The following is a 105,073-nucleotide window of genomic DNA, read 5'->3' as shown; positions in this document are numbered from 1 at the left end:
TCAGACCTATGATCAACTGTTCCAAACGAAATTTATTCAATAAGGGGTGCAGGTAAATGGAACTTTCGAAGCAAGCATTGGTAGAGGAAATTAATACATTAAGCAAAGAGCTCAAATTACCTAAAATCCGTCAGGATTTTGAAGAAGTGATTAAAGAATCAGTTGAAACAGATGCCAGTTATGAAGAATTCTTACGACAGTTACTTCAAAAAGAACTGGATTCTAGACAGGAATCTGCCAAATATAATCGAATCCGTCGTGCAGACTTTCCCTATAAGAAATATCTAGAAGATCTATCAACTGAGGATTTATCAAAAGATGCCCAGCAAAAATTTAAGCTTTTAAAGAGCTTAGATTTTATCAGAGAAGGCCGAAATGTCATTTTAGCTGGCAATGCGGGTACAGGAAAGACTCACATGGCAATTGGCTTAGGGATAAAAGCTTGTATGGAAGGTTATAAGGTATGGTTTACAACGGTTCCTTTATTAGTCAACCAAATAAAGGAATGCAGGTCAGAGAGAACTCTACGAGTTTTTCAGAATCGATTTGAAAAATATGATTTAGTCATCGCAGATGAAATGGGCTATATTTCATTTGATAAAGAAGGTGCAGAGTTATTGTTTACTCATTTATCATTACGAGCGAATCAGAAATCAACCATTATTACAACGAACTTATCCTTTGAAAGATGGGGAGAAATCTTTCAAGACCCTGTCATGACAGCAGCTATGATTGATCGTTTAACCCATCAAGCCTATATTGTGAATATGATTGGTGACTCCTACCGTATGAAAGAAACGGAGAAATGGTTGAAGAAACAAGAGTTAATCGAACAGAGCTAGAAGGAAAAGAAGAATAAAAAAAGCATTAAAAAACCGGCCAATTATATAAATGAAGTCAGAAAATTGGCTGGGTTTTCAATGACGAAATGGCTGGATTTTGAGTTGACAAATACACTCATAAAAGTATTCCTATATTGAATATAGTTTAATGCGTAACAAAAGAGATTTTTCTTGTTATTAAAACGAAGACAAGGCCTAAGAATGACATATTAAATATATAATACATTCTATTGGAAACATCAAGGCAATCAGTTAGGAATTTATTGTAGGAGCTTGATAAATCTATCTGCACATTTAGTGGATTTATCTTCCTCTTGCTTTAGTAATATTATTAATAGTAATATTATAACTATGAAAAATAAAATTAAAAAATCACCTCTTGCTTTAGCAATACTTTGTCTCCTCATCGAAGAGCCTATGCATCCTTATCGTATGCAACAGCTTATTAAAGAGAGAGGGAAGGATGAAGTTATTAATGTTCGTTATCGAACTAGCATCTATCAGACCATTGATCGTTTGCATCGCGATAGAGCGATCGTAATTCAAGAGAAAAAACAGAATGAAGGGAGACCAGATTTAGTTGTTTATGAAGTAACAGAAGAAGGGAGAGAAGCTGCGTACGAGTGGATAAGAGAAATGCTTTCTACACCCAAACAGGAATTCTTAGAATTTCCAGCTGCTATTTCTTTTCTCGCTCTTTTAACACCTGAAGACGTGAAAGAACAACTTGAAAAAAGAGTGCTTGCTTTAGAGAAGGCATTAGCTCATGTAGAAAAACAGTTGAAAGTAGCGACAAGTAAAGGTATTCCACGTTTGTTTTTACTTGAGGTGGAATATCAGAGAACGATGTCATTAGCAGAGTTAGAATGGATTCAATCTACCATCGACGATATACAAGATGAAAAATTAAAATGGGATTGGGAATGGTTACGGGAGATATCGTTATATCTTACTTCTAAAGAAGAACCAATGGACTAACTCTTCCTAATGGTTATTCAATTATTTATAATTTACACACTTTCAGAATTTATTGTGTTACAAAAGGAGAAAAATGATTAAATATGAATGCAAAACAAGGTAATTTAAAGCTAGTGCTGGCAGGTCTTCTGCTAGCGATTTTAATGGCGTCTATGGACAACACGATTGTCGCTACTGCTATGGGAACTATAGTCGGAGAGCTTGGCGGGCTTGATAAGTTTGTATGGGTTACATCAGCTTATATGGTCGCTGAAATGGCCGGCATGCCAATATTCGGTAAACTCTCCGATATGTTTGGACGTAAAATGTTTTTTGTCTTTGGACTCATTGTCTTTTTAATAGGGTCAATTTTGTGTGGTACGGCAGAGAGTATTATCCAGCTCAGCATCTATCGAGCAATTCAAGGGATTGGCGGCGGAGCACTTATCCCAATTGCTTTTACAATTATGTTTGATACGGTTCCTGTTGAGAAACGTGGTAAACTAGGTGGTTTATTCGGAGCAGTTTTTGGCTTATCGAGTATTTTCGGACCCCTGTTAGGTGCTTATATTACTGATTACATCAACTGGCACTGGGTATTTTATGTGAATATTCCTTTGGGTCTTCTAGCGCTAGCATTTATCGTATTTTTCTACAAGGAATCACCCGTGCATGCCAAACAAAAAATTGATTGGTGGGGCGCTGTAACTCTGGTGGGCTCAGTTGTCAGCTTAATGTTTGCCTTAGAGCTTGGTGGTAATAAATATGAGTGGAATTCTGGCGAGATCTTAGGTTTATTCATTGCTTTTGTCGCATTATTTGTTGCTTTTATTTTAATTGAAAGAAAAGTAAAAGATCCTATTATATCTTTTCAAATGTTCAAAGTTCGTTTATTTACTACAAGTAACCTCTTGAGTCTTTTTAGTGGGATGGCATTCATCACGGCTTCGGTTTATATACCTATCTATATCCAAGGTGTGCTTGGAGGGACAGCTACTAACTCAGGTCTTGTACTGCTTCCGATGATGTTAGGCTCTGTCGTTTCAGCCACAACCGGCGGTTTTCTAATGAATAAATTAAGCTATCGTAGCATTATGATTGTCGTTACAATTATTCTAGGAGCAGGTGTATTCTTATTAACAACGTTGAGTCCTGATACAAGTCGTTTCTTAGTTACAATCTATATGATTCTTACAGGACTAGGAATTGGAGCAACATTCTCTGTTCTCAGTAACGCAGCAATTCATCATTTTGATCCGGCACAAAGAGGATCTGTGAACTCAACTGTTTCTTTTATTCGCTCGTTAGGCATGACACTTGGTATTACCATTTTTGGAATCATTCAACGAGACGAGTTTTCTTCTAAACTTAAGGAGATTTTTGCAGGACAAGATCAAATGGTCAACAATCCAACATTTAACGATCCTCGCGTCATTCTTGCGCCGGAGGCTCGTGCTCATATCCCTGCACCTGTCTTAGATAAAATTGTAGGAGTTCTTTCTTCTTCAATCGCTCATACGTTTATGTGGGCGCTTATTCCTACGGTGCTTGCATTTTTGGCGGCGCTGATAATGAGCAAAGAACAACTAAAAACATCTCTGGAAAATGAAATGTCCAATAAAAAAATGAAAATAAACAATTAAAGTAATTCGGTTATAATAAAAGTTAATAACTTTACAGATATTCATAATAAAAAAGAAGTTATCCCTTGGTAACTTCTTTTTTATTTTAATATGCATGTGTAATCAATATTACAAGGAATAGTAGGGACCAAGCAGTTCCAAGAATCATGAATGAGACCCGCATAAGTTTTTCTGCTGAAACCTTAAATAGTTGTTCAATAATCACAAAGAGGAGTTCAAGTATCCATATATCAGGGGGCGAACTAATTTCATCATATGGACGCTTCCACCCTGCGTAAATAATAAAAAGTCCTACTAAGATCATGCAACAAATAATAACAACTGCCATTCAAGTCCTGCTTTCTTTTATAGTCTAAATACTCTTCTTCATTCCACAATCGCGACACTCACGTAAGAAAACGCCACTTTTTACCGAACTTTTGAAGTAAGCTGAGTTGCAGTTATCACATCGGCCACTAATTTTATCAGGAAATGCAGCATAGTCATACACCTTATCAAAATCGATTTCTTGCTCTTTTATTTCTTCCAGATTAATCACTCTTTTCTATTTGGCTTTTAATAGACTAACACAATTAGGTCTATATAAAAGGTATATGTTAAAATTACTCTGGTTTTTCCACTAGTTGCATCTGAAAAATTTGTGTTTCTTGGATACCTGCTCTTTGGAGTTCTCCTTTAAATGATTCTCCTTCTTTTAGTTTAATGATTCTCTTTGAACCGTCACGTAACGTGTAGACTCTAAAATTGTACATGAATGTACCTCCACCCAAATAAATGATTCCTGCACAAGATTTCTTCAGAAATTAAGCCAAGCGAACATCAATTAATTCACTTAACCTCATTTTATTCTTTAACTCAAATACGTCATCAATGAAAATAAATAAATCCCCAAGAGAATCAACAAATTGAATGAACCCTGTATCGGTTATACTTTGCCCATTCTTATAATATGTAAGGTATACTTGTTTATTTGTATGTAATGCTTCAATCAAGGTGAAATTGATTTGTTCCATTTGCTCTTCTGTTAAAAGAGGTTGAGGTACTTCTGCTTGCATGTTTATAACTTCCTGCAATCCTGTGTATTGTTCGGTCATACTCGCAAACGGTCGCCATTTTTTCATTTTATCAAGATCTCCTTTTAGAAAAGCTATTGTCTTAATGGTTTTTATCAATGTAGCCATGTTTACATGGATAATTTTTTTATTAATAAGCAACAATTAGTTTGATAAGCACAAGTGTATTTTACTACCCATTGGCAAATAGCGTTATTCTTCATTTCCAAAGTCGATCATCACTCCAACAACTTCTTTTGAAATGTTATATTTTACTTTCACTTCGTACATTCCATCTCCATAACCAGACATTGAAACCGCACCACCTGGGAGAACTCCTCCCTGGGCATCCGAAGCCACCAAGTCAACACATGCAACATAATATTTTAATCCATCTGCATCTATCTCTATGTCATGGACGTTTTTCACTTCATATTGGATTGCATCGTCGCTACCAAATATTTTATAATCAAAAATCCCTGCTTGTGCAGAGTCAACTCCAATCAGTTTTTCGCAAACATGCCATTTTCCACTTGGCTTCTTTTCCCCATAAAATATGAATAAACTTTCCACCACTTCTTCAGGCGTATATGATATGAATGCTGTCCATTTTCCGTTTTTTACATTCGGGAGTATGATTTGTAGGTCTTCTTCATCCGGCTGATATGCTGGATCAGTAACAATTAACTTTCCATTTTCTACTGTGAAATTACCAACTGCTTTTGGCTTATCAGTATTTACTTTTGGCACATACCAATCAATAAATGTGCTTAATGATAGTGCTTTACAATCACTTAGCCCGATTTTATCATTCCAAAGATAAATTTGTTCCTGCATAAATCTTTTTCTAATACGATAGCATAGCTTATCACCGTTCATTTTTTCTCCAATAAAAATTATATCTGTTGGTACATTTTTTAATCCGTTATCTAAATTTTGTTTTACAATATCAAATGTTAATGACGATTGTTCATTCGTTTGAATAGGAAACAAAGTCCAATCTCCAAATTTTGCTCCATTCGTTTCTAAAAAGAGCTCCTTGTATTCATTGGGAAATATAGCACCAAGTACTTTTTCTGCTCTTTTCAAATCAAGTAACGAGACTCCAGGTACTTTTGAAATTGGATTAATCATGTTTATTACTTTCTTCATCTCTTCCTCCCATTATCTATTCTATGAATACTGTAGATACTCCATATTTTTTAGTCTTGTTTTTTATCCTATAAAGAAACAAAACTAGGTGAATGCTAATCTTTGTATACTTTATATTCACCCTTATAATACACTATTGTTTCTTTCATTTTATCAATACATCCTTTTAAAAAAGCTTTTGTTTTAATGGTTTTTATCAATGTAGCTATGTCTATATGGATAATTGTTTTTTGTGATCCTTACTCCATTAAAGCACCAGATTGTTGAAAATCTTACGATTACTATTTCTTACCGAACTAAAGCACCTTTTACTTTAGGTACAACCTTTCACAACCTACAATCCTTCTTCATTTAAACGTAGTTTTCTCTCATTCGGTTTATATCTACTCTGGGTGGAAAGCCAAACATTCGGGAATATTCTCGACTGAATTGTGATTGACTTTCGTATCCCACCTTGAATGCGACATGAGCTATATCTGTTGACTCTGCTAATAACAAGCGCCTTGCTTCCTGCAATCTCAGTTGTTTTTGAAACTGAATGGGACTCATTGCTGTTACATCTTTAAAATGTCGATGTAGTGATGAAACACTCATATTCGCTATTTCAGCAAGCTCTTCAATACGAAAAGACTCTTCATAATGATTGATGATATGATCTATAACTTCTCTTATTCTAGAGGCATTGCTACTTTCTAATGCCATTTGTTCAAGCGCTTCGCCATGTGGACCTTGCAAAATCCAATAGAGAATTTCTTTTTTCAATAATGGAGCAAGAAATGGGGTGTGTTTGGGAGTGTCTAGCAAAGATGCTAACCTTACTACTGCGTCCAACAAAGATGGTTCTACTTTGCTAACATACATAGCTCGTTTTGCATTCTTTCCCTGCCTCGTTTTAATATCTGTGCCATTTAAAACCTCTAAAACCTGGCTAGAGGTGAATTCAAGTTTGAAGGCTAAATATGGGGACTCGGCTGAGGCTTTGATGACTTGACCTGTAACTGGCAAATCAACAGATGCCACAATATAATGACCAGGGCCGTATAAAAAGCGTTCCTCTCCCAATAATACCTCTTTCTCTCCTTGGAGGATAATGCAAAAAGATGGCTCGTTAACCCGAGAAACGGGTTCAGTAATAATGGATTCGCGGATGAGAAATAAAGATGGAATGGTGGTAGGATGAACACCGTCCTGCTTGCAAATACGTTCGATGAGTCTAGAAAGTTCATATTGCTGTTTATAGGGTGTGTTAGCCATAACTTATTCTCCTTTTCTTTATCTTCGGTTCATTATACCTGATAGTCATAGATTTCGTAAGAAGATTTGAGAGGATTAGGCAAAAACTTGATAATAATAGGCTAAGGCTTTTTTGATATTTATGACATAATTAAAAACGTTAAGAAAAAAGGATTTCAAAGAAGCTCACAATCAATCAACTGTAATAAAAGTAGCTGATATAAATGCGAGCTTGTCTATTTTTTTATCAGGAGGCTTGTTTATGAACCGTATCGAAAAGAGCAAAGAAAAATTCAAACAGCTATTTGGTGAAGGAGTGCCTAGTACACATGCCACTGATCCTGATTTCCAGGACATTCTGAGCCATTTTATTTTTGGGGAAGTTTTTTATCAAGGTAATCTGGATGACAAACAGCGTGAGTTAATCACCCTGGTGGTTCTTGCTACTAACCAGACGTTACCTCAATTAAAAGCACATGTTAGCGCAGCATTGAACGTTGGGCTAACACCTGTAGAAATCAAAGAGGCGGTTTACCAATGTGCTCCGTATATTGGATTTCCGAAAACGTTAAATGCTATCAATGAAGTTAATGAGGTATTCAAAGCAAAGAATATCGCTTTACCGGTTGAAAGCCAAAAGACGGTAGATGAAGATAATCGCTTTCAAAAGGGTCTTGCAACTCAAGTAGAGATTTTTGGAGATGTCATAAAAAAAATGCAGGAGAGTGCTCCATCAAATCAAAAGCATATGCAGGAATATCTTTCTGCTTTTTGCTTTGGGGATTTCTATACTCGTGACGGACTCGATTTGAAAAAACGAGAGCTATTAACGCTCTGTATTATAAGCGCGTTAGGCGGTGCTGAAGGTCAAGTGAAAGCACATGTGCAGGGTAACATAAATGTGGGCAATGATAAGGAAACATTAATCACTGCTATCACTCACTGCCTACCATATATGGGCTTTCCGAGAACACTTAACACATTAGCATATATCAATGAAATTATTCCTGAAAATTAAGAAATCTTTCTTGAAAAAGCTGTTACCGTTAAGGCCTTTTTTTAAAAAAAGTGTATGACTCATTAGAAAAGTAGGGGGAAATTAAATGGAGTATGTAAAACTTGGTAATACAGGCTTAGATATATCTCGACTTTGTCTTGGATGTATGGGTTTTGGGGACGCCAACAAATGGCTTCACCAATGGGTACTTAATGAAGAGGACTCCCGTCTTGTTATAAAAAAAGCCCTGGACTTAGGGATTAATTTTTTTGATACAGCAAATGTATACTCACTGGGTACAAGTGAGGAATATCTTGGACGAGCTCTTAAGGATTATGCTAATCGTGATGAAGTTGTCATAGCAACTAAAGTACACGGACAAATGCATAAAGGTCCAAATGGATCTGGTCTTTCCCGAAAAGCAATTATGAGTGAAATCGATAAAAGTCTTAAGAGACTGGAAACCGATTATGTAGATCTGTATATCATCCATCGCTGGGATTACGATACTCCTATTGAAGAAACAATGGAAGCATTGCATGACGTAGTGAAGGCTGGAAAAGCAAGATACATTGGTGCTTCTGCCATGTACGCTTGGCAGTTCCAAAAGGCATTACATGTGGCTGAAAGAAATGGTTGGACTAAGTTTGTGTCTATGCAGAACCATTTAAATCTAATATACCGTGAAGAGGAACGAGAAATGTTACCTCTTTGTAAGGAAGAGAAAATTGGTGTCACTCCATATAGCCCTCTTGCATCAGGGAGATTAACCCGTGACTGGTCAGTAACAACACATCGTTCCGAGACAGATCAAATTCAAAAATCTAAATACGATGCGACTGCGGACGCAGATCGATTGGTTGTGGAACGAGTAGCATCCATCGCAGAAAAACATGGTATTCCTCGTACACACATTGCACTTGCCTGGTTATTACAGAAGGAAACAGTAGCAGCTCCTATAATTGGTGCTACGAAAACATCACATCTTGAAAATGCAGTAGGTGCTTTATCGGTTAAGCTAACACCTGAAGAAATTGCGTTTCTTGAAGAGCCATATGTACCACATCCAATAGTTGGTCACAACTAAGTGTTTTGCTGATAAATAGGAGGAAATCCAATCTTCTGTAATGGTAAGGTTGGGTTTTTCCTTACTTTAACCTTTAATTCCGTCTCCTGATATTTATTTCTATGAATACTATAGATACTGCATATTTTTATTATTGTTTCTTTCATTCCTCTATGTTCTATCTTTTTTCCTGCTTAAGCTTTATGGCCACCCATAAGGCCATTTCGGTAACGAGCTGTTGAATGAGGAAGGTGACTAGATGCACGTAGTACGCTATTCTTCCCATAACGCAGCCGAATGTCATCAATCGTTTTGGCAAGAGCATAGTCTCTTTCACGCTGATCGATGTCCTCAAATAAGCTCATTTGCTCTTCTTCTTGAATGCTAGTGTTCGATAATGAAATCCCAATAGAACGAATCGGCATTCCACTATCAAAGGTATGTAAAATGCTTAAACAGTACGGAAAGATATCTTGGCTTAAGTTCGAAGCTCTCCCCATTTTCTTTTGTCTTGAGAAGCCTCCACCTGTTTGTTTGCTGTAGCCAATGGATAAATGGATCGTTTGAGCCACCACTTGATGCATGCGTAAACGAAAACAAACATCGTCCAATAGCTCCAATAGTAATAATTCCACTTCTTTTCGGCTTGTATAATCTCGAAAGAGAATCTGACTTTTTCCAAAAGAACGAGAGCTAGGAATGTACACATCGGAAATGCGACTAAAATCAATCCCATTCGCATGTTGGTGAAGTTCCTGTCCCATGATGCCAAATTCTTTTTGTAACATCTCTTTAGAAGAAAGAGCGAGTTCTTTTATGGTATAGATGCCTAAACGGTTTAAGCGTCTTTCTGTAGCTGACGAGATCCCCCAGAAATCCTTCATTGGATGAATCGACCATAACTTAAAGGGAATATCCTCATACCGCCAATAAGCAACTCCTGTTGGGCTGTGCTTCGCTTCATAATCTAAGCTGACTTTAGCCAGTAAGAGATTCGGACCGATTCCTGCGGTAGCTGTCAGCCGTGTTTTGCGATAAATCTCATTGATGATTTTATGGGCTAATTCTTCTGGTGTTCGAGCAAATAAATGCAAAGAAGCCGTCGCATCAATAAACAACTCATCAATGCTATACGCATGGAAATCTTCAGGAGCAACATACTGTAACACCAAACTAGAAATATAGTTCGAAGCCTTGATGTATCTCTCCATGGATGGATTCACGACATGGATATCTTTCCTTTTAGGAATTTCAAAGAGGCGACTTCCTGTTTTGATCCCTTCTTTCTTTAATAAGGGTGTGGCAGCTAACACAACCGATCCTGACCGTTTGATATCTCCTACCACCGCAAGCCTTGTTTTCAAAGGATTTAAACCTCTTATGACAGAAGAAACGGAGGCATAAAATGCTTTCATGTCGATACAAATAATGACTCTGTTTGGTAGCTGCCCATAATCCATTGGAATAACTCCTTAATAAAGAACGTTTGTTCTTTATTATATACGAACAAATGTTCTTTATTCAATGGAATCTTTTCCCGATTATTGCTATCATTTATTACAGTAATCGGACAGCTAACTTACTGTTTAATTGTTTGTTTCATATATATGCTATGGTGAAAATAAAGATTTTTATGGGAAGAAGTTGCTTTTATAATTATATGAATATTTATAAGTCTTAAAGCCCATGATTTTTCCTTAATTGTGCTATTATTCAGATACAGAGTTTTATATTACCATTACTAGAATGATATAAATATAGGGGGTAGAAATATGGTCCTTTGCACAACACAGTTCAATCAGTTTCATGAAGCCATTAAGTTAAAAGAAGAAAACGAAACGTTGAAAGAAAAAAGAGATATTATTATCAATAAAATAAAAGAAAAGTTACCCGACGAAGCAAGTTATGATTTCACCATTTTTAACCAAGGTTCTTATGCAATGAATACAGGTATAAAACCTTTAGGCAGCGATTATGATATTGATGTCGGTCTATATTTTGATATGTCTAAAGAAGATGTAAAACCAGTGGTTGCTAAACAATGGATTTATGATGCATTAGAGGGCCACACATCTGATATAAAAATAAAAGTCCCTTGTGTTACTGTTTCTTATAAAGATGGTTATCACGTTGATATAACAGTATACGCAACAACTAATAATGACGGAAAGGTTTATTTAGCTAAGGGGAAGCCTGGAAGTCTAGAAGAAAATAAATTTTGGGATGAATCAAACCCAAAAGATTTAATAACAGAAATTCGAAATCACCTTTCAGATAAGGATGATAGAAGACAATTCCGTAGAATAGTTCGATATTTAAAAAGGTGGAAAGATATAAAGTTTAATTCAGGTAGCGGTAAACCTACAGGTATAGCTTTAACTTCGTGTGTTTATCACTGGCTAACTATCCAAAAAGATGAGGATATCTTCGCAGGAACTAAAACTTATAGGGATCTTGACGCACTTATTGATATTGTGACAAAAATGCTCTCAAAATTTTATGACGAATATGTGCTGGTTGATGGAGAATATAAATTTATGCCAAGATTAAAAGTTAACTTGCCTGTTGAGCCAAAACCAGAACTGTTTGAAAAAGTGACCTCTAAGCAAATGGTGACATTCAAGGAGAGACTAGCTGTACTTCTTGATAAATTGCAAGAAGCAAGAGACCACTCAGACCCTACAGATGCAGCAAAAATTCTAAGAACACAATTTGGTGACGACTTCCCTGTTCCTCCTAAATCGACTACTGGAAAAAGAGCTTATGCAGCACCGGTAATTCCTAGCTCAGAATCCGCAGCGAAGTAATAAATGATGTCAGAAGTATTAAATAAGATAAAAAAAGAATTGGATATATTAAACCAGAGCCTGATCCGTTCATTTAAAATTTTAAAAGAAGTGAACCCCAAGGAATACAGCAATTGTATTAATGTTGCAGAAATAGAAATCGAGGTAAATGGAAAACCAGCTGTTTTAGCAGTTGGTTTTCCTAATATGTTTCCCAATGTTTTACCAAAATTCTTTGATAAAAATAATGAATTTGGACATATGCCTCATAAGCTTCCCTCAGGTTTTTTGTGTTTCACAAGAACGGAATCTCTAATTATTGATGAACGCTATCCTGCGCTGGTTTTATTGCACTGTTTAGAAAAAGTTATAAGTTTGATAGAAGATGGCACAAGTGGCCAAAACAAACAAGAGTTTATGGAAGAATTTGAAGTTTATTGGCCTGCTGGTAGTAAATCAAACATATACGCGCACATAGACACAGAAAATTTAAGACTTAGAGAGTTAACTTTGTGGCAAAAAACTGTGAATGATAAACAGTTAGTCTATATAGCCGCCGAAAAGAATCAACCTGTAGAAAATGCTATTAAACAATTATTTCATATCGATACAAAAAAAGTTAAAAAGTACAGATGCATATATTTCCCCTTAGAAAAAGGCGCATTTATAGAACCTCCTGCAAACTTTGAGATGTGGGATTTTACCACTTTAAAAAACAATATATTTAAAAACTTGTCATCTGATAATAAACAAGAATTTCAAAGGCTTATAAGACAAAAGTCTAAGGATATTACTGCAGGAAGAGAATCTGTCATTATAGGATTACCTATACAAAATGGAAATACCATATTATTTGGATGCACCTTAAGCGGTCACTATTCTAACCTGAAAAATATTAAGAAGAACAGGGTTATAAATCAAATTCATCCGTTTGTTTTAAAGCCTAAAAATATGAGCATTTATCCGAAAAATATAAAAAGGTGGCACCCTAACTACTTACAAAATAGAACTGGAGGGAATCCAGGTTTAAGAGATAAACATGTATTAATCGCTGGTGTTGGTTCAGTCGGCAGTGAGGTTGCTGTGAGGTTTGCAAAAGCGGGAGTTAAAAAGGTATCTATAGTGGACTTTGACAATATGGAACTAGAAAACATTCACCGTCATGCTGCGGGGAGTGATCAAGTGTTTAGTATGGTAAGAGACTTAGGGTTTGTTCAAAATCAAAAAGTATTTTCTGTTGAACAAGAGATTAATCGAAAATATCCTTTTACTGAAGTTAAATCCTATGATAGTGGTATTATAAAGGTGCTCGAGGATGGCGTTTTAAGTAAGGAAAAAGTTGATCTAATAATTGTAGCAATTGGTTCTGTTAATGTGGAAATGTTAATAAATCGAATGTTACATAAAGAATTAAACCCTCCTCCAGTAATTTATACATGGGTTGAACCCCTAGGTATAGGTGGACATACTTTAGTAACGTTAAACGGCGAAAAGAAAGGCTGCTACCAATGCTTATTTAAACAGCAGGAAGAGATGCCTTTGTATAATCGTTCTGCATTTGCAAAACCTTTCCAAGAGTTTTCTAAAGCTTTAACTGGTTGTGGCTCTGTCTTTACTCCATATAATTTTTTAGATAGCGAACGTTCAGCTCTAATGACTATAGAGTTAGGTATAAAAGTATTAATGGGACAAGTACAAGGAAACCCACTGCTTTCTTGGAAGGGTGAAGACACTTTATTTCTTGAGAATGGATATAAAACTACACCTAGATATACATTTAGCTCAGAAAAAATCTTTGAAACTAGATACCTTTATAAAAATGAGAAATGTAGAGTTTGTTCAATAGAAGGAAGTGATACTCATTAAGAATGAATTTGTATTTATTCTTCCAGATGAAAGAACATTATTTATTCGTCCTGAAGTTCTAGAAAAGATGCTTAAATATAGACAAGATAAATTATCTGCTTCAGAAGCAGGCGGAATACTTATAGGAAGAATATTAATAGAGAATGAACATTATATCCTCGATGATGTATCTGAACCAATGCCTAATGATAAAAGAAGCAGATTTCGCTTCAGTAGAAAACCTGAGGAGCATCAAGAATACTTTAATTCTATTTGGGAACGTGAGAACGGATGTTGCTTTTATTTAGGTGAATGGCATACACACCCCCAACACGTTCCGATTCCCTCTTCTGTCGATAAAAAGGAGTGGAATCGTCTCCTAAAGCTTGGCTTTGAAAACGATGAGTTATTCTTTATTATTGTTGGTATAAAAGAGATAAAGGTTTGGTACGGAAATTCAATTAATGAAAAAATAATTGAATTAAGAAGGAGGGATTTCGTTGAAAAAAAAGAACGAGGTTGAGAAGAGCAAAGAAGCTAAGGGAAAACAGGAACTAAAAAGAAGGCCCTTGACTGCTGCTGAAAATTATCAACTGTGGGTCGACTGTGGAGGAATATGTTCTTTTGAAGGGTGTAACAAGAGATTAATTGCATCTACAGATGGTAATTTAACCAATGTTGGGATTAAAGCACATATAATTGGTCACGCCAAAAACGCCCCACGTCGTGAATATATGGAAGAGTACGGTTATACGGAAGAAAATTTAGAAGATATTTCAAACTTAATGCTTATGTGTCATTATCACTCTAAATATATTGATGATGCACATACCAAAGATCTTTTTCCTCCAGATAAATTATTCAAAATGAAAAAAAATCATGAGGATTGGGTAAGATCTTGGTCGGAAAATAAGAAGAAAAAGAGCATTGCTCTAATACACAAGAGATTAGGTGGACCTCTAACAAATATAGACCATCAGGGGGAAGCACCTTATATCCTTTTGGATGCTATAGAAAATCAGGATGAATTTAATGATTTTTCTAAAGAGGGTTGGGAAGAAGGAAAAAGAATTAATCAAGAATTATATGAAAAATTCACGAAAAAAATAAGAGAGCGAGAGGCAAATGTCTCTGAAGTTTTCCCTTTATCTCCAATTCCTCTGTTAATTCATATGGGCTTTTTATTAACAGATACAGTCCCCCTCACTGTTTATCAATTTGAGAGAGAAGAAGGGGTATGGGTTTCAGATCACCCAAACAGACACAAGGAAGTTGAGTTAAGTTCATCTGCTGATATTAATGAAGAAGATGAACTAGCAGTTTTAATATCAGTTAGCGGAAAAGTAAAGATGAAATCTGTCAAGCAAACACTAACAGATCAATTTGATTGTATTTCTTTTGAAGTTAACGACCCTGGTCTAAAGCGGGTTTTGTACAAACAGGATGTCTTGTATATACAGTCGCAAATTAAAGGTGAAATTGAGAAATTACTACAGGAACAAGATTATCAAAAAATTCATCTTTTCTATGCCGGTCCTGCTGGGCTTGCAATTGAATTGGGAAGAGGTATAAATCCAAGAATTTGGGGGGAAGTGTGTTTGTACCAATATAATACTAGAACCACACCGCGTTATCAATATGCTTTATCTATTTGATGAAAATACAAGCAAAAACCGTTACTTCAAAGTAGCGGTTTTTTGTTATAGCGTGAATTTTGTCAATCTTCTGGAATAGATTAATAACTTATTTATTTATCAGAATTTGATATTTTATCATTTTAGAGGATGTTTTTTGTACTATAACTTAATTAAATAATATAAACAGTCAGCAATATATGTAATCAGCGACTGTAAAATGGTTCTCCCGTAATTTTGGTGAAAGCCATCGAGTAGAAGTATTGATGTTGTCTAACGTTTTTTTCAGAAAACATTATTGGAATTGATACAGAACTTTTTTACTCAATAAATCTAATTTTGCACGTCCATACATTTGACGTTTAATAACTTTCAGACGATTAACGTTTCCTTCCACAATACCATTGCTCCAAGAATAGGATAATGCATGTTTAACAGCCTCTATATCTGTTTGAATATATGCGACAAATTGTTTTATTTCATTTATATTGCTTTTTTGGGCATTCGAAAGCCAGTTCATGAGTGATTGTTCGTTTTTTTGATGATAGATGAGATGTTGGAATCCTTGAATAATGCATTTGAGTTGATGAAAGCTTTTATGTAACTTAAATAAACGATTAAATATAAATTGATCTTTCTTTGTAGGAGTAAGACGAGACCATAAGTAAGCCTGCAATTTTAACCTAGACACAAAAACCTTGGTGACAGAAACGTTTTGTTTCCTTCTTCGTTTCAATTTTGTAATATAATCACTTAATGTAGAGAACGACCGATCATACCCTTGTTGTTTGATGACAGAAAAGATATAAGGAATGGTTGCACGCTTTTGAAGAAGGCTCACTATAGTCGAACGATAAGGATCCGCACTATGAAAGCTTTCTCTTGTGACCTTAGGCGGGCATGTTAACTGTAGGTATTTATTCAATGTTTTTCGATCAATTGAAAATTCTCTTATGACATCAGCCTTTTTACATCCCTCCTTGTATCGTTCTTGAACACGTTGAATAAACGCCCATTTCCTTTTCTCACCTTCGGTGAGACTAGGTAGACTGGACAATAAGGAATTAACCTTTTCTTCTCTTCTTTTCACCCGGCAAGATAGACTAATTCGATGAGGGAATATTCTCTTCACATACTGCTCTACTTTTTGGCTTAAGTTATGGAAAAGATGCCAACGGTCCGTAATTTGAATAGCACCTGGACATCCGTCTTTAATTCCTTTCGCAAATTCTATCGACCCATCTCGTGTGACGATTTCAATGGAAGGATGGGCCTTTAGCCATTTTGATACTTCCTCCACAGTCCGACTTGGAAGTAATGCGATAGGTTTTCGAGTTTGTAAATTACATATGACGCTGCCATAACGATGTCTTTTTCGAAAAGCCCAGTCATCAATTCCTACAATCTTAGGAGAACCAATGGAAGGCAGTTCTTCCTTTCGGATAAGGTAAAGAAAGCTATCAGGGCTTATAGATGTTCCATAGGAAACAGAAACTTTGTGAGCTGCTTCCGCGCTTAATGTAAAACCAAGTTGTTTAAGAAAAGAGCTAAGCCTATTGGTGCGTCTAGCATATGGAAGCCACCATTTTTCTTGCCTTTCTGTAAAAATTCGCTGATCACAGCTAGTGTTATCACAAAAAAACTTTCTAGAACGGACGTGTAAATGAACAGACAAAGATAAAATAGACAGATCTTTAACGGTTCGCCAGTAACGACTGTGAATACGAGAAGAAATTGTTTGACACGATGGACAATGGTTAGAAGATTGATTAGCTTGAAGATAAAGTTGAATATCAGAATCGTTTATCTTAGAGAATAATAGAATCCAATCCTTATACAGTGACTGTAAATTCATCTAAATCCCTCCCACATGACTGTTTACTACTATAATATCATGCAGGAGCTTTCACCAAAATTACGGGAGAACCAAATTTAAAACGTTGTTGACAATATATTTGAAATATGAATATAAGTTTGTTTAATCTTCTTATAGTGAAGTCTTTATTCCAATACATAGCTTTATTGAATAGTTAAAGCATACTGAAATCCACCATTTTTACGATTTTCATCATAGATTTTCATAGGTAAATCTACTTTCGGCATCCAAACCCTTCCTATTTCTACATTAATAGCTACAGGTGCAGAAGGGAAAATATGAATCTCGTTATCTTGACCATGAAGATATTTGATGCGATTTAAAAGATTACGGAATGTTTCTCTAAATTGACTCAGTTGTTTTTTTGATTTTAAAAAGTCATTATTGGGATTATCAATTGTAAGTGTCCATATTGAAATGTCTTCTCCCAACGCGCTAAATATACGATGATTAGTAATAGTCCCACTTAATGAAATAATAAGGGCAACTTTATCTTTAATTTCCTGAGGCTCCTTAACCGTATATATAGATTCTTCGCCCTCTGTCCACTTCCAAGTTGGCTCTGGTTCTCTTTGTCGTTGGAACGTTTCTACTACTGGGATATCCGAGAACAACCTTCCTAATTCCATCAGCAATGGTTGTGGCGCAATCCCAAATACAGAAAAATGATTTAGTTCCCTAGATAAAAGAGGTTCAATTTTTTCTTTAAATTGTTGTTGCAGATTCTTTGTTTCAACTTGCCAAAAGAATTCATCACTATCTTTGAACAAACTATTATCAAGATTTAAAGCAACTGGCTCTGAATGTGCTGGATATCGCTTCTCCTCCTTTAAAGCTGGGTAAACACTACTTTTATTTAAAGGGGAGCTGTGATCACCAATATTGGTACCAAATAAAACAACATTGGTTTTCCTATCTGTATCCATCTCTGTTATAAGTCCAATACGCTCCTCATGTTCTCTTTTCATATCCTGTAATAACTTTACTGGGTGCCCCTTCACGTCTTTTTTATCAATTAATCTATGATGCACGTCGCATAATAACATGATATTGTTAATATCTTTATTTAATAACGGCGATAATTTGGCATCTCCTCTTGGTCCATCAGGTTTATCGGCAATAATGTGAGCAAGATAGGCACTATTAAATTCGGCCTTTGTAAGTTCATCAATCCATAAAGGTGTATTACACCCTCGATATTGGCATCTACCAGCTGCTTTTCCCCATAATCTATATCTAACATCCAATGGTATACTACTTACTGACATTACTATTATCTCCCTTTATTTCTGGATTTTCTTACTATCTTAAAATTGTTGTAACTGCTCATTCCACTCAACACGAGTAAATAACCTTCGCATTTGTAAAATATGTTGAAAATACTTGCATCGTGTAACCCTTTGTTTGCACCCACAGGGACAAATCATTCTATTAGCTAATTTTCTCTTACTACTCAATATTTTTAACATTTGATAGACCTGCAATGAATCCTTAAGGCAAAAAAACTCTTTAAAATCTAAAATCAATCCAGCTGTTCCATGTTCCAATTCTCCAAAAGGAAAACCACCGCCTTTTTGGATATTTATTGTAACTGCATATAAATAAGGTAAAACACAGTTCTCAAAAAAAAACTTAAAATCTGGATTTTTTTTCAAAAGTATTTTCAACCGTAAAGGTGATCCTAAGCAAAATGACCCGTCCGGATTAATATGATTAGATGGCGTAGGTTGAATTGCAGCTTTACTTTCATAAATAATAGGTAGCTTTTCCGGATAATCAAATGGAATATGAATCAGCAAAGAATAAAATATATTGATTGTTCCGAAATTTTCATGATGAAGTTGCCGATTAAGATTACCCTGTAAAATTATTTCGTTACCAACAATAGGTGTCATCCTAAACTCACTATATTCAGCTAAAAATTTCCCAAGAAGATTAAACTGCATTTAATGACACCATGGCTTAGTAGATGGTGTAGTAATTACTTGAATAATTGGGGATGAAACAACTCCATAACCAAATTCCTTTTCTAAGCGTTCAATATTAACATTTAAAGAGAAATTCTCATTTAGAATAGAATGGATTTCTTCTGATTTTTCTGTCTCAAAAAGTTTCTTGAAATCTAAATATGCTTGTTGTAACCAAATCTTAAAGTTCGCCTCTAAATTTAAATGGATAAATTCTGGATTATCCCAACGGTCTGTAAAATCCTCTTCAGGTTTTACTGGATTTGGAACTCTTGGCTTTTGAGCACGAATATGCTGAGGCATTTTATTTAAAATATTAATAATTGCTTCTTCTAAATTTTGTTCCCCCTCATAAGCTCTAGCTGCCAAAGTTGTAATAATAATTGAAATAGGCTTACTATCTTTATTTTTTTCAAACATATTGTCTCTATGGCGCTTTAACAATTGAATGCATCGTTGTAAGGTTGTTTTTTCCACATATTTAGGAACCGGTTCAATAAAAGCTTTTGACTCAAAGATTCCTATTTTACTCTTTTGCATACGCTTTTGGAACCATCTTACATACCCTTGTGGGTTGCTAATATTCCATTCGTTAGTGATATTATGATAATTCTCATTTTCAATATCTGTAATATTAACTGCAAAATGGGCAACTTCTTGATTGAAATTTTGTTCATAACCGTATGTTTCAAGTAAACGCGACTCATATATTACTTTCGTTTCATTTTCTAATGGGATACATGGAACAATGTCTAAATGGAAACTAGCTTCATCCTTATATTCTAATCGCCAACATCGACGTTTTTCATCTAAAGGCCTTTCTATTCCTACACGGTTTCGATATAACTCTAACTCACGTCCTATCAGTTGTTTTAGCTCTTCTTGAGTATGAGAATCTTTATATCCTTCAATATTTAATTTGCATCCCATATCTAAGTCATATTCTTCATCCTCTTTTAATGGCCTAATTGTTGTTCCTAATGCGAATGATCCTTGCGAAAAGATATCAATGCTAATATCTTTTAGACTACTATTCTCACGACCAAACCAATTACTTAAGGATATATATTTATCTCGAACCTTTCTATCTACGCTCGCTGGTAAGTCTAATTGCTCTATCATTTCTGATAAAATATTTTTTTGGATTGATGTCTGCTTCATTAAAACATCCCTTTATATTATATATTTTTTGAAAAAGCTATTTGCAATAAAAAAAGAAGTTAAGGGCTGCCTCAACGGTCCGATTCCAGACTTGAAGGCAACCCTTTAGATTTATCAAAACGTTGATACAATGGCATTATAAGCAGTATCAATCGTTCTTAGTTGTATTAGTAGTATGATTACAGTTGAAATAAAGCTTGACAGAAATTCACCGATTTGCCTAATAACTATTTTTACGAGGTATAAACTATGATGATTTTACCATTTTATTTCTTAATAGTCAAAATTGTATGACTAGTTTACTGGATATTTACTCCTATTCATCTTCCTTAATTTGAATTTCGTTTGATATGTACGTGTAGTTAATTATTTAATAATACAAAAAAGGAGCTATTATAAGCCCCGTTTTTTATAGCTCAAACGCCAACTGCGCAGACATCAACTCTGCTTGCTCAATAACAATTTCAATAGCATCCTTCTGAAGATCTGGTGGATAACCGTACTTTTTAAGCAGTCTTTTCACAATAACACGCATTTTTGCACGTGCTGAATCTCTCAAATTCCAGTCTATACTCATGTTCTCTTTAATTGACTGTGTAAGTTCATGTGCAATGATCTTTAGCGTATCATCACCTAATACTTGTTCGGCTGTCTCATGCGAAGATAACGCATCGTAGAAGGCAACTTCCTCTTTAATCATGCCCGTTTGCTCGCCACGTTTATACGCTGCATCCATTTCTCTTGCTAGGGCAATTAGCTCCTCGATAACTTTTGATGTTTCAAGAGTACGTTTATTATACTTGTTTAGTGCGTTATCTAGCATTTCAGAAAATTTACGTGCTTGTATTAAGTTACTACGTTGTACGCTTTTCACCTTACCGTTAATTAAACGATTTAATAACTCAACTGCTAAGTTTCTTTGTGGTAATGCACGAACGTCTTCTAAGAACTGATCAGATAAAATTGATATGTCTGGGTTTTCTAATCCAAGCTCTTTGTACACATCCACAACTTCTTCTGAAATAACTGATTTAGAAATAAGTTGATTAATTTGAGCATCCATCTGTGTTGCTGTTTTCTTTTTACTACCATCACCGATTGTTTTGACGATACTTGCTTTTACTGCTTTGAAGAAACCAATTTCATCGTTTAACTCTTCTGCTTCTGGTGTTGTTGCGCATAGAGCGTAAGCTTTTGATAATTCCGTCACGGTATTTAAGAAGCGTTTTTTCTCATCTTCTCCTAAACCAATAATGTAATCCATTGTATTTACAATTGCTTTAATACGTTGAGAAGATTTTTCCGATTTGTATCCTGAGTAATCATGCTGATAAAGCTGTTCTATAAGGATCTCATGTTTTTCAAGCATGATATTGACTGCTGCAGCTGTATCGACACCAGCTGTGTTACGATCACTATCTGTATACTGTTTAAGTGCTTGCTTTAAATTATCTGCAATACCAATGTAGTCTACAACAAGGCCACCTGGTTTATCTTTAAAGACTCGGTTTACACGTGCAATAGCTTGCATTAAGTTATGACCTTTCATAGGCTTATCAATATACATCGTATTCATAGACGGTACGTCAAAACCTGTTAACCACATATCACGTACAATAACGATTTTTAATGGATCATCATTATCTTTCATACGACGTGCTAAAAACTCACGACGCTTTTTATTACCGATAAATGGTTGCCACTCCACGGGGTCACTAGATGAACCTGTCATCACAATTTTAATAGCACCCTTATCATCATCATCTGAATGCCATTCTGGACGTAACTTCATGATTTCCTTATACAAATCAATGGCAATACGACGCGACATCACCACAACCATTGACTTACCAAACATGGCTTTTTCACGTTCCTCATAGTGATGAACAATATCTTTTGCCATCTTTTGTACACGTGATTCTGCACCTGCAATCGCCTCTAAACGAGACCATTTTGATTTCAGTTTTTCTTTAACAGATGTTTCTTGATCCTCGGTAATCTCATCATAGTCTTCGTCAATCGATAAACCTTCTGGAAGCTCTAGTGGGATAACTCGTGATTCATAGAAAATTTTTACTGTTGCTCCGTCTTCTACTGCCTGTGACATATCATATACATCAATATAATCGCCAAATACAGCAGGGGTATTTTTATCTGTTGCTTCAACAGGTGTTCCTGTAAACCCAATAAATGAGGCATTAGGTAACGCATCACGAACATACTTTGCAAAACCGTATTTCACTTCACCTTGACGATCTTTCTGATTAGAAATCGATGCGCCGAATCCATATTGAGAACGGTGCGCTTCATCTGCCATAACAATGACATTTTTACGGTCGGTTAAGCAAGGCATTTCTCCTGTATCTTCGTCTGGTGCAAATTTTTGAAGAGTAGTAAAGACGATACCACCCGACTCCACACTTAAGAGCTCTCGTAAATCATCACGTGAATCTGATTGGCTTGGTGTTTGACGCAGAATATCTTTAGACATGGAGAATGTTTTATATAGTTGATCGTCTAAATCATTACGGTCTGTTAGGACAACAAGTGTGGGATTGTTTATCGCTTTAATCAGTTTTCCAGCGTAGAATACCATCGATAGACTTTTCCCTGAACCTTGCGTATGCCAAATAACTCCGATTTTATGGTCTCCGTCTTGTGAGGTTGCTTGTAACGCTTTTTCGACAGCTTTATTTACAGCATGAAATTGGTGATACGCTGCCAAAATTTTAAACGTATCTACACCGTCTGTTTGAAACAATATGAAATTTTGGACGATGTCGAGTAAACGACTTGGTTCGAGCATACCTTTTAGCATAACGTCAAGCTGTGGCTCAGCAGAACTAGCTAATGTTTCACCATCCACGGTACGCCATTTCATAAAACGTTCTTCATTAGCAGTCAAAGAACCTGCACGCGCATTAATTCCGTCACTTGCAAGTAAAAAAGCATTGTAGCGAAATAATGTCGGAATGGTTTGCTTATATGTTTGGAGTTGATTATAGGCATCGGTAATATCAACATCTTCATTTGTTGCATTTTTAAGTTCAATGACAACAAGTGGTAGACCATTTACAAATACGATGATATCTGGACGTTTATTCGCTTGGCCTTCAATAACTGTAAACTGGTTCACTGCCATGAAGTCGTTATTCTTTGGATTTTCAAAATCAAATACATAAACAGATACGGTTGGATTATAGCCGTCTTTACCCTGTGTTTGAATTTCAATTCCATCTGTCACAAGCTTATGAAATTGCTTGTTATTTAAAACGACATTGGGAGAAGCATTTGCAACTATCTTTTGAATCGCTTCTTCAACGACTTTTCGCTCTATTGTTGGATTAATCTTTTGTAATGATTTACGTAACCGATCAATTAATACCACATCATGAAAGCTTTCGCGTTGTGCATAATCACCATCTGGTGCAATTTCAGGACCTTCTACTACTTCATAACCTATTTCTTCTATCCATTCTAGCGCAGCTATTTCCAATTCAGATTCATTATATTTAAACACTTACCTTACCCCCAATTCGTCAGGAATTTCAATCTTTCCTGATAAAAGTTGGGGAGTAAGAATATCACGGAGGTCAGAGAGCCTTTGGTTTTCAAGTTGTATTTCCTTAATTTGTTTGAATAAAGGTTTTATTGTAAGTTCAAAATCATTTAATACTTTGCCATTTGGAATCAAGAAGGGCATATTTTTAATTATTTTTGAATTTACTGCTTTTGCTATAGAAGATGTATTTCCTAGAGATTCATAGTTGAACGATTTTAAATATAAGTAAGTATATTCAGGACTAATGCCATTTTCAACTTGATTAAAATGAGCAATTGCTTCATTAGTTGTCATTTCACTACTAGCTAATGCCACACGTCCAACAGTTAATTTAAAACTTAGCAATACAGTATTTTTTTTGGCCATTTTAATATTATATTTATCAATAGCTTCAGGTACCAAGTATTCTTTGGAGTTCAAGACAAAAGGTTTTTGTTCTTTTAAATCGGCAATAGAAACCCAAGTCATTCCATTCTTTAAGGAGAACATCCCAGTATCTTTTCTTGATGGAGTTTTACCAATATTAATATCAAATACCTCATTCGCCTTTTTAACAATAAACTCTTTGGGGATCTCTCCTACGTCGCTTTCCAGCATTTCTCCTCCACTTGACTTATAGGGTTCTCCCTGTTCATTTGGAAACTCAAAATCTATAAACCAATGTTTAAATAAAGTTTGAGAAAGCTGTTCTAAGTTTTCAATTATCTCTTTGTTATTCCACACTTTCGAGTCTATAGAATAAAGCATTTCTACAATTCGATTTTGATCTTCCATTTTAGGGATTGATATTTCAATATCCGATAATATTTTTGTATTAATAGAGGGCATAGTAGCCCCCACAGCAATTGATTTGATGTATTCTTTAAATTCATATGTTCCAAATAAATATGATAAGTACTTAGGATTTACATCATCTTTATCAATTACTCGTACTCGCAAACAACGACCTGAAAATAACCATCCATCCTCTTCATCACTAACTAAGGCTCTTCTATCCACAGAACCTACACGACTAAAAACTATATCATCCTTCTCTAGCTTATATTTTTGTAAACGTATATAATCTTTTTCGCTAACACCTGGTAAATTTTCATGAATAATGTAGTTATTTCCCAAATGCTCTACGGTAATAATAGGGATACCATCTTCTATATAATCTTTCTTGTGTAGTTGACTTCCAAATGGACCAGTTTGAATACTTGCTACTTCTGCAAGTTTTACTTTTCTAAATTCCATATCCGATCCTCCCTAACGCTTGACGAACTTGGCCTTCTAGCTCTTTTGATTTCGCATATTGTTCGGATAATTGATTAGTTAAACGTGTCATTTTTTCTTCAAACGGTTCACCATCATCCTCTTGTGCTGCTAAACCAACATAGCGTCCAGGTGTTAAAATATGGTCGTTTTTGCGTATTTCATCAATCATCGCTTCTTTACAAAAACCAAGTTCATCGGCATATTCTTGATTATTAGTACCACGCCATGCATGAAATTTATCTGCTATTTTTTTAATATCTACTTCACTAAATTCCTTATGTGTACGATCTGCCATAAAGCCAAGATTACGAGCGTCGATAAATAAAACTTTATTATTGCGTTCGCGCTTACCAGCTTTCATTTTATTTTTCGAAACAAACCATAGGCAAACAGGAATTTGAGTTGAATAGAATAACTGTCCTGGTAGTGTCACAATACATTCTACTAAGTCATTTTCGATTAAATTTTTACGGATTTCTCCCTCACCGCCAGCATTTGAAGACATAGAACCATTTGCTAATACAAATCCTGCTGTACCTGCTGGTGCTAACTTAGAAATCATATGCTGTACCCATGCATAATTGGCGTTCCCTTTTGGTGGAATACCATACTGCCAACGAACATCATCTGTTAATTTTTCACCACCCCAATCACTAATATTAAATGGTGGATTGGCTAAAATATAGTCAGCTTTTAATCCTTTATGTAAATCATTGTGAAATGTATCTGCATTATGTTCACCCAAGTTGCCATCTATTCCTCGAATGGCTAAGTTCATTTTACAAAGTTTCCATGTTGTTGGATTCGATTCTTGACCATAAATAGATAAATTATCAATGCGTCCCTGATGTTCCTTTACAAATTTTGATGATTGAACAAACATACCACCTGAACCACATGCGGGATCATATACCCGACCTTTATAAGGTTCTAACATTTCAACAAGTAATTGTACAATAGAGGAAGGCGTATAGAACTCTCCACCATTTTTCCCTTCTGCACTTGCAAATTTACTTAGGAAGTACTCATATACCCGACCTAAAATATCTTTTGAACGACTTTCCTCATCACCGACTTTAAACGAGAATAAATCGATTGTTTCACCAAGGCGTGTTTTATCCAATTCTGGACGTGCAAATGCTTTAGGTAATACACCAATAAGTGAAGGGTTTTCTTTCTCGATGACAACCATTGCAGCATCAATTAATTGTCCAATCTCAGGCTTTCTTGCATTGTTCTTGATAAATGTCCAACGTGCTTCTTGGGGAACAAAGAAAATATTCTCAGCAATATATTCGTCTCTATCTTCCTCATCTGCCCATTCATCTTCTTTTAACTCTTTATATTTTTCTTCAAACGCATCTGATACATATTTTAAAAACAATAAACCTAACACAACGTTCTTATATTCACCCGAATCCATTGATCCACGTAGTTTGTCTGCCATTTGCCATAGTTTTTCTTCAAATCCTAAATTTGCTGTAGCCACTATGTTGCCTCCTCTATAATCCATAAGTCATACTAGTAAAATTTAAATGAACAATTATTCTACCATGACTATTATAACAGTTATAATTAAAAATAAGATGACTACATCTAATAAAAAGCTTATAACATACTATGTATTTTTTATTAGTGCTTTTATAAAGTTTATTATGAGATATGACAAGAATATTTTATTAGATATACTTTTATCTATAGAAAAAGGAAGTTTTTGTCTTGATAAATAAAAGCCTCTTGTTGACGAGTTTTTTCTATTTTTACACTCCTTTTGTGTTTCTCTTCCTCTTGTCAATCAAAAACCGTTCGTAAATGTATATGACTTTAAAAGGTCGTTCGTAATTTATTTTTTAACTTAAACGAACGACGAAAATAATAAATTTCTTATATAAAAGAACTGTCCGTAAAAGTATACTTTATTGAACGCTTTTCGCTCATAGAATTAATTGGACAAGGTTGATTTGTAAAATACGGGACCATTTTCAAGGGTTTTCCAGATACCCTATAGAATCCTTTTCTAGAACTTTAAAGGAAGAGGACGTGAAAATTAAAATGAGTAAGACAATCTTAGATAAAGGATTAGATTATGTTTTAGAAAATGGGAATGAGTTAGAAAGATGGAATGCAAAAAGAATTTCGAATGTAAATGAAGAGCTTCCACTTAATTGGGCAGCAAAACAGAATCAAGATGGTGGATGGAATAGTAAAGAATTTAAAAGCGCTGTTTCTAACATGGGAACTACTAGTGTAACTCTTATGAGGTTAATATTCTTTAAGCTACAAGACCTGTATGAAGTTAAAAAGACAGTAGATTTTCTATGGAGTTCGCAACAAGAAGATGGACGTTGGGGTGAGAATCCAGATCAATATAAAGATGATCCACCAGAATGGAACAAACCAGGTGATTTAAAGGTAGAAATATGGGAAACAGCGAATAATTTAGCCTCTCTAAGTAATCTTGGTTATACAAAAGATTCTAGAGTTATTAGAGGTATTCAATGGGTTGAGTCACATAAAACAGCATCAGGTCAATTTCCAGGATATATTCACGCGACTCACGCAATGGCAGCAGTGAAATTTTCACAAAAAGATTACAAATCTAGTGAGAAGTATATGGAGCAATCCTATCAATTTTTACATCAAAACAAACATAAAGATTGGTTCGATGTAATGGATTTAACATGGCCTCTAATACTATGGTCAAATGCTCAAATATCTCCAAAGCACCCTGTTGTAAATTCTTATTTCTCTGAACTTATTTCTAAAAGAAGTGAAGATGGCATTTGGAAAAGTATTTATCCAAATTGCGATGCTCAATACACGATAGAAGCCATATCCTTATTACAAAACTATAGAATATAAAGTATCAAACAAATTTATATTTCAAAACAAAGAACCTGTTTAAAGTTTGCGACAGGTAACTTTTTTGTTTTTAAGTTATATATCGTTAACAAAAAAAGAAAGCTACCCCATCGTTGCAGGACGGATAGCTTTTAGGGAATTTGTATGCTTCAATTCATAAAAAAGTCTGAATAATTGTACAACAAATTTATTAAAAAAGCAATATAGGACAACCTTGAGCATATGAATAAAACGTGCACTTTTTATTCATCTATTTGTCACTCAGCCCGAGGCCAAACGTTGATAAATCAAGGATGTATAAAAAGCTGCATAAAACAGAAACACACTCTATTGAGGACCCTTACGGCCACAAGGGTTCTTTTTTGTGGTGTGTTCCGGAAAGAGTGATTATGTAAACTAGATCTGTATATTATATACAGGTTGAAAACAGAAAAACTCCCCCAATGCGTTAAGGAAGTTTTCTGTGTAAAATTCGAATAAGAAAGTCCGTAGATGCCTCACGGCGTCTTGGGTAGTTTGTTCAAAGTTAGGATTGATTATTCTTATTTGCAAGCTCTTTTCTATCAGAAGCTAATGGAGGCTGTTCTAGCCATTTGTTTTTAATCATGATATTGGCTCCATCTTCTGAATACATCTGTACTTGCACGGACATTTTGTTATACATGACTCCTAAATCTATTCTAGGACTTTGAGCTATACCAGTACCATAGAAACCTATACCTAACACATTTAAGGTAGAAACATAATACATCATTAATTTTTCTGAGAAGACGTGACTTGTCACATTTGTTACCTCTGCAGCCCATGATACAGCGATAGGAATATCACTTTCTGCTAATTTTTCACTAAACAATTGAACATGTTTTTTAGCAATTTCAATGCCCTTAATAAAGAATTGTGTAACATCCTTTGACTTGGCTACTTGACTAAAACCCATTAGAGTAGCAATACCTAACGCATTTCTTTTCGTATTTGCATAAAGATTACTTGCTTCTATTGCTGTAAGAGGTCTTTTTTCTCCAAAAAGGTCCCATATAAAGCTTTGCTTCTCAACAAGATCAACATGATCTAAATTGGGGAAATAAGGAGATCTGACATATAGCCCTTTTGTTAATAATGTATCCTTGGACATTTCAAATAAGGTCATGGTATCTACTAGGCATGACTTGTAATAATCTGTAATATCTTTTCTTACTGTTGAAGATAAACTAGCCGCATAGCTTGTTAGGCCAATCTTGGACATTTGATGAATGAATTGTAATACATATGTATCTGAATAAAGTCTGGGCGCCGTTAAATTAACATCATCTTCGACCTTAAATCCTTGGGGAAGCGTATGTTTCTCTTCAGTCAGTATGTTAGCTATTTCTTGTATATGTCTACTAGATAATTGTGCAGCATATTCAATGATAGGTTGGATTTCCTCATCTTCTACTTTTTCTAAAAAATAAAGTAATATACACTGACTAGCACTGTCACTTAAGTATTGAGCCCACAATTGAGCGATTTCTGCTGAGGTAAGCCTAATCTGATTTTTCTCTTTCACTTAACTTCCTCCATACTCTAATAATTTGTATTATTTTCTCCAATAAATTTTTTCCTATGAATAAACATGAGGATAAGTAGAGTATTTTAATGGATGGAATATTATTGGAACTTTTATTAGTTATTTAATGGCGTATTTTATTATTTATAGCTATTATCGAAGTTTTGTAAAGCATAGTATCTTAAAGAATTAAGCTTTTCTTTATATAAATATAAAGGCCTCATATCTATTTGAAGCCCTTTCTGTTTTATTTCCTAGAAGGTACATTATGTTAACTAACCTTATATATTCTATAAAACAAAAAAACGGAAAAAACTATTGCTCCTGCACAGTAGTTTTCCTAGTCGTTGAAATATAGATGTTATGTTGATAATGCTCTATTGCATCTTGAGTAGTTTGCTCAATATAGAGAAAATCATGTACAGTAAAACAAAAAATTAGTGTTTTTTTATACTTATTATTTGAGCAACTTTATTTAATTGTTTTTCTGTTTTCTCTAAACGTTTTTGAGTATTTACTAAAGATTTTAGAACAGATAAAGATGGAACAGTTTGAACTTTAATACTTTTGACTTCAGTACATACCAGATGACCTATACTATCTTTCCATTGGATCTTGCATCTGAAATTTCCAAATAACTTGTTCCTTGTTTGTAATCTTAGACGTTCGGTTATAGGAGTAGAACTAGCATTCCGTGACAGCATTAATATGACTTTAGTTAGGTCTTCTTTATGAATGATATTCCATATATTGGACGTGTGATGGAAATATAAGTGAGTGATGTTTGAAGAATTTAGAATGGTACCCTCTTGATTAATTTGAAAGTAAGGAACAGGAGCCCATTTACATACATTCCTATCCATTTTATACCTCCTCTAACTTGAGCGATAAATTTATCTCATTACCTATAGTATATCGATACATTTCACATATTCCTATATAAAAAGCCAAGGAAACCCCTTGGCTTTTTGACTGTTTTTTACTCAACGGTTATTTTGACATCTGATTCTAATGCTTGCTCAAGATTTGATTTAATTCTTATGTTTTCAAATGAAAGACCAAGTTGAATGGCCGTTTGAGCAACTTCTGGTCGTATGCCCGATAATGTACACTTAATACCCAATAAATTAAGCGTATCAATTAATTGAAAGATTTGATGAGCCACCATTGTATCCACCATCACGACTCCTGATAAGTCAATATAGAGATAAGCAATGTGTTTCTCAGCACACTGTTGTAACGTACTTTCTAAAATCATCTTTGCTCTTGCTGTATCAATATCTCCGACTAATGGTAAAAGGGCTACATCTTTTTTAATTACAATTACAGGAGAACTTAATTCGTGAATCATTTCTTGATGTGCTTTTAATTGCATACGAGATGTTTGTTCAGCTGCTGTGACAAATTTTAAAATGGTAATATCAAAAATTCGAATGATATGCTGTTCCCATGCATCTATTAATGTAGGTTCAATATGACCTTCATACGTGGTTACAAATTCATCTATAGAATCGCAATATTGCTTTCGAACACGCATAAACTCTTTGATAATAGACGCAAGGGGTGTTCTTGTATGCTCATTATCTTTTGCGATTTTATTAATCCATACTTCAAATTCTTCAAAAAAAGTTTTTTCATCTTCTATGAATACATTACAAACATATACATGAAACTCATAATTTTGTTCTTTTAATGTTTGAATAACTTTAGAGTCAGTAGAAGCATAAACCCCTATAGCGCTGTTTTTATCTAATGAATCGTACCATTCTTCTGTTAGTCGTTTGGCATTGTTTAGTAAAAAGGTACGTAACTGTTCATTTTTATTCACCTGTATTTTTCACTCCTAGCTAAAAACTCATTTTACTCCAGTTATTTATTGTACTACTAATCGTTTTAAATTGACGATTAAGGTACGAGCAAGTTCATAAACTTAATTTCCTAGCTTTTTTGAGTTTCTATCGCCTGTTTAACCGTTGCATAGGTTTTAATAGATGAGAAATTGATTCCATTTCTAACAACAGTTTGGGCAAGTTCAGGTCGTATACCAGTCATCACTACCTCAATACCTTGTAGACGAAGAACACTGTAGATATCAAAGAGATAACGTTCAGCTATAGTGTCTATATTCAAAATACCTGAGAAATCAACAATTAGATACTCTACCTTCATTTTAATAATTTTCAAGATAACATTCTCCAAGATATATTCAGCTCTTTCTGAATCAATAGAGCCAATTAGTGGGAGAACGGCAATTCCATCTTGGATGGGTACGACAGGAACAGATAGTTTCAATACCTCTTGTTGTGCCTTTTTTACCATTTCATCTTTTACTTGTTCAAACACTGTAACCGTTTCGCTGATGCTTATATCCAGCAAATAGTTAAATCGTTTATTAATAAATACAACTTCTTCTGAAGAAAGTCCGTGCTTTATACTTATTTCAGTAAGGCGATCGATAAAGACTAGGCGAGTAGGAGGATAGCGTGTAATAATAATAGAAATTCTATCCCCTTGAGATGCTGTACGCTTACCATTGGTCTTACTCCATTCAACAAGTCCTTCAGGTACGTTGTTTTCACTGCTAAGGAGACTTTTGCCTAAAAACCTAATAAATTCAGTATAGACGATAATTGCTTGTTCAAGTTCCTCCTTTAGAGCTTCAAAATTAGGGCTCTGAGAAATTTCTTGAACAATTTCATTTGCTAACATTTCTGCGTTATTATCTAAGTACTTAGCAACGCCTATAATCCCTTTCAATAGTTGCCACTTCCTCATCTTCTTATTCATGAATACGTTTAGTTAGTCATTTTATCTCTTGCTTTCTCTATTTATTGTTTTTGACACGAATAAGTAGATCTTCTATCGCCTTTTGTAAACTGGACTTTATAGTCAAACTACTAAAATCAATACCAATACTTACAATGGTCTGTGCAACTTCCGGACGAATTCCTGTTAGAATTGTTTCTACACCAAGCAGCTTTAACGAGTCTACCACTTTGAAAATTTGATCTGCTACCATGGTATCTATAATATAAACACCCGATAAATCCACTATTAAACGTTGAAGCTGCAGTCTGTTCGCTGATTTCAACGCTTCCTCCATTAGATAATTGGCTCTTTCCGTATCTATATTTCCAATGAGAGGCAAAATAGCCATCCCTTTGGCTAAAGGTACAACTGGGACCGATAATTCAAGAAATGCACTTTGTGCACGTTCAAGGGTTAATTGATAGAAATGCATATAACTTAAACTAAAGGAATAAGCAGCATGATCGAGAAGAGGATCAATTATTCTACCGACTTCAAATACTGTATCTATTGATAGATTATTTTCCTTTATTACTTCCTTCAATTTCTTCCATAAGAAAGTCCGATAATACTTTGTATCTTTTAACGCTTCATCCAATGGTACCTTCAAATTGCAAAACATTCCCCCTGTTTCTTTTCCCCATTGTGTAAATTTTTGGAGTGCTGTTTCTTCATCCAGATGATCCCTAAGAACTTCACCAAATAGACTTATAAAGTGAGCTCGGATATTAATAAGTTCCCCTTCAAAAGGAGCCAATTGTTTTTTTTCTTCTTCTGTAATATCAATTATTCTATTTTCATGTACTTCATTCGCGATTTCAAATCTATATTCTAAGATTTTATCTCCTAAAAATCCTATTTCATCTTTCATGATTTCCTCCGAAAAGCCTGTTGAGGCTATTAGTTAGTTTTTATATTAATTATACCACCACGTGTCAAAATACTTATTTTTTTGTTAATTTCTTAGTATAAAGTTCTCTACTCTCACCTTTATGACTTATTAAACAATTTGTTACAAATGGTAAAGAATAAAAATCGAATTCGCCTTTTATTAGATGGTTAATCCAATAAACGGAAAGTGTGCATACCCTATATATCCTAAAACAAAAAAACTACTGATTCTGTTTCAGCAGTTTTTCTAGAAGTTATAATATAGACATTAATCTGATGCCCTATTGCAACTTAAATAGATTTCTTCTGTCCTTCAAATTAAACTAATAGAGAGAAAAATAACTTTGAATTAAATTCCTTATCCTTTTACCCTTTTACTACCTAGAATTCCTCTTATGTAAACTTTAAAAGTAGCTTATTACTCAGTGACTTTTTTTTCCACAGTACTTATTATTCTATCCAAAGCTATAGACGTAGTCTCCATATCCGGAAAATGTTCAATATAACCTGTTTCAACATTTTTCACTTGAAAATTCTTTAGTTCTTTAGAATAACTGAGAGAAAAGGTATTATTTTTAATACAAATGGTATGAGTGATTTCACTATCTTCATACTGTACTAAAGTTTCTAACATTTCTTTGATTTTAATTATGGTCATTTATCACCAAACCCTTCCTCACTATTTAACGAAATTTTACAAATTGAAGTTTAATCTATTTTAACATAGGGTATACAAATAAGTTGTTATCTCCAATAATTGAAATAAAGATTTCAATTATGAAATAAATTTGTAAATAAATCAATAAAATGTAATTTCTTATTGAGGTTAGGCGCTATATGGCGAATGCAATATAGTTAGGAACTACAGAAATATATAGTATAAAAGATGTAAATGAAATTTATATTTTAGGGGTAAAGATACAACAAATCCTATTTAAAAATGATATTTTGGGGAGGTAGGAGGTATCTGAAATTGAATAGTGCATCTAGATTTAAAATGCAAATTTATAGTCCTATATGGGGACAAAATGACCTTTATCAGTTTATAAAAACAAAAGATGGTTGGAAGTTTGAAAACTATAGATGTAAGGGTGAAGTGGATAGAGGTGGTAATCCTTTATTCTATAAAGCACTGACTTCTGAATCTATTTCCTATCCTGATTATGTAGAAGGTTACATTTCTATTGCTTGGGAGAATGTTGACACGTTAAATAAAGAACAAGTTCAGAACATTTTTGATGAACTATCTGAATGGATTTCAGCCAGTGAAAATAACCTCTATTGAGCCTTTATCATGTTGAAAACAATGGGCATTACCATGGGTATATCCAGGTTTAAAGATTCATTATAAAAGCTCTATTGGTTTTTATCTAAAAACATATCTAATGTCGTTAGTACATAGAAAGAAGACGTTCGTTTATATACAAAGACTGAAAATAAAAATTGATAATAATTTATTTAGGGATACTAACTAAGGATAACGATAATCAATAAACAAATAAGGGGCGTATTCAAAATGGAAACTATTTATAACCAGAGAGAGAAAATGACCGATTTTATTAGAGACAACAAACAGAATTTCCAGGATAAACTCTTATCTGAGGCGGTTAACGTTGCCTCTAAGATTAATGACATTTTAGAAACTGGAAATATTGATCTTTTAAAAAATGCTCAAAAGCTAGCTCTATATGTAGTGGAGCAAAAGGAAGAACAACTCGTTGCTTTCGCTCAGCAAGAAGGGATAGCCTGGGCCGAGCACTCCTTAACTCTTGCTTTCAAACTAGAATGGGTACAGGCCATTAGGCGAACGTTATGGCATTTTCTCTATCAATATGATCGAATAAATAACCATTTTATTGATCGTGAAGAATTTTATGCCTTAGAGAAGCGTATTAATGATCGGATTGATCAATTTCTTAACACTTTTATCATTAGTTATTCCAAGTATAAAGATGAATTAATTGCCTCCCAGAGGGACTTAGTTGAAAATCTATCGGTGCCCATTATACCACTTAGCCAATCTGTAGCTGTACTACCGTTAATCGGAATGATTGACATCCATCGTATCCAAACGATTGAGGAGAAAGTGTTGATGGGCATCTCAGATTTAAAGATTGAAACATTAATTATAGACCTGTCTGGAATTGCTAACATGGAAATGCATGTTATTGATCATTTTCAGAAAGTGTTAACTGGAATTTCAATGATGGGATGTGAAGCTATTCTTACAGGCCTACGTGCTGATCTAGTTAGGACAATGATTCACTCAGGAATCTCCTTTGAGGATAAGGCAGAAGCCAAAGGGACGTTACAGCAAACATTAAAGGAATATCTAGTACAGAACCGACTGTAGGAGGAATGGAGAAGTTTCCTCTACACGAGGAAATACAGATGAGTTTGTGAAAATACATTCGTATGCAAAAAGCTCTCTAATAGATGAGGATTAGAGAGCTTTTTTATGCTGATGATAAGTTGCTATTTACTTATTCAATTTTAAAGGATCTTTCAATCTTAATACTTTATCCATGTCATTGAAAATAAAACATGAAATATGATTATTTTTTATAAAATTTATTTTATTTTCCTAATAATTGAGAATTATTTCACATTTTTTATTTTATAACTCCCCTTTTTTAAAAATCTTACTTATATTTATATTTGCTGATATGCTTTCTTTTCATATGAGAATGTCTATAAATCACATTATGGGTAGCTAAAGATATATACGATATACAGCTTAAAAAACAGAAAAAACTCCTGTCGTTGGCCAGGAGTTTTTTCTGTAACGTATCAACGTATTAAAAGCGATACCTCACGTATCTTGAGTAGTTTTCTCAAAGTTCAAAAGTTATTCATTTTATGATTATGAAATAAAAGGAAAGCAACATGACTTTAATACAAAAGACATGTTGCTTTTAAGATTCCAATCCTATTGACTTTTTCACCCTTTTAATCAAAGAATAAACATAAATATACGGATAAAAAGACAATCAGGTTTTTTATACCACTTATGATTCTTTTTTTCTAGCTAGTTTCTCACGGTCCTTTGTTCCCGGTGGTTGTTCAAGCCAATTATGCTTAATCATAATGTCAGCACCAGTTTTTGCATATCGGGCAATTTCTAGTGATAATCGTTCATAATCGATGGCTAAATCGTTTCTTTGACTGGCAGCCGCCGCAGTTGCATAGTTTCCTGTACCAGCAGCACTTAATAGGGACATATGAAACATCATTAACTTATCTGAAAATGTTTTGGTAGTTGAATTGCTCACACTAACGTCAGGTAATCGAGGGGTGGCAAGATCGTTTTCAAGCAAGATATTAGCAAAGATTTGGATGTGTTTGTTCGATATGTCTTTTCCTCGTAACATAAAGTCTTGGACTTCTTTAGATGAAGAAGTTTGTGCAAAGCCAATAGAAAGTTTAATCCCCATCGAATTTGTTAGCACGTTCATATATAAATGCGAAATTTCTACGGCGTTTAATGGGCGTTTGTTTTTAAATGGATTTAATCCACTTAAATATTTTTTGCTATCAACATAATCTGCTTCTTTTGGAACTTCAATATAAGGATGTCTGGAATGTATCCCTTTTGAAACGGCAATTTCAGTAGTCTGATTATAAAGGGTAGATGCTTCTACTAATCCTTTTGTATAGAAATTTCTAATATCTTCTCTTGCACTCATGGAAACAAATCCACTATAAGCTAGCATTCCAACCTTCGCCATATGATTTACATACGTTAAACAAAATACATCGGAAAAAAGCCAAGGAGCTTCCATATTTACGTCTTGTTCGGTAAAACCGTGAGGAACTGCATACTGTTCTTGCTCAAAAATGGTAAGTAAGTGATCCAAATGACCAACCGCAATATCATAAGCAAATTGAATAGCAGGTCGGATATCCGAATCATTCAAATGTTTAAGCATATAACCTAAAATATATTTAGACATACTATCATTCATATAAGAAGTCCAAAGACAACCAATTTCAGCCGATGTTAAATAGATTTTCTTTTCATTCACCCTATTGGCCTCCTAGAGATATATCAGATCACACGTGTTGATTAACCAAAATCATCCAGAAACTCCTTCGTATAGTTTTTGATAGAATTCAAGTGTTTCATAGATGGCTATTCGCCATTCTAAAGGCAGGGTAGCGCAAAGAAACAGACGTGTGAACCCTGCAAATGATAAGGGTTTTCGTGTGTTTTTCTTGCTACCTTGTATATGTAAAAACTTTAGTAAAACGTAGGCGATGAGTGCGGTGAACAACTGATTGAACACGGCGTTTGGTGTTGTACCGAATAAAATCGGTACATTTAAGTTTTGTTTGATCCAGCGAAAGAACGATTCAATGGCCCAGCGTGCTTTATACATGTCGGCAATTTCTTCTGCCGTGACGTTCATCAAGCTTGTCACAACGCGTATCTCCTTACCGTCATGATCGGTAAATTGCACGACACGCTGGCGTGTCTTTGTCTGTTTTTGTGGGGTACCAAGGATACACGTAAAATCGCCGGTCACATTCGAATCCTTTTTACGTGTACCTTTCAGCGCTTTTTTGCGATTTAACTGGATATTCTCTTTTAAGCGAATGACAAAATGTTGTTTTTCTTTCTCTGTCACGTAGCGATCGACTTTTTCAATGGAAAAATAGGCACGGTCGCCTATGAAGATAAAGCGTTTATCCTCAAGGCATGTACCAACGGGTCCGTCATGTTTTAATCCGGTTGTTTCGACAACTTGAAGAGGCATCGCAGTTTCGTTGGTGAAGCTAACATGCAGTTTAATGCCCGCGCGTTCGCCGTGATAAACTGCCCATGGTAGGCGTGTCTTCCCGACTGTTACCGTTGTCGAATCCACTGCCATCGGTATTTTTTTCATCTTGAGGGTGCGACGAGTAGCTCGGTTGAGCTTCCCGACAATGACTTCAAAAATACGTTTCATAATGGCGTAATTAAGAGCCTTCATGTGCTTGGAAAGCGAAGAATGGTCAATGGAAACGAGTCCAACACTTGGCCCAACATCGGCTGCGTGACGTAAGCTTTTCCATTCGTTTGTCGCTGCACCAATTAAATAAGAAATAAGCGTTGACACGGTACATTTTCGGGCTGTGTCAACAAAACCAAACTCGGCTAGAATCGCTTGAAGTTCAGCTTCAGAAAGAAAGTTTTGAATGAGATGTGGAGACGTGGTATTCTTATTCATGAGAGATTCCTCTTTTCGTAAATGTTGGTGTGGTAACTTACATTTTACATGAGAATCTCTCTTTTTTATTTGGTTTTATTGGAATAAATTAGATAATCAACAGGCGTGATATCAGATAAATATATTTTTTACAAAAAGTAAAGAAATATGAATAATGCAAAGAATTAATAGTCGATTTCATATTTGAAGGAATCCTATGTTATTATGTTCCACTTACTTAACATTACCTATAATTCCTATTTCATTAACTAAGTTTGTATATTATATACAGCTTAAAAAGAGAAAAAACTACTGGCATAGCCAATCAGTAGTTTTCTCTAGTCGTTAAAATATAGATGTCAAATTGATGCTCTATTGCATCTTAAGTATTTTGCTTAAGACATAAAATTTTATTTATCTATCCTTTGGAAAAAGTTTATTTTCTACATATTTTATTACAATTGGATTGATCTACTCCTCGACGCTCAAAATAAGGAATGTATTGTTGGAGTTAATATGATGATCCATACTTTCAGTACCTATTGGTATATTATTTGGACTAGCTGTAAGGACGATAATTCTCTGTAAGATAAAGAACACAAGCGACAATAATTGAACACTGAATAATTTTTATTCTCACACTAATAATAATTATAGTGTTAGCTTCTAACACTATAATTCAATGTGGAGGGGAAAATCTTGAATAATTTTATTAGCTTATTCTCAGGCGTAATAACTTTAGTCATTAGAGCTACATTCTTAATTAGAAAAACGAATCATAGGTTAACATCCTTATTAAGAATGTCATCTTTAGCATAAGCATTAATTATTCTATAGGTTATCGTCTATTTTCACATTGTTAGGAAAAAGGTGAGCATAATAGTTATGCTCACCTTTTTAGGCTAATCAGTACTTCCCGAAACAATTTGTATATAAACTTTGCGAATTGCTAATGTTATTGCACCAGTGAAGTAATTGATTTCCGATAAAATCCATTATGGTAACTACGATTGTATATGATGCTAACGCTGAAAAAGCTTGATTTGTGGTAATATTTTCTATAAAGGGGGTTGGGAAAATGAAAACAATAGGTTTATTAGGCGGGATGAGTTGGGAATCATCAGCTGAGTACTACAGAATTATCAATCAAACAGTAAATAGAAAGTTAGGAGAACATCACTCTGCTAAAAGTGTGATGTATTCTGTGGACTTTGAAGAAATAAAAAAATTACAACACGATAATAGATGGGATGAAGCAACAGAATTAATGATTAAAGGAGCTCAATATATTGAAAAAGGTGGAGCTGACTTTTTAGTGATCTGTACAAATACTATGCATAAGATGGCAAATGATATTCAGAATGAGATTAGTATTCCTATTTTACATATTGCAGATGCTACAGCCAAGAGAATAAAAGATCAGGGTATTAGTAGAGTTGGGTTGCTTGGAACAAAGTTTACGATGGAAGAGGACTTTTATAAAGGTCGACTTATAGCTAACCATAATCTTAAAGTTAATATTCCAGGTGAAAAAGAGCGTCAAATTGTACATGATATTATTTATAAAGAATTATGCTTAGGGAAGATTAACTTAAATTCCAAAAGTGCATATCAAAAGATTATAAATGGTTTAATTAACGATGGAATAGAAGGAGCTATATTAGGTTGCACTGAAATTTCTCTATTAATTAATCAGAACGATACCTCGCTCCCTATCTTTGATACAACAGAAATACACGCACAAACCGCAGTTGATTGGGCGTTAGAGATATCCTAAAAAAATCAACAGATAAAAATAGACTCACTGCCGTATGCTTCAGAAAAAAGCCTTCCTAGAAGCCGTTTTATGTAAACAAGAAACGTAGGGAATATAAATAAAAAAGACTTTAAGCCTTAAGAGATATATTTAAGGCTTAAAGCAAAGTAAATAGTAAATGAAATGACTAAGTAGCAACTGATAATCCCTATTCTTACAGGTATAGAATACCCTTTTAGCCAGCCCCATCTTTTATCGTCGTAATCGAAAATAAAATAGTCTGCAACGACCGACAAAATAATAATGATACCTACTATTAGCAAACTCATTTTTTATCCCCCATTTACGTGTCTGTTAAATAATATACCAAATTTAACAATAAATAACAAAATATTACCTAAAATATCTGCTATATTAATTTCAAATACACGTATACAAAAAGAACCCTTTGCCTAAGTAGGCAAAGGATTTTCAAATTTATTGGAATAGGGGGAATACATTATTAGTCTGGCCAGATTTGTAGATTCATATACATATACCTTTAAAAATAAATGTTGTCATTAACTATATTTATAGAAAATAACCTCGAATTCGTTTTATTGTTCGTTAAGTAAATACTTAATTACTTCATTTATTATTAAGGTTTCACCATTTACTCTAGATGACGACAAATACCACGTTTTTCTACAAGATAGGTAAATGATATAACTTTTTTTAATAAAGTATGTTTAGATTTACTTAATAACATAACAGAGAGTGAAACTAAACATAATCAATCTTATATAAACTAAGTTTGTATAGCATATGCAGAATAAAAACAGAAGAAACTACCCCATCAGTAAGGTAGTTTCTTCTGCTACGTATCAAAGGTTCAAGAGTGATACTATACGTATCGTGAATAGTGTGCCAAAGAGAGCAAAAAATATGTGAATTAATTATTATTTTATTTATTAAAAAGCCGTTGCTTAAGGTTTTCAATAACTGTTCTTAGCTCTATTGTATTTAGTTGAAGGATATTCAATACAGGAATAGAAAATTATGTATAATGAAACTATCTTTTAATAGGAGGGGCAGTTACATGATATCAGAAATGATGATAAGGGTGATGATAGGATATTCTCTTTAGAGAAATATAGATAACATAGATAAAAGGAGCGAGATTAGTGCATATTGAACATCAGAAAAAGAAGCCTATTATCCACCTATCAGCTTGGGTAGCTTCAAATGCTGTAATAAGTGGAGAAGTCATTGTTGAAGAAGAGGTATATATATCTTATGGGGCAGTGATTATTGCGGAAGGAGCGCCTATCCATATAAAAAAGGGGACCATTGTTATGGAGAATGTTGTATTGAAATCCTCAGGAGGCAAGACCATCTCTTCCCCCTTACTAATAGAAGAACACACGTTAATTGGACCTTACGCTTATCTAATAGGTTGTACAATAGAAAAGAAATGCTTTCTAGCCGCAGGAGCAAAGGTTTACAATAGGGCGTATATAGGCGAACAAAGTATTATTGAAATTAACGGGGTTGTACATATTGATACTAATTTAAAAGCGAAAACAAGAGTACCTATTCACCATATAGCTTTTGGAGATCCGGCAAAAATATATCCCCCTGATGATACAAGAAAGATTGCTAAAGAAATTGAGAGCCTAAATTTCTTAGATACACTATTTCAAGTAAAAGATAAATCTAAGGATTTAAAATATATAGCTGCACTGGAACAGTATCGCTATATGTTATTCAACCATAAAAGTGATGATATTATTAAGAATTTTAGTTCTAACTCAACAGATAAATTGTAAGGAAAAAAGAGTTTTAAAGGAGGTAAAACATTGAGAAACGAAAAAGAGTACTGGCAGAATCGCTTAAAGGAATTAAATAAAGAGATTATAGAGTTAAATATAGAGAGAAGAAATGTACGAAGACAATTAACTCGCTTAGAAAAGAATGAGCAACAGTCTGTTCCTAAAGAAGATATGAAACATAGGACAACTGTAGAGACAGTTGTCCTATTAACAAGTCATCCTAGTAAGGTTTTTACTTCCAAAGAAATTCTCGAACACTTACACCGTGAAGTGGGATATACAATTAATAATTTTGCTCCTGTTTATCGTTATGTTAAGGAAGTGGAGCCCAATATAGTCCAAGTAAGACGTGGTTATTATATGTATAAACCTTAAATAACAAGTCGGAAAAGCTCTAAGAAAATGAAAGAGCTTTTTTTATTTTCATAAAGTAAAACCTTTGTTACTAATTTAATCTTATAAATAAAATTATTATATTTTTAATTCTAATATAAAAACAAATTGACCTTCCTAAATTTAACTATTAAAATTAATTTGTTAATAATTTGAATATTTAGATAGGGAGGGCATTGTTTTGACGAATTGGAAAAAGATATTAGGAACTTCTTTATTGGCAACAACTGTTACTATTGGGGGAGTAACGTCTTTATTTGGAAAAGGTCATGTAGTATCAGCAAAAACCACACAGGTAGAAGGGCTTCCAAGTTCACCAATTGACATGCATACTGTACCTGAAGAACGATTAACAAAAGCCTTAAAGGATCAAGGAGTGATCTCTCAAAAAGCTACTCCACAAGAGGCAAAGAAAGCATTAAATACCTACATAAACAAAAAAGATACACATAAAGAAAGCCTAAAAGGCTACAAGAATAGTGAAATGGATTTAAAAGCTAAAAAGTTTCAAACGGAGCAAAAAGAGAAAGTTCAACGTAAGGAATTCTCAAGCCTTAAATCAGAAGGTAAGGGAGATGGCGTAAGCGTAAAACCCGCAAAACAAGCAAAGTACACTGGTAAAGTTAGAGAAGACAAGGTTCTTGTATTACTTGTAGAATACGCTGATTTTAAGCATAACAACGTTATTCAAGAGCCAGGATATATGTATTCTAAAGATTTTAGTCAGCAACATTATCAAAAACTTATGTTTGGAGACAAGGACTTTAAGTTATTTGATGGCAGTAAAATTAAAACATTTAAACAGTACTACGAGGAGCAGTCTGGGGGCAGTTACACGATTGATGGAACGGTTTCTAACTGGTTAACAGTTTCGGGGAAAGCAAAGGAGTATGGAGCTGATAACCCTAAGGGAGGTAACGATAACCTTGGACCAAAAGGACCTCGTGACCTTGTAAAAGAATCCTTAGCAGCTGCTGCTAAAAGTGGCATAAAGCTTTCTGATTACGATAAATTTGACCAATATGATATAGATGGAGATGGAAATCGCAATGAGCCTGATGGCATAGTAGATCATCTAATGGTTATCCATGCTGGAACAGGACAAGAAGCAGGTGGAGGTAAACTCGGAGACGATGCTATCTGGTCGCACCGTTCAACTTTGGGGCAACCTTATAAAGTACCGGGCACCAATATTTCAGCGTATGATTACACAATAGAACCTGAAGATGGAGCTGTTGGGGTTTTTGCTCATGAATTTGGCCACGATTTAGGTCTTCCAGATGAGTATGATACTCAATATTCGGGTCAAGGAGAACCGGTAGGTGTATGGTCTATTATGAGTGATGGAAGCTGGGCAGGTAAAATTGCAGATACTGCACCAACAAGCTTTTCACCACAAAACAAAGAGTTCTTCCAAAAGACAATGGGAGGAAATTGGGCAAATATTAAGGAAATGGATATAAAAGATATTAATAAATCAGGATCAGTTAGTGTTATTGATCAAAGCGTTACTAAATCCAAAAATCCAGGTATTGTGAAAATTAATTTGCCTAAAAAGACAGTCCAAGGCATTAAACCGGCATTCGGTAGCAACTATTACTTTAGTCAACGTGGAGATGATCTTCATACGACTATGACAACACCTCAATTAGACCTTACTAAAGCTAAAACGGCTACTTTTAAGTATAAGGCTAATTATGAGGTGGAGGCAGAATACGACTACTTATACGTTAATGCTATTTTGCCAGATGGATCAAAAGTTCTTCTAGATACAATTGGAGACAAAGCAAACAATGCTGATAATTCAGCTGAAACATCTAATGGAAAATGGGAAGATAAAAGTTACGATTTATCTAAATTTAAAGGTAAAAAAATTAAGCTGCAATTCGAGTACGTTACTGATGGGGGACTTGCAATGGCAGGTTTTGCATTAGATAATGCTAGCTTAATAGTAGATGGAAAGACTATCTTTACTGATGATGCTGAAAGTGCACCTAAGGTGACACTAGATGGTTTTGAAAAGACAAATGGTATCAGTTACAAAGACAACTATTATTACCTTGAATGGAGAAACTATGCTGGAAGCGATCAGTCCCTTCAGTATGCAAGAGGAGCCAAATATAATACAGGTATGGTAATGTGGTATGCTGATGAAAGCTACCTTGATAACTGGGTAGGATCTCATCCAGGTGAAGGGTTTTTAGGCGTTGTTGATTCTCATGCTCATAAAGTTCTGTACTTTAATGTAAATGGGATTAGTACTACAGCCAATTCAACTAGATATCAAATTGCTGATGCAGCCTTTTCTTTTGATAAGTCACCAGCTTGGTCATATACGCATAAATCATGGGGGTCTATCCTATCAAAAGGATCAAATGGAATAAAAGGCTTTAACGACCGTAAGTCTTACCTTGATGAAAGAATAAAAGATGCTGGACGTCTTCTTCCTCAAACTGGACTTAAAGTCGATGTTATTGGCGAAGCAAAAGACAATTCAGCTGGAGCTGTCTGGATTCATAAATAAAGGAAAAAACACCTTGAGGACCCTAGTTCTCAAGGTGTTTTTTATGGCTTATATTTTTAATGAAGTTTATTCAATGGACTAAATGTACCTAAAGTAATTTGTATGTATAAGAGATTACTAGATAGGTAATAATAGAATAAGAAACATAAATAAAGGAGGAATAGATGTTGGAAGAATATAAACAGGTGTTTTCTGATTTTATTGACGAGGACCGATTCGAACTACATTCATACCTTACTTATTTATTCAATCAATCTCAGGATAAAGATTTAATTCAGTTAGAAGATGAACATCTAACATAATAAACATACACATACTGTAAAGTGAAAGGGTAAATATATGAATGAAAATATAGAATAAGCGACTTACGGTTCTAATTAGGATAAGTAGGTCGCTTATTATTATTCTCATGTAAAGGCTTCTTGTTATTGGACTAATTCTACTACATACACTATTCTACGTGATACTTCGGAGCAGTATAGTTAATTGTAAGAGAGCTTGTTCATCCCTCCTCGAAATTTCTTTTTTTGAACGTTATGTAGATTTTTCATTTGATTAATCCTTTTTCTTTAAATACTTTTCTTAACGCTTCATTAATTAGTTCAGATTTATAATTTTTAGGAACACTATTTATAATGCTTAATACGTCTTTATCAAAATAAAATCCCTGATACACTCTTTTGGGTTGTGGTTTCGTACCTGCTAATAAAACATCTACTACGTCACTAGTGCTATTGCGGCCGATTCCTTTCTTTCTATTTTTACCTTTAAGCTGGTTTAAATCAGTGCTAATGGTGGGTGTTTTTCTAAATAGAGTACTGAAATCAACGTCCAACGGCTGTGGTGGTTTCCCTGTATATTTGTAAACAGACTTTTTTTTATCCCATTCATATCCCAGTTTCTTAATTTTCCTTTGAATAGTCTGAGTAGTGACACTGTACATCGTGGCTACTTCTTTAATTGTCATTTCTTCTTTCATTATTTTAGTAAGCATTTCACCTATTAACATAAATAAAAGTCACCTGCTTTCATTATGCTTTTAGGTTCATATATTCATGACTCTTAAGCCAATATCCTGCATACATAATTTTTGATAAATTCCTTTTATCTTACAACTGTAGCAGAAAGGGACGGAGACATTTATTATTATGGGCCTGAAGGATTTGGCGAGATAGGCAATTGGTTTCAATATGGTATCCCAAAAAGAAGACAAGTTTCATCAAAAATAGAGTCTATAGCAGTGCTACAGACTCTATTTTTGATGAAATGTAAATGTTTCTTGATATTCTCTTCCTTCGCCTTTTTCTTTCCACGTTATCACAATATTTAAATCGGTTGCCTTTTCGGATAAACCAAAGTTGGAAACATGTAAGGGGTGTCCACCTTTTTGATTAAGTTGAGGCGGCTCTATAGTTGGTAAAAGTCCAAATTTTGTATTCGAATTGAGTTCATTACGAAATAATTGGACTTTTACATCATGTACTTCCTTCCCAACATTTTTCACATTTAAACTATAGGTGTGATACACTCCCTTCTTAGATTGCGCTAGATTAGGATCATCATTGTCAGGGTTAGTAACCTCAACGGCCCATTGTTTGGACGTTTCTGTTGTTGGTAATTCAGGAAGAGCAAGTGCCTTAGCTTCTATGCTATTACTTACTAGCAAAAGAATAGACGTAATGAATGTAATAAAAGTTAATTTTTTCATAAGAATAAAAACCTCCTAGCCCATAGTGTGCTCTTATAAAAAGAAAGTATTTAAGCTGTTTTAAACCGAACCTCTTCTCAACCTATCAAGAAATGAACGTAATAGAGTTTCAATAAACAGGACGTTTTTAAGATTCCCTTGCACATTCATCCCAAGTCATTTCATGATGCTGTTGGTCATAGCATGTTAATTTGGTGGGGTAGGCATCCTTCATCTTAAAAGATGATGACAATGCCTGAAAATGAACAAAGTATGGAGATTCAACAGCCTTAATGGAATATTTAATGGGTTTGTTGATTAATTCAGCGTTTATAGATCCTATCTGTTTTTCAGTATTCTCCCCATAGATAACGTTGTACAATTGATTGTCGACTGTGATTGTTGTGTGCCCGACCTTATCTATGCCATATCCGTGTCCATCTACATGTTTATATTCGCCATTCTCTTTGATAAAAGAAGCATCTCCGAGATAGTCCAAGGAGTTCGATTTGAATGTAAACAACGCGGTATAATAATTCTTCTTGGGTACTTTCTCCAATTTAACCACCTGGATTTTAATAGAAGAATCTATACCGTCGCCATACTGTACGATTTCTTCTTTTATGCGTTTTTCTAATACTTCCGTATAACTAGTTTGAGCTACAGCAGTATTACCAGCACTAAATATAAGTAATAACGCCCCTGCTAAAAAACTAACAACATGCTTCGACATCCCTGCACCTCCGATATTTTCGTTCTAAACATAAAGGTACTATGCCCTTTTTCAATTATGCTTATGTCCGTTCAAGCATCCAAAAATCCCTGAAATATAAAAATTCGAATGAGTTTGTTCTCAACAGGAAAATCTAATAAAAAACTAGGAGTTGAGTGTCATAAAACCTTTTATTTTAGTGTTGTTTATGCTGTTATCTACGATTGTTTATCCACTTCAAACACACGCTGATAAAATGCCCTGTACGATTGCATTAGAACCTGTAAATAAGAATCTTAAAAACGCCAAAGGCTCAGCGTTAATTTACAACGTTCAATTAGGTAGTCCACCTAGTTTTCCACGGACAAATATGAGTATTCTAGGAGTTCATCTTCCGAAGCCATCGTCTTATGGTCAATATGATAGTTATGAGGGGTATGCAACCATACCAAATGAAATTAGTTGGCGATTCCGCATATATCCAACGCCTGAAGAAGATGGTCCTACTTGGGCTGGTCGGATTGATTTGATTACAGCAGATATGAAAAATGTGAAAGTACAGATTCGTCTTTCGAATTCAAAAACAGAAAAGCTTGGTCCTCCTATACTGCAAGCAAGAATGGCTCTATGTAAGTGACTCTTTTACGAACATAAAAAACAACGCAGGTGTAAATTTTAAAAAAGGAATGTACAGAAAATGAAACAGTTTATATGCTTAATTCTTGCTATTGTTTTCCTATTTTCAGGAACTCAAATAGCTTGGGGCTATTCTGACACTAGACCTGCTTTGTACAACTTCGTTTATTCTTTGACGAGAATGGGAAGTGAACAAGCAGAAAAATACGTATCTCCAAACGTAGATATTCCAGAAATACGTGAAGACACGCCTTTACTTACCATACAAGGGTCGCCTTCATCCAAAGAAAATGAACTAATCCTTACTGGGTATTTTAACGATAAAAAAGTAGCAAATGAGAGAATCGCATTCATTTGGAAAGTCTCATTTACTAAAACTCAAATTACAGAAATAAACGAAGTATACAATGGATCTAACCCTTTTATGAATGAAATCAAAGCCATTGAAAAATACGAGAAAAGACATCATGTTGATATACTGAAACCCACAACTTTTCCTTTTGAAGTCACACATGTGGACACCCAACAAGATAAAGATACGCTAATTATTCGTTACCGAAACGATAAATTAAGTGGCTTGTTTCAGTTAAAGGTAACAGAGACTAATCACTCTCTGGAGGATTATAAAGGTATTAAAGATGTTCCATACACTTTAAAAAACGGAATAAAAGCTTTATATCAGCCAAATTACTTTCCGGCAAAACAATTGCTGTTTCAACGAGGTAATCTAATGTATACAATTGGCATTAGCAAAGCTACAAAAAAAGATGTTACAGCAAATGATTTGCTCAAAATTGCAAACTCCATGATTTCAAATTAAATGTATACGGAAAGGTAAATGTAAAAAATGAGAAAGATTATAGTATCTATATTTACTCTGTTGCTACTATCAAACGCTTCTGTAACTTATGCAAATAGAGACTTGCCTACCAATACCAAAGCAACGCGTGAAAATATTTTAGAAGATACCTTAATAGATTTGTTATATCCTCAAATGATACAAGCAGCAGAAAAGTACTATGGGGTGAAAAATAGCAAAGGAATTCGTTTTGATTGTCAGAAAGTGTTGTCCATAAGGAAATTAGACCATCCAGGATCAATGATGTTTGAAGCAAGACTTGAAGGAAGAACTTACTTTGGCCCTCATAATCCGCCAAACGATGTCTTTACAGTAACGATAAAGAGTGACTATCATACGAATGGATGGGAAATGCAATCGTTTAAAGTAAGAAAGCTAAAACCTCATGAAGTATATGAATGTAGAGATCCTGCTTAAGGATCTTCATTATGTGAACTAACTCCTTGTGCTTATTTTTTGTAAAATATGTTATAGTTGTAATTAAATTCAACAAAGATCTAGGAATATATATAAGCTAAGGAGGAAGTTAGTTGAAAAGGTATACGGTATTTATTGTTAGCTTTATAGGATTACTACTCGCGTTTGATATTGTTTCAGGAATATTCCTTACAATTACATATGCACCTGAAACTTCACAAGCTATGAGTTCCACGGTCAATATCTTTGGAAGTGAATCCCTTAACTATACATTTTTAAGTTCTATCGTAGCAGCAACTTTTTCATTCCTTATTTCAAAAAGAATATTTAAAGCTAAAGAGAATTTATAAATAAAAATCCTTTTTCAAGACAATATTGTTTTGAAAAAGGATTTTTATTTATTTTATATTTAATACTGATAAAGGTGTTTTTGATCACTAACTTTGCTATCGTATGCATGTTATTTTTCTATCGAGCAAGACCTTTATTAAAACTGTAGGTTTTTAATAAGGTGGAGCAAATTCCAAATGGTACAGAGCAACTTAGGGCAAGGATAAGAAAGGGCTTAAATTCTAGAAAGATACTTATGCCATCAGTTAATGCGAATATTAATAAAATAATTGCTGTACCTAAAATTCCAGAGAGGATGTATAGTAGGATTTCAATTAAAGATTTATACTTTTTTGTATCTTTTATAATAGAATCAATCATCATTGAAGAAGGAATGCCAAATACTAAAATAAAGGGAATAACGATTAATCCAGCTACGAATTGATCAATAAAATCGTTAAAACTTATGTATCCACCTTCCATGAACAAGACCGAAAAAACTAAACTGCCGCAGATGGATGAAATAATTACTGGTATAGATTTTTTTATCATAAATGTAGTCTCCTAATAGAGCTTTTAAATTCATATTAGTATTTCATATCAACTCTAAATCTAATAAATTTACTACGACTTTTTATCCTTTTCAAGCAATTCTATGATTTTGTCAAGTTTCTTATCGATTTCAATCGAATGCCTACTTTTGATAGATGAATTAATAAGCAATTTCCGAATAAATAGCGTAAAAGAAATAACGAAGAGAGCAATAAGACCAACGATTATAACCAAGTATACTATTGAAATTACGTTTATATTATCTATGATACATCACCCTTTTCCATTTTTTGATAATATAACATACTTTTATGCCTTCTGATTCAAAAAATGAACTTAATTATATAGATATATCTGATAATGCTCTGTATGTTAACTAAAAATGAATAACATATACATAATGCTCTTAATTAATGCTATTGTTAAAATGGAACATAATGGATACATTTAGAGGGGAAGGATTAAGGTTTATGGAACTAATTGGTCAGAGAGCAAAGTTGAGATTAATGGATATGAAAGATATAGAGGTCCTTTATAACCTCATTCAAAAAAATACCAACTTATGGACGTACATGGTTAGGAAAATGGATAGTTTAGGAGATATGGAGAAGCTAGTAATAGAGGCATTAAAAAATTTTGATAAGGGGATAGAGCTTCCCTTTACAGTAATAGACCAGGTTAGTAACAAGATTATTGGAAGTACTCGTTTATATGATATGTCTTTTGATCGTAAAACAGTTGAATTAGGGTCTACCTTTTATGATAAATCTGCTCAAAAGACGAGTATTAATACGGAGTGTAAATATTTATTGCTAAGGCACGCTTTTGAACAATTAGATATGATACGCGTTCAAATTAAAACAGATATCCAAAATGTAGGTGCCCAGAGGGCCATTGAGCGTATTGGAGGAGTAAAGGAAGGGATTTTGCGCAACGAAAGAATGTTACATAATGGGCGTATTCGTGATGCAGTTCTGTATAGTATTACAAATAATGAATGGAGTTTAGTGAAAGTTAAACTGGAGGGGCTTTTAACAAAACATCATGATAAAGTGAAATAATATTCCTCTTGAAGCTACAATTTTCCCCCACGTGTTATAAGCTATAAAAAGCCCTCGATAAAAGGGCTTTTTGGTTCCGCCTGATGGCTATTTATGTGATTTTCTTTATGTAAATTACCTTGCGATATAATATAAAATAATTAATAAAAGATAAATATGAGATTTTTATAAGGTCAAGATATTATTAACGATGTGGTGAGAAGATGGACGGAAAAGTTATAGGGAAGATAACCCGAAATTTTGCAGTTGCTGGTTGGATATTTATATTTCTTTTTGTTGTGGGTATTAAATTTCCTATTTTCTTTGCTTTAGGTTTTTTAGGTTGGGGAGTAGGCGCTATCTTATTCTTTTTTAATGTTCTAAGCACAATACTTTTAGTTATTTGTAGATGTAAAAATATACAGGGTCGATTTTACATTAAATATCTAATACTTTCGTTCAGTTTTATAATTATTTATCCTATCTTTTTTTGTATAGTCCTTAGAAATTCAGATTCTATATGGGGGACAATTTAAAAAGCTGTTCTAATAATTTGTTTATTATAGTTTTGAAGACTATAAAGACTTTATAATGTAAAATATTCCTTATGATAAAAATTTTAGATATAGAGGAATGAAATACAATGAGTAAAGTTATAAAGACAGCTTTTACTGCTGTATTAACCACGGGTTTAATCACAGCTTGTAGCGCAGCCGATACCGGAGAGACTTCTTCAAGTAAAGTGGAAAAAGTAAAAATGGCAGATATGCAAAAAGTGACTAAAGAAGAAAATGAAAAAATTATTGAGCAGCAAGAGAATGAAGATTGGCAAAATCTTAGAGAAGGCGTTCTCACTTATAGACAACATTCAAAAGGTGGATACTATAATGCTACTGTTGAAAGTGCAATCTATAAAGAAAATAAACAAGGTTCGCCTAGTATTACAGCTAAAGTTCAGATTGAAAATGTGCGAGAAGATGGTAAAAACGATGACCTTTCAGAAATAAAATATTATATAAAAAATAAAAAAACAGGTGAGAAGTTCACTGGAGTAGCAATGCCTTTAAATCACGAAGCTTTCAAGGAACTTGCTCCTAATTCTACAGTAACATATGATGTTTTATTTGAGATTAGTGATAAAAAAGAATTGAATAGTTACTATCTTTATATGGTCAGTAAACTAGACCCTTTTTCAGATATACACTGGAAACTTGAAAATCTAACGGAATCCAATCATGCGCAATAGTACTCATATACTTAGTAATTAAATTATTAAAAAATCCTTTGAAATGAATAGTATCAAAGGATTTTTTGGTTCCGCGAATAATGGTTATGTAAACTAAGTTTGTATATTGTATACAGGCGTTAATTGAAGGTGAAATACTTTAGATGAGAAAAAAATCCATAAAGAGGGATTTGGTGTTCCTTATGTAGAATAGATTAGATGGAGGTGCATACATGAAAAAGTATGTTGGATTTTTGTTCATTGCTTTATTGCTATTTATCGTTTCAGCTTGTTCTAATCCAGAAGATATAAAGCTAACAAAGACAGATGTCGTGATAACAGAGAACAAGGATCTTATAGGATCAACAACTACAACTATAGGGAAACATAAAAATCAAACAATTGTACCGACTGCTTTATATTATACATTTACAGTAAAAAACAATACTAATAAGCCTATATTTAGTTCTCAATTAAACAAGGTTAAAATGAGAATAGAACCTGACCGAGACTTATTATCCGTTGTAGAAGATACTGTAGGTTCTAATATTTATAGTGTAAATAAAAGTAAAATAGGATGGGGACAAGGAGTAGAAGAAATTGCTGCAAAAGGTACTGGGGAATTTAATCTTTATTACAAGTTAGGTGCAAAGCAAAAGAGCGATGAACTTCCACTTGCACCAACAGAAGAAGAATTGCAAAATATAAAAGCTCTTGCTTTAAAGGCAACTCTCATTGTTTCAAAAGATGGAAAAGAAATTGCTCGTTTTAAGCTAGATAGGATAAATAAATAGTTTTTTTATAAGACGAGCCATATTTTTATATGGCTTATTTTTAATTGATAATATTGAGTGCCGATAATACGTTTTATGGTGCGACAAGAAGTCGCTTTTATATAGTGTGGCTCACGCCACTGGTTTAGACGCAAAAACTATCCCCGTCCAAAACTGCGGGCCTGGTAACGGGCTCGTGGGTTGCATGCGGAAATGCGGAAACAGAGAGTCAGTGCACGACTCGGAACACTGCTAGGGGAAGATGAGTATGGTGAACATTAGTGAAGGTTTCTAAGCTTCGTAAGTGTTAGCTCAGGATCGTGCACAGATTTGCCTGGGTATTGGCAAGAGGAAAAGCAGATTCATAAAGCTGCTGTGACGCGTCCCATATCTTGCCCGGAGTAAAGAGCCCACCTAACCTCGTCGTATCTATAAGATGCGGAACTTGGTAAGCCCTTTGTCATCTGTATACACAGTAGGATGATTGTAAAGTCAAACGATGTGACAGAGGGTAAAGGATACGAGAGAAAGCGAATGCCGTTATCTCGAAAGAGAACAGGAAAGCAGAAAACTGTATAACTGAACGGATACTATCGTCCTCACGGACAAACCCATGATAGACCTGAAAGGGAGCTGACTTCTCGTTGGTCTCTCGTAGGAACATAAGGCTGTGGCTATCTTCTGACGAAAGAAACGTACTGTTATGTATACCTCCACTTGGAGCGTCGGCGTACGTTTTACTTACCGATATGGTGTGTGATGAGGATACGACAACAAATGGACCTGCAATGGGAGGCTTGAGCCGTATGAGTTGAAAGGCTCACGTACGGTTCTTAGGGGAGTCAGGGGCAGTGATGCCCCTCGCTTACCCGACGTAACTAATTACTGTTATTGCATAAGGTTTTTCCAAGAATAATTATGGTAAAATGGTATAATTGTCCATGTAATGTATTTTAGGAGGATTAATTTGCAGAAACGTTTTAGTAAGTACTCGTTATGGCTGTCAATAGCAGGGATTATTATTGCCGTTGGTCAATACTTCACTCCTATATATAGTTTAAATATTTTATATATAGGTATCATAATCTATCTTACAGGTTTCATATGTGGAGTTATAGCAGTAGGGAAGCATGAAAAAGGACTTATGAAGTATTTCAGTTTATACTCTTTTGTATTAATTCCAGTTTTTATCTTCTTTGGTTTCTTATTTTTAGCTTTTCAGATAGGCGAAAAATAACAAAATAATATTCATATTTAAATCAGAAAAACCACTGGAAAGGTTCCAGTGGTTTTTTCTGATTTGAATATCACTACTTCTTCAAAATCGTAGGATTTTTGAGATTATATATAATATTATACTAATTTTAGCAGAATGAGTTATTCCTTGCAAACAAAAACCCGCCCATATACGGACGATTTTTTTGCTATGAATATCATTGCTTTTCAGGTGATGCTAGGAGCATCTTTAGTAATTTGCTCAACATATAAAATGTTATTCATTATTGCAAATGCGCAACAATCTAAAATTGAATATGACATATCGTCTATAAAGGTAAATTACTTTTTGTAAGTTCATAAAGGTTTATTTTATTAACTAAATAGACGTTCTGTCGTTTGATTCTACATAGTCTAAAAAGGTGTACTTTTTTAGACTGTCTTTTTGTCGATAAGTGTGATCTTGGAGTGAACAGGATAAAGATAAATTCGAAATAAAGTAACTAGCAGTTTTCTTTAATTAACAGTATATGGTATATTTGGTTAAAAAGGAAAATTGACCTTATAATAGGACTTATTATTGCTATTATTCTGTTTAACTTTATTGCGTTTAAAACAAATAAAAGATTGACGGCAAATCAAATCGTACATATTTGGGCATTTACAATTGCTTTGCAACAACTCGGCGATTTATATATTGATACAAAATATCATGGCTATTGGTACTTTTCTAAAGATATTGATGGGTGGCGTGAAATTCTTACATTAACAGTATTGATTCCACCAGTGAATATGATGTTTCTAAATTGGTATCCTTCTGGAGAAGCCTTTCATAAACGTATTATGTATATTTTCTATTGGATGATAGCTATTTTACTTTATGAAGCCATCACATTATTACCTGAACCGTGGGGATACTTTAAATACGGTTGGTGGAATCTATGGCATTCAGCCATTATGGATCCTTTACTTTTACTTATTGTATTAGGATATTATAAATGGATATATAAGCTGGAAAATAAGCTCTTAGCAGGAAAGAAATAAAAACAAAACGCCACCCCTCAGGAGACAAGGGATGGCGTAACATCAAAATTTATCGTTTATACATAATTTTACATATTATAGATTTATCAAGGCTTCAAGCCTTTGAAAAATCACCTCAACTCTATAAAATCATGAATAAATTAAGCTTTTATATTGAACTTAAACTCTATTTCATTCTTTAAAATTTCTGCCCCTCTTGGACTTAGCACTAAACCTTTTGCATATTCCCTATTTTGAGGAGTGATGTCACCTGTTACTATACATTCGTTATAAGACATGTATTTCTTTAAAATAATTTGATTCCCATCAACAAAGATCTCGATAGGGTCTTTTTCTTTAATAGCAAGAACCTTTCTTAGCTCAACTGGAATAACAACTCTTCCTAATTCATCTACTTTTCGTACAATACCTGTTGATTTCATTTTATATTCTCCCCTTCCTGCTGCAATATTCTACTTCATTTGATTTTCTATGAATAGATTTATCAATCCAACAAAGGAACCTTAAGTGCTCCTTCCTACATCATATAATGGTACTAAAACAGGCTTAGCCTGTTTATGTAGTCTCAACGCTGTCGAATGTTTAAAATAGTCCCATTCTATAACTACTCTAGCCATCTTATGATTCACCTTTTATTTCTTCTTTCATCATTTTCTTATTCTTACGAATAAACGAAGGGATTTTGCTAAAATAGTGTCTCTTCACTTCACCATAAGGTATCCAAATTTCTTTTCCCTCAATAAGATCATAAACTTCATCTAAAATTTGATCTCGTTTCCTAGGGTGTAATTTGACGTGAGGGTAGTTAATCGCACGAATATAGCTTTGTCTTAATTCGTTTGTTATCCATTCCTTCTGCTTTTGCTTCAATGCGGAAAACTTTTTATTCGTTTGAATTAAGCGTCCATTTTGATAAACATGATTTTTCATATCGTTTCCCCCTTTTCTCCGTAGTGTCCTATAATCATTGGATCTTCATTTGTCTAGTAGGCTTTTTTCTTAAATTGTTCTTTCAGATAGATACAATTTCGTGTATGTTCACGAGAAAGGAAATGATCGTGTTTATAATGGACTCTGACTTCACAAGAAGGACAGACAAAAAAGCCCATTTTCAATTTATCTTGATTTACCTCATGTGCATAAAACTCCCCTGTAGCTTTAAACATTAACACGTGTTTAGCCCTTTCAATTTTTGCTCGCATAATTATATCCCCCTCCACCATATTTTTCATCTATTTCTATGATAAGGGCTATATGGAAAGAAGACAAAGAAAAAACAGCATCCCGTAATAACGGAATGCTGCCTAATCATTAGTTATTTTTTAACTTGTAACCTTTAAACGTATATCCATAAATCTTAGTGAGATCAATAAAGCTCTTATAGGAATACGTAATCACAACCGGTGTGTCAACTTCAACTTTCTCATAAAGCTTCTCCACATCTGTATTATGCATTCTGACACATCCGTGACTCACGTATTTTCCAATGCTACTTTCATTATTATTTCCGTGAATGCCGTATGTATCACCATTCGTACCGCCTGCATTTAATCCTAACCAACGCTTTCCTAATGGATTACGAGGATCTCCCCCGGGAATATGTCCTGTATAATAAGGACGATTTTTAATCTTGTTCATCACTTTAAAAAATCCAACAGGTGTTTTCTCCCATGTTTTACCCGTTGCTACTGGATCAATGATTTCAATATAACCGTTATGAAAATACGCAAGCTTGTTATATTTTTTATTAATAATAATGAAGTCTTGATTAAATGCTTTATTGGCAGCTTCCGTTTTCCCTACCGGTATTCCATATAGTGTAGCCATCAATAATATAAAAACAGTGACTAATTTAATGAATAAATTCTTCATCTCAAACACTCCTCTTTTTATCATGTGTATATAAAACAGAAAAAACACCTTCTTTATTTAAAGGTGTTTTTCGTAACAATCATTTATGAACAAAAACCTATTTCATTGATGATTTTGACATGTAAAGAAACATTCTCTATCGCAATTAACGTTTGTTTTGCCTAAGTACATTTGATGTAAATATCAGTGTCTTAAAATACACATAAAAAAGACCCCACTCAATCAGTTAGAAGGAAGATTGAAATAGGGTAAGTGTGATTGAATCTCTTTGGGGAGAGAACAATACCATTACACTGATATTATGTGATGAATCTAATGAGTTAAACATAAAAAATATCCCTTCACCGATCAATTAAGACCAGTATATGAACTTATAACATCGGCTCCTTTTTAGAGAAAGAAAAAACAGACCATACTATAATGAAGGTCTGCTCTTACTTACTTATTGATTTTTTCCGTATGGCGACACTCAGGAAAAGAGGAACAGCCAAAGAAGCGAGTGCCATTTCCATCTCTAACAACTAAATCTTGCCCACATTTTGGGCATTTACGAGGTTCCGGTGTGATATTTTCAAAGATTTCTCGTGCCTTAAAAACTGGATTTACCTCATTAATAAACTTTTGAAGATCCGCCCGATCTACTAAGGTCACATCACATGCAGCTGCTAATTCTTTTGCTTGTTTGGTGAAATAACTATTGGTCACGACCCACGCTTGATTCGCTTTATAATACGCTTTTGCTCCATAAACTTCTTGTACAGCCGAAAGACTCACCCGATTTTTAACTCCATATCGTTTGGCCTGAATCACAATCTTATCCTTGCCTTTCATCACCAAGTCAGCCCCAAAATCACCAGACTTTTGCGTCACTTGAGTTTTGTAACCTAATTGCTGAAAAAGTGCTTTTAGATAGATTTCGAACTGATAACCATCCATTTTATCAATATAGGGCATGCCTGATTGAGCTAGCTCTTTCATATACTTCCGTTCACGAAGGACACGGTAAGCAAATTGAGAGAGTTTAAATAAAATGATGATAAGAAAAAGATAAAATACACTTTGAAACACTTTATCCATTCATTGAAAGCTCCTGTTCTGTTTGTTTATTTCGGAGAAGTGATGCCACAGGTTGAATGCTTTTTCCATTCCTCTTTAACGCTTCGTTCCAATCTTTCGCTCCCTTTGGAATATCTGCTCTTATTAAATCAGCATTAACGATTTGGTTCATTTTGTCAATAAATTCTTTTCCCCCTTGGTCATTATCAACAGCTAACACCATTTCTTTAATGCCTAAGCCTTCTCTTCGAGCTTCGATATAAGATTGAGCAACGGTTTTAGGTTTTAAGCCATTCATACTGATAAGGCGTGTATTCTGCAACTGAGTCTCCTGTATACTCCAATAAGAAAGAAGGTCAATTGGGCTTTCAAAGAAATGAATCTTGTTTGGGCGACCAACATCAACTGAAAAGCCTGTATGTGGGTTATCGTTCGGTAAGACTTGTTTAAAAGAACCTCGTTTATTTTTTATTGAAGCTGTTCCTTGTCGATCTGCCCCAATCACTTTTCCTTTACCTCCATGCTCACGCCATTTAAACACGACATTGTTTCGTTTGTCCTGGGCGATTAAATCTTTTTGAAGGAGCCAGTTAACTAATCGAGGATCTATTTTACGTTCTTTTATGAGATAATCTTTTACTTTGCTTTGATCCTTTACTTCTAACTCTTTTGGATAGCGAAAAGGCTCTTTTGATGGTGAAACCGACGGTTGCTCATGTGACTGAGAAAGCTCTTTATAATCACCTTTATTGATATCTAATACGGCTTGTGGAAAAGACATCCCATAATACATTTGAGCGAAACTGATTGCTCCATATCCTTTTTCATTTCGGCTATTCCAAGCGTACATGTTTCCTTTGATGAGTAAGCTATCATGTTCCGTATGACGGTAATACTTCCCCTCTTTTACAAAGGTTTCGCCTTTGGCTTCCAGATACGACAACAAATCAACATCTCGTGCTTTCATGATTTCCCCCTCATTGACGTGTTTTCGTTCTCCCACCTAATCCCTCCTTCTATTTCACCCTATGAAAAAAGAGGACTAAATATAATATTTAGCCCTCTTACCTTTTTCAAACTTTTGCCATTTTTAACGTTCTATTTCTTGTTGGTCTTTCTGTTTTTTTGAAGAAAATGCTCCATTATTCCGTGCAAAAAACTTGGTGAATCCATTTTGTGATTTCTCTTCTTTTTTCTGCTTGTCGTGATCCTTTTTCTCTGTGTCCAAAGCCTTTTCAAGCTTCGTTAATTTCTCACGTTGGGAATCAGTCAAATTCAGCTCTTTTAATTCCTCCAGCACTTCTTTTTTTAATTTGTACACCTTATCAAAGGAATGCTTTTGTTCAAACTCCTTCATTTTGGCCACACGCTGTTCTTTCTCTTGAGGTGTTTCTTGCTTGAGATGCTTTTCGACAGGAGCTTTTTCTGCTTCACCTTCCTTTTTCGCTTCTTTAGAAGAATCTTTTTCGTCTGATATGCCTAATTGGGCTAACAAGCTTTGTTTAAATAGCTGCTTATACTGTGTTTCTTCACTAGGCTGCTGCATAGCTTCTAGTACTTCTTGTTTATAATCTTCTTGATATCGGTCCTTCTCTTGTGTCTGTTTACGTGCTTGAAACTGATGAGAAAGCTCATTCTCCATACCTTTCAATTGGTCAGAGGTGAATTGTTTTTCCTTTAAGGCACTTGATTTCAACATGACATAATCGTTTTCTGCATTCACACGGGCTAACATGCTATCAATATCTTGAGGCTTTTCTTTTTCATGGGCTTGTAAAAATGTAAGATAGCTTGTTTTAAGCTGCGTTTCTCGATCTTTCTCTAAAACAGGATTCACATCATGACTTCTCAAAAAATTCACTGTTGCTTCACTTTTATAGGCTTGTTTTTGTCCTTTTTCATCCGTAGAAACAAGTAGAACCTGCGGTTTTTCCTCTCCTAGAGCTGATTGTGTTAAGTAAACAGCACCAGAAGGAATGTCTTGCAGCTGTTTCTCACTGACGTTCGCCCAATCTGCCTCAATTTTTTCATTTTGTGGGTGCTTCATATACTTCTTTAATTCTCGTTTATCGGAAACGAGCGTTTTAAATTGGTCATTTGAAAGAGATGTAATTTTCTTCATCATTTATTCCTCCATTTAATTAGTATTTAGGCAATAAAAAAAGAGCTCTTTACGCTCCCTTACCTTTCGAGTTCCTGTTCTTCATTTTTCTTTTTGACGGTGCCTGTACGTTTTTGGAATTGCATTTGACTGCCCACTTCCATACGGTCTTGAAAAGTAAGAGATTGTTCCTGAACTTGACCATTCATGACCCCCTTCTCGTTTTTAGTCATGGTTGAATCAATCTGATGTTCAAGTTTCACGACTTCCTCCTTTGTCATCCATCCATTTTTGATCGCTTGGGTTTTAGTTGAATAATATTTCTCTTCAGCCGTGACACGATCTAAAATACTATCTAGATTTTGTGCCGATTCCTGTTGCTGCTTTTGTTTATAATCTTCATATCCTTCTTTCATTTTCTCTTGTACATTTTCAGAAGAAAGAGGATCTGATTGCTGCTGTTTTTCATCGCTTTTTTCTGGTGACTGATTTTTTTCTCGTTCTTTTACCAACGTTTCTTCGATTGTTTCAATAAAGCCAACAGACGTTTCATGTACTTCTTTTAAAAGCTTGGTTTTATCTTCAAAGTTCTTTCCTTTCGTCCAATGTGACAAGTAATCCAACGAATAAGAACTGGTGTCAATTCCAAAATAAGAGGAAACCGTATAGGCTGTCATTTCTGCCTGAAACTCTTTTTCCGCAGCCGTATAATTTAGATGTGTGTCTTTGGTATGAAGTTTCGCATGGTAGGGTAGATACCCAGTGCCTTGCCATATTACTATGGTAGGTTCCCAAGCATCCCCCCCAGAACCGTACGTACACGTCTCCATGTATACGGCTCGCCATTAACTTACTTCAATCTAACAGTCCAGCATGGAGTTTGCGATGACAGTCATTCCCTTTTCCTAAAGCACAAAGTGCTATTGTCTTGCGGTTTCTGGCTATCATTGCTTTTTCCCATAGCTTTTTACCTTTCAAGTCCTTCAATTTTTTTACATGATGAATTTCTAATTCAACGTTTTCTTTATGACACCATTCACATCGCTCTGCCTTTAACCTTGAAATAAGGCTAGTTCTACCAAAATCAAATTTACTGATAGGCAGGTCTGTGTTAATATGGTCTATCTTTATGGAATTATTCCGTTTAAATCCATCATTATACAAGTATTGAGTTCTATGATCTCTCTTCGTTTTGTACCTAACCGCAAAGACTCCGTTAATGCAGTATTTATTTTTTATTTTACGTATGGTTGTTTTATATTTATTGGCAAAGGTTTTGTATAAACTGTATTCCATAAAATATTTAAACTTATTAAGTCCACTTACATTTAGAGCTAGCCTATAATAGTTGTACATGCCCCTAATTTCAGCGTTATAACGAGTAAGAATCTCCAAATCATCGTTATTGACCAGTACCCTACGATGCATTGGTTTCCAGTTAGGTCCCTTCATTTTTATAACCCTGTATTCTATAAGTTTACTAACCCAAGCCTCTTTTGGCATGTAAATGGAGACTGTTCCAGAGTGAGAACGTGAAAGAACCTTCTTTTGTTCCCCTGCAGGTCTTGAAGTCGGTTTTGGTTGTTGATTTCTGCTGATGGAAATGTCATAGCCTAGAAATCTAGCAAACTTCCTACTGTTTGTGATAAGTGTCTTTTCTTGTGAAAGTTCGAGTTTCAATTTGTTCCTGATAAACTCAGTTAGCTCTTCTTTGATTCTGACCGCATCTTCCTTGCTGCCAATAATGCCAATTAGCCAATCGTCCGCATACCTGACGTATTTCAGTCTTCTATAGTTTTGATCCATCGGATCTTTCGAAGGTAATTTCATTTTTCTACTATTAGCTTCTTTGATGGAACCAATAATTTCATCACGTTCGCCTTCTTTGAGAGTTCCTTTAGCGACTTTGTCCTTTAATTTCTTTTTAAGACGCATGCTTTTTTGATGCAGTTTTGTATAGTCAAGGTTTTGCGCTTTATTTTTACCTTTATTGAATTTATGTTGGAAATCTTCGATGAATTTATCTAGTTCGTTAAGGTAAATATTAGATAAGATAGGACTGATAATACCCCCTTGAGGTACACCACTATAGGAATTGTGATATTTCCAATCATCTACATATCCTGCCTTAAGAAATTTCCGAATAAGCCTTAGGAACTTCTCATCTTTGATTCTTTTACGAAGTAAGTCAATTAAAATAGAGTGATCTATGTTATCAAAGAAGCCCTTTATATCTCCTTCTATAAACCATTTTACTCCATTAAATGTGTCGGCGATTTGCTTAATAGCCGTGTGACAGCTTTTGTTTGGTCGATATCCATGAGATTTGTTACTGAACGAACTTTCATAAATACTTTCCAGAATATATTTGACGACAGTTTGTAACAGTTTGTCATCAAATGATGGAATACCAAGTGGTCTTTTGCCATTACCACGTTTTTTTTCAATATAGGTTCTTCTTACTGGAGTCGGTTGATACTTTTCATCCCTGAGAGAATCAATAATATTAGTGATTCTCTTCATACTCATGCCATCGATTGTTTTATTATCTGACCCTTTAGTCATGTTACCAGGGTTAGGATAAATATCATCATATGCCATAAGATAAAATTCAGGATTGTATAAGTTTCTATGAACTCTTTGATACTTGTAGGTCTTATCATTGGACTTGCTTGTTAGATTGTCCAATACCACTTGAGGATTTCTCATAGAGCCTCTTGCTCCTTCTTCTTATAATATTGGATTCAGTTAACTGTCTTCCTTCGCCATCCTAGCTTCACAACTATGACCTAACATACGTTATCTGATGTTAGTGTGATAGGCTTTCCCTATCTCAGACTAGTACGAAGACTCCGTTGTCATATCAATTTTTCAGTTCCCAATGGACATAGCCCGTAAGGGCTTATTGACTTAGACAATCTCCATTTAGATTATGCAGGGAAGCTTGTAATAGTATCGGATGCGACTTTCGCCATTTATCATCTTATCGATGTTGGTCAGTGGGAGGTCATATTTCAACGTCTAACCCATCCGTTGAAATCCCCACTTGCATAGCATTTCACGTGTTGTTTACTATGGTCCACGATATAACCCCTCTGGCTATCATTCAAGCAGTGTAGCTTTCATCCTTGTCTATTACTTTGGTCTTGCCATCCAGTCGTACTGTAACACGCCAGTAACTTGTGGCTTTATAGACATGCTATTGTCCCCCTGTTGGTTTCCCAACACGAGTGTCTTGATATTTTGGAAATATCAATAAGTCTTTAACCTTATGATGTTATGACCACATCAGCTGTTTGCTACGACAGCAATCCCTAACACATCCTTATGGACGCACGGCTAATTCGTGTATCAACGTTTTTACATTTTGACGTTCAGAGTTACGCGGATTTAACGCAACTTCTTTTGTTAAGGTATAAGAAACTCCTTTTGCAGCGCCAAGCTCCTCTTTTGGTTGAATAATAGAAATACCATTCTTTTCGGCAATGGCTTTCATCCCTTTATAAAGTGCTGTGTAGTCTTCCACGTTTCCTTCTAACCAACGATTGGGGAAAATCTTAGGTAAATCACTCGCTTTTGCATTCGTTTGGGAAATTTCAAAAACATGGCCGACTGAAAAGTACAGTCGGCCTTGAGTGACTTCTTTTTTCCCCTCTTGAATGAGCTTTTTTTCTTGAGGAGTAGCTTTATTAATAGACTTTAACTTCCCATTTTCATCTTTAAATTTAGGAACCGTTTTATTTGGAACTAGAATTTTGATACCCTTTTCACCTTTATTGACCGAGAACCCTTTATCCTTCCAAAACTTAAATGATCCAACTGCTTGAGCACCAAAGAACTGTTCTTGAATAAGGGCGGTGTTAGACATCGAGTATTGATAAAACTTACCCATAAAAGATAAATAGTCTTTTAGTTCTTCGGCAGAATGAAAATGCTGCTCCACCTTCTTTTCCATGCCTTTCGTTAACTCTTCAACCTCTTTACGCTTATCTTCGGCTGATTTCTTTGTATAGGCTTTACTCATCTTCTCCCTCCTCTTCTTGATAGGAGATACCCTTAAGCTCCTCTAATTCTTGTTCATACCATGGCTCCTCTAAATCCACAAAAAGCTTCTGTGTTTTAATATTCATGGGCACCAACATATTTTCTTGATGCACCACGTATTGATGAAACTCCTTCGCTTCTTCTGGACTTAAATTCACCTCTACTTCTTTGTCTTGATACTGTACAATGGCATGATCCTCTCCCACAGCTTTAATTGAAGCTAACACTAAATCTTTGTTAAAAAACATGAATGATTCCCCCTTTAATTTTTAAAATCTATATTTATATAAAACCATCATTAAGATGGTTGTTTCCCTTTGGACTCTTCCCAATCAATCCGTTTTTGACGTTGATTCGCAATACGCTTCTCAACAGCTTCCTTCGCAACCTTTGTGCTATCTAACTCTTGTAAATCGGTTGTCATTAATCCATCAAAACCGTGATGGAAGAAAAGACCGTTCATATATTCAATTAAAATTTGTGTGTTTTTATCGGCACTGTTTGCTCCAAGACGGATCTTCGTTAATTCATCTTTTAAAACCTGATGTAAGTTGTTGCTAACCACTTCTGAAATGTATTTCAATGACCATTCATTACTTTTAGCTTCTTTATGTTCCTTACAAATTTGAGCAATAGCCTCACCCGTAAATCCAATATTCTTTTCTTCCATATATGTTTGAATGTATTGCTTTGTTTCTTCATTTAATGATAATTTCATACGTTGTTTGTTCATTTAATAACTCCTCTCTTCCTCATGACGATGTTCAATATCTTTTTGTAACCGTTCATAATGTTGTTGGTTTTTCCAACTATCATATTCTGATTTAAACGCTCGCTCCATCTTTTTTAATGCAAAATGCATAGAGACCTTTTGATTAAAACTTGCAGGACGTTTTGATTGTTTTTTACTTTCTACCATTCTTTTAATCTGTTGCTGCTGCTTATCGTAATCTTTCATTTCTTTTAAGAAGGCATTTCCCATTCGCTTATACAGATCATCAATTTTCGTTTGCTTATAATTTTTATATCGTTTCTCATCAACCTTTCCTTCTCCATACGCTTTCTTTAATTCCTCTACTTCTTTATCTAACTTTTTAAGTAATTGTTGATATTCATTGCGATGATACTTTTCAATATATTTTTGACTTAGTACATCAATAAATGGCTTCATTGGCTTTAATGTTCGATAGCTATATTGCCACTGCCTTTTATCTTCTGGAAGATGGTTATAGATTTGGAGAAACAATGGTTGAATGTCACGATTCTTCCACCTTAAAGAAGAATCCTGCCTCTTCTTCCCAACCATATCCTTTCGAATTAAATCATTTATCTTTTGGTGCTGCTCACCTCGATTTAAAATTTGATTCACGACTGTTGACTTCATCGCATCCAAAGTTTTAGGCTTTCTTTTACCTCGTTCACGAGTAGGTTGTGGTTCTACTGTTGCAATATGAATATGAATGTTCCCAGTATTATAGTGTATAGCAGCTGACCAAACAGCCGACTTATTTAACCTTTCCCTTTTAAGCATTTCCTTCATGGACTGGCGAGTAATCTCCATTAATTTTTTCTCATCGACTGTATGAGTATCAGCATCATATAAACCATTTTCTTGGAGCCAAGGATTATGAAATGTGATGACATCTTGCCACATAATACTGTTATTTTTTTGCGCTTTTTCAAACAATTTTTTTAATTGCTTTTTCTCCTGCCCATTCAATTGATTCGATTGATCCGTAAATAAAGAAGAGGTTTTATCAGGATTGGCTAAGTAATCCTGATAAAGAGTAAACAGTTTTTCGTGTGCACCATATTCTTTTTTGGCATCTTCACGATCCACATAATCGACGTACTCTTTATATACTTTTAGATTAGATGTCACAAATTTTGTTTTTAGTACGACTCCTGGTGTAACAGTAGACGCACTCATTCCTCATCTTCTCCTGTCATATCTCGAATAAATCCATTGATGGTTTCAATTGCCACTGCACATTTTTCCATCATCTTTATATTTTTATAGATGATATTTTCGAGTTCTGCTTCACGATCTTTTTGTTCCTGAAAAACAGCCAGCGTTTCAACCTGACCTTTTAAGAATTCTTGACGAGAAATCTTTTTTTCTTTTGCAATCTCATCTATTTTTTTTACGGCAGTTGGATCAATATCTCGTAAAAGAATATCCATAACATTCGTTCCTTTCCTGTAAATTGTGGTTTCCCACTATAAAAGAGAGAAGAGCATAAGGGGTTTTTGCTATCACAGGGTGTGATAGGCTAGGCAGAGCCTAGCAAAACCGTGATATCAAAGAAAGTCGCTTAATGTCCCCTTCGCGTCCCCTTTTTTGGGTGTACGTCCCTTTTACGTCCCCTTTTAAAATCCCGATGTCCCCTTTATGTCCCCCTGTTTTGGAGCCATGTCCCCTTTGCGTCCCCCTGTGTTTTTTCACTTCATGGCTAAATCCTGTTGCTTTTCATTCAACTTTTGGAGCTTTTCTTGTAAACTTTTTTGTTCATCTTCATAGAGCTGAATGCTTTCATCACTCGACTGAATGGCATCCTTTTTCATCGCAATTTTTGATTCCGTATCGGCTTTTTCCTCATTCACTTGGTACTTCATATCACGTTGTAATTCGTTCATTTCTTGTTGCGTTTGACGCTTATGTTTGGCTTCTACTGTGATTGCTTTTTCATAGTTTTTCATTTTCTTTTTGACAAACTGCTTCTCTAAATCATTGACCAAAAGCGCATATTCTTGCTTATTTTTTGTTCCTTTTCCTTCTTCACTTTTTGTTTTTCGTTGGTCAGAATAGAGTGTCGTAATTAACGCATGAGCATCTATTTCCTCTGTTGAATCTGTTTCTGAATCACTCGTTACATCATCCACATTTACCGTCTCTTTTTCTTCATTTTCTTGATACAGATCAAAGGCAAGTGCTTCCCAATTTGGAGATAACTCGCTGATTCTTACCACATAATAGCCATCATCTTCATACAACAAATGAACAGGTAATTTGATGTTTGGATTCGCTTTTTCTTGTGCAAGGAAGCTTACTTCCTCTTCATCTGTTTGATCCATTTTGATGACCATATCGAGTGAATTAGTAGCAGGATGATACACACGATTTTCAATGGTTACGGTTCCTGTTATGTTAGAAGAAACTGCCTCATAGGTTTTGGTATGATACAAAGGATCTTCCGTTTTTAAATAGAATTTTGATGTCAGTAAGGATAAAAAACCGATAAAGAAAAAAATCAACATTGCTGTATACTTCCATGACCGATTGCGATTTAAATTAAATCGATAATCTTCAAATTGCTTTTTAAATGCCACCTGTTCCACCTCATTTCATGATTTCTGTTTTCAATTCTTCGATACTATAAACCACCCATTTGTTCTCTTCTTTTCGTAGAGAAACTTTGATAATGTCATGCGTTTGATCGTCCACATTCTCATCTTTTATGACAAGATGATTTGTAAATTCAGCAATCACTTCGACCTCTTCTTGCCCTCCATCATATTGTTGAACGTAGAGTTGTACATCGTTTGGAACGGAAGTGTAACTATCTCCATATACGAACTTTTCAGAAGGATAAAATTGCTCATAAAGTTCTTTGTCCATGATCGATTTTGCGATCTTTTTTCGTTCCTCAAATCCATCTTTTTCACGATGATAAGACACATCGATGAATTGATGAACCGTATTCAAGTAATCTCGTTTTTGTTGTTCTTGGGCAGAAGGACGAACTTCACTTAGTTGTTTTTTTAACTCTTTATTTTCTTCTTGTAAGCTTTCATTCGTGACTTGAATTTGTTTCGAAGCTGTTGTGTTGGAGATATTGTGGTTCAGGTAAATGTTGAAAATGGTTACGCCTGCCACCACAACGGCAAGCGCTCCAAATAGTAGTGCTGCTTTATTTTTCATCGCCTTTTCTCCTCGTATATTATATTTAAGCCCTATTTAGGAGCTAAGATCTGTTTCCATATTAATTAATAAACTAAATAACATATTACTTGGACGTCTCAAGATATTTCTAGATAATGATCATAGGATCATTTGGGACAATTCTTCTTTCTCCTGTGGATTAACCACAATGTAAGACTGTTTCTCAGTGAACGCGCGGGACTCCCTACTCGCAGGCTGAGCAGCCTGTCATTCGAACCTAGAGGGTAGTAGCTCTATGGCGGCTTTCGAATGCAGGGGAAGCTCTGATACACGAGGTTGTTGGTCGGCGTACACACTAGAGATATCTCGAGACGTCCAAGGAAATGCCAAGTGATTCTAAATCGAAAGGAGGTCTCTCCCGTGAGATTATTTGTTGGTTTAGATGTAAGTTCGTTTGATATGAAAGTATGCATTTTAAATGGTGAAGGAGAAAAGCTGAATGCCTTTACCGTCACCAATGACTTACCAGGCGCGACGTTGCTTAAAGAGCGTTTATTGGACTGCATAGGCGATCAAGAAGTTGACGTCTTAAAGATTGGCTTAGAATCTACATCGGTCTATAGTTTTCACCCGTCGATGTTTCTCCATCATGATGAAGACTTAAAAGTCTTCGGTGCCAAGGTGTTTGTCATGAACCCTAAACAAATAGCTAATTTTAAGAAAAGCTATTCGGACATGAACAAAACAGATGAAATCGATGCCTTTATCATTGCGGATTACTTACGTTTTGGACGTAACCAGATGTCAGTGGTCAAAGAAAGCCAATACGTGGCCTTACAACAACTGACTCGGTCCCGTTACCAACTCATTCGTATGATGACAAAAGAAAAGCAGCATTTTCTTCAACACCTAAGCTATAAGTGTAATACTTTCTCTCAAGAAGTAGACTCCTCGGTCTTCGGTAACGCAATGATGGAGCTTTTCTTAGAGAAATACAGCTTGGAAGAACTAGCCCACCTACCACTGGAGGAACTAGCAGCATTCCTTCAAGAGAAAGGGAAAAACCGATTTGGTGACCCGAAATGTGTGGCAACCTCCATTCAGAAAGCCGTGCGATCTTCGTATCGCTTGGACAAGGTAGTGGAAGATTCCATGGATGTGATACTTGGGACCTCGATCGAGGTCATTCGCACCTTCCAAAAGCAGATAAAAGAAATTGACAAAGCGATCAAAAAACTGATGGCTGGATTGACACACACGCTTGAATCCATCCCTGGAATTGGTCCCGTATTCGCTGCGGGTATCATAGCTGAAATTGGCCAAATAGACCGGTTTGATGATGAAGCTAAAGTAGCAAAATACGCAGGTCTATACTGGCGAAAGCATCAGTCTGGGCGCTTTACTGCCGAAGACACGTCCCTATCACGTAACGGTAACCACTACTTGCGATATTACTTAGTTGAAGCCGCCAACTCCGTACGAAAGCAAGTTCCAGATTACCGGGATTACTACGTGAAAAAGTACAGTGAAGTACCAAAACATCAACACAAACGTGCACTCGTTCTAACCGCAAGAAAACTCGTGCGATTGGTGGATGCGCTACTACGCAGTCACCAACTCTTTACGCCAGAAAGGGGCGTGAAAATATGACATAAAACTTGTCATCGCTACCTTTCAAATATTTTCCAGTAAATAACATTCGTTACTGGTCTAGTTTCGTGATGCTTTTTTTAAGTAAATTGCCCTTTGATAACTTTACGTTCTTTCATTTTTCAGTTGACATACTACCGCAGGTCTTTTAGAATCGTTTTACTCTTCCATTAAATCGCTCACCAAAATACGTTCCTTTTGCCATACTTGCGATGGCTACACCTGTTTTTCCTTGGCAGCCTAAAAACTGATTATTGCCGACATATATCCCAACGTGTCCGTCTATTTTATAGGTATCAAAAAACACTACATCCCCAGGCTTCATATCTTTTGGATTGATTGCTTGCCCTTGGGTTTTGAGCGTATCGGTTGTTACGCCCGACATTGGACCAACATTCATTCCTACTTGCTCGAATGCCCATCTGACAAAACTTGAACAATCAAAACGTCCTGCGTTTATATCAGATTGAGAGCGTCCACCACCAAATACATAGCGTGTTTTACCAATCAACGTTTTGCCTGCGTCAATCACTTTCACACCCGATTTCCCACCACTTCCTCCACTCGCAGGAGCTGCCGGTTTCCCATCAGCTGTGATTGTTCCTGTGTAATACTTTAAAACCGCGTTAACGTACAAGGCGTCGCCATAACAGGCGGAATAAGGAACCATTTCAGGACGTACACAGTGATAATTTCCTGTATGTTTTACCTTTTGATATTGCAATTGTGAAAAAGAGATTGCTAGCTCTGGTGTATATTTGCCTCCATTTTTCATGACATAATTGATAAATCCACCGCCAAAATTGTACGACTGAAGGCAAAGTTTCAAATCATAATGAGCCTTTTCTAGTACACTTTTAAAATGCAAAACTCCTTTATCGACCGATAATTCAGGGCTAGAAATACATCCAACTGATCCACAAAACGACTCACTACTTTGCATTGGATCGTTGCCTCTTCCTCCACTTTCTTGCATCATCAATGCCATCATAATGGGCACATACGAAGCGTCTAGCCCATGTTTTTGTGCGTACTTTTCAAGCAAGGGTTGATACTTCATGACCTGCGGTGACACATTAGCTGTTCCTATGCCAATGCCTCCGCCTTCAATCTCTGTTACGTCACTTTGTTGACTATCTTTTTCAAATTCACCTGTAATCGCTACAATCGTACTCATGATTAAGAGGCCCGATAATCCTAACAGGATCAACGTGCCTCCAATCAAATATTTTTTGGGAATGAGCTGTAAAACGATATGCAAGGCTTATGCACCTCCACCGTACAGCACTTTTTCTTCCTCATCGATTTCAATATGAAAGAGAATGTTTTTTACGGACTTAATACAAAGCAGCACATCCCCAATTGGCAGCTTAGGAATTTCAGCCAATTCGCTGTCGGTAATCCCTGTTTTAAACACTCGTTGAATCGTATCTAAGTTGTTGTCATCCTGCTGCATGATGAATTTATATTGCGTTAAATCGAAGAGCTTTTTGATTTTTTCAATCGCTGTTTGTTCAGAACCATCTGGCACAAAGTCACTGATTAAATGACTTGCGTAGATTAAGCCTGCAAAGTATTTTCGAGCTTCTCGACTAAACTCTGTTAAGAAATCTAAGGCATGTTCATTGCCCTTTTTCGTGTTCACAATGTGGTGCGCCTCGTCGATGACAATTAAGTAACGAATGGCATCTTCAAAGGATAATGTCCCTTTCGTATAGGCTGCTAGTTGAGGTTCACCATTCTGCAGCATGCCATCCCACAATAAACTCATGACGTTGAAAAGCTGTGCCTGTGCAATTTCATCTTTTAATTTTGATAAATGACGGATGGAGAAAAATACGACTTGTTCATCGTTGAAATCTTCAATGGTAGAAATCCCATCAAACAAATGAGCGTATGTTTCAACCAAGTTTTCAATGTTCAGCTCGATTAGCTCAAGTCTACGTTTTCGATACTCTCCTAAGTTCGGATGGTGCTCTCTTGTTTCCTCATCGGTATATAACTCTTTTCGAATGAGGTGTAGAAACTCACTAAACGTTGGATAGGCTTCTGGTGAACGCCCTGTAATGTGATTGCTTGCGCCTTTTTCATCGTTCCATAACTGCTTTTGAATATAGAGTTTACGAAGTAACTTTTCATACTCTTTTAACTCATCATCTTTTGCTTCTGGTGCAATAAAACGATAAAAAACAGTTAGTTTGGATAAATGCTGCGTAAAGCTATTAATTTCATGTTCATGTGTTTTAAATACCTGTAAGGGATTAATTTGCCCTTCTGATCCATCTAGGGCAATCTGTTTACCTCCTAATTCTCTGACGAGACTTTCAAACTCTCCCACGATATCAAAGCCTCGAATCTTATAGCCTTTAATCGCATTATCTGTCGTGACTTTCTTTAAAAAAGTAGATTTACCTGCGCCCATTAAACCCATCAACACCGCATTATAACTTTTTCGTTGTTGGTCTTTGTGAAATAAATCAAAGATGACGCTGCCACCTGTACGAGTGGTTCCTTGATACGTGCCGTATGGATCATCTAAGTGTGTAAAATGAAAAGGAAACCCTCCGGCTAGTGCTAATGCGGGGATTTCCTTTCCTTTTCGCTTATTGGGATACTTCTTTTGTATGTCAAAGTGTGTCACTAACGATTCCCACTCATACTCTTGTTCATTTAAGAAAATGGATCCTCTGAAGTTATGCGTTTCAAGATGGTGAATGACTTCTTTTAATCGCTTTTCTAAGTCAGGGATCGTTTTTTCCGCAATATAAATGCGAAGGTGTATTCGTTTGATCACTTCACCGTTTGTGACTTGACGGTATAGCTCTTTCATATCTAAATACTGTTCTTGGGCATCCATACGATCAATGTTTTCTTTAGCATTTACATGTCGTGCATTTTGTTCTGACATATTTTTATTGATCGCTTCTACGACTTGTTTTCGCTCATCGCTTACTACATCTAGGGTTGTAATGGCATTGGGCATATTCATGATCGGTTCCAGCCAAAAATCATTCACGTTCGTTGGGTACTCATAAATATGAATACACGTCGAATATCCATCCCCGTTTCGAACAAGGTTTTCTTTAAAGCTCACGCCTCCTTGTGGTTGAATCTGTGCAACAAAATAGGGATTGTATCCTTTTTTCTGCTTGATCTCTTGAGGTGTTTTCTCTTTTTTACGAAAAGGTAAAGTTATCATGGTTTTATCATCCTTTCTTATTGTTTATTACCAAGCTTGGCGTTTTGATTGTAGAGTTTGTAAAGAAGGTTAATTTGTTTTTCATCCGAAACAGGTAATAGAGGGACAGCCAGTTGAACATCTCGCATAAATTGATCTTTTCGCTCTTTTACAGCGAGTTCAGTCGGTCCATATAGAAAAAGAAAGTATTCTCGATTGGTTCGTCCCCATTCTAAATATTGAAGTTCTTTTAATTTCTTTCGTAAGAACCGAAGGGATAACGCATTGTTTGCTTCTCGAATTTTCTTCTCAAGATACTGTTGTTGCTTTTGTGTTGAAACAGGCAAGTTTAACGAGATAATTTTAAACGGATCTTTATCGCCCTGGTACGTTTTGGCCAGCGTATAAATATTGCGTCCTGCCTCTTGGTCATGCATGGCATTGATATCTGTACTTTGAAGCTGCCAGATCCCAAAAAAGCCACCATCATCTTTTAGTTGAAATAACCCACTATTTGTTTGATCGATGATGGGAATAATGTCAGCTACACTTTTCTTTACCTCCGGTAGTTTCTCTTTCTTTTTTTCCTTTTCAGCCTTTGGAGTTTGTAACAGAGAAAAAGGATTCTTTTTCTTTGTTTGGGCGATCCGTTTATCCAGTTCCTTTTCATCAAAGAGAAGGGAGTTACTTGTCTTTTTTTCTTTTAAAATAGGTTTCTCTTTTTCTAGGATTCTTTCATCAAATAATGCCATCTATCATACCCTCCTTTATTCTTGATCTCGATCTATGGCACAATACGTGCTCTTCTTTCGTACCAATGTAAGCAATAGCGCCTCATACATTCGTTTTTTAGGGTTCGTACTCGGTCTAACGATCATCAATACCCCAAATATGCCCATGAAGATATAAAAGGGAATTTGAAGTGTAGGATGAATAAAAAAACGTAACATCATCGTGACCATAAGTAAGCCAATAATGAACAACAAATCAAAGAGATACAGAGATTTATTAATCTTTAATTCCGTTGAGATTTCTTTTGGAATGTTATAGTTTGCCATGACTCTTCTCCTTCCCATAAAAAAGAGAAGTAACGCTTGTTACTTCTCTTCTGGTTTATTTCGTTTCTTTGATCCAAGGTTTCGTAAATCTCGCCCTGTATTTCGTCCAATTTGATAAGATCGTTTTGTTTTATGGATTGTTTGCGAATTATCAATACGTTCTTTTACCTTTCCTACCCCTCCCTTAAAGTTATCTTTTACCACTTGTGCAATATTGCGTGTTTCTATCCGGTTCTGATCTGGCATTGGAATATCGTCTGTTGAAGTAGGAACTGTGTCTTTTTCAATCCGTTGTTTTCCTTGGCGAGGTTCCTGTGTAGCTGCCACTTGTGCTTGTGCTTGATCCATCCCTGTCGGCATAGAAACAGAAGGTTCTCTTGTTGGTGTAGGGTAGCTTACACTTTCTACAGAAGATCCGCCTTCGCTTGTACTTCCGCCGTAACCAGAAGTTTGAATTTCTTCATGAACAGGCGTACTCACACTTCCTACAGAAGAGCTGCCTCCATTTGTGCTTCCACTATGACCAGAAGCCTCCATTTCACCATGAAGAGGAGTACTTGCCTTTCCTACAGAAGAGCTGCCTCCATTTGTACTTCCACTATGACCAGAAGCCTCCATTTCACCATGAAGAGGAGCACTTGCTTTTCCTACAGAAGAGCTGCCTCCATTTGTGCTTCCACTATGACCAGAAGCCTCCATTTCACCATGAAGAGGAGCACTTGCTTTTCCTACAGAAGAGCTGCCTTCATTTGTGCTTCCACTATGACCAGAAGCCTCCATTTCATCATGTAAAGAAGCACTTCCACTTTCTACAGAAGATCCAGTACCTTCATTTGCACTTTCACTGTAACCAGAAGCCTCCATTTCATCATGTAAAGAAGCACTTCCACCTTCTACAGAAGATCCAATGCCTTCATTTGCACTTTCACTATAGCCAGAAGCCTCCATTTCATCATGGAGAGATGCATTTCCACCTTCTACAGAGGAAGTTGATCCCTGACTATCAGTAGCAACACCTGCTGCCTCCATTTCATCTTGTAAAGATGTGCCTTGACCTGATCCTTTTCCTTCTAAAGAATTTCCTTCAGTATTTTTACCCCCTTCTTGTTTTTCAGTAGAGGATAATCCCTGTTGTTGAGCCTTTTGCTCATTTCCTGCGTTTTGACCTTTAGAGGCAGCGTTTCCTTTCTCACCTGCCATTCCTGCCTTTTTCATTTCTTCATGCAGAGCTGGTTGTTTTTCTTTATTTCCTTGTGTAGCTAACCCTTTACCAAAACCTCCAACTCCTGCTGCTGTCTGAAGAGCACCACTACCAAGTCCTTTTCCTACACCACCAATCCCTTTGGCAAGGTTGGCTCCTCCTTTTGCTGTTCTGCCTATCATGTTTATGCCACTTTCAAGTCCTTTTGCCATCGCAAACCCTCCTGCGAGAGCGCCCCAACCACTTTTTAGTCCGGCATCGATGCCGAAGAGACGTTCACACATAATCGGGCCATCTACGACCGCAATACTAAAGGCAATCAATGCGATAAGATATGGAATACCTTCTAGCTTATCGCTAATAAAAACGGTTCCCATTAAATACACCTTCATGGATATAAAAATCATAATTGTCACTAGAAATGTATTCAGAATGTTTTTCAGAACAGCTTTTAACTTCTGTCCATCTGCTACATCGGCAGGCGCAACTAATTGGGCCAGAATCGCATTGAATCCTAGCTCGTAGCATAGTTTTGCTAACTTAATAGACGTAAATAACAACGTCATCCCTATTACAAAAAGGGAAATGGCAATCGTCCAGAAGTTCCATGACCATCGGTAATAGAGTTCCGGAAAGAAATCAAACCATCCATTATCTAATTCAACTAACCCCTCTTTTCCATCTGGTGTAAGAGCTGCTTTAGTTGTAAGTATTTTTTGGCCCTCATCTGATAAAGTATCCTTTTTATTCACCTTAAACTTATCATCAATTTTTTCGGTAATATCAATCATCATAATATTTTTTTGTGGTACTTTATTTGGTTGTTTCAATTCTGGATTCTTCCACTTGGTAAGGTCAAATTGTGCGACATCCGTTAGATTACTTTTAATAATCTTTTCACTTACCGTACCTTTTTCATTTAAATCCACGGCTTCAATGGCTTGATCGGTGAACTTATCAGCTTTTAACATACTTGTATTTAATAAAAGTAAGACTGCCATTGAGATAAAAATGTTAATCATGATCTGTTCACGATTGACTTTCTTCTGAATAATCAACATGTAACCGATATACAGAAAGGAAAAAGCCAGTAACACATATAAAAAGGGTTGAATCTTCGTAATAAAGTCTTGAATATCAGGAGAATTAAAAAACGATTTAACTCCTAATACACTGTCTGTAATCCCTTCTAGTCCATCCACTAGAAATGAAAGAACTTGAATACATCCCCAACCCAATTTCCGTAATAAATAAGTGAGGATATTTCCAACATCTAAGTACTCCGAAAACTCATGGAGCTTTTCAAGAATTTCTTCATCCTTCATCTGCTCATCTCCTTACGAAGGTATTACATGCCTTGAAATAACGTATCAACCGTTATTTCTAATCGTTCATTCAGAGGAGAAACACGAATTTGTACAGGTGCTTCTCCTTCCTGTCCTTTTTCCAAGTGTATAGTGCCATCTAGTAAGCCAATTAACACTTGATGTCCTTCTTTCACAATCGGTGCATAGTCCTCTAAAATACGCTCTAATTCCTTTGAAATAATTGTCATTCTTTCTCCCCCTTTTGGTATTAAGCTTCTTGTTCTTCCATCTCATGTTTCAAATTTCTAATAATGGTATTTATTTTTGTTTGAAGAAGTTGGTGGACATTTTTACTTAGTTGGTCACTAACTCCTAGCATATTTAATTCCTCTTCAAACTCACTCATGGACTGTTTTTCAATCTCTTCCACCGTTTTATTCATTGCTTTTGGTAAGTGTACTTTTAGAGCAGTAGAAACGTTCTTATCTCCACCGAAGAACTCTTTGACTGTCTTAGTTTTGTAGTTCTCATATGTTAGAGAAGTAAATGGATCGTCGGTTAGTTCCTCTTCAATTTCCACTGATGGAGCTTGTGATTGAAACGGAAAGAAATTATGAATGACTAAGGATCTTGGATTGACTTGTTCATGTAAAGACGAAATATCAATATCTAGAATCGAACGATCCGTATTAAAGTCCTCTCCGAGGTATTCCCAACGGTATTTCAACGCTGTTTTTCCAGTGTTATAAATTGGATGTGCTTTAATTCTCTGACGTGCTTTATCTTGACGTTTTACCACACGCACAACTACACTTTCTCCTTCTTTAAGTTCCATTAATTCATTGGGTGTTAATAAAGGCTTTCCATCTACCCCCTCTGTTTTACTTTTATCCGTTGATAACCCTTTCCCACTTCGAGAGGTAGAATTGATGGTACCGTCTCCTAATTTTTGCGAGATGGTTTTCGCTGTTTCATAGTTATTGCTTAAAATATAAATCGTATTCCCACAGTTTCCTTCAATCGTTTCAGCATCGTCTCCATATTTATTTTTTAGTTGCGCATAAGCTTGAATTACTAAGTTGAAACGTATATTTCGCCCTAAACAAACCGTGATAATATTGGACATTCCTTCAATTGCCGGCATGTTGCCGAATTCGTCTAACAACACCACTACTTCTCGATGACACTTGTTTCCTCGTGCCAATGAAGCATTCTTAGAAAGCACATAATATAACTGTCGGACAAAAACCGACGCTATCACATGGTTACTTGAATCATAATCTGGTGTGACCATGAAAATAGCAATTGGTTTTGTAAAATACGTCACTTCCTTTACATGAATGGTTGGATGCTGCTTCTCGACTGTAAACGTCGTAGCTCCTGTTTCTTTTGTGATTTTATTAATCGATATCACGGTTTCAAGCCTCGACGAAGTAACGATTTTATCACTCAACTTTTCACCAAGAATAATTTCATCATTACTTTTTAACTTACTTGTAAAGTTGACTTCAAATAGTCCTTTGGCGTCCGTTTTAATGGTTTCTGTTTGACCATCTGGAAAGGTCATTTCTAAGCGAGTAAGAGGTGCTGCTGTACCTTTGATGGTTTTTCCAAAGCCTACACGCTTTAAATCAACGCTGTTTTTAGAGGTCATCTTGGCGATTTCATCAAACGTAAAAATAGATAGCCCATTCATCGTTTGAGTAAATATTCCGCCTCTTGTCGTGCCTTTTGAAAAGTTCGATGTGGCATACTGCATTTTGGCGACACTTTCTGTTGGAAGACCATCAAAGTACATGTCTAACGCATTTTGAGTATCTCCTTTTTTATTAATCACAACCTCTTTCGAGCCTAACTCCGACAACATATTCGCCACCGTGTACATCGTGATTTTATTTTCTTCCTTTTCTTTAATACACTTATCTGTGACAGCTAGAATCATGGCGTTACATAAACTCATGGCACATTGTTGCCAGAATGGATCTTTGGCATTTGGATTGTAGTAAAGCGTATACGATAACGTGTTACATAACGCTTGAGCTGTTGAATAATCACCATCTTTATAGGTTTCTTTTATCATTTCTAACAGGTTATAACTCATCGATTCTAATGGATTGAGTAAGTTTAACACTTCAACATGATAGCCTCTTTCCTCTAACGTGTTTTTAGAAGCAGCAAGCAACTCCCCCTTTGGATCGTTGCAGACTAGGGAAGGCTGTTTTTCAGCTCGTGAGTAGATATCAATCGTTGGAAAAACAAAGGTTTCCCCCTTTCCTGACCGTGTAATACCAATGATTAAATTATTAACGGGTGTGTCATCAATTAGCATGTAGCTTTTCTTCGTAAAGAATCGATGTGCATGGAGAAGCTTCTGTATTCCCTTTAACGCTTTGTACTCTTTCCATGTTTGAATGAGGTCATAGGTTTGAATACGTGAAACAGGTACGCCACCTCCACCTTGATACGTTGCTGTTTTTTCAGGTACTTTTCGGTATTGCTTTTTCAGTTCACGCCTTGTGGTAAACCGTCCAGACCCTTTTTGATTGTGGTTTAAATCTTTGAAGTTGGATCGAATATTATAAGCAAATTTGGCCGTTAATAAGGTAGCGACTAGACACATGCCCCCATATAAAGGCGAGTACTGTTGAAGATGAATCTCTGTCAAAAAAGATGTTTCTAGATGAAATGGCTGCGGTTCGAATACATCGCTAAACGTTGTTTGAACAAGATTCCGCATCATGTTAAACAGAAAATTTAAGATGAGTAGAATAGACACAAAAAAACAAGCACTTAAAGGAATAAGTACTTGTTTTTCAGCGACCACATATTTGATGGATTTAGTAGGTTGCATTTCTTATTCCCTCCTGGTCAATCTCTTCAGAAGTAGGAATGACATAGTAGGCACTCGATGAAAGAGAAAAGAACGTTTGATCTCTTGCCTCATACTTATGTTGAAGGTAACGAAAAGCCGTGTTAATGTCCCATTGTACCTCTTTCATATCCTCTTCGGTTATTACATAGGCTTCATTACAAACTAAGTCGTCTTTTTCTTGTTGAGTAAGCTTGGAGATATCTAGAGGTGGCATCGTTGGTTTTGTGCATATTCGAAACTTGAACCCATATTTCAGAAAATCGTCTGTAAGAGTGATCGAATCAGCATTTTTAAAGATAATGACAATCTGATTTTCTAAAAGAATGACATTATGAACACTGTTCGCAATACGTTGAGCATGAAGTTGAGTCGTATGAAAGCTGCCTAATTCAATTTCGAGGAATAAATCTTCTTCATAGTACTCGACCCCTACGACAAAGGCTTGCTTCTGTTTTTTCACTTTTGTTTGTGTATACATCCTATTCATCCTTTCTTATAGATTTTTTAGGAGTTCTTCTTGTTTCTTCTGCTGATCCGTTAACGACTTGACTTTATTTTCATCCTTTTTGTCTTTTTTGTTCTCTTCCTCCACTTGTTTTTTCGTTTCTTCTATCTCCTTTTTCGTTTTTTCATAGGTTTCTATTTTTTCGTTCAACTCTTCATTCTGAATATGTGCTGCCTCTTCTTTGGCCTCCTTTACTTTATCTAGCTTCAGATATCCATAAGCCTTCATTTCATACCGTTTATCGGTCATTTCTACTCCTGATTGACGCATCATATCTTCCCAACGTTGTTCATGATAGGCAAGATCAAAGGCTCCATTTGACGAAGGAAACGTTTGTTGAAATTCTTTTAACGCACTAACATCTCCCTTCTTTGAAATCATGCTTTCTACTACTTCTGGATGGTCTCCCTGAAGCTGAATAGCTTCTTTATACTTTTTTTGATCGACGAGAAGGCTCATATAAACGTTTTTCTGTTCTTTCGTGAGGCTTTGTTCATCAATAGAAGAAAGCCTTTTTAAAGCCCCTTCTGAATCTCCTAAGAGCGCTCTTTCATATGTTCCTGTTATTTTCTGTTCCAGTTTGACTTGTTTTTGTAAATCTTGAATCGTTTCAGCTCGATCTTGGGAAGTAGCCACTGTTGAAAAACATGTTGCTGAAAGGATAAGAAGGGATAAAGTCCCTCCTCCATAGATCAACCTTCTGTTACGAGTAGAAAGGACAGGTATTTGAGTCGTTTGTACATTATCCTCTTTTTCTTCCTCTAAAGGAAAAGAACCATCTGTTGTTTTCAGATGGTCCGGTACTTCCTTTTCTAATTGTTCAAGAAAACTTCTCTTTCGAGCTTCCTGTATATCGTCCATTTTTAAGGAGCCTAACTTTTTCTTAATATGATCAACTATATGGCGACTATGACCTAATCCAATGGACAATGTTCCTGCATATACCTCTTGATCTTCCTCATCCAGGATAAAAAAATCGGCATGAGCTTTTTTCTTCATACGCTGATAGTGGGTTTCTAATGTCTCTGTCATCTCACAAGCATCCGAAATTGATAACTTTTGAAATGGCTTCAACTCTTTTGTTTCACTTTTTATAAACATGACAGACAGCATGTTTCTCCATTCCTTTCATCTAAAAATGAGCATAGAAAAAAGCTATACAAACAACTGTATAGCTTCTCTTAACCACCAAAACGAACATTTGAATTTACGCCGTCAGCTAGCGCATATGCCCCCATCACTACAATCAATCCAAGTGAACCACCAACAAACCAAGCAATACATTTATGTCGACCTTTATCTCCGCCTAAAATTAAAAAGTATCCTCCAACAATAAAAGCGAGGGCAGTAGCTACAATAGCGCCACGTTGAGCCCATTTAATAATTGATTTCCCACTCTCTATTAGGCTATTCATGCCATCTGCTGCCCCCAGGGTTAAATGCGAAGTTAACTGCGTCACATCCACGCTATTCAATAAATCTAACATGTATTTCACTCCTCTTTTTCGTTAGTTTTGTGTTACTGGAATGCTTTGTGATCTTACAGGAACTTGTTCAGCTTCTTTCGGTTCGTTTTTTTCCTCCTCCTCTTCTTCTTCACCTGTAAAAGCACTTAATGCTTGAAGAATCAAATCTTGATTTTCTTCAATAAACTGTTGGTGTTGTTGATGTAGCCAGTCATTGTATTTGTTTCCATTCACTTTCAGCAATTTTTCCACAAGATCTTTGGATTTCTTTAATTCCTTTTGGGAGATCGTCAAGATACCACCACCTTTCAAAACAAATCTCTTATTCTTCGAAATACAGTTCTTTTGAGGTTTCAATAAAATGAGAAAGTTCAGTTCCTAGTTGAGATGAGTCATATTCATCTAAATCAATCTGTTCTTTTAACTTCCCTTTCTTATAAACAGCAAGTGTTTCCCCATCCTGACTTAAACCATAGTCCATTTGGTTTTTCGTGTGATCGTATTGAGGATGATTACTATTTAACTCTTTTCCGTCAACTTCATTTTCCTTTAAAGCTTTTTTCACCTCATTCATATTTACTTCTCGTTTGTTTGCATTAAAAGAATATAGAACAAATCCTGTACCATCTTCTTTCATAAATTTCTTCATTTGAAGAGGACTTAATTCTCCTAGTTCACCATTTCCTTTCACTTCACTTGAATTGTAGGAAGAGACAAACGCTGTGCCTATTCCTAGAGCCACAACGATTCCTGCCACCGCAGAAAGTAACCATTTTTTGTTTTTCATAACCATTCTCCTTTATTCTTAATATTCAGACATAACAAGCGATTCTGAAACCTACCGAGAGTAATATTTTACCATAGGTTTAGCGATCATCTCTGTCTTTTCAAGGCTATGAAAGGAAATATATACCCGTTTCTGGCTGGAAGGGCAAACCCTATATTGGCATGCATAGTTTTCACTAAGCCCAATAATGCACAACGTTTTCGGCATGTACGAAGAACCTCGTGTATCTACTGTTTGAAGTGTTGTCGCTTCTTCGGATTTACCCTCACGCCATCACTCTTCACAGATCATGGATACACCGTCACTGTTTTGTTGCTAGATCACCGATGAGTTTTAGGACGCACTCATCGAACCTTTTTGTTATCGTATACCTTAACCCCCTTGTGATCCGTTTAGGGGAGGCACGCAATATGTAATTGTCAAGGTACCACTTCTCGTGCTCTCGGCACGTTTCAAAATCGCTTGTATGCTGCATCTAAGAACTAGCAGGTCTTTTGTAAAACTTCCTTCAATTCCTCATCTTTCTTTCTGCGCTTGGCGACGATGGTATGAGCCTGATCCATTACTGAGCGTACTTCATAATAAATATCAGCTACACGTTTGACATCGCCCGTTCCTTTTTCTACAGCTACCCCTCCTTTTAACGTATACAACTTTCCATCAAAGGTTTTGGCACTTTTCGCTCGTGCATCTGATATATCATAGAATGCTAGTCGCTTTTGTGCTTCCATGTTCATCGCCCCTTGTTAAGTATTCTAAAACTTAGTTCATATCCTTGTGACTTGGTAAGAAAATATCTTCTAACTTAAGATCCAGTGCCTCTGCGATCTTCTTCATATTTTCAAACGTTGGATATTGACGAGTCCCATTTTCGATTTGAGAAATAGTAGGTTGCGGGACTCCCGACAGTTGAGCTAGATAGGTTTGACTCCACTTTTTCTCCAACCTCTTTTCTTTTATGGTCTTTATTTCCAGCACCTCCTTGATTACATTATATTCTTTATCGACTAAGTTGTAAACATTTTTTACCTAAAAAACTTTAAACCTTTACGGTTAATTTCACAATAACTATTTATTTTGATAAAATTAATAAATAAATCTAAGGAAAGTAGATAGATAATTATGGATGAGCTAAAAAAATATATTGGTACAAAAATTAAAGAGTATCGTAAAAGCCTAGGTATGACCACCATTGAATTAGGCAAGTTATCTAACACTTCTCAGACTACTATTAGTGCTATTGAACGCGGAACGAGATTTGGCACATTTGAATCAATGCTAAAGATCTGTGAAGTATTAGGCATTACCCTTTACGACATATTACCTTCTGAGCAGAGTGAAAATTTAAATGTTCCTCAGGTTCATAATGAACGCATCGCACTTATATTAGATAGGTTATCTTCTGAAGATATTGAAGTAACAGAAACTCTTGTTATAAACGATATGTCGCTCTTAAGAACACTGAATAAATTAACCCCTAATCAAAAAAGACATTTATCCAATCACCTAAATTCGATAATAAATAATGATTGATTATCGAATTTAAATGTTACAGGACTTAATACTTTTAAGGGAGGGTCAAAAAAATACCCCTCCTCAAATAATCATAGGTGTGGTATAATACACAACCTTCTTTTTATAGATTTTGGTTCTCAAAAACATAAAAAAAGCAAAATGCAATGAAAAATTAGCTACAAACTAACTTCTCACTGCATTTTGCTTTTTATAATTCTTAATTGTCTTTTTATTGTCTCGACAGATTTATATAATTTGTCAGCAATTTGTGATTTATTTAATCCTTGTTCCCTTAAGGTATAAACTTCACGTTCTGTTGGTGTTAATATCTTTACTTTTCTTTCTTTCCTTAACTCTCCAACTAATACATTTGTGACATCGGCATGGAGGCTAACTTTTCCTCTAAACGCCTCTCTAATAGCGTCAGGGATGTCTCTATAAGATGTTTTTGTTAAGTAATTAACAACCCCTGTATCAAAGCATTCAAGTATAATATCCTTTTCATCCCAAGATGTTAGCATAATAGTTTTCCTTAAACCTTTTTTGTATAAATGCCTGGCGACTTCAAGACCACTTAGGTTTTCTTCGTCCCCCTCATCTTTTAATAACGTTAAATCCAATAAAACTACATCAATATTATTATAATCAACTTGTAACGCTTCTTCTTTGTTGTAAGCTTGTTTAACAACAATGATATCGTTCTCTTTTTCTATATAATCACTTATACATTGCATCCAAACAGGATCATCTTCTACAATCATTAATTTTATTTTGTCCATAGGCTATTCTCTCCTACTAGTTTAGAGTTAGATTGTTCATTTACCCTAAATTCAATAATTCTCTTGGAAGGCAAAGTTAATGTGAAAGTTGTTCCTTTTTCGACTTTACTTTTCACTAAAATATCGCCACCATGTTTTTTGAGGACATTGTAACAATAGGTTAAGCCAAGCCCAAAATTTGTTTGATTATGTTTTGTTGAATAAAATGGATCTAACACACGAGTAAGCTCATCTTTTCCGATTCCTTTACCCTCATCTATAAAGTCAATATGAATCTTCTTTCGAGTTTTGTAGACTTTTATTAAAATTACACCTTGACCATTCATTGCCTCACTGGCATTTTTGATTATATTTAAATAAGTTTCTTGTAATTGTTCGGTATCACCAAAGACTATAGCATCAACTTCATACTGCTTAATGATTGTAATATCAGGATTCATATTTAAGTAAGGTTTAAGCAAGTTAATTGCTGAATCGATACTTTCAGTTAGAGAAAATTCAGATTCTTTAAGATTTATAACATCCAACTTACTTTGAATACGCCTTGAAAGCTCTAAAACGTGATTCGTTGAATTTAAAACTAACCCTAGATTTTCAGCTGACTTTTCTTCAGGTGGAATCTGTTCTTTGATCTGATTCACTAACAAATCAATTTTAGCTATTTCATTTTTTATTGTATGGTTGAACAACGCTGTACCAGAACGCGCTGCTTTCATTGTAGAATCACGCATTTCTTTTTCAAATCTAATCCGCACTCCAAGAATTCCATACTTAACTCCAAAGTAAACAAATACAAGAAATTGGATTACAATAATCCAAGGATTATAGCGCCATACGCCCACAATCCCCAATGCTTCTAAGATAATATTTGTAGTTAGTGCAAATGTAAACATTGGAACTACAAATACACAAGTCAGTATTTTTCTTCTTTTAATAATTGGACGATCTTCTCGCCATGCGGAGTATATCAATAAAATATTAGCTGCTATCACATATGGTGCTACCCAAATCGCTAAAATACGAAAATCAACTCTAAACTCTGGATATACTTGAAACATAGAATACATAATGAAAATCGGAATTAGTAAAAGCAGCTTTAATATATTTCTCTTTCGGACATTACCAATGACATCTGAATAAACTATTCCAAAAATCAACATACCATATGGAGTAAAATAGTGTCCTATTGATGTAAATATTCCATCCAAGTGTAATATCCACTCTGGTCTATCTATCCCTTTTCCTAGTAAGGCCCCTATTCCTCCAAAGCCCCCACAAAACCCAATAACACTTGCCCATCTAATTTTCTCATTTTGAGGATTTCTAAAAAAAAGAATTGAACTCATTAACCACAGTAAAGCCACCATTATAAACATAAACATATGTTAATTACCTCTTTAGCTTATTTTGTAGAAACGAAATGGTATCCTTTGCAATTTTTTTTCGTTTAAGAACTATGCCTGCATGCCCACAATTGTAGACATACCGTGTAGGCTTCCCCCAAGATTCCCATAACAGATCTGCCTCTTGAATGTGAACGTATTGATCGTGTTTAGCAGAAATCAGTAGTATATTATCTTTATGCATTTTTGGAATGGCTTGATTCGGCTCGGTTAATTCCCAATATTTCACTAAATCGTTGTAATTCACACCATGAGACTCTAAGTCCTGTCTTATATACTTACCAGGAATCGTATTCCATATCGAATAACTAAGGCGATTAGAATAGAATATAGAAACTAATGCATCGATTTCTGACTCAAGTGTAGCAACTAAATTTGAGACAAAGCCACCAAGGCTAACACCTATTATAATTACAGGACCTTGTTTGTTATTCTTTATCCATCGAATTAAAGCCCTTAGATCAACAATTGCTTGTCTAGTCGATTCAACAGTCCTATTAATATTGGCACTAACCATAAATTCTCCACTATAAAGTGATTTCTCGGGCTGACGTTCTAGGTGGTAAGGAAGAGTATAATAGTACATATCCCATCCTAAATTTTTCATAATTGAATTATGAAAAATCTTCTTTACTCTATCAAACCCTTTCATTCTCCAACCATGTACAAAAATAACATTCGGCTTACTTTCATCTTCATTTAAAAAAGCCTCACCTCTTACGTAGTCATTGGAAACATCACCAGAAGGTATTAAACTTTCAAATCCAAATTCACCTATACTATATCTTTTGTCTGTAGAAGTTATGTCTAGTCCAATATCTGAAAGTGATGCTGGTACTTCAAAAAAAGTTTCTCTATCTATATTTATTGGTATATGGGCAGACTCAATATAATATTGATCCTCCTGGCTTCGGTCTTTATGCAAATCATGCAGAGCATAATGATCTATCAATTTTGAAAGTAACAAGTTAATATCTCCCCCCAGCTGATTATTCATTATTTATTTTTTGTTATTTTTTACATTATTTTTCATGATATCAAACTCTCGACTAGATTTACATGAATCAACAATCCCTTTATTTCTATTATATGAGAACTAAATAATCTCTTTTTGTTCACATTAAGATAAATAAAACTACTTTTTTACCATTTTTTGAATCATATGATAGTCTATGGTCTCATCTTTTATAAAAAAGAATTTTTTATTACTCTAATCAATGCTAAATGTCCCATAAACTCAATAAACATTTTCTACATTTGAAATAGAAATTATCTTAATTTAATTCTAAAAATAGATAATAAATGCTATTGATTCATTGTTGTATTGTTCCCTCCTATTTTTATAAAACAGAGTTGGGTGTTAACAAAAACAACAAGTTGACCTTTAGTCGAACTTAATAATCACCTTTCTAACTTCCAAAACTTAAGTTAAACTAAAAACTACATAAGTTCACCATGCATTCACCACAGAACACACCACCATTCACATAAGTAGAACTTAAGTTAAACTAACATCTTGACAGTTCATAATATAAACCATATACACAAATCCGAAACAGGAATTGTTGATTTTTTGTCGAAATCATATAAAATTAAATGAATAGATGACTGTGAACCGGGTGAATAACTACAAATCCAACAGGTGAATGACTGTGAACCGAGTGAACATAAGTAAACAAGGTGAGTGATTGACCGTGAATTGAATGAACCCTTATAAAAATCATATGTGAATGACTGTGAACTGAGTGAATGTACATAAAATATTAGTAAATGGTGGTGGATTAAATGAATACTTCTGAAAGTACAAATTTTATTGGCGTACCAGAAGCATCTGAGTATACCAATATTCCTCCTGAAACATTAAAAAGGTATTTAATTAATCATGAACAGTTTTTGAATTTCAAAAAAGAAGGTAGACGCTATAAAATAAGTATTGAATCACTAGATCTATTAAAAAAAATCCGTGAGCTCTATAGTGAGGGATTACTAAAAGATGATGTAAACGATAATTTAGCAAGTGATGGGCTTCCTATAACTATTACAGTCAAGAATCAAGACGAGAAAGGCTCTATCTCTATAAACGATGAGCTGAGTGAAATAAAAAAGATGTTACAACAACAAGAACAACAAATGACACAGCAAATGCAATTTAATCAAAAGTTAGTAGAAGAGTTACAGAAAGTTAGCCAAACCAATCAAGAATTAAAACAAATGATAAACAGAAAAGATACTGAGTTGATTGGTGAGTTAAGAAAAGGATTATCAGAAAGTAAAAGAATGATTGAAGAGGCTTCTGCTAGTGCAGAGTTAGAAAAGAAAAAAACATGGTGGGAAAAATTAATGGGTAAATAATAAAAGTTAATAATTATAACATATTTTCAATACATTGAGGAGGGGTATTTTTTTGACCCTCCTCATTTTTAAAAATGAATTGTATAATAAAACAAATTTATTGTTAGGGAAAAACAGTTAAAAAGAATTCTTTTGAGATATATTACTAATTTTTATTGAATTATGAGATTAATTAACGCTATAATAAAACTAACAAAAATGTCCGGAATAGAAAAAAGACTTCAACTGTTTAAGTAGTGCGACCAACACACTTAAACCGTTCCCCCTAATTGCGGTAGGGAAAACACTTGTCGAAGTCTCTTGTTAATAGAGTTAGTTTTTCTATAAGATAAAACTTATGTTTTTATTTTATATGAAATTGACAGCTATTTCAAGGGCTTAGTTCATCAAAATCAAGACATTGTTTTCCTTTTTCCAGGGAAACAGTGTCTTTTTTGTGTTCCTTAAAGGAGAAGATGAACAAATGACAAAAATATTAACCTGTTATTTAAAAGATGTAGATACCTTCAATGGACGGTTCAAATGGTTATGGACCAACAAGTCCACGCTTCGTAAAAAGAAAGAAGAGTTTTTAGACATTCTTCGTACCCACTTTAAACAACAACAATCTGCTATACATAAAGAATTTCCTAAAAAGAGAATGGAAATGCTCGATCACGTCATTTATAACCTAGTGGCTACGGGCATTCAAGCGATCCGTTCTGAAACCCTTATGAAGAAATTTAATGTGTCTAAAAGTACGGTTTCTCGTTTTGTACGCTCGTTAAAAGCGACTCCGTTTGTACTTGTGGCACGTTACATCAAAGAGGATGCAACAGGTACTCATCCTGATAGTTATGTATTTGTGCTTAAAAGTCATAAAAACTTTCAGCAAATTTGCGACGAAATCTTTTTTGCTCATGATACAACAGGTGTACAAACGCTTCAACAAGAAGAAATGACCACTCCTGTGACACGTCCTGTGACGCATCCAGAAAGTGCTAAAAACGTTGATACACCAAGCTTAGAGGCCGATAAATCACCTGATGCCTTTATTAACCTTGATTTACCTGTAAATCATATAAATAATCATTTAATATCTGCTTCACAGGCCTTCACCTATATCAAGGGTGTTCCTAAAAAAGTCAATCATGTCTATGCAGGTAAATATGGACATCAACTACAAGACTTTTATGCTCGTATTCAAAATGCTGCAAAATCCGTAAAACGAGATACAGAGATTGAGATTAAAAAAGAACACGTACATGATATTGCGTATACATCCATTGTAGGATTAGATAAATATGTACATGAAGCCAATCAACAAGGCAACCCTTTATCCCTACGGGATATGTGTCGATTAATCTATCAAATTGCTAAAAATCAATTTTCTGATTTAGCAAAGCCTAAAGACCAGGATTATTCATCAGTATACGCAAACCAACAAGAAGTTATACATAACGAAAGCAAAGAAACAAAAGTAGCTACACCAAAACGGATTATCCGCAAAGAACTGGTTCCAGATTGGTTAAAAGCTGAACAGCAGCAAGATCAACCTAAACAAGAAGCAGAAGTTACAGTGGAGCAACAGCTTGAAATGATTCAGTTAAAGCAAGATTTAGGGCAAGAGCTCACACCAGAAGAAGAGGGCTTGCTGCAGGAGCACAGCTCCACGTACAGCTTGTTGGAGATAGCTCAGGTAAAACAAGACTTAGGACAAGCTTTAACGCTAGAGGAACAAGAATGTTTGCATCAATACAATCAGTTAAAAGACACAGCTTCCTAACCCAAAAAAGTAGAAATCTCTTAAAAGCTGATGTTTTAATAGAATCTGTTTATTTAGAACTGTGTTCTAAATAAACAATAACTAATCATCTACACAGGAGGAGACAATTATGCCACACAAAATTACGTTAACCGGATCAGCCACAGGACCCTTACGAGAATACGATCGCTACGTTGCCTTTGATATGCGTGAAAAAGGGTCACCATCTGCGCCTAAAGGATTAAAGAAGAGTACCTTTATTTCGTATACCGTGTTTGTTGCGAAGAAAGCCTTTAATAAAACGGGGCTCACGAAGAAAAGCATCATGCATGAAAAATTTTTAATTCAAGGGGAACCAACGTTAGACATTCCCATTGATGAATGCCCCGGTGAAGTAGGAGTCATTTGTTTCCAGATTACCGTCCTTCCTAACAAGAATGATAAAGAGAAGAATCAATCGGAAGAGAAAAAAGACCCTAAACAAGAGGCTTCTGCGTCTCCTGAGACCCCGCAGAAGACGGAATCTAAAAAACAGGAAGAAGCAGAAACGGTACAGCCAGAAGTCAAAGAAGCACCTGTACAAGAGAAAAAGGCTGCGCCACAAAAGAAAGAATTACCGAATCAACCTAAAGGAACACAGGATCTCGTGAGCTTTGATGAAATTGTAGTACCTGAAGCATTCTTAAACACACGTCCGAACCCTGAGAAAACACAAAAGGTCATTGATTTTGTGAAGCGTACAGGACGCTTAGATGAGCCTTTAACGATTGAGAAGGGATCAAATATCTTAAAAGATGGCTATCGTCGTTATGTTGTGGCCAAAACGGTTAAAATGGATCAAGTCCCGGTTGTCTATGAGTATCAAAAGTAAGAACTCAAAGAAAAAGTAACGATTGTTTAGAGTTTCACTGACAAATTAGACAAAACAGACTAAACAAAGTGATAACTCATGTCCAATGGATACAAAGGTAAATGAAATAGGATTTAATCTCTGTTGAGGTCAGATGAACACCTTCACTACTATTCTCTATACGTAGCTTTCTATACATCTAAGACGCGAATTGGAGGGAGATATAGTGACTAAAAATCAAAAACTGTGGACGAAGGAAGAAGATTTATTTCTAAAAGAACAATATGGGCAGATGACACTCCAAAAAATTGGTGAATGTTTAAATCGTAGTAAAGAATCGGTTAATAAACGGGTCTCACGACTACAACTTCGCAACAACCAGAATGGCATACGCAAAAAATGGTCCCCTGACCAGGATACGTTCTTAAAAGTAAATATTAATAGAATGAACAATCGAGAGATTGGAAAACATTTAGGCAAGAGTCCTTCTTCTGTTGCGAATCGAATTAGGCTGTTAAAATTAGTACGAAAAACGTCATTACGTAGATGGACAAAGAAAGAAGATGAATACTTAGTAAAATGGTATGGAGTTAAGTCACTTGACCAACTATCTAGACGCTTAAAGCGAAGTATACAAGCATTAGAGTCTAGGTTATATCGTTTAGGTATACGTGGCGTAAGAGTTCATCTGGGAAATGTTACAGTATATGAACTAGCAGAGTGCCTGCAAGTTGATGTTCATACCATTTATAACTGGATTCAGAAAAGAGAATTGCCCTATAACATCTTGAGAGCAAACACACGAACATTTTTAGGAATCGATGTAGCAGCCTTTTGGAAATGGGCACAACAGAATAAGGAACTGATTAATTTTTCTAAAGTAGCCCCAAATACTCTTATCCCAGAACCCGACTGGGTAAAGGAACAAAGAAAATATGATTATTTTAATCGGCCTAAATATGAAAATAAAAAGTGGACTGAAGAGGAAGATGCCCGTCTATGGTACATGTTTTATCAAGAAGGTCGTACTCAACAAGAAATTGGTCAACTAATCGGTAGATCAGCCCATGGAATTCAACGGAGATTACACCGACTACGGAAAAAGAAGTTACCTCAATAAATCCTACTTTTTTATGATTGTTTTTACTGGTGCCACATATTAGTCCTTTCCATTGCACATTCATTTTGTGAAACAGCCTTTTTTATGAGAAAGGTAGCTCTAAAGAAGCATAGAAATTTAGGTTATGCTTGAAAATGTTATGTTTTACACTTTAACTATTATCTATTGTTTTATTCCATAAAGGAGAGGACCCCATAAGGATAGATGGGGTTCTCTTTTCTCTTTCACTAATTAAATGTTGTTTTTTGGCCTGATAATTTATGAATTCCTGGTGTTAGAGACGTTCTTACGTTCTCTGAGGCAGGATGTTTTTTATTTTCCATTATACCCAAAATCTATTCATACCTATAACAAAGACCGCCCATTACTTATTAGTTTATAAGGCGGTCTTAACTGTATGTATGCTATATGATTATTCCAAAAAAGTCGACAGGATACACGAATCGGCTTATTTTCTTCTATTCTATTCGAAATTTGACTCCTTATGCCCATTTTTTTTCTTTTCTTAGATTCAAAAAGGTGAAAAATGGACAGGCTAGAAGTAAAAGAGGAGTGTGAGATGAATGTCCTGGTGGAAGAATCCCAAAAGAACAAAGTTTGGTAAATTCTTAGATAAAGAAGGTATTACGCAGATGGATTTTGCGGATCGCAGTGGTGTGAGCAGAAATACAGTATGGCGTCTATGTAATGTAAAGGGATATATTCCAACACCTGTGGTCTTGAGAAAAGTTATGCGTACCGTCATCAAAATTGATCATCGTAAAGGTTTTCATGACTTTTTTGACGTATAAACCCCATGGTGTTTAGTTATAACATGGGGTTATATTTCGGTTGGAAAAGTATACTGTGTATCAATGATGCGATTTAGAATTAATTCAGTATGTAGGATGTTACGAATAGAAGCTTTGTCAGATGACAAAGAAATCACACCTTCTTCACCAATCTTTGAAAGAGTACACAAGTTTAGTAGATGTTTTTCATATGTTGCAGTTGCTTCATACGCCTCTCCGCGAATCTCAAATTGAAAGGAAATAAATCCATTTCTCACCTTTTTAAACCTCTTTAAATTGGCAATATCGTTTTCTTTTAAACTAGGAGCATCCAAAGTCTCCATCCAATTTCCCCCTTTTTCTGAAGGCATACTTAGAATATTAAGAACATCCTGATAAATACGGATCGCAAGTTCAAGTTGTGCGACTGGCTCAGGATCTTCTATATAATTCTTGCTTACTGATTTTAATTGGATTTCTAGAGCCTTCTTTTTGGCTTTAATAAGCTTTATTTTATCTTGCATATCAGAACCCTCCATTAGCTAAATAAACGCGGAAAAAATCCATTTTATACGTTGTTTATTGCTTTTGTTAATCTTTTAACTTTTTCTGTAATAATTGAATAATTTCCGTTATGAGTTAATCACGTTGAATAAGTGTTTCGTTCAATTGTTCCTGTGAATGCTCCTAGTTACTTTCTTGCTTTTTCAATCATTATAATGGTAACTGACAATAAAAACGAAAAAAATCAAAAAAAACCACGTGAATAAAAAAGGAGGATGAAACGATCATTCTCTTTTTTTATTTTTGTCCAAAAAACCTAAATGAACATTGATATAATACTATTATCATAAAAAATTGGGAGTGTATGGGATAAATGGAAATCAAACAGGGAGATATATTCAACGTAAAAATTGATGATAAAAAAAAGCCTAGTCCGTATTTAATTATTTCAAACGACATTATGAACAAAAATGGACGTACAGTAATTGTTTTATATATTACAGATGTAATAAGTAAAGCAAAACTGCCAAGTCATGTTGAAATAAAAGGAATCGATCATAACTTGCCAAAAGATTCTATTATTATAGGTGAACAAATTAGAACCATTGATAAGAATCGATTAGTAGAAAAAATAAGTCGTATTGATGATGAAACGCTTGAAAAGGTAGCAGAAGCGCATTCTTTTAATACCTTTGTTGATGCTAATTTTTTTGAAAAAGTAAATCTTTCTAGAGTGGATTTTGTGAAAGGGGAAAGGGTTTCAATTAAGGAAGATTATGAAAATGAATTTAAAGAATTCCCCATGAATCTAGAGGGAAAGAAAAGAAAAGAAAAAGTAAAAGATACAACAGTCCAATATGTCTGCGCATTTTTAAATGGTGGTGGTGGAAGGCTGCTTTATGGTATTGAAGATAAAACAAGCATAGTAAAGGGTGTTACGTTACTTCCAGAGGAAAGAGATCAATTATCGCTGGATCTTACAAGTGCTTTAAGAGATCGGGTTAACCCTAAATTAACGACTTTGAACTATCGTTTGGAATTCCATGAAATATATCAACGTAACCAAGAATCAAATGAGGATAAGCTTTTAGAGAATGAATATGTGTTAGAAATTTTAGTTTTACCACCTTTAGATCCTTCTACTGTTTATTATGAAGGGTCGCATAAAATTTGGACGAAGTTTAATGCACAAAAAGGAGAAGCTTTAAAAAACACCGAAATAACCGATTTTATTGTACGAAAAGCGTTATTAAAAAATAAAGGATGAGGATTATGGCAGTAATGGATCCAACTAAGCTTCTTGATTGGATAAAGTTTTTTCCACGTTACTTGTTTGTACTAACCTTGGTTTTTGGCTTATTGTTATTTGGTCCAGAGGTGTTATTAAGTAAGTTAGATGTCGTATTTAGATAAAGGGAGTACACTTGCCGATTTGTATGATTCCATTTCTATGCCTATGTATCCCTTAAAAGCTCATCAGAAACTAGATAAATTAGTTGATAAAGCTTATGGTAAGAATTTTAAAACAGATGATGAACGTATCGCTCATTTATTTGAATTTTATTCCCTTCATGTATTAGAAAATAAATAAAACATTAAAAAAGGAACCTGTAAAAGGTTCTTTTTTTACTATAATGGAACCTATTTCATATATAATAGGATTTTAGAAGGGTGTGAAAATATTGGGTGTTAAAGAAGAACATTTAGCCCTTACTTCAGGGATTGAGCTTGCTGGATATGCCGTTTCGAATTTTTGGGATAATTACGATGAAGCATTTGAGATTTTTAAAGATGAAATTATAGATTCAATTGTTAAAACCAATAAAATGACTGCTGTTCATTGGTATTTATACTATTTTCAAGATATTTCAGAAGAAGTAGGTAATCTCTTTGGAGCCGTGACACAAGAATGGCTATATAATTACGTCGTTAGAGTGTTAGAAGGGGTAAATCTTCAACCAGATCTTCCAGAAGTTGATTTTAGTCTTTGCAAAGAAGAAGATTGTTCGCATCATAGTTGCGAATTGACAGACAAAATCTTCGAATGGGCAGACTATCTTAGAATAAATAGTGAAGAAATCGATCATTTAATTGTACATGCTGCTTTTCAATTCATTTTCCAAGACAGAAAATTTTTGCATGATTTTCATTTAGAACTATCCAAGTTTGTTGAAGAAAATATCGATTATCTTAAGGAAAGACATCCTGACTTTGTCACAAATAAAGATAAAATCAAACGTGGATATTTTCCTATATGGCTAAAAAATGCAGTCTTTTTCAGAGATAAAGGAACTTGCTCTAATGCTGAATGTCGTTGCGATTTGTCTAATTTGATTCGTACACAAAATACAATACATATTGATCACATTATTCCATTAGATCTTTATGGAACTAACGATTCGTCGAATTTTCAACTACTATGTGAAACGTGTAATACCTCCAAAGGCGGGGGATCAACACTTACAAGTTCTATAGGCGTGCCTTGTTGGAACTTAGAAAAAGAGACGGAATAATTAAATGTTAAAAACAAAATACAGGGGTCTTAAAATGGCACGAAAGGGAGAAAAAATAACAAAAGAATTCCTTGAATCACAATATGGATTAGAGGTTGTTAAAATACCAGAAACAGATCAAAAAACACCAGACTTTGAAGTGAAGAGAAATGGAGAATTACTGTTTTATTGCGAAGAAAAAACGATGAATGAAGATGATTTTGAGGGAGAAAAACCAGATCCAGCATATAACTCCATAACGAGAAAAATTCATGAATCTGTTAACCAATTTAACAGCGTGAACGGGAAACGTAACTATCCTAACGTGTTGGTCCTTAATAACATGGATAGTTTAAGAAACATTAATGATCTTGCGATTACTGTAACAGGAAAAGCGTTAACAGAAGAGGGGAAGTGGCTACAAATACGGAACGTATCGAATACCACACAAAATGATAAAAAGATTGTTGATTTGATTTTGTGGTTGGATAAGGGCAGATTTATTAATTTTGTCACTCTTAATCCTACATATACAAAAGATTTAGCAGAGTTTTTCGGTGTTGAAGAAATTCATCAAATGGAAACAAAATAAAAGGAGGGGATTATTATATGGGACATCCTACCCTTTTTAGCATTGGTCCTATTGCTACTTTAGCGGGTAAATCAAAACATCGTAAAAGTGGATTAGAAAAAATAAGATATTTCATCTCTAGATTGCAAGCTGAGCTTATTATTATTGATCCATATTTTTATAACGCTGCCAATAAACAGAGTGTAGATGATTATATGAAAGAAATTTCTGGTGTTCTATGTTGGTTCGAAAGGGTAAAAAGGATACATGTTATCTATAATCGGAAATATCATGATCGAGAAATTCGCGAAGCTTTTATGAAACTACAAAGAGAATATAGTTGCAAATTCACAGATACTCATACAAAGTTGATTCATGATAGAATATGGATGGGAGACAGAAGTACAGCCAGGTTATTGGGAAGCTCTTTCAACTCCATTGGAAGAAATAAAATTAGCTTTATGTTACCTTTGCCTTCTCAAGATTTAACCGATTTACAATATTTCTTGCAAGAAAATAAATTGATACCTGATGATATGCAAATAATTGATACTACTATATATGAAGAGCCTTTTTAGGCTCTTTTTTTAAATTCGAATTCATAATCCAATTGCTCCATTTTTTCTTTTGAAATTTCTTTTACAAATGAATTGATTCGATTATAAAGATACAAAAGGTGATGAAAATGATTTGGTGGTTTATCTGTTTTTTTGCTTTGATCATGTGTGGAGCTTGGAGCTTTGATGGCGATGATAATTGCTAAAAAAAGGACTTCACTACGATCAAATGTTTGTTCTGTATGGTTATTTTTTGATGAAGATTGTTGCAGAAGAAAAAAACGATGTTATATTGATTTTAGACACCTTAGAAAAGGGATACATATTTCCGTGTGTAGTCAAAAAAATTTTAAAAAATTGTAAAAAGGATTTTTTCTGTTCTTCTTAAATTAGATAAACAGAGTTATGAATATTTTTTTGAAACAATCGTCTCAAAAGCTCTACCTTTTATACATATGACAGTTTACCTAGTAATTAGTCCTTATGGAAAAAATGTGCTATTGTTTACTTGCGGTTATATTTTGGTACTTTATAATTAGCATTCCATATAAAAAGCTATCTGGCTTATTGCTTAGATAGCTTTTTATGTTGAAGTAAAAGTATAAAATACCTTTACTTTATTATCCAAATTATTTATAATTTACAAGTCGATTAGTAAGTTAATCACCACTTACTACAAAGCTATCGCTTTCTCATGCTAGGCCAATGCTGATAGAATGCGATAGCTTTCTATGTATAAGAAAGATAAAATCTACTTCATTAAGCTAATTTTATGTAATTCATTTAACAAGTAATCAATGAACTGGCTGACTTGAAGTGTGTTGTCACTTGTCATTCCTTCTTCTAATGCTACTTGAACCATATCCTCCTTGGCTTTTTCTATCTCTATAATTAAAGTTTGTTTTAGAACACCTTTATACCCCTGCAATGACCATCTCACCCATTTACCAAAAATGTTAATATTTATAACCTATTTAACAATAAATGTCTTACGCTCATATATCAACAGCTAATCTCTAAAAGGGTGAGCTATATAACTTGTAAAACGGTCTTAATAGCTCGAAACTGGGAAATAAGGGTGTGAATAGTCGTTTTGAATTTACACAAATTAATGGAAAATGTGGAATTTTTGTAATAAATTTGCTATTATTTAATTGCTGTAACATTTACATTTCAACGAGTGTGACATAAAAAAGCTGCCTCATTCCCTGTATTGAGTCGGCTTTTTTATGTTGACCGTCATTATGTGAGATTAATTTTAATCCCACCGGAAGAAGCTGAGGCCCGTGGCTTTCCATCTCTTTGTTGTTTACCCACGCTCTTATATTTCTCCATCAATTCATGGATACTTGCTACTTGTATAATACGGATATGTTCAGAATTAAGAGCATAACGAACAGGTGTAATCAAAATGACGGAAGGGAAGATGGCCGATCGGTCCTCTGGTTGCCAATGCAAGGATCTCCACTCATCCGAAAAGAAAAACTCTTCATAAAGGTTAATCTTCGCTTGCATTTTCTGTTCGGAATACTGATTGCGCTGTATTTCAATCCAAAAAGGAGATCCTTTAAAAATACAAAACAGATCCGGTTCAATTCCTCCTTTTCGTCCAGTGGGCTTATCTTCGACAATGACCTGTTTAGGGGTGCTATACGCACACATCTGCTTATAGGTATCTAAAATAGAAAGGAAATGTAGTATTTTTTGAGAGTTCTTTTTGATCTTCGCATCTACAGGTAAGTAGACCGTCGGAGAATACTGCTGTGTACGTTCAATTACCCCTAATCTATATAAACGTACCATTACACTATTACATGCATTTATAGGCGATTTAAGCTGTTTAAAGAATAGGTCAACTAAAGAGTCTCGATCCACGGCTCTGAATTGATGAATAAACGCTATGATGTCTTTATCACGCTGAGATAACCGGAAACTCATCGCTGCTCCTCCTTCTCTAATAACCCAAAGATGGACTGTGATACCACTTCTAGTTCTGGTTCAGGATCTTTCACGAGCGTTTTATAAGGCGTAAGTATTTCCTTACAAGCTCCTTCATCTAAGAAATAGGCTTGAAATTCTTTGACCTCATCAATTTTAATTTTCATGCGTCCCCTGGCTGCGGCATCGATTTCTTCTGCCCCAAGTACACCTGCCACCTTTGCATTCGTGGCATCGGCTTGCCTTCCAGAGATCCGAACTCGTAAGTTTGCTTTGAGTGCCGAATTCAACAAATCGGCATCGGGACGCTGCATGGCAATAATCGTATGAACACCTAGTGCTCGACCTTGGCTGGCAAACTGTTGAATCATCTCTACAAGATCCGTTTCTCGTTTGATTATGCTCATTTCATCTACAACCACGACAATCCGAGGCAGCTTAAACGGAAGCCTGCTGATATGAGTCACCCCATGCTCTAACAATAAATCGCCTCTTCGATACATTTCAGCTCGTAATAAAGCAAAAGGTTTTCTCATATCCTTTGCCTCAAAACAAAGCGCATCTACATGCTCAATCCCGTGAAACAGCCCTAAATCAGCCCGTTTAAGATCCACTAAGACTAAGCGCAAGTCTTCAGGAGAGGCATACTTTACCCATGTTGTGAGGATCACACGCATGAGGCTACTTTTTCCGGCTCCAATTTCGCCAGAAATCAGTAGGGTTTCTAAATCAGCAAAATCCCATGAAACAGGGTTTCCATAGATATCTTGACCAATGCATACCGGAAGCTCCATTTTCTCAATATGAGGATGTACGACTTCATAACCGTAGTTAAGCATCTTAGGTAGACTTTTGTGATGAACGGTAATACTAAAATTCTTTAAGCTGCCGTCTATTTCAATATTGCTGCCTAATACTTGGCGTAACGCCCATCTCTTTTTGTTTAAAAGGTCAGGATCAATGCCATTTAGTAAGGAAAAGGCGTACCGGGTGTACGTATGGTGGTTCTCGATTTGATGAATTTTTGGAAAGAGATAAGAGGTACGGTCTCCTCGTTTCACTATCCGGTAAATCTCTGCCGTACGAAACGCTTTAATCAGTTGGCCACGCAGTTTTAGTTTTTCAAACATCCATATTCCTCCTCAAAACATAAAGGTCGCAAAAAAGTAAATCAACGCACTATAGAAGGTAACAGGCAGGATAAACCGCATCACTTTCGCAAACTGATCAACCAGATCTATGACACCCCATCGTTCTAATATTCGTTCGATAATAGCGATTCCTAAGACGATACCTCCTATGGTCAAAATAGTGGGGTCAAGCATGGCAAGTGGACTAAATGGGACAAAGGAATATGCCTTGAATGGACGAGGCTTTGTGGAAGGCTTAAAGAATGGTTGATGGAGGAAGTTTCGAAAACCAATATCATGTGTTTTTCTCATGCTGGTACCTTCTTTCATTCGTTTAATTTTTTTGCGTTTTACATACCTATTTTTTCAGCTCAACCCATCCGGTCGCCCCCTTCGCCTCTTCGGCTCAGCTCCCTTACAGGTTCCACAAGTGGCTTCATTAGGCGTATACAGCTTGTATTAACGCGGTAGCGATACTGAACTTGCTACTGATTAGGTAATGGAGTTAAGATTCTTTAGATACTATGTAGCTACTGCAGTAAGCTTGCCTGTCCAATCGAAAAATAACAAAGACCCCTTACCGTAGTAGGTAAGGGGTAGCTAATTATGTAAGAAAGAATAGGTTTTTATATGCTGGGGTTGTCCTAATTACTTACCTTTTTCATGAAATGGACAAGAAATTCCAAGTTGTCTACACAGCTAAAGGGAGTATACGAGAATTAATAAGGGTTGATTAAATGATGTATTTAAAGGGATGTATATGTATTAGTTAGCATAATCAACGGAATCTCAAATAAAATGGTAAAAATCTACGCTTACGTATAGCTTCTGGAGGAATATGCATGTTAAATGACCCAATAAACAAGATTCCTATTGTTTTTGTACCTGGAATGTTTGGATCGATGAGTGACGTCATCATTCCTGGTACTGGTAGCTGGAGCTTTGGAAGCGCAAGGTTTATTTATGAACCTTTTATCCACCAATTAGAAAGTATAGGCTATCAATGCAATAAAGATCTTTTTATTTGTTTTTATGATTGGAGCCTTCGAATTGATGATTCTGCTCAGCGTTACTTAATCCCAAAAATTGAGGAGATAAAATTAAAGACAGGCTGTAACAAAATAAATTTAGTTTGTCATAGCATGGGAGGGTTAGTCGCTCGTTCTTATATTCAAGGAGAATACTACCTCTACGATGTAGATAAACTCATTTTATTGTGTACACCTAATGCAGGTTCTGCTCCTAATTACAGTTTTTGGACCAGAGGGAAAGCACCTGTAAAATCGTCATTAGAATTCAATATTGTTTACAACACGATGGAGATGTATATACGGTACCTTAGTACACGTTATAGACTAGATAGGGTACAGGCTGTTCATACTTATTTTAAAGGATTGCAAGATGTTATCCCAGGAAGAGATTACGGGGACTATTTGATAATAGAAAATGGTGATTCAAAGGAATTTATATCTTATCAAACGATGAAGACGAAAAATAAATTTCTAGATAAGCTGAATAACCATAAGAGTATAATAAAAACCAGAGGTATAGACGTTACATTAATTGGAGGATATGAAAAAGATACTATTTTGTACTTAAAAGTCTTTCCTACTATGTCCCCTAACATTGAAGGGAAAGCGAAAGGTATTTTGAAGACAAATGTTGGTGATGGAAATGTGGTACTAAATAGCTTATTTTCTTTAGATGGAGACAAATATATATTACATGGAGACCATGTAGAAGTTTTATATAAGAGTGGGCCTATTTTACGTGGAAAACTGCAATAGCTAGGACAGGCAGTTTTAACAATTGATGAGAAGTAATCTAAAAGAAGAATAAAACTTAAATTTTTGAACAAACTACGAAGATAAGGACCCCAATTCCTTTTATCTCAAAGTATGATGTTCTTAAGAAAAAGAAGCTATTCTAGGGTAGCTTCTTTTTCTTATTTTTAAAACGTACATTCAAGAAGTTTCTCTATTTTTCTACGATAAAAAGGAAGAATGGAGTGCATTCTTCCTTTGGCCACTACTTTATAAAGTTGTTTTAAGAACGTCCGCCGCCGAGTTGTTGCTCAGCCATTTGTACAAGACGTTTCGTGATTTCGCCACCTACTGATCCGTTCGCACGTGCAGTTGTATCAGGACCGAGGTTTACACCAAATTCACTAGCGATTTCATATTTCATTTGATCGATTGCTTGTTGCGCACCGTATACTAATAATTCGTTATTGTTGTTATTTTTATTGTTTGCCATTTTATTCAGCTCCTTTAAAGTTTACAACGTTAACATGTGTAAAAGAAGAATCATTTATTCATAAAATAAAAAAATATTATTTGGATGTTGTTGTTTTATAAATATATATCAAGCAGAGAAACTGCTTTCATCTTATAAATAAACATCTCTTTCCTAGTTAAATAAAAATAAATATTTGAAGGTGCAATTACAGATAGCACTCATCAGCATACTAATAGGAAGATATAAAAGATAAAAGCCACTTATCTAAGTGGCTTTTATTCCTTATTTCTTTAGAATGGTTTGCTTTATCGCATGCTCATGCCGATAGTCAATGCGTTCTTCAATTTGATCTAATAATCTCTTATCTTGTTGAATCTGATTTTTATTCTCATTAATTAGATGTTGAAATGAGGGTTTTAACTTTCGCATAAAGGCACTTCTCTCTCTTGAAAATTTTTATATAAATTAGGTGTAATTATAATCATTATACGAAATAAAGCAACTTATAAGACTTGATGAAACCGTTCTTTCCTTTGTATCCAAATGTTGCTTATACTCTTTGTTTTTTTGACGTTTTTTATACATTCTCTTTCATAATGGAAAGTATACAGAAAGCATAAAACAAGAGGTGGAACAAAGACGAACATGCTAGTTAACGTAGAATCCAGAGAAGAAATGAGTATAAGTAAATTAATGCAAAAGCCAACTTGAATAAATGTTAAGGAAAATATATTTAAAAGACTAAAATGAGAGCAAATAAAGGAGTGAAACTGTAGGTGTGTCTGTACAATGCCTAAAGTCTGTTTAATGTCACATAAAAAAACCAAGCAGAGACTTATTTTACTCTGCTTGGTTTTTAATTGTGTAGTCTATCCTCAAGTTCAACTAACCGTTTATCCATTTCAACGAATTTTTTTTCTAAATAACGATTATTGGATTGTACATGTTTTAGTACGCCCTCAATATCTTCAGGTTGATTTAATTCAATTTTCGTTACAGTTTCCAGTATTGTTCCTGTCGCTTCTTCTACTGTGCTTATTCTATTTTCAATTTTGTCCAATCGACTATTAACTTGCGTAAAGCCTGCTTCAACAGCTTTTAATACCTTTTCTAACTCACTCATGTGTTATATTCTCCTCTACTGCTTCTTACCTTTTATTTTATCAAAAGACAAAAACAAAATAAACTCATATGTATTTAGTACTCTAAAACTAAGCCAGCATAGTCATTAAAAATCCAGCCAGTTTATAATAAACCCATGCAGACTATTTTATAGGTTCATGGGGGAATTTGGGGAGATGATTACGCTGAAAAAGAAACAGGAAATTATATTACTGCACGTACGAGAAGGTTATTCTCAGAGAAAGATTGCCAGCTTAGTAGGCGTTAATCGAGAAACCGTAGGAAAGTATATTCGTGAGTATGAGACGAGGAAGAAAAAATTACTGAGTAAAGATAAAAATGCGGATACTGGTGAACTTATTCAAGAAATTGTAGAGGCCCCAAGGTACAAGAAACGTGATTCCAAGAAAAGAAAGCTATCTAAAGAGATTTTACATCGTATTCAAATGCATCTAGAAGAAAATGTGCAGAAAAAGCAACAGGGGTTAAGGAAACAAATAAAAAAAGCTGTTGATATCCATGAATCCTTAGAATCCGAAGGATTCACCATTAGTTATAGCACAGTTCTTCGCACGATAAGAGCAATGGAAAAAACAAAAAAAGAAGCATTTATCAAAGGAGCTTACGCGCCTGGACAAGTTTGCGAATTTGACTGGGGAGAAGTCAAATTAATGATTAATGGGAGAAAACAGACCTTACAAATGGCTACATTTACGTCGGCTTACAGTAACTTTAGAATGGCTTATTTATTTACAAAACAAAAAACGGAATGTTTTCAAGAAGCTCATTCGTTGTTCTTTAAGGATATTGGTGGTGTATTTCACACTATGGTTTATGACAATATGAAAGTAGCCGTAAAGAGATTTATTGGTACGGACAGAGAACCTACTGAGGGGCTGATAAAGCTTTCGCTTTATTATTCATTTCATTACCGTTTCTGTAATACAGCAAGTGGAAATGAAAAAGGACATGTAGAGCGAAGTGTAGAGATGATTAGAAGAAAGGCATTTGCCTTTCAAGATACCTTTGACACATTAGAAAAAGCAAATCACTATTTACATGAAATTTGTTTAAAACTCAATCACAAAGAGAAGAACTCATCATCTTATTTGACACCAAATGACTTAATAAAAGAAGAAAAGAAGTATTTATTAGTCGCGCCCCCGCCTTTTGATGCAGCACGAGTGATAAATGGACGTGTGACTAAGTATTCAACTGTCATCGTTGATCAAAACTACTACTCTGTACCCGACCATCTAGTTGGAGAGATGATTCGGATCAAAATTTACAGCGATCATATTCAATGTTTTTATCAGGAAAAGAGAATCGCTTTACATCCACGAAAAACTGGAAATCACGAATGGAGCTTACATCTTGAACATTATTTGTATACCCTACAAAAAAAGCCTGGTGCATTAGCTGATAGCACAGCATTACAACAGGCAAATCCAAAATTAAAGAAAATATATTACTCTTACTATACCACTCACCCTAAAGATTTTATAGAGTTAATCCACTTTATTAAGTCTGGAATTACTATCGAACAGATAGAAAAAAGTATTCAAGAACTCTCTACTCTTCATCCTAGCCACATCACCACAGATAAGATCAAATTAATCTGCGCGAAACAAAGAGAAGGACTACATTTACCTACAGACTATTCATCTCAGAAAACCATCGATATCGAACACTATTCTAAACAACATCT

General features: G+C 35.1%; 107 protein-coding genes and 2 pseudogenes. 40 read left to right on the top strand and 69 right to left on the bottom strand.

Features of this window, described 5'->3' with window-relative positions:
• Window positions 1-56: 56 nt before the first annotated feature.
• The 3 genes from istB to NST66_RS27800 all read left to right on the top strand — a co-directional run bounded on the left by istB (window position 57) and on the right by NST66_RS27800 (window position 3,442).
• Window positions 57-842 (top strand): IS21-like element helper ATPase IstB, encoded by a 786-nt coding sequence (istB, locus tag NST66_RS27810; protein WP_063247936.1) that lies wholly within the window; start codon window positions 57-59, stop codon window positions 840-842.
• Window positions 843-1,193: 351 nt separating this feature from the next.
• Complete coding sequence (locus NST66_RS27805; protein ID WP_318283046.1) at window positions 1,194-1,820, top strand: PadR family transcriptional regulator; 627 nt, start codon at window positions 1,194-1,196, stop codon at window positions 1,818-1,820.
• 83 nt (window positions 1,821-1,903) lie between these two features.
• A complete protein-coding gene (locus tag NST66_RS27800) occupies window positions 1,904-3,442 on the top strand; it encodes an MDR family MFS transporter (protein ID WP_016766430.1) in 1,539 nt (512 codons plus the stop codon).
• Window positions 3,443-3,527: 85 nt separating this feature from the next.
• Here the strand turns inward: NST66_RS27800 and NST66_RS27795 are convergent, their stop codons facing one another.
• The 6 genes from NST66_RS27795 to NST66_RS27770 all read right to left on the bottom strand — a co-directional run bounded on the left by NST66_RS27795 (window position 3,528) and on the right by NST66_RS27770 (window position 6,900).
• Entirely contained in the window at window positions 3,528-3,770 is a 243-nt protein-coding gene (locus tag NST66_RS27795; protein WP_016766429.1) for a hypothetical protein, read from the bottom strand.
• 24 nt (window positions 3,771-3,794) lie between these two features.
• Window positions 3,795-3,980, bottom strand: coding sequence for a hypothetical protein (locus NST66_RS27790; RefSeq protein ID WP_318283045.1), 186 nt, complete (start codon window positions 3,978-3,980; stop codon window positions 3,795-3,797).
• A 64-nt stretch (window positions 3,981-4,044) separates the two neighbouring features.
• The gene (locus tag NST66_RS27785; protein ID WP_182030560.1) at window positions 4,045-4,194 is read right to left on the bottom strand and encodes a hypothetical protein; all 150 of its coding nucleotides are present in this window, start codon (window positions 4,192-4,194) and stop codon (window positions 4,045-4,047) included.
• A 51-nt stretch (window positions 4,195-4,245) separates the two neighbouring features.
• Window positions 4,246-4,563, bottom strand: coding sequence for a YolD-like family protein (locus tag NST66_RS27780; protein WP_182030558.1), 318 nt, complete (start codon window positions 4,561-4,563; stop codon window positions 4,246-4,248).
• Window positions 4,564-4,707: 144 nt separating this feature from the next.
• Complete coding sequence (locus tag NST66_RS27775; protein ID WP_182030556.1) at window positions 4,708-5,646, bottom strand: SMI1/KNR4 family protein; 939 nt, start codon at window positions 5,644-5,646, stop codon at window positions 4,708-4,710.
• 351 nt (window positions 5,647-5,997) lie between these two features.
• Complete coding sequence (locus tag NST66_RS27770) at window positions 5,998-6,900, bottom strand: AraC family transcriptional regulator (protein ID WP_335549795.1); 903 nt, start codon at window positions 6,898-6,900, stop codon at window positions 5,998-6,000.
• A gap of 241 nt (window positions 6,901-7,141) precedes the next feature.
• Here NST66_RS27770 and NST66_RS27765 point away from each other — a divergent pair, with 241 nt between their 5' ends.
• Window positions 7,142-7,897, top strand: coding sequence for a carboxymuconolactone decarboxylase family protein (locus tag NST66_RS27765; RefSeq protein WP_335549796.1), 756 nt, complete (start codon window positions 7,142-7,144; stop codon window positions 7,895-7,897).
• 85 nt (window positions 7,898-7,982) lie between these two features.
• Window positions 7,983-8,963 carry an aldo/keto reductase gene (locus NST66_RS27760; protein WP_335549797.1) on the top strand — a complete coding sequence of 327 codons (981 nt, stop codon included), beginning with the start codon at window positions 7,983-7,985 and terminating at the stop codon, window positions 8,961-8,963.
• A gap of 173 nt (window positions 8,964-9,136) precedes the next feature.
• On the opposite strand, the gene NST66_RS27755 is transcribed toward NST66_RS27760, so the two are convergent.
• Complete coding sequence (locus tag NST66_RS27755; protein ID WP_340843814.1) at window positions 9,137-10,402, bottom strand: Y-family DNA polymerase; 1,266 nt, start codon at window positions 10,400-10,402, stop codon at window positions 9,137-9,139.
• A gap of 312 nt (window positions 10,403-10,714) precedes the next feature.
• Here NST66_RS27755 and NST66_RS27750 point away from each other — a divergent pair, with 312 nt between their 5' ends.
• Genes NST66_RS27750 through NST66_RS27735 form a run of 4 tightly spaced genes read left to right on the top strand, consistent with a single transcriptional unit; the run spans window position 10,715 to window position 15,228 of the window.
• The gene (locus tag NST66_RS27750) at window positions 10,715-11,749 is read left to right on the top strand and encodes a nucleotidyltransferase domain-containing protein (protein WP_340843813.1); all 1,035 of its coding nucleotides are present in this window, start codon (window positions 10,715-10,717) and stop codon (window positions 11,747-11,749) included.
• Window positions 11,750-11,755: 6 nt separating this feature from the next.
• The gene (locus NST66_RS27745; protein ID WP_335549875.1) at window positions 11,756-13,594 is read left to right on the top strand and encodes a ThiF family adenylyltransferase; all 1,839 of its coding nucleotides are present in this window, start codon (window positions 11,756-11,758) and stop codon (window positions 13,592-13,594) included.
• Window positions 13,581-14,096, top strand: a complete 516-nt coding sequence (locus tag NST66_RS27740; RefSeq protein WP_335549876.1) for a Mov34/MPN/PAD-1 family protein — start codon at window positions 13,581-13,583, stop codon at window positions 14,094-14,096. Before NST66_RS27745 ends, NST66_RS27740 begins: the two co-directional genes overlap by 14 nt.
• Complete coding sequence (locus NST66_RS27735) at window positions 14,074-15,228, top strand: SAVED domain-containing protein (protein WP_335549877.1); 1,155 nt, start codon at window positions 14,074-14,076, stop codon at window positions 15,226-15,228. Before NST66_RS27740 ends, NST66_RS27735 begins: the two co-directional genes overlap by 23 nt.
• A 274-nt stretch (window positions 15,229-15,502) precedes the next feature.
• Here the strand turns inward: NST66_RS27735 and NST66_RS27730 are convergent, their stop codons facing one another.
• The 7 genes from NST66_RS27730 to NST66_RS27700 all read right to left on the bottom strand — a co-directional run bounded on the left by NST66_RS27730 (window position 15,503) and on the right by NST66_RS27700 (window position 26,543).
• Window positions 15,503-17,062: an ISL3 family transposase gene (locus tag NST66_RS27730; RefSeq protein ID WP_325078032.1), complete on the bottom strand. Its 1,560-nt coding sequence runs from the start codon at window positions 17,060-17,062 to the stop codon at window positions 15,503-15,505.
• Window positions 17,063-17,226: 164 nt separating this feature from the next.
• Window positions 17,227-18,351: an SAVED domain-containing protein gene (locus NST66_RS27725; RefSeq protein WP_335549873.1), complete on the bottom strand. Its 1,125-nt coding sequence runs from the start codon at window positions 18,349-18,351 to the stop codon at window positions 17,227-17,229.
• A 39-nt stretch (window positions 18,352-18,390) separates the two neighbouring features.
• Window positions 18,391-19,029, bottom strand: coding sequence for a hypothetical protein (locus tag NST66_RS27720; RefSeq protein ID WP_340843812.1), 639 nt, complete (start codon window positions 19,027-19,029; stop codon window positions 18,391-18,393).
• Window positions 19,030-20,211, bottom strand: a complete 1,182-nt coding sequence (locus NST66_RS27715; protein ID WP_340843811.1) for a nucleotidyltransferase domain-containing protein — start codon at window positions 20,209-20,211, stop codon at window positions 19,030-19,032.
• A 409-nt stretch (window positions 20,212-20,620) separates the two neighbouring features.
• A complete protein-coding gene (locus NST66_RS27710) occupies window positions 20,621-23,731 on the bottom strand; it encodes a type I restriction endonuclease subunit R (RefSeq protein WP_335549870.1) in 3,111 nt (1,036 codons plus the stop codon).
• The gene (locus tag NST66_RS27705) at window positions 23,732-25,009 is read right to left on the bottom strand and encodes a restriction endonuclease subunit S (RefSeq protein ID WP_340843810.1); all 1,278 of its coding nucleotides are present in this window, start codon (window positions 25,007-25,009) and stop codon (window positions 23,732-23,734) included.
• A complete protein-coding gene (locus tag NST66_RS27700) occupies window positions 24,999-26,543 on the bottom strand; it encodes a class I SAM-dependent DNA methyltransferase (RefSeq protein ID WP_340843809.1) in 1,545 nt (514 codons plus the stop codon). Before NST66_RS27700 ends, NST66_RS27705 begins: the two co-directional genes overlap by 11 nt.
• Window positions 26,544-27,070: 527 nt before the next feature.
• Here NST66_RS27700 and NST66_RS27695 point away from each other — a divergent pair.
• Window positions 27,071-27,892 (top strand): hypothetical protein, encoded by an 822-nt coding sequence (locus tag NST66_RS27695; protein ID WP_340843808.1) that lies wholly within the window; start codon window positions 27,071-27,073, stop codon window positions 27,890-27,892.
• 526 nt (window positions 27,893-28,418) lie between these two features.
• Here the strand turns inward: NST66_RS27695 and NST66_RS27690 are convergent.
• The 6 genes from NST66_RS27690 to NST66_RS27665 all read right to left on the bottom strand — a co-directional run bounded on the left by NST66_RS27690 (window position 28,419) and on the right by NST66_RS27665 (window position 33,795).
• A complete protein-coding gene (locus NST66_RS27690; protein WP_340843807.1) occupies window positions 28,419-29,438 on the bottom strand; it encodes a DUF3231 family protein in 1,020 nt (339 codons plus the stop codon).
• A gap of 437 nt (window positions 29,439-29,875) precedes the next feature.
• Window positions 29,876-30,301 (bottom strand): hypothetical protein, encoded by a 426-nt coding sequence (locus NST66_RS27685; RefSeq protein ID WP_340843806.1) that lies wholly within the window; start codon window positions 30,299-30,301, stop codon window positions 29,876-29,878.
• Window positions 30,302-30,417: 116 nt separating this feature from the next.
• The gene (locus NST66_RS27680; RefSeq protein ID WP_340843805.1) at window positions 30,418-31,266 is read right to left on the bottom strand and encodes an STAS domain-containing protein; all 849 of its coding nucleotides are present in this window, start codon (window positions 31,264-31,266) and stop codon (window positions 30,418-30,420) included.
• Between the two features lie 110 nt (window positions 31,267-31,376).
• The gene (locus tag NST66_RS27675; RefSeq protein WP_340843804.1) at window positions 31,377-32,195 is read right to left on the bottom strand and encodes an STAS domain-containing protein; all 819 of its coding nucleotides are present in this window, start codon (window positions 32,193-32,195) and stop codon (window positions 31,377-31,379) included.
• Between the two features lie 67 nt (window positions 32,196-32,262).
• A complete protein-coding gene (locus NST66_RS27670; RefSeq protein ID WP_340843803.1) occupies window positions 32,263-33,117 on the bottom strand; it encodes an STAS domain-containing protein in 855 nt (284 codons plus the stop codon).
• 438 nt (window positions 33,118-33,555) lie between these two features.
• Entirely contained in the window at window positions 33,556-33,795 is a 240-nt protein-coding gene (locus NST66_RS27665; RefSeq protein WP_340843802.1) for a hypothetical protein, read from the bottom strand.
• Between the two features lie 315 nt (window positions 33,796-34,110).
• Here NST66_RS27665 and NST66_RS27660 point away from each other — a divergent pair, with 315 nt between their 5' ends.
• Complete coding sequence (locus NST66_RS27660) at window positions 34,111-34,422, top strand: hypothetical protein (RefSeq protein WP_340843801.1); 312 nt, start codon at window positions 34,111-34,113, stop codon at window positions 34,420-34,422.
• Between the two features lie 231 nt (window positions 34,423-34,653).
• Window positions 34,654-35,490, top strand: coding sequence for an STAS domain-containing protein (locus NST66_RS27655; protein WP_340843800.1), 837 nt, complete (start codon window positions 34,654-34,656; stop codon window positions 35,488-35,490).
• Window positions 35,491-36,145: 655 nt separating this feature from the next.
• On the opposite strand, the gene NST66_RS27650 is transcribed toward NST66_RS27655, so the two are convergent.
• Both NST66_RS27650 and NST66_RS27645 read right to left on the bottom strand, forming a co-directional pair.
• Complete coding sequence (locus NST66_RS27650) at window positions 36,146-37,162, bottom strand: DUF3231 family protein (RefSeq protein ID WP_340843799.1); 1,017 nt, start codon at window positions 37,160-37,162, stop codon at window positions 36,146-36,148.
• 51 nt (window positions 37,163-37,213) lie between these two features.
• A complete protein-coding gene (locus NST66_RS27645; RefSeq protein ID WP_263046296.1) occupies window positions 37,214-38,347 on the bottom strand; it encodes an IS4 family transposase in 1,134 nt (377 codons plus the stop codon).
• A gap of 1,057 nt (window positions 38,348-39,404) precedes the next feature.
• On the opposite strand from NST66_RS27645, the gene NST66_RS27640 reads away from it, so the two are divergent.
• A complete protein-coding gene (locus NST66_RS27640) occupies window positions 39,405-40,103 on the top strand; it encodes an aspartate/glutamate racemase family protein (protein ID WP_340843798.1) in 699 nt (232 codons plus the stop codon).
• A 116-nt stretch (window positions 40,104-40,219) separates the two neighbouring features.
• Here NST66_RS27640 and NST66_RS27635 read toward each other — a convergent pair whose 3' ends face one another.
• A complete protein-coding gene (locus NST66_RS27635) occupies window positions 40,220-40,411 on the bottom strand; it encodes a hypothetical protein (RefSeq protein ID WP_182031015.1) in 192 nt (63 codons plus the stop codon).
• 834 nt (window positions 40,412-41,245) lie between these two features.
• On the opposite strand from NST66_RS27635, the gene NST66_RS27630 reads away from it, so the two are divergent.
• From NST66_RS27630 to NST66_RS27615, 4 genes are all read left to right on the top strand, one after another.
• A complete protein-coding gene (locus NST66_RS27630) occupies window positions 41,246-41,890 on the top strand; it encodes a hypothetical protein (RefSeq protein WP_182031013.1) in 645 nt (214 codons plus the stop codon).
• Window positions 41,891-41,920: 30 nt separating this feature from the next.
• On the top strand, window positions 41,921-42,268 hold the full coding sequence (locus NST66_RS27625; RefSeq protein ID WP_182031011.1) for a Rok-like winged helix domain-containing protein: 348 nt from the start codon (window positions 41,921-41,923) through the stop codon (window positions 42,266-42,268).
• Between the two features lie 199 nt (window positions 42,269-42,467).
• Entirely contained in the window at window positions 42,468-44,810 is a 2,343-nt protein-coding gene (locus NST66_RS27620; protein WP_182031009.1) for an immune inhibitor A domain-containing protein, read from the top strand.
• Between the two features lie 164 nt (window positions 44,811-44,974).
• Window positions 44,975-45,112, top strand: coding sequence for a hypothetical protein (locus tag NST66_RS27615; RefSeq protein ID WP_182031007.1), 138 nt, complete (start codon window positions 44,975-44,977; stop codon window positions 45,110-45,112).
• A 245-nt stretch (window positions 45,113-45,357) separates the two neighbouring features.
• Here NST66_RS27615 and NST66_RS27610 read toward each other — a convergent pair whose 3' ends face one another.
• The 3 genes from NST66_RS27610 to NST66_RS27600 form a co-directional block, all read right to left on the bottom strand.
• The gene (locus NST66_RS27610; protein ID WP_182031006.1) at window positions 45,358-45,819 is read right to left on the bottom strand and encodes a hypothetical protein; all 462 of its coding nucleotides are present in this window, start codon (window positions 45,817-45,819) and stop codon (window positions 45,358-45,360) included.
• Between the two features lie 243 nt (window positions 45,820-46,062).
• Window positions 46,063-46,518: a hypothetical protein gene (locus NST66_RS27605; protein WP_340843797.1), complete on the bottom strand. Its 456-nt coding sequence runs from the start codon at window positions 46,516-46,518 to the stop codon at window positions 46,063-46,065.
• A 127-nt stretch (window positions 46,519-46,645) separates the two neighbouring features.
• Entirely contained in the window at window positions 46,646-47,230 is a 585-nt protein-coding gene (locus NST66_RS27600) for a hypothetical protein (protein WP_182031002.1), read from the bottom strand.
• A gap of 160 nt (window positions 47,231-47,390) precedes the next feature.
• Between NST66_RS27600 and NST66_RS27595 the strand changes: the two genes are divergently transcribed.
• The 4 genes from NST66_RS27595 (at window position 47,391) to NST66_RS27580 (ending at window position 49,471) form a co-directional block, all read left to right on the top strand.
• The gene (locus tag NST66_RS27595; protein ID WP_182031019.1) at window positions 47,391-47,846 is read left to right on the top strand and encodes a hypothetical protein; all 456 of its coding nucleotides are present in this window, start codon (window positions 47,391-47,393) and stop codon (window positions 47,844-47,846) included.
• A 60-nt stretch (window positions 47,847-47,906) separates the two neighbouring features.
• Window positions 47,907-48,665: a hypothetical protein gene (locus NST66_RS27590; RefSeq protein ID WP_340843796.1), complete on the top strand. Its 759-nt coding sequence runs from the start codon at window positions 47,907-47,909 to the stop codon at window positions 48,663-48,665.
• 27 nt (window positions 48,666-48,692) lie between these two features.
• Complete coding sequence (locus NST66_RS27585) at window positions 48,693-49,121, top strand: DUF3888 domain-containing protein (protein ID WP_182030998.1); 429 nt, start codon at window positions 48,693-48,695, stop codon at window positions 49,119-49,121.
• 113 nt (window positions 49,122-49,234) lie between these two features.
• Window positions 49,235-49,471 (top strand): hypothetical protein, encoded by a 237-nt coding sequence (locus tag NST66_RS27580; protein ID WP_182030996.1) that lies wholly within the window; start codon window positions 49,235-49,237, stop codon window positions 49,469-49,471.
• Between the two features lie 118 nt (window positions 49,472-49,589).
• Here NST66_RS27580 and NST66_RS27575 read toward each other — a convergent pair whose 3' ends face one another.
• Window positions 49,590-50,003 carry a hypothetical protein gene (locus tag NST66_RS27575; RefSeq protein ID WP_182030994.1) on the bottom strand — a complete coding sequence of 138 codons (414 nt, stop codon included), beginning with the start codon at window positions 50,001-50,003 and terminating at the stop codon, window positions 49,590-49,592.
• Between the two features lie 72 nt (window positions 50,004-50,075).
• A complete protein-coding gene (locus tag NST66_RS27570; RefSeq protein ID WP_182031791.1) occupies window positions 50,076-50,270 on the bottom strand; it encodes a DUF4083 family protein in 195 nt (64 codons plus the stop codon).
• Between the two features lie 203 nt (window positions 50,271-50,473).
• On the opposite strand from NST66_RS27570, the gene NST66_RS27565 reads away from it, so the two are divergent.
• From NST66_RS27565 to NST66_RS27545, 5 genes are all read left to right on the top strand, one after another.
• Entirely contained in the window at window positions 50,474-51,064 is a 591-nt protein-coding gene (locus NST66_RS27565) for a GNAT family N-acetyltransferase (RefSeq protein WP_182031789.1), read from the top strand.
• Window positions 51,065-51,686: 622 nt separating this feature from the next.
• Window positions 51,687-52,289, top strand: coding sequence for a hypothetical protein (locus tag NST66_RS27560; protein WP_182031783.1), 603 nt, complete (start codon window positions 51,687-51,689; stop codon window positions 52,287-52,289).
• Between the two features lie 212 nt (window positions 52,290-52,501).
• Window positions 52,502-53,062 (top strand): hypothetical protein, encoded by a 561-nt coding sequence (locus NST66_RS27555; protein ID WP_182031567.1) that lies wholly within the window; start codon window positions 52,502-52,504, stop codon window positions 53,060-53,062.
• 946 nt (window positions 53,063-54,008) lie between these two features.
• Window positions 54,009-54,278, top strand: a complete 270-nt coding sequence (locus tag NST66_RS27550) for a hypothetical protein (protein ID WP_182031569.1) — start codon at window positions 54,009-54,011, stop codon at window positions 54,276-54,278.
• A 542-nt stretch (window positions 54,279-54,820) separates the two neighbouring features.
• Window positions 54,821-55,300, top strand: coding sequence for a hypothetical protein (locus NST66_RS27545; RefSeq protein ID WP_047932933.1), 480 nt, complete (start codon window positions 54,821-54,823; stop codon window positions 55,298-55,300).
• Between the two features lie 140 nt (window positions 55,301-55,440).
• Here NST66_RS27545 and NST66_RS27540 read toward each other — a convergent pair whose 3' ends face one another.
• The 16 genes and pseudogenes from NST66_RS27540 to NST66_RS27465 form a co-directional block, all read right to left on the bottom strand.
• Complete coding sequence (locus NST66_RS27540; RefSeq protein WP_034655538.1) at window positions 55,441-55,722, bottom strand: AbrB/MazE/SpoVT family DNA-binding domain-containing protein; 282 nt, start codon at window positions 55,720-55,722, stop codon at window positions 55,441-55,443.
• Window positions 55,723-55,918: 196 nt separating this feature from the next.
• Window positions 55,919-56,230: a hypothetical protein gene (locus NST66_RS27535; RefSeq protein ID WP_182031571.1), complete on the bottom strand. Its 312-nt coding sequence runs from the start codon at window positions 56,228-56,230 to the stop codon at window positions 55,919-55,921.
• Window positions 56,231-56,283: 53 nt separating this feature from the next.
• Window positions 56,284-56,502: a hypothetical protein gene (locus NST66_RS27530; protein ID WP_182031573.1), complete on the bottom strand. Its 219-nt coding sequence runs from the start codon at window positions 56,500-56,502 to the stop codon at window positions 56,284-56,286.
• 109 nt (window positions 56,503-56,611) lie between these two features.
• Window positions 56,612-57,172, bottom strand: coding sequence for a L,D-transpeptidase (locus NST66_RS27525; protein ID WP_053215328.1), 561 nt, complete (start codon window positions 57,170-57,172; stop codon window positions 56,612-56,614).
• Window positions 57,173-57,610: 438 nt separating this feature from the next.
• Window positions 57,611-58,249, bottom strand: a complete 639-nt coding sequence (locus NST66_RS27520; RefSeq protein ID WP_129542391.1) for a restriction endonuclease — start codon at window positions 58,247-58,249, stop codon at window positions 57,611-57,613.
• Window positions 58,242-59,195 carry a DUF3991 and TOPRIM domain-containing protein gene (locus tag NST66_RS27515; RefSeq protein ID WP_340843815.1) on the bottom strand — a complete coding sequence of 318 codons (954 nt, stop codon included), beginning with the start codon at window positions 59,193-59,195 and terminating at the stop codon, window positions 58,242-58,244. Before NST66_RS27515 ends, NST66_RS27520 begins: the two co-directional genes overlap by 8 nt.
• A gap of 123 nt (window positions 59,196-59,318) precedes the next feature.
• The gene (locus tag NST66_RS27510; RefSeq protein ID WP_340843794.1) at window positions 59,319-60,350 is read right to left on the bottom strand and encodes a hypothetical protein; all 1,032 of its coding nucleotides are present in this window, start codon (window positions 60,348-60,350) and stop codon (window positions 59,319-59,321) included.
• A gap of 472 nt (window positions 60,351-60,822) precedes the next feature.
• Window positions 60,823-61,075 (bottom strand): annotated as a pseudogene (locus NST66_RS27505) (LPD25 domain-containing protein); the annotation flags it as partial.
• Window positions 61,076-61,184: 109 nt separating this feature from the next.
• The gene (locus tag NST66_RS27500) at window positions 61,185-63,038 is read right to left on the bottom strand and encodes a reverse transcriptase/maturase family protein (RefSeq protein ID WP_340843793.1); all 1,854 of its coding nucleotides are present in this window, start codon (window positions 63,036-63,038) and stop codon (window positions 61,185-61,187) included.
• Between the two features lie 628 nt (window positions 63,039-63,666).
• A pseudogene (locus tag NST66_RS27495) lies at window positions 63,667-64,353 on the bottom strand (ArdC family protein); the annotation flags it as partial.
• Window positions 64,346-64,621: a hypothetical protein gene (locus tag NST66_RS27490; RefSeq protein WP_075422172.1), complete on the bottom strand. Its 276-nt coding sequence runs from the start codon at window positions 64,619-64,621 to the stop codon at window positions 64,346-64,348. The gene NST66_RS27490 and the pseudogene NST66_RS27495, both read right to left, overlap by 8 nt.
• A 50-nt stretch (window positions 64,622-64,671) precedes the next feature.
• Window positions 64,672-65,106 (bottom strand): hypothetical protein, encoded by a 435-nt coding sequence (locus NST66_RS27485; protein WP_252282212.1) that lies wholly within the window; start codon window positions 65,104-65,106, stop codon window positions 64,672-64,674.
• Window positions 65,107-66,303 carry a MobP2 family relaxase gene (gene mobP2 / locus NST66_RS27480; RefSeq protein WP_340843792.1) on the bottom strand — a complete coding sequence of 399 codons (1,197 nt, stop codon included), beginning with the start codon at window positions 66,301-66,303 and terminating at the stop codon, window positions 65,107-65,109. It abuts the gene before it with no gap.
• Complete coding sequence (locus NST66_RS27475) at window positions 66,300-66,557, bottom strand: hypothetical protein (RefSeq protein WP_335549638.1); 258 nt, start codon at window positions 66,555-66,557, stop codon at window positions 66,300-66,302. Before NST66_RS27475 ends, mobP2 begins: the two co-directional genes overlap by 4 nt.
• Before the next feature lie 258 nt (window positions 66,558-66,815).
• The gene (locus tag NST66_RS27470; protein WP_340843791.1) at window positions 66,816-67,703 is read right to left on the bottom strand and encodes a hypothetical protein; all 888 of its coding nucleotides are present in this window, start codon (window positions 67,701-67,703) and stop codon (window positions 66,816-66,818) included.
• 10 nt (window positions 67,704-67,713) lie between these two features.
• Window positions 67,714-68,295, bottom strand: a complete 582-nt coding sequence (locus tag NST66_RS27465; RefSeq protein ID WP_340843790.1) for a MerR family transcriptional regulator — start codon at window positions 68,293-68,295, stop codon at window positions 67,714-67,716.
• 381 nt (window positions 68,296-68,676) lie between these two features.
• Between NST66_RS27465 and NST66_RS27460 the strand changes: the two genes are divergently transcribed.
• On the top strand, window positions 68,677-69,906 hold the full coding sequence (locus NST66_RS27460; protein ID WP_050691787.1) for an IS110 family transposase: 1,230 nt from the start codon (window positions 68,677-68,679) through the stop codon (window positions 69,904-69,906).
• Between the two features lie 148 nt (window positions 69,907-70,054).
• Here the strand turns inward: NST66_RS27460 and NST66_RS27455 are convergent, their stop codons facing one another.
• The 14 genes from NST66_RS27455 to NST66_RS27390 all read right to left on the bottom strand — a co-directional run bounded on the left by NST66_RS27455 (window position 70,055) and on the right by NST66_RS27390 (window position 83,258).
• A complete protein-coding gene (locus tag NST66_RS27455) occupies window positions 70,055-71,167 on the bottom strand; it encodes a bifunctional lytic transglycosylase/C40 family peptidase (protein WP_340843789.1) in 1,113 nt (370 codons plus the stop codon).
• Between the two features lie 3 nt (window positions 71,168-71,170).
• A complete protein-coding gene (locus tag NST66_RS27450) occupies window positions 71,171-73,105 on the bottom strand; it encodes a VirB4 family type IV secretion system protein (RefSeq protein ID WP_340843788.1) in 1,935 nt (644 codons plus the stop codon).
• Window positions 73,106-73,122: 17 nt separating this feature from the next.
• Window positions 73,123-73,836 (bottom strand): hypothetical protein, encoded by a 714-nt coding sequence (locus NST66_RS27445; protein WP_340843787.1) that lies wholly within the window; start codon window positions 73,834-73,836, stop codon window positions 73,123-73,125.
• 15 nt (window positions 73,837-73,851) lie between these two features.
• Entirely contained in the window at window positions 73,852-74,142 is a 291-nt protein-coding gene (locus NST66_RS27440; RefSeq protein ID WP_095380525.1) for a DUF5592 family protein, read from the bottom strand.
• Between the two features lie 39 nt (window positions 74,143-74,181).
• Window positions 74,182-76,668, bottom strand: coding sequence for a pLS20_p028 family conjugation system transmembrane protein (locus NST66_RS27435; RefSeq protein ID WP_340843786.1), 2,487 nt, complete (start codon window positions 76,666-76,668; stop codon window positions 74,182-74,184).
• Window positions 76,669-76,691: 23 nt separating this feature from the next.
• Window positions 76,692-76,898, bottom strand: a complete 207-nt coding sequence (locus tag NST66_RS27430) for a hypothetical protein (protein WP_340843785.1) — start codon at window positions 76,896-76,898, stop codon at window positions 76,692-76,694.
• Between the two features lie 20 nt (window positions 76,899-76,918).
• Entirely contained in the window at window positions 76,919-79,501 is a 2,583-nt protein-coding gene (locus NST66_RS27425) for a VirD4-like conjugal transfer protein, CD1115 family (protein ID WP_340843784.1), read from the bottom strand.
• Window positions 79,488-80,000 carry a hypothetical protein gene (locus NST66_RS27420; protein WP_335549842.1) on the bottom strand — a complete coding sequence of 171 codons (513 nt, stop codon included), beginning with the start codon at window positions 79,998-80,000 and terminating at the stop codon, window positions 79,488-79,490. Before NST66_RS27420 ends, NST66_RS27425 begins: the two co-directional genes overlap by 14 nt.
• A 15-nt stretch (window positions 80,001-80,015) precedes the next feature.
• Window positions 80,016-81,059, bottom strand: coding sequence for a hypothetical protein (locus NST66_RS27415; RefSeq protein ID WP_340843783.1), 1,044 nt, complete (start codon window positions 81,057-81,059; stop codon window positions 80,016-80,018).
• Window positions 81,060-81,208: 149 nt separating this feature from the next.
• Window positions 81,209-81,514 (bottom strand): hypothetical protein, encoded by a 306-nt coding sequence (locus tag NST66_RS27410; RefSeq protein WP_251623080.1) that lies wholly within the window; start codon window positions 81,512-81,514, stop codon window positions 81,209-81,211.
• A 21-nt stretch (window positions 81,515-81,535) separates the two neighbouring features.
• Window positions 81,536-81,787: a hypothetical protein gene (locus NST66_RS27405; protein ID WP_335549840.1), complete on the bottom strand. Its 252-nt coding sequence runs from the start codon at window positions 81,785-81,787 to the stop codon at window positions 81,536-81,538.
• Window positions 81,788-81,815: 28 nt separating this feature from the next.
• The gene (locus tag NST66_RS27400) at window positions 81,816-82,280 is read right to left on the bottom strand and encodes a hypothetical protein (protein WP_335549839.1); all 465 of its coding nucleotides are present in this window, start codon (window positions 82,278-82,280) and stop codon (window positions 81,816-81,818) included.
• A gap of 482 nt (window positions 82,281-82,762) precedes the next feature.
• Window positions 82,763-83,011: a hypothetical protein gene (locus NST66_RS27395; protein ID WP_029325370.1), complete on the bottom strand. Its 249-nt coding sequence runs from the start codon at window positions 83,009-83,011 to the stop codon at window positions 82,763-82,765.
• 31 nt (window positions 83,012-83,042) lie between these two features.
• The gene (locus NST66_RS27390; RefSeq protein ID WP_047933334.1) at window positions 83,043-83,258 is read right to left on the bottom strand and encodes a helix-turn-helix transcriptional regulator; all 216 of its coding nucleotides are present in this window, start codon (window positions 83,256-83,258) and stop codon (window positions 83,043-83,045) included.
• A gap of 144 nt (window positions 83,259-83,402) precedes the next feature.
• Here NST66_RS27390 and NST66_RS27385 point away from each other — a divergent pair, with 144 nt between their 5' ends.
• A complete protein-coding gene (locus NST66_RS27385; RefSeq protein WP_050691519.1) occupies window positions 83,403-83,813 on the top strand; it encodes a helix-turn-helix domain-containing protein in 411 nt (136 codons plus the stop codon).
• A gap of 173 nt (window positions 83,814-83,986) precedes the next feature.
• Here NST66_RS27385 and NST66_RS27380 read toward each other — a convergent pair whose 3' ends face one another.
• The 3 genes from NST66_RS27380 to NST66_RS27370 are packed head-to-tail and all read right to left on the bottom strand — an operon-like array spanning window position 83,987 to window position 86,944.
• Window positions 83,987-84,574, bottom strand: a complete 588-nt coding sequence (locus NST66_RS27380) for a response regulator transcription factor (RefSeq protein ID WP_335549958.1) — start codon at window positions 84,572-84,574, stop codon at window positions 83,987-83,989.
• On the bottom strand, window positions 84,562-85,956 hold the full coding sequence (locus NST66_RS27375) for a sensor histidine kinase (protein ID WP_240717523.1): 1,395 nt from the start codon (window positions 85,954-85,956) through the stop codon (window positions 84,562-84,564). Before NST66_RS27375 ends, NST66_RS27380 begins: the two co-directional genes overlap by 13 nt.
• A gap of 7 nt (window positions 85,957-85,963) precedes the next feature.
• Window positions 85,964-86,944, bottom strand: coding sequence for an alpha/beta hydrolase (locus NST66_RS27370; protein WP_335549720.1), 981 nt, complete (start codon window positions 86,942-86,944; stop codon window positions 85,964-85,966).
• Window positions 86,945-87,762: 818 nt separating this feature from the next.
• Here NST66_RS27370 and NST66_RS27365 point away from each other — a divergent pair.
• The 5 genes from NST66_RS27365 (at window position 87,763) to NST66_RS27345 (ending at window position 92,834) form a co-directional block, all read left to right on the top strand.
• Window positions 87,763-88,329, top strand: a complete 567-nt coding sequence (locus NST66_RS27365) for a hypothetical protein (RefSeq protein ID WP_335549721.1) — start codon at window positions 87,763-87,765, stop codon at window positions 88,327-88,329.
• 463 nt (window positions 88,330-88,792) lie between these two features.
• Complete coding sequence (locus NST66_RS27360) at window positions 88,793-90,094, top strand: replication protein (RefSeq protein ID WP_335549722.1); 1,302 nt, start codon at window positions 88,793-88,795, stop codon at window positions 90,092-90,094.
• 109 nt (window positions 90,095-90,203) lie between these two features.
• Window positions 90,204-90,944, top strand: a complete 741-nt coding sequence (locus tag NST66_RS27355; protein WP_335549723.1) for a plasmid stabilization protein — start codon at window positions 90,204-90,206, stop codon at window positions 90,942-90,944.
• Window positions 90,945-91,149: 205 nt separating this feature from the next.
• The gene (locus NST66_RS27350) at window positions 91,150-92,043 is read left to right on the top strand and encodes a sigma-70 family RNA polymerase sigma factor (RefSeq protein ID WP_335549724.1); all 894 of its coding nucleotides are present in this window, start codon (window positions 91,150-91,152) and stop codon (window positions 92,041-92,043) included.
• 563 nt (window positions 92,044-92,606) lie between these two features.
• Complete coding sequence (locus NST66_RS27345) at window positions 92,607-92,834, top strand: transcriptional regulator (RefSeq protein WP_182031079.1); 228 nt, start codon at window positions 92,607-92,609, stop codon at window positions 92,832-92,834.
• 29 nt (window positions 92,835-92,863) lie between these two features.
• Here the strand turns inward: NST66_RS27345 and NST66_RS27340 are convergent, their stop codons facing one another.
• Window positions 92,864-93,337 (bottom strand): hypothetical protein, encoded by a 474-nt coding sequence (locus NST66_RS27340; RefSeq protein WP_182031077.1) that lies wholly within the window; start codon window positions 93,335-93,337, stop codon window positions 92,864-92,866.
• A gap of 353 nt (window positions 93,338-93,690) precedes the next feature.
• Here NST66_RS27340 and NST66_RS27335 point away from each other — a divergent pair, with 353 nt between their 5' ends.
• The 5 genes from NST66_RS27335 (at window position 93,691) to NST66_RS27315 (ending at window position 96,958) form a co-directional block, all read left to right on the top strand.
• Complete coding sequence (locus tag NST66_RS27335) at window positions 93,691-94,584, top strand: type II toxin-antitoxin system PemK/MazF family toxin (protein WP_182031075.1); 894 nt, start codon at window positions 93,691-93,693, stop codon at window positions 94,582-94,584.
• 129 nt (window positions 94,585-94,713) lie between these two features.
• The gene (locus NST66_RS27330) at window positions 94,714-94,908 is read left to right on the top strand and encodes a type IIL restriction-modification enzyme MmeI (RefSeq protein ID WP_182031071.1); all 195 of its coding nucleotides are present in this window, start codon (window positions 94,714-94,716) and stop codon (window positions 94,906-94,908) included.
• 82 nt (window positions 94,909-94,990) lie between these two features.
• On the top strand, window positions 94,991-95,830 hold the full coding sequence (locus NST66_RS27325) for an HNH endonuclease (RefSeq protein WP_318283067.1): 840 nt from the start codon (window positions 94,991-94,993) through the stop codon (window positions 95,828-95,830).
• 34 nt (window positions 95,831-95,864) lie between these two features.
• Window positions 95,865-96,401 carry a hypothetical protein gene (locus NST66_RS27320; RefSeq protein WP_182031067.1) on the top strand — a complete coding sequence of 179 codons (537 nt, stop codon included), beginning with the start codon at window positions 95,865-95,867 and terminating at the stop codon, window positions 96,399-96,401.
• Window positions 96,402-96,418: 17 nt separating this feature from the next.
• Entirely contained in the window at window positions 96,419-96,958 is a 540-nt protein-coding gene (locus tag NST66_RS27315) for a hypothetical protein (RefSeq protein ID WP_182031065.1), read from the top strand.
• A gap of 730 nt (window positions 96,959-97,688) precedes the next feature.
• On the opposite strand, the gene NST66_RS27310 is transcribed toward NST66_RS27315, so the two are convergent.
• The 4 genes from NST66_RS27310 to NST66_RS27295 all read right to left on the bottom strand — a co-directional run bounded on the left by NST66_RS27310 (window position 97,689) and on the right by NST66_RS27295 (window position 100,317).
• Window positions 97,689-97,865 (bottom strand): aspartyl-phosphate phosphatase Spo0E family protein, encoded by a 177-nt coding sequence (locus tag NST66_RS27310; protein ID WP_325078040.1) that lies wholly within the window; start codon window positions 97,863-97,865, stop codon window positions 97,689-97,691.
• A 314-nt stretch (window positions 97,866-98,179) separates the two neighbouring features.
• Window positions 98,180-98,875: a hypothetical protein gene (locus tag NST66_RS27305; RefSeq protein ID WP_182031709.1), complete on the bottom strand. Its 696-nt coding sequence runs from the start codon at window positions 98,873-98,875 to the stop codon at window positions 98,180-98,182.
• Window positions 98,872-100,005 carry an FtsK/SpoIIIE domain-containing protein gene (locus tag NST66_RS27300; protein WP_182031707.1) on the bottom strand — a complete coding sequence of 378 codons (1,134 nt, stop codon included), beginning with the start codon at window positions 100,003-100,005 and terminating at the stop codon, window positions 98,872-98,874. Before NST66_RS27300 ends, NST66_RS27305 begins: the two co-directional genes overlap by 4 nt.
• A 12-nt stretch (window positions 100,006-100,017) precedes the next feature.
• Entirely contained in the window at window positions 100,018-100,317 is a 300-nt protein-coding gene (locus NST66_RS27295; RefSeq protein ID WP_325077227.1) for a hypothetical protein, read from the bottom strand.
• Between the two features lie 530 nt (window positions 100,318-100,847).
• Between NST66_RS27295 and NST66_RS27290 the strand changes: the two genes are divergently transcribed.
• Window positions 100,848-101,792, top strand: coding sequence for a lipase/acyltransferase domain-containing protein (locus NST66_RS27290; protein WP_182030569.1), 945 nt, complete (start codon window positions 100,848-100,850; stop codon window positions 101,790-101,792).
• Between the two features lie 259 nt (window positions 101,793-102,051).
• Here NST66_RS27290 and NST66_RS27285 read toward each other — a convergent pair whose 3' ends face one another.
• The 3 genes from NST66_RS27285 to NST66_RS27275 all read right to left on the bottom strand — a co-directional run bounded on the left by NST66_RS27285 (window position 102,052) and on the right by NST66_RS27275 (window position 103,366).
• Window positions 102,052-102,261, bottom strand: coding sequence for a small, acid-soluble spore protein, alpha/beta type (locus NST66_RS27285; RefSeq protein ID WP_182030567.1), 210 nt, complete (start codon window positions 102,259-102,261; stop codon window positions 102,052-102,054).
• A gap of 264 nt (window positions 102,262-102,525) precedes the next feature.
• Window positions 102,526-102,672: an FbpB family small basic protein gene (locus tag NST66_RS27280; RefSeq protein WP_115652799.1), complete on the bottom strand. Its 147-nt coding sequence runs from the start codon at window positions 102,670-102,672 to the stop codon at window positions 102,526-102,528.
• A gap of 427 nt (window positions 102,673-103,099) precedes the next feature.
• On the bottom strand, window positions 103,100-103,366 hold the full coding sequence (locus tag NST66_RS27275) for a hypothetical protein (protein ID WP_182030564.1): 267 nt from the start codon (window positions 103,364-103,366) through the stop codon (window positions 103,100-103,102).
• Window positions 103,367-103,541: 175 nt separating this feature from the next.
• On the opposite strand from NST66_RS27275, the gene istA reads away from it, so the two are divergent.
• A partial coding sequence (gene istA / locus NST66_RS27270; protein WP_340843782.1) for an IS21 family transposase occupies window positions 103,542-105,073 on the top strand: 1,532 nt, incomplete at its 3' end.

Source organism: Priestia sp. FSL W8-0524 (assembly GCF_038005965.1).
Taxonomy (GTDB): Bacteria; Bacillota; Bacilli; order Bacillales; family Bacillaceae_H; genus Priestia; species Priestia zanthoxyli.
The sequence above is the reverse complement of the archived record's forward strand: the minus strand, read 5'-3'. Positions and strand labels throughout refer to the sequence as shown.

What these genes read in the sequence shown, in the direction of transcription:
- NST66_RS27765 (WP_335549796.1), top strand. Translation starts at nt 7,142, where the DNA reads ATGAACCGTATCGAAAAGAGCAAAGAAAAATTCAAACAGCTATTTGGT.
- NST66_RS27775 (WP_182030556.1), bottom strand. Translation starts at nt 5,646, where the DNA reads ATGAAGAAAGTAATAAACATGATTAATCCAATTTCAAAAGTACCTGGA.
- NST66_RS27450 (WP_340843788.1), bottom strand. Translation starts at nt 73,105, where the DNA reads ATGATAACTTTACCTTTTCGTAAAAAAGAGAAAACACCTCAAGAGATC.
- NST66_RS27440 (WP_095380525.1), bottom strand. Translation starts at nt 74,142, where the DNA reads ATGGCAAACTATAACATTCCAAAAGAAATCTCAACGGAATTAAAGATT.
- NST66_RS27760 (WP_335549797.1), top strand. Translation starts at nt 7,983, where the DNA reads ATGGAGTATGTAAAACTTGGTAATACAGGCTTAGATATATCTCGACTT.
- NST66_RS27560 (WP_182031783.1), top strand. Translation starts at nt 51,687, where the DNA reads ATGAGTAAAGTTATAAAGACAGCTTTTACTGCTGTATTAACCACGGGT.
- NST66_RS27280 (WP_115652799.1), bottom strand. Translation starts at nt 102,672, where the DNA reads ATGCGAAAGTTAAAACCCTCATTTCAACATCTAATTAATGAGAATAAA.
- NST66_RS27805 (WP_318283046.1), top strand. Translation starts at nt 1,194, where the DNA reads ATGAAAAATAAAATTAAAAAATCACCTCTTGCTTTAGCAATACTTTGT.
- NST66_RS27725 (WP_335549873.1), bottom strand. Translation starts at nt 18,351, where the DNA reads ATGTCAGTAAGTAGTATACCATTGGATGTTAGATATAGATTATGGGGA.
- NST66_RS27300 (WP_182031707.1), bottom strand. Translation starts at nt 100,005, where the DNA reads ATGTTTGAAAAACTAAAACTGCGTGGCCAACTGATTAAAGCGTTTCGT.
- NST66_RS27795 (WP_016766429.1), bottom strand. Translation starts at nt 3,770, where the DNA reads ATGGCAGTTGTTATTATTTGTTGCATGATCTTAGTAGGACTTTTTATT.
- NST66_RS27720 (WP_340843812.1), bottom strand. Translation starts at nt 19,029, where the DNA reads ATGCAGTTTAATCTTCTTGGGAAATTTTTAGCTGAATATAGTGAGTTT.
- NST66_RS27305 (WP_182031709.1), bottom strand. Translation starts at nt 98,875, where the DNA reads ATGAGTTTCCGGTTATCTCAGCGTGATAAAGACATCATAGCGTTTATT.
- NST66_RS27295 (WP_325077227.1), bottom strand. Translation starts at nt 100,317, where the DNA reads ATGAGAAAAACACATGATATTGGTTTTCGAAACTTCCTCCATCAACCA.
- NST66_RS27525 (WP_053215328.1), bottom strand. Translation starts at nt 57,172, where the DNA reads ATGAAGAATTTATTCATTAAATTAGTCACTGTTTTTATATTATTGATG.
- NST66_RS27685 (WP_340843806.1), bottom strand. Translation starts at nt 30,301, where the DNA reads ATGGATAGGAATGTATGTAAATGGGCTCCTGTTCCTTACTTTCAAATT.
- NST66_RS27655 (WP_340843800.1), top strand. Translation starts at nt 34,654, where the DNA reads ATGGAAACTATTTATAACCAGAGAGAGAAAATGACCGATTTTATTAGA.
- istB (WP_063247936.1), top strand. Translation starts at nt 57, where the DNA reads ATGGAACTTTCGAAGCAAGCATTGGTAGAGGAAATTAATACATTAAGC.
- NST66_RS27425 (WP_340843784.1), bottom strand. Translation starts at nt 79,501, where the DNA reads ATGCAACCTACTAAATCCATCAAATATGTGGTCGCTGAAAAACAAGTA.
- NST66_RS27385 (WP_050691519.1), top strand. Translation starts at nt 83,403, where the DNA reads ATGGATGAGCTAAAAAAATATATTGGTACAAAAATTAAAGAGTATCGT.
- NST66_RS27605 (WP_340843797.1), bottom strand. Translation starts at nt 46,518, where the DNA reads ATGAAAAAATTAACTTTTATTACATTCATTACGTCTATTCTTTTGCTA.
- NST66_RS27415 (WP_340843783.1), bottom strand. Translation starts at nt 81,059, where the DNA reads ATGACAGAGACATTAGAAACCCACTATCAGCGTATGAAGAAAAAAGCT.
- NST66_RS27330 (WP_182031071.1), top strand. Translation starts at nt 94,714, where the DNA reads ATGTCGTATTTAGATAAAGGGAGTACACTTGCCGATTTGTATGATTCC.
- NST66_RS27535 (WP_182031571.1), bottom strand. Translation starts at nt 56,230, where the DNA reads ATGAAAAATCATGTTTATCAAAATGGACGCTTAATTCAAACGAATAAA.
- NST66_RS27745 (WP_335549875.1), top strand. Translation starts at nt 11,756, where the DNA reads ATGTCAGAAGTATTAAATAAGATAAAAAAAGAATTGGATATATTAAAC.
- NST66_RS27755 (WP_340843814.1), bottom strand. Translation starts at nt 10,402, where the DNA reads ATGGATTATGGGCAGCTACCAAACAGAGTCATTATTTGTATCGACATG.
- NST66_RS27445 (WP_340843787.1), bottom strand. Translation starts at nt 73,836, where the DNA reads ATGGCATTATTTGATGAAAGAATCCTAGAAAAAGAGAAACCTATTTTA.
- NST66_RS27670 (WP_340843803.1), bottom strand. Translation starts at nt 33,117, where the DNA reads ATGAAAGATGAAATAGGATTTTTAGGAGATAAAATCTTAGAATATAGA.
- NST66_RS27410 (WP_251623080.1), bottom strand. Translation starts at nt 81,514, where the DNA reads ATGTTAGATTTATTGAATAGCGTGGATGTGACGCAGTTAACTTCGCAT.
- NST66_RS27355 (WP_335549723.1), top strand. Translation starts at nt 90,204, where the DNA reads ATGCCACACAAAATTACGTTAACCGGATCAGCCACAGGACCCTTACGA.
- NST66_RS27705 (WP_340843810.1), bottom strand. Translation starts at nt 25,009, where the DNA reads ATGGAATTTAGAAAAGTAAAACTTGCAGAAGTAGCAAGTATTCAAACT.
- NST66_RS27475 (WP_335549638.1), bottom strand. Translation starts at nt 66,557, where the DNA reads ATGGATATTCTTTTACGAGATATTGATCCAACTGCCGTAAAAAAAATA.
- NST66_RS27635 (WP_182031015.1), bottom strand. Translation starts at nt 40,411, where the DNA reads ATGAGTTTGCTAATAGTAGGTATCATTATTATTTTGTCGGTCGTTGCA.
- NST66_RS27645 (WP_263046296.1), bottom strand. Translation starts at nt 38,347, where the DNA reads ATGAATAAGAATACCACGTCTCCACATCTCATTCAAAACTTTCTTTCT.
- NST66_RS27540 (WP_034655538.1), bottom strand. Translation starts at nt 55,722, where the DNA reads ATGAAATCAACAGGTATTGTACGAAAAGTAGATGAATTAGGAAGAGTT.
- NST66_RS27615 (WP_182031007.1), top strand. Translation starts at nt 44,975, where the DNA reads ATGTTGGAAGAATATAAACAGGTGTTTTCTGATTTTATTGACGAGGAC.
- NST66_RS27565 (WP_182031789.1), top strand. Translation starts at nt 50,474, where the DNA reads ATGGAACTAATTGGTCAGAGAGCAAAGTTGAGATTAATGGATATGAAA.
- NST66_RS27290 (WP_182030569.1), top strand. Translation starts at nt 100,848, where the DNA reads ATGTTAAATGACCCAATAAACAAGATTCCTATTGTTTTTGTACCTGGA.
- NST66_RS27380 (WP_335549958.1), bottom strand. Translation starts at nt 84,574, where the DNA reads ATGGACAAAATAAAATTAATGATTGTAGAAGATGATCCTGTTTGGATG.
- NST66_RS27520 (WP_129542391.1), bottom strand. Translation starts at nt 58,249, where the DNA reads ATGGATAAAGTGTTTCAAAGTGTATTTTATCTTTTTCTTATCATCATT.
- NST66_RS27700 (WP_340843809.1), bottom strand. Translation starts at nt 26,543, where the DNA reads ATGGATTATAGAGGAGGCAACATAGTGGCTACAGCAAATTTAGGATTT.
- NST66_RS27345 (WP_182031079.1), top strand. Translation starts at nt 92,607, where the DNA reads ATGTCCTGGTGGAAGAATCCCAAAAGAACAAAGTTTGGTAAATTCTTA.
- mobP2 (WP_340843792.1), bottom strand. Translation starts at nt 66,303, where the DNA reads ATGAGTGCGTCTACTGTTACACCAGGAGTCGTACTAAAAACAAAATTT.
- NST66_RS27610 (WP_182031006.1), bottom strand. Translation starts at nt 45,819, where the DNA reads ATGTTAATAGGTGAAATGCTTACTAAAATAATGAAAGAAGAAATGACA.
- NST66_RS27395 (WP_029325370.1), bottom strand. Translation starts at nt 83,011, where the DNA reads ATGGAAGCACAAAAGCGACTAGCATTCTATGATATATCAGATGCACGA.
- NST66_RS27375 (WP_240717523.1), bottom strand. Translation starts at nt 85,956, where the DNA reads ATGTTTATGTTTATAATGGTGGCTTTACTGTGGTTAATGAGTTCAATT.
- NST66_RS27435 (WP_340843786.1), bottom strand. Translation starts at nt 76,668, where the DNA reads ATGAAGGATGAAGAAATTCTTGAAAAGCTCCATGAGTTTTCGGAGTAC.
- NST66_RS27555 (WP_182031567.1), top strand. Translation starts at nt 52,502, where the DNA reads ATGAAAAAGTATGTTGGATTTTTGTTCATTGCTTTATTGCTATTTATC.
- NST66_RS27510 (WP_340843794.1), bottom strand. Translation starts at nt 60,350, where the DNA reads ATGAAGAAAATTACATCTCTTTCAAATGACCAATTTAAAACGCTCGTT.
- NST66_RS27285 (WP_182030567.1), bottom strand. Translation starts at nt 102,261, where the DNA reads ATGGCAAACAATAAAAATAACAACAATAACGAATTATTAGTATACGGT.
- NST66_RS27665 (WP_340843802.1), bottom strand. Translation starts at nt 33,795, where the DNA reads ATGACCATAATTAAAATCAAAGAAATGTTAGAAACTTTAGTACAGTAT.
- NST66_RS27315 (WP_182031065.1), top strand. Translation starts at nt 96,419, where the DNA reads ATGGGACATCCTACCCTTTTTAGCATTGGTCCTATTGCTACTTTAGCG.
- NST66_RS27515 (WP_340843815.1), bottom strand. Translation starts at nt 59,195, where the DNA reads ATGAAAGCACGAGATGTTGATTTGTTGTCGTATCTGGAAGCCAAAGGC.
- NST66_RS27430 (WP_340843785.1), bottom strand. Translation starts at nt 76,898, where the DNA reads ATGACAATTATTTCAAAGGAATTAGAGCGTATTTTAGAGGACTATGCA.
- NST66_RS27530 (WP_182031573.1), bottom strand. Translation starts at nt 56,502, where the DNA reads ATGCGAGCAAAAATTGAAAGGGCTAAACACGTGTTAATGTTTAAAGCT.
- NST66_RS27770 (WP_335549795.1), bottom strand. Translation starts at nt 6,900, where the DNA reads ATGGCTAACACACCCTATAAACAGCAATATGAACTTTCTAGACTCATC.
- NST66_RS27420 (WP_335549842.1), bottom strand. Translation starts at nt 80,000, where the DNA reads ATGTATACACAAACAAAAGTGAAAAAACAGAAGCAAGCCTTTGTCGTA.
- NST66_RS27785 (WP_182030560.1), bottom strand. Translation starts at nt 4,194, where the DNA reads ATGTACAATTTTAGAGTCTACACGTTACGTGACGGTTCAAAGAGAATC.
- NST66_RS27780 (WP_182030558.1), bottom strand. Translation starts at nt 4,563, where the DNA reads ATGAAAAAATGGCGACCGTTTGCGAGTATGACCGAACAATACACAGGA.
- NST66_RS27640 (WP_340843798.1), top strand. Translation starts at nt 39,405, where the DNA reads ATGAAAACAATAGGTTTATTAGGCGGGATGAGTTGGGAATCATCAGCT.
- NST66_RS27490 (WP_075422172.1), bottom strand. Translation starts at nt 64,621, where the DNA reads ATGTTTTTTAACAAAGATTTAGTGTTAGCTTCAATTAAAGCTGTGGGA.
- NST66_RS27320 (WP_182031067.1), top strand. Translation starts at nt 95,865, where the DNA reads ATGGCACGAAAGGGAGAAAAAATAACAAAAGAATTCCTTGAATCACAA.
- NST66_RS27275 (WP_182030564.1), bottom strand. Translation starts at nt 103,366, where the DNA reads ATGAGTGAGTTAGAAAAGGTATTAAAAGCTGTTGAAGCAGGCTTTACG.
- NST66_RS27750 (WP_340843813.1), top strand. Translation starts at nt 10,715, where the DNA reads ATGGTCCTTTGCACAACACAGTTCAATCAGTTTCATGAAGCCATTAAG.
- NST66_RS27585 (WP_182030998.1), top strand. Translation starts at nt 48,693, where the DNA reads ATGAGAAAGATTATAGTATCTATATTTACTCTGTTGCTACTATCAAAC.
- NST66_RS27800 (WP_016766430.1), top strand. Translation starts at nt 1,904, where the DNA reads ATGAATGCAAAACAAGGTAATTTAAAGCTAGTGCTGGCAGGTCTTCTG.
- NST66_RS27365 (WP_335549721.1), top strand. Translation starts at nt 87,763, where the DNA reads ATGAATACTTCTGAAAGTACAAATTTTATTGGCGTACCAGAAGCATCT.
- NST66_RS27485 (WP_252282212.1), bottom strand. Translation starts at nt 65,106, where the DNA reads ATGAACAAACAACGTATGAAATTATCATTAAATGAAGAAACAAAGCAA.
- NST66_RS27600 (WP_182031002.1), bottom strand. Translation starts at nt 47,230, where the DNA reads ATGTCGAAGCATGTTGTTAGTTTTTTAGCAGGGGCGTTATTACTTATA.
- NST66_RS27500 (WP_340843793.1), bottom strand. Translation starts at nt 63,038, where the DNA reads ATGAGAAATCCTCAAGTGGTATTGGACAATCTAACAAGCAAGTCCAAT.
- NST66_RS27575 (WP_182030994.1), bottom strand. Translation starts at nt 50,003, where the DNA reads ATGATAAAAAAATCTATACCAGTAATTATTTCATCCATCTGCGGCAGT.
- NST66_RS27360 (WP_335549722.1), top strand. Translation starts at nt 88,793, where the DNA reads ATGACAAAAATATTAACCTGTTATTTAAAAGATGTAGATACCTTCAAT.
- NST66_RS27730 (WP_325078032.1), bottom strand. Translation starts at nt 17,062, where the DNA reads ATGAATTTACAGTCACTGTATAAGGATTGGATTCTATTATTCTCTAAG.
- NST66_RS27335 (WP_182031075.1), top strand. Translation starts at nt 93,691, where the DNA reads ATGGAAATCAAACAGGGAGATATATTCAACGTAAAAATTGATGATAAA.
- NST66_RS27465 (WP_340843790.1), bottom strand. Translation starts at nt 68,295, where the DNA reads ATGAAAAATAAAGCAGCACTACTATTTGGAGCGCTTGCCGTTGTGGTG.
- NST66_RS27400 (WP_335549839.1), bottom strand. Translation starts at nt 82,280, where the DNA reads ATGAAAAACAAAAAATGGTTACTTTCTGCGGTGGCAGGAATCGTTGTG.
- NST66_RS27590 (WP_340843796.1), top strand. Translation starts at nt 47,907, where the DNA reads ATGAAACAGTTTATATGCTTAATTCTTGCTATTGTTTTCCTATTTTCA.
- NST66_RS27715 (WP_340843811.1), bottom strand. Translation starts at nt 20,211, where the DNA reads ATGAAGCAGACATCAATCCAAAAAAATATTTTATCAGAAATGATAGAG.
- NST66_RS27340 (WP_182031077.1), bottom strand. Translation starts at nt 93,337, where the DNA reads ATGCAAGATAAAATAAAGCTTATTAAAGCCAAAAAGAAGGCTCTAGAA.